Origin of the sequence: Streptomyces sp. NPDC093094 (assembly GCF_044754345.1) — a bacterium.
In the GTDB taxonomy this organism is placed as follows: domain Bacteria; phylum Actinomycetota; class Actinomycetes; order Streptomycetales; family Streptomycetaceae; genus Streptomyces.
Genome location: NZ_JBIVOX010000014.1, coordinates 89,141 through 204,483, shown reverse-complemented (window position 1 = coordinate 204,483; position 115,343 = coordinate 89,141). Strand labels below are relative to the sequence as shown.

The window sequence follows — 115,343 nt, the reverse complement described above, 5'->3', positions numbered from 1 at the left end:
CGATGATCTCGTCGGGGACATGGCGCGGTGACAGCTGCTCGCGGATGGTCCGCTTGATGCGGCCGAGCAGTGCCTCGTCGAGGGCGGCGCCCGGGGCGAGGTGGACGAAGAGCGGCATCCAGTAGCCGCCGTCGGGCTGCTCGACTCCGATGACGAGGGACTCCTTGATCTCGGGGAGTCGCTCCACCGCCTCGTAGATGTCGGCGGAGCCCATGCGGACGCCCTGGCGGTTGAGGGTGGAGTCGGACCGGCCGTGGATGATCACGGAGCCCCGGGAGGTGACGGTGATCCAGTCGCCGTGGCGCCACACGCCGGGGTAGGTGTCGAAGTAGCTGTCGTGGTAGCGGCTGCCGTCGGGGTCGTTCCAGAAGTGGATCGGCATCGACGGCATCGGGTTGGTGACGACGAGCTCGCCGACCTCGTCGACGACGGGACGGCCGTCGGGGTCCCATGCCTGAAGGTCGGTGCCGAGGCCGGGTGCCTGCAGCTCGCCGATGTGCACGGGGAGGGTGGGGACGGCGCCCGCGAAGCAGGAGCACACGTCCGTGCCGCCGCTGACGGAGGCGATCCAGAGGTCTTCGCCGACCTCGTCGTGCAGCCAGCGGAAGCCGTCGGGCGGCAGGGGCGAGCCGGTGGTGGCGACGCAGCGGACCGCGGAGAGGTCGTGGTCGCGCGAGGGGTGCACACCGGCCTTGCGGCAGGCCATGACGTACGCGGCCGAGGTGCCGTAGAAGGTGGCCCGGGTGCGTTCGGCGACGCGCCACTGGGCGCCGGTGCCGGGGTATCCGGGGCTGCCGTCGTACAGGACGATCGTGGTGCCCGTGAGCAGGCCGGAGACGAGGAAGTTCCACATCATCCAGCCGGTCGAGGTGTACCAGAAGAAGCGGTCCTCGGGGCCGAGGTCGCAGTGCAGGCCGAGCTGCTTGAGGTGTTCGACGAGGATGCCGCCCTGGGACTGGACGATGGCCTTGGGCAGACCGGTCGTACCGGAGGAGTAGAGGACCCAGAGGGGGTGGTCGAAGGGGACCTGTTCGAACACGGGCTCCTCGTCGGCGCCGGTGAGGGCGGACCAGTCGAGGGCGCCCTCGGGCGCTTCGGTGCCGAGGACCGGGATGTGGACGACGGCGCGCACGGTCGGCAGTTCGCGGCGCAGCTCGGCGACGGTCTCGCGGCGGTCGTGCTCCTTGCCGCCGTAGCGGTAGCCGTCGACGGCGAACAGGACGACGGGTTCCACCTGCTGGAACCGGTCGAGGACGCTGCGGGCGCCGAAGTCGGGCGCGCAGGAGGTCCAGACCCCTCCGACGGCAGCGGTGGCGAGGAGGGCGACGACCGCCTCGGGGATGTTCGGGAGGTAGCCGCTCACGCGGTCGCCGGGCCGCACACCCAGGGAGCGCAGCCGAGCGGCGAGGGAGCCGACCTGGCGGCGCAGCTCCGCCCAGGTCACCGGGCGGGGTTCGTGGATCTCGTCGACATGGAGGAGGGCCGGTTCGTCCGCACGGGTGGCTGCCGCGCGCAGGGCGTGTTCGGCGTAGTTGAGGGTGGCGCCGGGGAACCATGCGGCGCCGGGCATGGAGCGGTCGCCGAGCACGCGCGCGGAGGGCGTGGAGAAGCGGACGTCGAACCATTGGGTGACGGCCGTCCAGAACGCCTCCGGTTCGTCGACGGACCAGCGGTGGAGTGCGGCGTAGTCCGTGCCGGCGGGGGCTCCGTGCCGTTCGGCGGCCCAGGTCTGGAACTTCGTGATCCGGGCGGCGGCGATGCGTTCGGGATCTGGCTGCCAGAGCGGCTGGGGGTTCTCGGTCGACATGGGGCGGCTCCCGGACTGTTCGCGTCGTGTGCTTCCTGCCGCGCACGGGCGGGGTGTGCGCGTGACACGGATGACACGGACGATGCCACGTGATCGACTTCCGCACCAGGGCCGACCCCACATAGTCCGTGTCGTGAAGGTGTGGTCCCGGCACAGGTGAACGGGAGCTGAACACGACACGCGCGGGGACCGGTCGGTGGCAGGGTGAGCAGCATGGACGGTCGTGACCTGGTGCGTTCGATGAAGGCGGTCGGTTCGGTGGGGATGGCCCAGGGTGTGCGTGCCGTGCGGGCGGCGTGGCGCAGGGGGCGTGCCGACGCGGCGGGGCTGCCGCCGCGCGGTGCGGAGCGTGCGCGTGTGCCGGGTCCGGTGCGGGAGGCGGAACCCGGCCCGGGCGGGGGCGTGGTCCGTTTCGGCCGGGCGGAGCTGCGGATCCTGGTCGCGGTGAACGGAGCCGTGTTCTGGGGCTGGGACGGGGCCGGTCCCGAGCCGTCGTACGCGTTGGCGGGGCGTGCTCCGGAGCCCGATCCGCGGGCGGTGCTGGAGCCGGACAAGGACGGCGGCTGGCGGGTGGTGGCCGAGCGGGTGACGGTGGTCGTCTCGCGGCACGGGGCCGTCGAGGTGCGGACGCCGGGGGGTGTGATGCTGCGCCGGGATCTGCCGCCTCGCTGGTGGGAGCCGGTGGAGGGGGGTCCGGCACGGTGGATGCAGCGGTCCGAGGTGCCTGCGGACGCCCGTTTCTTCGGGCTGGGCGGAAGGGCTTCGGGACCGCGGCTGCGGGACGGGGTGTACCGGCTGTGGAACACCGATCCGGGCGGGGCCTTCGGGCCCGGGGACGATCCGCTGTACGTCACGATGCCGGTGCAGATGGTGGTGGCGGACGCGGCGACGCATCTGGTCTTCCACGACACGTCGTGGGACGGCACGGTGACGTTGCGGGAGGGCGAGGAGGGTGCCGGTTCGGGCCACGACCGTCCGGGGACGTGCGAGCTGCGGCTGGAGGGCGGCCCGCTGCGCTGCTGGGTGATGGTGGGGACACCCGCGCGCGTGCTGCTCGCGTGGGCGTCGCTGACCGGTGGCGCCGCGCTGCCGCCCGCGTGGGCGCTCGGCCATCACCACGCGCGGTGGGGTTTCGGCAGCGAGCAGGAGGTGCGGCGGGTCGTCGCCGGTTACCGGGAGCGCGGGCTGCCTCTCGATGCCGTGCATCTGGACATCGACCATTTCGACGGGCACCAGGTGTTCACGGTCGACCGTGAGCGCTTTCCCGGGCTGTCGCGTCTGGCCGGGGACGTGCGCGGGGACGGGATCCGGCTGGTGTCGATAGTCGATCCGGCGGTGAAGGCCGCCGCGGGCAATGCGGTGTACGACAGCGGCACGGCGGCGGACGTGTTCGTCCGGGACGCGTCGGGGCGTGTCGTGCGCGGGGTGGTGTGGCCCGGGGAGGCCGCCTTCCCGGATTTCACGGACGCGCGTGTGCGCAAGTGGTGGGGCCGCTGGTACGAGGAGCGTCTGGCACAGGGTTTCTCGGGTTTCTGGCACGACATGAACGAGCCGACGTCGTTCGCGGCGTTCGGCGAGACGACGCTGCCGCGCTCGGCCCGCCACGGCCTGGAGGGACGCGGCGGCGATCATCGCGAGGCGCACAACGTGTACGCCCTGTGCATGGCCGAGGCCGCCTACGAGGGGCTTCGCGAGCTGTCGCCGCAGCAGCGGCCCTTCGTCTTCTCGCGCTCCGGGTGGGCCGGCATGCAGCGCTACGGAGGGACCTGGTCGGGGGACGTGGCCACGGGGTGGCCGGGGCTGCGGGCGTCGCTGTCGCTGGTGATGGGCATGGGGTTGTGCGGGGTGCCGTACTCGGGGCCGGACGTGGGCGGCTACGACGGCAGTCCGTCGCCGGAGCTGTTCCTGCGCTGGTTCCAGATGGCCGCGTATCTGCCACTGTTCCGCACCCACGCGGGACTGCGGGCGGGTCGGAGGGAGCCCTGGGAGTTCGGGCCCGAGGTGCTGGAGCACGCGCGCGTGGCGCTGCTGGAGCGCCGCAGGCTGCTGCCGTACTTCGTGACGCTGGCGCATCTGGCGCGGCGTACGGGGGCGCCGTACGTGCGGCCGCTGTGGTGGAACGCTCCGGAGGACCGGGCGCTGCGGGACTGCGAGGACGCCTTTCTGCTGGGCAACTGCCTGCTGGTGGCGCCGGTGCTGGACCCGGGGACGGACCGGCGTGCGGTGCGGCTGCCGCGGGGGCTGTGGTACGACACGGCGACGGGGCGGGCGTACGAGGGGCCGGGGCAGGTGCTGGTGGAGGCGCCGCGGTCGAGGATCCCGGTGCTGGCACGCGCGGGTGCGGTGCTTCCGGTACGTGGTGAGGACGGGGGCCTGGAGCTGGAGGCGTGGGCCCCTGCCCGGGGGCGGACCGGGAGCGGGCTGGTCGTGCCGGACGCCGGCGAGGGGTGGGAGGAGCCCGGGATCGAGCGGTATGTCAGCCGGTGGCAGGGGCGGCGTGTCGTGGTGCGCCGCGAGGGTGAGGACGGCGAGAGCGCGCCGCCCCACCCCGTGCGGGTGCGAGGTGTCGTCGACGGCCCGGGGCCGTCGTAGCCGGCGGCCCCGGGTGGTGGTCGACGGACGGCCGGGGCCGGCCCCGGCCGTCGGCCCAGGTCAGACGTACCGGCCCTCGAACCAGGCCCGTACGGCCAGGGTGTGGAGGGGGAAGGCGAGTTCTTCGGCCCTGCGCAGCAGGTGCCAGCCGTCCGTCTCGTCGGTGGGGGCCGGCTCGGGCAGGCGGTCGACGGGGCGTTCCGGGAGGAAGCCGAACAGCAGCAGATGGCCGTCGGGTGAGCTCATGGCGTCCGCCAGCCTGACGTCACGGGCGGCCGCGTCGATGCCGGTCTCCTCCTTGAGCTCTCGCACAAGGGCCTGGCGCCAGTCCTCGCGGTCGTCGACGTAGCCGCCCGGCAGCGCGATGCCCCCGCGTGCGGGCGGCACGTTGCGGGTGATGACGACCAGGGCGGTGCCCTGGTCGTCGTACACGGGCTGGAGGGCCACCGCGACGGGCAGCGGGTTGCGGTAGGCGACGGTGCCGCAGGCCGGGCAGGTGCGGGGCCAGGCGGAGATGCCCTCTCCGTAGGGCGATCCGCAGCTCGAACAGTGTGAGCCCGGTGCGGAGTCGGGGGCGGAGTGCTGGTTCTCGGACACGTCGCGGACTGTATCCGATCACGGAGAGGGCGTCCTCGTCCGGCCGTTCCGGCGGCTGCCGGTGAGCGACGCGGCGGTGACGATCCCGCGCAGGGCGGTCAGGGCGCGTGCCGGGGCGGACGGCCGTGTCATGTCTCCTGCGTCCATCAGGAGGGGGTCGCTCCGGGGAGGCGGCCGCACCGGGGCGGGCGTGTCCGGGGCGGGCGACGAGGGAGGGACGGTCGGGGCCACCCCCGTGGGCCTCGTCCGTCCCTCCTGTTACGACGACGCAGGCGAAGCGTGCTTGGTTCACACCGATGGCCTGCGGATTTATGGTTGCCCGTGGCACACTTCTGACGCATCATCAGATCTGTTGCCGGGGAGGGACTTTGACGCGTACACGCATTCCGGTGGTGGCCGACTGGTTCACCGGCGAGGGAAGCTCCTTCCGGCTGCTCGGGACGCGCTGCTCCGCGTGCTCGTGCGTGTTCTTCCCCCGGGAGGACGTCCACTGCCGCAATCCGGGCTGCCCGGGCGGCGAGCTGGAGGAGTTCCCGCTGTCCCGGCGCGGGCGGGTCTGGTCGTACACGGACACGCGCCACCGGCCGCCGTCACCTTATGTGACCGACCCGGAACTTCCGTGGACACCGTGCACGTTGATCGCCGTGGAGCTGGAGTCCGAGCGGATGGTGGTGCTGGGACAGGCGGCTCCCGGGGTCACCGTCGCCGATCTGGCGGTGGGCATGGAGGTGGAGACCGTCCCCGGCGTGCTGCACGAGGACGCGGAGACGGTGTGGACGACGTGGCACTGGCGGCCCACGGGGGTGCGGGCATGACGGCGGATGTGGCGGTCCTGGGGGCGGGCATGCATCCCTGGGGCAAGTGGGGGCGCGGTTTCGTCGAGTACGGGGCGGCGGCCGCGCGTGCGGCGCTCGCCGACGCCGGGACGGACTGGCGGGACATCGGGGCGATCGTGGGCGCCGCAACCGTGCGCGGCGGCTATCCGGGCCATGTGGCCGGGGCGGCCTTCGCCAGAGCCCTGGGCTGGCAGGGTGCCCGGGTCACGAGCGTGTACGCGGCGTGCGCGTCGGGGGCCCAGGCGGTCGCCGCCGCGCGGGCGCAGATCCTTTCCGGTCTCGCGGACACGGTCCTGGTGGTGGGTGCCGACTCCGCGCCCAAGGGCTTCTTCCGGCCGGCGGACGGCGACCGGCCGGACGACCCCGACTGGCTGCGGTTCCGGGTGCTCGGGGCGACCAACCCCGTGTACTTCGGTCTGTACGCGCGGCGGCGGGCGGCCGTGTACGGGGACACCCCGGAGGACTTCGCCCGGGTGAAGGTGAAGAACTCCGCGGCGGGAGCCCTGAATCCGTACGCCCGCTACCGCAGACGGGTCACCGCCGAGGAGGTGGCCGGCTCGGCGGTGGTGGCCGACCCGCTGCGGCTGCTCGACATCTGTGCGACCTCCGACGGCGGGGCCGCCCTGGTGCTGTCCAGCCTGGACTTCGCGCGTCGGCACGGGGTGCCGGAGCCGGTCCGCATCCGCGCGGTGTCGACGGTGACGCCGCGCTACCCCGACACGGTGCTGGATCTTCCCGGCTTCGCGACGGACTCCGCGGCGGCCGTCGCGCCCGCCCCGGAGACCTTCCGCGCGTCGATCGCCTCCGCGGCCTACGAGGAGGCCGGGGTCGGGCCCGGCGACCTCTCGCTCGCCGAGGTCTACGACCTGTCGACCGCACTGGAGCTCCAGTGGTACGAGGATCTCGGACTGTGCGGCGAGGGCGAGGGGGCCGCACTCCTCAGGAGCGGCGAGACGGCCCTGGGCGGGCGGACACCGGTGAACGCGAGCGGTGGCCTGGCCTCCTTCGGCGAGGCCGTACCGGCCCAGGCGATAGCCCAGGTGTGCGAGCTGACCCGGCAGTTGAGGGGCCGGGCCGGAGACCGCCAGGTGGACGGCGCGCGGGTCGGCCTCTCGGTCAACCAGGGACTCTTCGGGCACGGCTCGGCCGTCGTCGCGCTGCGGTGAGCAGGACGTCGGCCCCACCTCCGTACAGCCGTGCACGGGAGCAGTGTCCACGCTCTGTGATCGGCCGGGAATGCTGCGTGAACGTCTCATGAACTGCGCCCGGGGCGGCCCGTCCGGGGAGCCATCATGCTTGCGTGCACTCCTGGACGGACACTGTCCGCTTCGCCTTCCAGCCGGTGGTCAATCTGACCACCGGCGGGGTCGCGGCACTGGAGGTCCTCGCCCGCCCCGAGGCGGGCGACATCCTCGCCGAGGCCCGTCGGGACCCGGAACTGGACGGCGGACTGGCCGTGCTGGCGGTCCGCGCTGCGGCACGCAAGGAGACCCTGCTGCCGCTGCACATCAACGTGTTCGCCGGCACCCTCGCCGACCTCGGCGGTCTCGGGTCGCTGGAGGACGCCGTGCGCCAGGCCGGCCGGCTGCCGTGGGAGGTGACGGTCGACATCGGCCCGCCCTTCACCCATGTCCCGCAACAGGCGCTGCTGGACGCGGTGGAGGCGCTGCGGGGTGCGGGCTTCCGGATCAGTGCCGACGGTGTGGGCGACGGCGACCTGCCCCTGCGGATGCTCGCCGACATGGCGCCCGACCTGGTGAAGCTCGATGCCTCCCTGCTGGGCAGGCCCCCGGCGGTCCGGGCGATGCGGACCCTGTGCGATCAGCTGGGCGCGCTGCTGTCGGTGGAGGGCGTGGAGACCGAGACGCAGTACACAGAGGCTCTGGCGTCCGGCGCCCAGCTGGGCCAGGGCGAGCTGTTCGGGCCACCCGCCCGGCTGCCCGCCGCGGAGGTGTACGTTCCGCCACGTCCTTCGGGAGCCCCTCCGGGGCCGCGTCCGGGGCCGTCCGTACGGGAGTTCGTACGCCCCGCCGCGCTGCTGCCCGACATCGCGTCCGCGGGACAGGTGCGAGCGCTGCTGACCGGTTCGCCGGGTGTGTCCGGAGTGCTGCTCGTGGACCGGGAGGGCATCCCGGTGCGGTCGGTGCACCGGTCGCGTTTCCTGCTGTCGATGTCGGGCCGCTACGGACACGCCCTGTACGCCGACCGGCCCGCCGCCCGGCTCGGGGACGCACCGCGGACGGTCGGCGTGGACGCCACCGCGTGGGAGGTGCTGGACGTGGTGGCGGACGGCGACCGGGACCGCACATCGGACGATGTCGCCGTCGTCGACCGCTACGGGCGCTGTGTGGGCGTCGTCCGGCTGGCCGATCTCGTACGGGCGCTCGCCGAGTCGCGGGTCGAGGAGGCGGCAGGACTCAACCCGCTGACCCGGCTGCCCGGTTCGGACGCGATCACCGGTGAGGTCGACCGGTGGATCGCGGACGGGCGGCCGTTCGCGCTGAACTGGCTGGACGTGGACCACTTCAAGCTGGTCAACGACGGGGCCGGGTTCGCCGCGGGCGACGATCTCATCCGGTCCGTGGGACGCATGCTGCTGGACACGGCGTCCGGCAGCACCCGGGTGGGGCACATCGGCGGGGACGACTTCCTGGTCCTGACCGACCCGGAGCGGCTCGATCCGCTGACGGCGATGCTCGACGCGCCGTGGTCGGCGGGCGGACGGCCGGTCACGCTGTCGCTGGCGACGGTGCTGTGCGCGCCGGGGAGCGTGACGGACCACCGGCAGGCGGCTGCCTGTCTGGCTCCGCTGAAGAAGGCCGCGAAGTCGCTCCACGGGGCGAGCTGGGTGCTGGGGCGGGCCGGGCTGCCCGGCCACGAGGTCCGGCGCGGCTCCGGACCCACGACCAGCCACACGGGCGTGGCCATGGCCGGGCCCTTGGGCTGAACCGCCGGACCGGCCGTCCTCCCGAACCGCCGGACCCGCCGTCCTCCCGAACCGCCGGACCCGCCGTCCTCCCGAACCGCCGGACCCGTCGTCGGCCGGCTGCACGTCGAGGCCGCGCGGGCAGCAGGAGACACTCCTGTCGCGATGCCGCCCGCCGCGGCCGTCCGTTCGGTCCGCGAGCGCCATTGTCGTCGCCGACCTTGACGCCCCCTGGGCACCGGTGAAAACTTCCCGGTGTCAGTCGACATCGCCGTACATTCTCGGCGTATTCCGGCACGCGCTGCGGGCTCGGCGCGGCCAAGGCCCACTCCTCCAGGGGCGATTCGGCTGCCACGGCACGCTCGTCATGGACGCCGGGCGGGGCGCGGGACCTCCCTGCCTCCGGCTGTCACCGGCACGGAGCCACGGAACCGAGGGAAACGCGCCCTGCACACAGGGCCGGGGCCGATCGTCCCCGGTCCGGGGACCAGCGCCTAGGAGCCGCCATGAGCAACGGAGACATATTCGTCGGCGAGATCATCGGCACCGCGATCCTCATTCTGTTCGGTGCCGGTGTCTGCGCCGCCGTCACTCTCAGATTCTCCAAGGCGCGGGCCTCCGGATGGATCGTCATCGCCTTCGGCTGGGGATTCGCCGTGCTGGCCGGGGCGTACACCGCGGCACCGCTGTCGGGAGGGCATCTCAACCCGGCCGTGACCCTGGGCATCGCCGTCGACACGGGCGAGTGGGGCAAGGTCTGGGTGTACCTGCTGGGCCAGATGGTCGGCGCCGTGCTCGGCGCCGTGCTGGCGTACCTGGTGTATCTCGCGCAGTTCCAGGCGAACGTGCGCAAGGAGGGCACCACCGAGGGCACGGCCGACGAGCCCGTCCCGACGCTGGGCATCTTCTCCACCGTCCCGGAGATCCGGAACCCCGTCGCCAACCTGATCACCGAGATCATCGCGACCGTCGCGCTGGTCCTGCCCGTCCTGGCGTTCGGACTGACCGAAGGGCTCGGCGAGTCCGGCACGACCGTGCTGATCGTCTCGCTCCTGGTCGTGGGCATCGGCCTGTCCCTGGGCGGGCCGACCGGCTACGCCATCAACCCCGCCCGCGACCTCGGACCGCGCATCGTGCACACCTTCCTGCCGATCCCGAACAAGGGCACCTCCGACTGGGGCTACGCGTGGATCCCGGTCGTCGGCCCGCTGATCGGAGGGACGCTCGCCGGCCTGATCTACAACGCAGCCTTCTGACCGAGCCCAAGGGGTAGCCATGACGGACAACGCCGAGAAGTACGTCGCCGCGATCGACCAGGGCACCACCTCCAGCCGCTGCATCATCTTCGACCACGGCGGCTCGATCGTCGCCGTGGACCAGCGCGAGCACCGCCAGATCTTCCCCAAACCGGGCTGGGTGGAGCACGACGCCACCGAGATCTGGTCCAAGGTCCAGGCCGTGGTGGCCGGAGCGCTCGCCAAGGCGGGTCTGCGGGCGGACCGGCTCAGCGCCCTCGGCATCACCAACCAGCGCGAGACGACGGTCCTGTGGGACCGCGCCACGGGCAAGCCCGTGCACAACGCGATCGTGTGGCAGGACACCCGTACGGCAGCGCTCTGCAACGACCTGGGCGGCCCCGACGGGCAGGACCGGTTCCGCGAGAGGACGGGCCTGCCGCTCGCCAGCTACTTCTCCGGACCCAAGGCGGCCTGGCTGCTCGACCACGTCCCCGGGCTGCGGAGCCGCGCCGAGCGCGGCGAGATCGCCTTCGGCACCATCGACTCCTGGCTCATCTGGAACCTGACCGGCGGCACCGACGGCGGCCGGCACGTCACCGATGTCACCAACGCCGGGCGCACCATGCTGATGAACCTGGAGACGCTCCAGTGGGACAGCTCGATCCTGTCCGCCATGGGCATCCCGGAGGCGGTGCTGCCCGAGATCAGGTCCTCGGCCGAGGTGTACGGCACCGCCGTCGGCCAGCTCGCGGGGGTGCCGGTCGCCTCGGCGCTGGGCGATCAGCAGGCGGCCGTGTTCGGGCAGGCATGCTACGACGTGGGCACGGCGAAGAACACGTACGGCACGGGCAGCTTCCTGCTGCTCAACACCGGCGACCGGCCGGTGCCGTCCAAGAACGGACTGCTGACGACGATGGGGTACAAGATCGGCGGGGAGGCGCCGGTGTACTGCCTGGAGGGTTCGATAGCGATAACGGGCGCCCTGGTGCAATGGTTCCGCGACCAGCTCGGCATCATCCGCGGCGCCGACGAGATCGAGACGCTCGCGGCGAGCGTCGAGGACAACGGCGGTGCGTACATCGTGCCCGCCTTCTCGGGCCTGTTCGCGCCGTACTGGCGATCCGACGCGCGCGGTGTCGTCACCGGGCTCACCCGGTACGTCACCAAGGCGCATCTCGCGCGGGCGGTGCTGGAGGCGACCAGCTGGCAGACGCGCGAGGTCGTGGACGCCATGTACCAGGACTCCGGCGTGCAGATCACCACCTTGAAGGTGGACGGCGGCATGACCGGGAACAATCTGCTGATGCAGCATCAGGCCGATGTGCTGGGCGTGCCGGTGATGCGGCCCAGGGTCTCGGAGACGACCTGCCTGGGCGCGGCGTACGCAGCCGGTCTGGCCACAGGGGTGTGGAACGGCCTGGACGAGCTGAAGGCGCACTGGCAGAAGGACGCGGAGTGGACTCCGGGGATGGACGCCTCGGTGCGTGACCGCGAGTACCGCAACTGGCGCAGGGCCGTGGAGAAGAGCTTCGGCTGGCTGGAGGACGGGGACGCGTAGACACACGCGTGTGCCCGTCGTCGTGGACCGCGGCCCGTACCCCAGTCGGCGGGGGTACGGGCCGTGCCCGACGGCACCGGACGATGCGTCACGGCCTACCGTGCAGAGGCCCGGCACGTGCCGGGCGCGGAGGGCTCAGGTGGTGACGGCCTCGGCGGCACGGCGTTCGGCCGCGAAGGCCATGGCGTGCTGGACCACGCCCACGAGGACCTCCTTGACGGATTCCCGGTCGCGGGCGTCGCACAGCAGCACCGGCACGTCGTCGTCCAGGTCGAGTGCCCCGCGGACGTCCTCGACGGGGTGACGGGCCGCTCCCTCGAAGCAGTTGACGCCGACGACGAAGGGGATGGAACGCCGCTCGAAGTAGTCGACGGCCGCGAAACAGGCGTCCAGCCGACGGGTGTCCGCGAGGACGACGGCACCGAGGGCGCCCTCGGAGAGTTCGTCCCACATGAACCAGAAGCGTTCCTGGCCGGGCGTCCCGAACAGGTAGAGCACGAGGTCCTCGCGCAGGGTGATCCTGCCGAAGTCCATGGCCACGGTCGTGGTGTGCTTGGACTCCACGCCGCTGAGGTCGTCGACCGGGCGGCCCGCCTCGGTGAGCAGTTCCTCGGTGCGCAGCGGTCTGATCTCGCTGACCGCGCCGACCAGGGTGGTCTTGCCCACGCCGAAGCCGCCGGCCACCAGGATCTTGAGCGTGACGGGCTCGACCGGTGGCGTGGAGCGCTCAGAACGCCCGAAGATCATCGAACTCTTCTCCTGCTTGATGGGGGGTGGGAGGACGGCGGTCCGTAGCCTCCGCCGCCGGGGGTCTCCACGACCAGGACGTCGCCGGGGCCGACGTCCGTCGCGTCGCTTCCGCCCAGTTCGGTGACCGTCCCGTCGGCACGCTCCACCCGGTTGGCACCCAGCGCGCCGGGCTCGCCGCCCGCCATGCCGTACGGGGGCACCCTGCGGTGCTGGGAGAGGGTGGAGACGGTCATGGGCTCCAGGAACCGGATGCGGCGCACGGCGCCGTCGCCGCCCTGCCAGCGTCCGGCGCCACCGCTGCCGCGCCGGACGGCGAACTCCTCCAGCCGCACGGGCAGACGCCATTCCAGGATCTCGGGGTCGGTCAGCCGCGAGTTGGTCATATGGGTCTGCACGACGCTCGCGCCGGGGAAGCCGTCGCCCGCGCCGGAGCCGGCGGCGACGGTCTCGTAGTACTGGTGGCGGGCGTTGCCGAAGGTCACGTTGTTCATCGTTCCGGAGCCCTCGGCCTGGACGCCGAGTGCGGCGTAGAGCGCGCCGGTGATGGCCTGGGAGGTCTCCACGTTGCCGGCCACGACGGCGGCGGGCGGCTCGGGCGCGAGCATCGAGCCGGGCGGGACGACGATGTCCAGCGGGCGCAGACAGCCGTCGTTGAGGGGGATGTCCTCGGCGACGAGGGTGCGGAAGACGTACAGCACGGCTGCGTTGACCACCGCGTAGGGGGCGTTGAAGTTGGTGGTCAGCTGAGGTGAGGTGCCGGTGAAGTCGACGGTGGCCGAGCGGTTCTCGCGATCCACGCGCACGCGTACGCGGATGACGGCGCCGGAGTCGGTCTCGTAGGCGTACTCGCCGTCGTCGAGGGCGTCGACGACGCGGCGCACGGCCTCCTCGGCGTTGTCCTGGACGTGTCGCATGTATGCCTGGACGACGTCGAGGCCGAAGTCCTCGATCATGCGGGTGACCTCCTCGACGCCCTTGTGGTTGGCGGCGATCTGGGCGCGCAGGTCGGCGAGGTTGGTCATGGGGTTGCGGGAGGGGTGGGCGGCCTGCTCGGTGAGCAGCCGGAGGGTCTCCTCCTCGCGGAAGCGGCCGTTCTCGGCGAGGAGCCAGTTGTCGAAGAGGACGCCCTCCTCGTCGATGGTGCGGCTGTTCGCCGGCATGGAGCCGGGGGCGATCCCGCCGATCTCGGCATGGTGGCCGCGGGAGGCGACGTGGAAGAGGATTCGCTCACTCTCCGTGCCGGCGTCCTGGGCGGCGCCGAAGACCGGGGTGATCACGGTGACGTCGGGAAGGTGGGTGCCTCCGTGGTACGGGTCGTTGACCGCGTAGGTGTCGCCGGGACGCATCCGCGGGCCGCGACGGCGGATGACCTCTTTGACGCTGGTGCCCATGGAGCCCAGGTGGACAGGGATGTGGGGGGCGTTGGCCACCAGGTTTCCGTCGGGGTCGAAGAGGGCGCAGGAGAAGTCCAGGCGCTCCTTGATGTTGACGGACTGGGCGGTGGACTCCAGGCGGGCGCCCATCTGTTCGGCGATCGACATGAACAGGTTGTTGAAGACCTCGAGGAGGACGGGGTCGGCCGCCGTGTCGGCGCGGGAACTCTGCGTGACCGCCGCGCGTTCCATGACCAGATGCCCGCCGTCGGTCGCGGTGGCCCTCCAGCCCTCGTCGACCACGGTCGTGGCACCGGCCTCGGTGATGATCGCGGGGCCGGTGACGGGTGTGTCGGGAGGCAGATCCTCCCGGCGGTGCAGGGGGACGTCGCGCCAGGCGCCGCCGGTGTGGAGGCGGACGGTTCCGGGTGCGGCGGTGCGGCCCTCGTACGGGGCGAGGGCGGACAGATCGGGGGGTTCGGTGATGCCGGTGGCTTCCACGGAGAGGGCTTCGACGACGATCGGCCGGTCGAGGGTGAAGGAGTAGGTGGCGCGATGGCGTTCTTCGAAGGCGGCCCTCATCGCGTCCGGTTCGCTCAGTCCGACGGTGAGGGTGGTGTCGGTGCCGTCGTAGCGCAGCTGGGCGCGGCGGGTGACGCGGATGCGCTCGCCCGGCACGTCCTCGGCGAGGAGTTCGCCGCGGGCGGCGGCCTCCAGGTCGTCCGCCGTCGTCAGGATGCCGGGCATGGCGGCCGGTTCCAGCGCGGCCTCCACCGACTGCTCGCGCATGGCGGTGGTGTCGGCCAGCCCGATGCCGAGTGCGGAGAGGAGTCCGGCCATGGGCGGTACGAGCACGGTGCGGATGCCGAGGGAGTCCGCGACCATGCAGGCGTGCTGGCCGCCGGCCCCGCCGAAGGTGGTGAGGGCGTAGCGGGTGACGTCGTGGCCCTTCTGGACGGAGATCCGCTTGACCGCGTTGGCGATGTTGGCGACGGCGATCCGCAGGTAGCCCTCGGCGACCTGTTCCGGGGTGCGGTCGTCGCCGGTCTGCTCGCGGATGTCGCGGGCGAGCGCGGTGAAGCGGTCGCGGACGAGCGCGTCGTCGAGGGGCTGGTCGCCGTCGGGGCCGAACACCTCGGGGAAGTGGGCGGGCTGGATGCGGCCGAGCATGACGTTGGCGTCGGTGACGGCGAGCGGGCCGCCGCCCCGGTAGCAGGCGGGGCCCGGGTCCGCGCCCGCCGAGTCCGGCCCTACGCGGTAGCGGGACCCGTCGAAGTGCAGCACCGAGCCGCCACCGGCCGCGACGGTGTGGATGTCCAGCATCGGTGCGCGCAGCCGTACCCCGGCGATCCGGGTGGTGAAGACGCGCTCGTAGCCACCGGCGAAGTGCGAGACGTCGGTGGAGGTGCCGCCCATGTCGAAGCCGATGACGCGGTCGAACCCGGCCAGCTCCGACATGCGGGCCATGCCGACGATGCCGCCCGCGGGGCCGGACAGGACGGCGTCCTTGCCGCGGAACTGGCCGGCCTCGGCGAGGCCGCCGTTGGACTGCATGAACATCAGGCGGACGCCCGTGAGGGCGTCGGCGACCCGGGCGACGTAGCGGCGGAGCACAGGCGACAGATAGGCGTCGGCGACGGCCGTGTCACCGCGCGGGACGATCTTCATCAGAGGGCTGACCTCGCTGGAGAGCGAGATCTGCGGAAAACCGATACGGGCCGCCAGCGCGCCCACCGCCTGTTCGTGGGCGGGGTGGAGGTGGCTGTGCAGACAGACCACGGCGACCGCGCGGATGCCGTCGTCGTACGCCTTTTGCAGTGCGTTCGCGAGGGCGTCCAGGTCGGGTGCGCGCAGCGGGGTGCCGTCGGCCGCGATGCGTTCGTCGACCTCGATGACGCGTTCGTGGAGCAGTTCGGGCAGTTCGATGCGGCGGGCGAAGATGTGCGGCCGGTTCTGGTAGGCGATGCGCAGGGCGTCGCCGAAGCCCCGGGTGATGACGAGGGCGGTGCGTTCGCCCTTGCGTTCGAGGAGGGCGTTGGTGGCGACCGTGGTGCCCATGCGGACCGCTTCGACGGTCCCGGACGAGTCGCCGAGCAGCTCACGCACCCCGGCGACGGCGGCGTCGGGATAGCGCGCCGGATTGTCCGACAGCAGCTTGTGCGTGAGCAGCCGGCCGTCCGGGCGCCTCGCGACGATGTCCGTGAAGGTGCCGCCCCGGTCCACCCAGAACTGCCAGCCCGGCACCTGTCCACCTCGCTTCCGCACGGTTCACAGCGCCCGGAGGCCGTTGATCACGTCGCGCAGAATACTCTCGTCCGGCAGCTCGGCCGGGGGGACGGGGCGGGTCACATGGATGAACTCCCGGTCGACGAGATCGCCGACGAGGACCCGGACCACTCCGACGGGAAGGTCCAGCTCGGCGGCGAGTTCGGCGATCGACTGCGGGGTGTCCCGGCACAGCCCGACGATGTCCGTGTGTTCCGGCGACAGCGTCGGATCCTTCTCGGGATCGCCCGCGTGGGTCTCGGTGACGACGACCGCGATCAGGTCGAGGCGGTGCTGGGCCGTGTGTCTGGTCCGGCCGCGTGTCATGGCGTACGGACGGACGACCGGTCCTGCCTCGTCGTCGAACCAGTGGCTTCGTGCCTGACCGTCTGCGCTCATGTCATCCCACTACCCGCCGGCGGGCAGATCGGTGCGTGGAGTGCTCCCCAGATGCACGCCGACCCGCTTGACCAGCAAGGTCATCTCGTAGGCGACCTGGCCGACGTCGGAGTCGGCGTCCGAGAAGACAGCCAGGCAGCTGCCGTCCCCCGCGGCGGTCACGAACAGGAAGGCGTCGTCGAGCTCGACGAGGGTCTGCCGGACGCTGCCCGCCTCGAAGTGGCGGCCCACGCCCTTGGCGAGGCTGTGGAAGCCGGAGGCGACCGCTGCCAGGTGCTCGCTGTCCTCGCGGGTGAGGTCCTTGGAGACGCCGGTCGGCAGGCCGTCGCCGGACAGGACGACGGCCTTGCGGATGCTCGCGACGCGGTCCACCAGGTCGTCGAGGAGCCAGTTGAGCTCACCGGACTTGTTGGTCTCCGTGTGGCCGGTCGCCTTCGGTGCGGTCATCGACCTTCCCCCTCAGTCGTTTCTTGCGGTGCTGTGCCGCTGTGGGCGTCGTCGCCCGCGGCGTTCTCCTCACGGCCGCGCTGCCAGCCGCGCTGGAGCGAGGCCATACGGCTGCGTACTTCGTCGGCGTCGCGGTCCGCGGGATCGGCCCCGTCCTCGGTACGCCGCTGCGGGTCCTGCCGCAGCTGGGGAGCGAGGTTGGCCTGCCGGACCCGGCGGGGCAGCGCCGCGGTGCCGGTCTGTTGCGCCTCGGGGTCGGCGGGGCGCACAGGAAGGGCCGGGGTGCCGGTCGCGGGCGCGGCCGGGCGGGAGCGTCGGGGCAGGGCGGGCGTGCCGTGCGGAGCCCGATCGGCCGTGCCTGCCGGGACACCGCGCGACGGGGCGCCGGGTTCGTCCGCGGAGGTGCTCGCCCGGGGGCCGCTTCCGGCGCTGCGGAGGTCCGTGCTCCAGCTGCGGTCGGGTCCGGTGCCCCGGCGGGCGGCGGACGGGGTGCGTCGGCGTGAGGGCAGCGGCGCGGAGCCGTCCGGCTCCGGACGGCCGGCTGCGGGGAGCCCCCGCTCGTGCGGGACCGGCCCGGTGGCGGCCGGGGCGTCCTCGTCCGGCTCGCCGCGTCGGGACCGCTGCCCGGTCACGGGGCGGCCGTGGGAGCTGACGAGCTTCGGGGTGTGCCGGCGAGGCAGCGGCACGGGTGCGCCGGCGTCCTCGGGCTCCGGACGGCCGTCGCCGCCCTCCTGCAGTCCGGAGGCGGGCTGGTACGGGGTGGCGGAAGCCTTGGTGTCGGTGTCCGTGCGCGCGATCGAACGGCGGGGGCGGAACAGCCCGCCGCGCTCGCTGTCCTCGTCGCCGAGGGCGCCCGGGAAGTCCCCGATGGCGTCCAGGTCGACGGGGCCCTCCAGCTCCACGGGTCCGTCCAGGAGTCCCGCGGACAGACCGGGGAGCGGGACGGGGACCTGGGAGAGCGCGGTGCGGCGGCTTCCCGCCGGGTCGGGCTCCTTCGCCGTGCGGGGACGGTCGAGGCGGAAACCGATGCCGTTGGTGTCGGGCACGTCGTCGGTGAGCAGGGCGTCGGGGATGAAGACGACCGCTGTCGTGCCGCCGTACGGCGAGGGCTGGAGCGAGACACGCACGTTCTGGCGCTGGGCGAGCCTGCTGACCACGAACAGCCCGAGCCGGTCGGTGTCGGACAGTTCGAACTCGGGGGTCTCGGCGAGCCGGAGGTTGGCGTCCAGCAGCGCTTCGGCGGCCATGCCGAGACCCCGGTCGTGGATCTCCAGGGTGAAGCCGTTGGCCACACGCTCGCCGAGCACCTGCACCGCGGTGTGCGGGGGCGAGAAGACCGTGGCGTTCTCCAGGAGTTCCGCCACCAGGTGGGTGAGGTCGGCGACGGCGGGGCCGGTGACGGCCGCCCGGGGCAGCCGGCGCACCTCGATGCGCTCGTAGTCCTCCACCTCGGCGACGGCGGCACGGACGATGTCCATGAGCTGGATGGGTTTGCGCCACTGCCGGGACGGGGCGGCGCCGGAGAGGATCACCAGGCCCTCGGCATGGCGGCGCATACGCGTGGTCAGGTGGTCGAGCCGGAAGAGGTCGGCGAGTTCCTCGGTGTCCTCGGTCCTGCGTTCCATGGTGTCGAGGAGGGTGAGCTGCTTGTGGAGCAGGACCTGGCTGCGGCGGGCGAGGTTGACGAAGACCTCGGAGACACCGGCCCGCAGTTCCGCCTGCTTGACGGCGGCTTCGACGGCGGCCCGCTGAAGGGTGTTGAGGGCCTGGCCGACCTCACCCATCTCGTTCCTGTCGTACTCCAGGCGCGGGACCTCGGTCTCCACGTCGACCTGCTCGCCCGCCGACAGGCGGCGCATCACGCTGGGCAGGCGGACGCCGGACGCCTCGTGGGCCTCCATGCGCAGTTGACGCAGGTCGCGGATGAGGCCCCGGCCGATGCGCACGGACACGACGAGGGAGGCCAGCAGGGCGACGAGACCGAGGACGCCGGCGATGACCGCCTTGACGATGACGCCGGTCACGATCGGGCCGACCCGGTCCTGGTAGCGGTTGCCCGCCTGGTCGTTGAGGGAGGCGAGCTCGTCGAGCACGTTGCCGGCGGCGGCGTTCCAGCTGGTCACGGTGACGCCGCGCGGCTGGCCCGACCTGGCCTTCACGGCGTTCTCCTCGGCGGCGCGCAGAGGTGCGCTCGTGGCGTTCCTCCAGAACCGGGTGAAGCGGTCCCGCTCGGAGGAGGGCAGCAGGGGCAGATTGATGTCGTAGAGGAGGCTGCGCTGGGCCACGAGGTCGGAGATGTCCCTGGCCTCGGCGCGGGTGACCTCGCCGACGACGAGGGCGGAGCCGAGGAGTGCGTCCTCCCGGGAGAGGAGTTCGCGGGCGCGGCTGAGGCTGACCAGGGCGCGGTACTGCTTGTCCATCTCCGTGTTGTCGAGCACCTGGAGGTCGGCGAGCAGCTCGTAGCAGGGGTCGATCAGACGGTTGTAGAGGTCGAGGGCGTGGGCCCGGTCGACGGTGCCGTCCTCGACGCTGAGGCGCAGCGGGTCGATTCCGTCGAAGGCGTCCAGGACGGTGGTGAGGCGCTCGTCCGTGTCCGGTCCGACGGCGTCGAGCAGATCGGGATCCTGTGCGTTCTTCCGGATCTCGGCGACGGCCCTGTCGGTCGCGGCCCTGCTGCGTCGCAGCGCGGCGAGCGCGTCGGAGGCCCGGGGGTCGGCGAGGTAGGCGAGGCTCTGGCGGCGTTCCTCCTGCAGGACACGCACAGTGTCCTCGGCCGGGTAGCCGATCTCCTCGACGACGGACGACCCGCTGAACAGGCGACTCGCCTCACGCCCTGTGATCACGGTGGCGAAGGCCCAGATCGCGGTCAGGGACAGCAACGGCACGAGAAGCAGCGCCACGATCTTCCGGCGGATGGATTTCCCGCGAAAGCGCATGGCCTCCCCCAGCTCGGCCCCCACCATCAGGGGGCACACATGTGCGTCAACAAACGGCGCGAGCCTACTACCGACACACAGTTAACTCGAAGAGCCATCCGGAAGCCGAACTTCCGCACTGCCGGGGAGAGATGACGCGTTGTCCGCCCATTCCGGGAGATTGCCACCCCGAAAGCCGCAGGGTGCGCGAGACCCGAAGTGATCGAGCCCTCCGACCAATTGGCCGGAATTTTTCGGAGCTCGGGAATCTTCGGGGTACTCCGTTCGTCATGCATACGGGAGATGGGGGCGGAATCGGCCACAGGAGCCGCATCCTGCACCCCGGCGGCGTAAACTGACGCAAGCCGGGCAGGCAGTGGAGAGACGGCCTTCGGGTCGGATCGAGACGCCTGCTGGCGGTGGGGAGTGACACGGTGATGGGCACGGCGGAGCGACGCGAGACACCCGGACGGGGCACTGCGGCGCGGGTCGCGGTTCGAGGCGGCGCCAAGGCACCGGACCTCGGTCTTCCGGGGAATGCGAGAAGGGCGACGGACGAGCCCGGCACGGCCACCACCACGGTGCGGGACACCTGGGCAGAACGCGACGGAGCCATGCGGGACGCATCGGCCGGAGGCACCGCGCACCCCCGTGACACCGGCAGCACCGTGCGGCGTTCCGCCTACCGGCCGCTGTGGGTGGAGGAGCCCGCGACGCGGCGCAGACTGCCCGACCCGGTGCGCAGGGCGGCGGTGCGAGCAGTGCTGATCATCGCGCTCACGCTGATACAGGCGATGATCGCGTTCCTGAGCACCCTGGCCGGGTCCTGGCTGGCGTTCCCCATGATCCTCAGCAGCGTCGCCAGCACCGTGGCGGCGACCTGGGGCGTGCTCGACGTCTGGGTGACCCGCCAGGTCTGGAACCAGCGCAACGGCGTGGTGTCCATCCCGAGCAGCACTGCCCGCGCCCTGCGGCGGGAGCGGCGCCGGACCCGCCGACAGGCACGGGCCGTCGCGCGCGCCCAGGAGCGGATACGCCGGCCCGGCGGTGCCGGGCAGCTCTCCCACTCCTGAGTGACGGACCCCGGCGACGAGCTCCTGCGTCTCACCCCGGCACGGCGCGTACGAGCCTCTCCGGCTGTCGAAGCCGTGGGTAATCTGATGTTCCGCATGGCGCAAGAGGGTGGGCTGTGCGCAACAGCGTGTGAGAGTTGGGTCATGGCCCGCAGGCAGAGACAGTCCGGCGTCGGCGAGGAGCACGGCGAGAGCCCGTCGCGGCAGAGCGGCAGGGGCGCCGCGGGTGCCGTGCAGTCGGTGGACCGGGCGGTGAGCGTCCTGGAGATCCTCGCGCGGCGCGGGGAGGCGGGCGTGACGGAGATCGCCGACGAGCTGGGGGTGCACAAGTCGACTGCGTTCCGGCTGCTCGGTGTTCTGGAGAACCGGGGCCTGGTGGCGCAGGCGAAGGAGCGCGGCAAGTACTACCTCGGAGCCGGCATGCTGCGGCTCGCGGGGGCGGCGGCCGTGCGGCTGGACATCTCGCAGGAGGGCGTGCCGGTGTGCCGGGAACTCGCCGACGAGCTGGGCGAGACGGTGAACATCGCGGTCCTGGACGACGACGCGGCCGTCAACATCATGCAGGCCCGCGGCACCGCATCGGTCACGGCGCAGAACTGGCTCGGCAGACGCACTCCGCTGCATGCCACCTCCAGCGGCAAGGTGCTGCTCGCCCACATGCCGCCGACCCTGCGGGAGGGCCTGCTGGCGAGGCCGCTTCCGCGGTTCACCGAGCGCACGGTCACGGCCGCGGCGATCCTGCGGGGCGAGCTGGACGCCGTGATCGAGCGGGGGTACGGGGTGACGGTCGAGGAGCTGGAGCTGGGGCTGGCCGCGGTGGCCGCGCCGGTCAAGGCCCATGACGGCGAGGTGATCGCGGCCGTCAGCGTCTCCGGGCCGGTGTACCGGATGAGCGCGGACCGTCTGCCGGAGCTGGCGGAACGCACCGCCGCGGCGGGCGCGGAACTGTCACGGCGGATGGGCTACGGCTTCTGATCAAGGCGCACACCCGAGCCATCGGGTGCGCCATCGGGTCCGGCACGCCACCGGGCCCGTCGTCCCGCCCGGCGTATCGCCCCGCCCGTCGGGACAGTCCCTGCGGTGCCGTACGCGACGAGGGCGGGGAGGGACGGGGAAGAGGGCGACCGGCCCGGCACGGCCCGACGGTCGCCCTCACCTCGGCTCCGTCCGACGCGCAGAGCCGGCCGAGGGCGACCGTCGGGCCGGGCGATCGTCAGACCGGGCGCTTGAACATCCGGGTCGCCGTGATCTCGCTGTGCACCGCCTCCTCCGGCCGGGACTGCTGCGGCAGTCCCGGCCGGAGGTGCTCCTCCACGCTGATGTACTTCAGGCCGGCCCGCAGGTCCGCGTCGTTGCGCAGACGGATGACCAGCGGGAACTCCGCCAGGGCGGTCGTGTCGAACAGACCGGTCGTGTACAGGAGCTGGACGCCCAGCGCGTCCGAGACGGCGCGCTGGAGTTCCAGGAGGTAGGTCGCGTTGGCGCGGCCGATGGGGTTGTCGAGGAAGAGCGTGCCGGCGTGGCGGTGCTTGTCGCGGCCCCGGTCGTTGGAGCGCAGGGCGGCCATCGTGCAGTACAGGGCGATGGCGGCGGTGAGCAGCTGGCCTCCGGAGAAGACGTCGCCCATCTGCCCGACGGGGACGCGCTCGGCACGCAGCACGGCGTCGGGCTTGAGGATCTCGACGGCGACGCCCTTGGGCTGAAGGGCCGCGGCGACGCCTCTGAGCAGCAGGGACATACCGTCGCGGCGCAGGTCGGAGTTCTTCTTCACCGCCGCCCGGGTCGCTTCGTCGATGACCTCGCCCAAGCGCTCGGTGAGGGTCGCCTGGTCGGGTTCCTCGAAGCGGATGCGCAGGAACTCCTGGCCCGACCACTCACCGAGCCCCTCGGGCAGCCGGGACAGCCGCTGCGCCGAACGCAGGGTGGCCAGCGCCGACTCGACCAGTCCGCGCAGCCGGTCGACGATCGAGTCGCGGTTGCGCTCCAGCTGGGCCAGCTCGTCGGTGAGAACGCGGAGCCGGGGCGCGAAGGCGTCGGCCCACTTCTGCGCGTGCTCGGGCAGCGTGGAGGCGGGCAGCTCACGGATCTGCTGCCGGGCAGGGGTGCGGACCTGCTCGTAACGGGTGGAGTTGGCGTGCCGCACGAGGACGTCGCCCGCCTCGCGCACGGCGCCCTCGGCGGCCGACAGGTCGGCGGCGCAGCCACGCAGGGAGCGGCGGGCCTCGGCGGCGGACTGCCGGGCGTCCTCCAGGCTGCCGGGATAGGGCTCGGCCTTCTCCTGCTCCTCCTCCGCGGCGTGCTCGCGCAGCAGGTCGCGCAGCAGCGCGGCGATCTCGTCGAAGCCGCCGGCCGCGTCCTCGGCGGCGCGGTGCGCCTCCAGGAGTCCGGCGTGCGCCTCGCGGGCCTGGTTCAGGGCCTCGGTGCGGGAGGCGAGCTCGGCGGTCGCGGTGCGCAGCAGGGCCTGGGCGTGGTCGGCGTCGCGCGGCTGCATCTCCTCGGGCAGCTCGGTGTGCGCGTCGCCCTCCTCCGGGGCGTGCCGCTCGGCCTCGCCGCGCAGCCGGCCCAGCTGCTCGCTGGCGGTGGACATCCGGGTCTCCAGGAGCTGCACCAGCTCCTCGGCGCGCGCGACGGCCGCCTGCCGGGAGGGACCGTCGGAACCGTCCGGGGACTGCAGGAGCTGCTCGGCGCGGGTGCGGACCTTGTTGCTCAGCCGGTCCAGCTCGGCGCGGGCCGCGCTCTCGTCGCTCTCCGCGCGGGCCTGCTCGGCGCGCAGGTCGGCGCCGACACCGACCTTCTCGTAGACCTGGGACGCGGCACGGTACGCCTCACGCAGGGCGGGCAGGGACACCCCGGGGGTGTCCGTGCCGGTGTCGGGCACGTCGTCGGGGGCGCCGGCGATCTCGGAGCGCTCGGCGCGCAGGGCGCGTGCGGTGCGCCGGGCGTCGTCGGCGGCGCGCTGGGCGGCGCGGCGGTCCTCGTCGGCGGCACGGGCCCGCTCCAGGCAGACCTGGGCGCGGGCCTCGGACTCGGTGGCCTCGTCGGCGAGTTCCCGCAGGCGGGCCTGCCAGCCGGCGCGCTCGCGCAGCCGATAGGCGAGTCCGGCGAGGGCGTCGGCGGCCCGCCGTGCCTTCTGCGCGGTCTCCTGCCGTTCGTCGCGGACCTGGGCGGCCTCGGCGGCGGCCTCCTCCGCCTCGGCGCGCGCGATACGCACCTCGGCGAGTTCGGCCTCGCTCTCGTCGGCGAACGCGCGTGCCTGACGGGCGGCCTCGGCCAGTTCCTGCAGCCGTCCGGCCGGGCAGCCGGTGCGCCAGGAGGCGAGCCGTGCGGCCAGCTCGCGGTCCTTGCCGAGCCGGGCGGCGAGCGCGCGGATCTCCTCGTCGCGCTCGGTGGCCCGGGCGCGCAGCGTCCGGCGTTCCTCGTCGGCGGCGTGCTCGTCGTGCATGGCCGGGTTCGGCGGCACGAGGAAGACGTCCGCGGTGCCGGCTCCCGGTGCCGGGGTCGGCGCAAGCAGGGCGGACGCCGTGCCCACGGCCACGGCCGAGCGGGGCAGCAGGGCGGCGTCGCTCAGCGCGTCACGCGCGCGCCCGTGCGAGGCCGGGTCGGTGATGATGACGCCGTCGACGAGTTCGGGCCGGGCGGCGAGCACCCGCGCGTGGTCGGCCGGGTCGACGGCCTGGGCGAGATAGCGCCAGCCGGGCAGTGCGGGGATGCCGTGCTCGCCGAGGAATTCGACGGTGGCCAGCACATCGGGGCCGGGCGGCAGCAGGCCGCCGTCGCCGAGCGCGCCGAGGATGCGGGAGTCGTCGGCGGCGGCGGTGCGCAGCTCGAACAGCTGGCGTTCGGCGGAGGAGACGGCGTCGTCGAGGAGTTCGCGCAGCTCGTCGGCGAACCGGTCCAGTTCCTCCGCGCCGAGGACCGCCTCGGGGGAGGTTCCCTCCTCGCGACGCTGCCCGGGCGCTGCCGCGGACACGTCATGACCGGCGAGCCCCAGCAGTTCGGCGAGGCGTTCCTCGGCGGCGAGGGCCTCGGCGGTGCGCCGTTCGCCGTCGTGGCCACGGTCGGCGGCGACGGCCGCGTCGGTCGCCCGGGCGGCGGTCAGTTCCGCGCGGGACTCGGCGGAGGCGGTCTCGCGGGCCTGCTCGGCGGCCCGGCGGGATGCCTCGCGGGCGGTGTCCCAGGCGGCGACGGCGGTCTTCTCGGCGTCGCTGGCGGCGAGGGCCGCGCGGGCCGGGTCGGCGTCGGGCGCGCTGTCGTCGAGCCAGCCCGCGCGGACGGCCTCGGCGGTCTCCTGCTCGACCTCGGTGAGGCGCTGGCGCAGATGGCCGGCCTCGCTGCGGGCGCGCTGCGCCTCGGTGGCGGCCGCGGTGGCGTCCCGGTGGGCGGCGTCGCCGGCCTCCTGGAGGGCGGCGGAGCGCTCCTCCCCCTCGTTGGCGAGGCTCTCGGCGCTCCCGGCGGCCGCGTGCAGGGCCCGGACGAGATCGCCGGCGGCCTTGGTGCGGGCGGCGAGCGCGGGGGCGGCGTCCCGCTCGGCCTCCTGGATGGCGGAGGCCACGCGGGCGACGCGGTCGGCCGCGGCGCGGTGGCGCAGCACGGCCTCTGCGGCCTGCCAGGCGGAGTGCAGGGTGCGTGCGTCGGCCAGTTCGCGCTTCTGCGCGGCGGCGGACTTCTCGGCGGCGGTGAGCGCCAGCGAGGCGTTGCGGTAGGCGAGTTCGGCGGCGATCAGGGCGCTGCGCCCGCGTGCGGACTCGGAGTGGGTGACGGCGTAGGCGGCGGCGGTGACCCGCTGGGCGAGGTCGGCGGCGCGCATCCGCTCCTGGGCGCCCCGCGCGGACAGCCGCCGGGCCAGGGTGCGGGTGCGTCGTTCGGCGGCGGTGTGCACGTCACGCGCGTGTGCCCGGGTCCCGGCGGCCTCGACGATCCGGCCGAGCAGGTCCACCGACCCGGCGGTGAAGTCGCGTTCGGCGATCAGTTCGGCGCGTCGGCCGAGCTTGTTGCCGAAGCCGCTGACGAGGTCGGCGAGTCCGTCGGTGTCGCGGGTGTCGGTGACGGCGCGCAGCAGCAGGTCGGTGAAGTCGGAGTCCTTCTTGACCGCGAACAGGCCGGCTGCCTCGCCCTCGTCGGCGTTCATCTCCCGCTGGTAGCGGAAGAGTTCGGGGTCGAGGCCGAGGTCGCCGAGGTGCTCGGTCCAGCGCTCGTGGATCTCCTCCCAGTGCACCTCCAGGTACGGGTACGCCTTGCCGGCCTCGGTGACGGCGTCGCGGAAGCCCTTCATCGTCCGGCGGCGGCCCTGGGCTCCGGAGGCGCCTTCCACGGGCGGCCGTACGGCGGTGGACTCGGCGACGGGGAGGTTGTCCAGGGTGAGGCCGGGGCCGGGCCGGAAGGAGTACCAGGCTTCGGCGAACTTGCGGGGATCGTTGGAGACCTGGCGGCCGCGCCATTCGCTGGCCTTGCCGACGACGACGCACTCGCCGGTCAGGACGTGCTGCCACTCCAGGACGACGTGTCCGCAGTCGTCGGCGAGCAGGAACTTGCGCAGCACGCCGGAGCTGGCGCCGCCGAGGGTGTTGCGGTGACCCGGCAGCATCACCGAGAAGATCAGCTTGAGCAGGACGGACTTGCCGCCGCCGTTCTCCAGGAACAGCACACCGGCGGGCGCGGGGCGGCGCGGCGGGCCGACGGGCTCCTCCTCGAAGAACTCCGCCTGCGTGGGCGCGGGGTCGGGCACGACGCCGCCCACGCCCCGCAGGTCAAGCACGGTGTCGGCGTAACGTGCACCTGCGGGTCCGATGGAGTAGAGGCGGACCCGGGACAGCTCGTACATGGCGGACTCTCGTCAGTCTTCGTGAAAGGTGCGGTGGTTCGGGAGCGTCAGGAGTGGAAGGGCAGCCCGGCGTCGGCCACCAGCTCCAGTTCCTCGCCGTCCTCGGCGGGCAGCAGCGTCGGCGAGCCGTCGGTGACCGGTACGACGCCCAGTTCCAGCAGTTCGGCCATGGCGGCGGCGCCTGCCATGTCGCGGACCTGGAGCTGGTAGCGGGCGGTGGTGCGGTAGGTGCCGCCGTGGTCGTCGCCGGTGCGCTGGAGGAAGCCGGAGTCGGTGAGGAACGCAACGGCCTTGCCGACGATGCCGGTGGTGGATCCGGCGAGGCGGCGGGCGTCCTTGGTGGCGCCGGTGGCGCTGCGTCTGGCCCAGATCCGCCAGGCCGCCTCCAGGCCGGGCGCGTCGGTCGCCGGGTCGGTGTTCTCGCCCTGCTGCTCGGCGCGCTCCTCCAGGCGGCGGCATGCCTGGCGGACGAACGCGTCGACGCCGTTGACACTGACCCGGCCGATGTAGCCGTCGTCGGCGAGGTCCTCGGGCCGGGGGAACGCCATGACGGCGACGGCGAGGTGGGCCAGTCCGTGCAGGAAGCGGTCCGAGCCGTCGGCCGAGGTGCGACGCGCGTAGTCGCCCATCCGCACGGCGAACACCGAGTCCTCGGCGGCGGTGACGGCCATGCCCGCGCGCGGGGACACCTCCAGCACGATCAGGCCGAGCCCGGCGGCCACGGCGTCGGCGAGCCGCGCGAACGCCGGGTCCTCGCGGTGGCGCCGCAGCAGCTCGGTGTACTCCTGGTCGCGCGCGGGCTGGAGCTTGGGCTGCAGTCCGAAGGCGACGAGCCGGGCCGCGTCGGCGGCGTCGGCGGGCGTGACGGAGGTGGTCACCGGCGCGGCGGGGGGCTCCGGCTCGCTCCACTCGGTGTGCTCGGTCACTGCTTCGGCTCCTTGCTCGGCTCTTGCTCTCTCATGCTGCTTCCGTCCGGTCCGCCGCCATCCCCGCGGCGTCCAGCAGGGCGGTGCCGACGATCAGGTCGGCGCCGCCGAACTCGGGGTCGTCCAGTTCGGTCCCGTCGTCCACGGCGAACAGCAGTTTCTCCTCGCCCTGCCGGTAGGCGGTGCCGACCGCGGGGCTCGCCGCGTGCACGGCCAGCAGCGCGACGAGATAGGGCAGATCGGGGTCCTGCCGGCGGGCGTCGGCCAGCAGGCCGGAGAGTCTGCGGGGTGCGTCGGCGGGCAGGGCCAGCAGTTCCTTGGCCGCGGCCAGCTGCTCGTCGCTGAACCGGCTGTCGTCCGGCGTGGCGATGAGGTCCGGCTCGGGCATCTCGGCGCCCAGGTGCTCGCGCTCCATCGGCGGGGTCAGCAGTATGTCGACCAGGTCGGCGACCCGCACGGACACCGGTGTCCGCAGTCCGGTCCCCCGCGCGAAGAAGGCGTCGGTGACCTGGACGGCCTGCTCCAGGGGCAGCGGCAGGACGGGCGCGAAGAGGTGCCCGTAGAGGTCCGTCCCGGAGGCGGTCATGGGGGTGGCGAATGCCTGCCGGTCCTGCTCCGCACGGAACAGCGGGCCCGCCTCCAGCAGGCGCGACTGGAGCTGGGTGTGGCGCCGGATGCAGTCCTTGACTATGTCGACCAGCTCGGCGGCACGCCGCTTGTTCTCGGGGTCCTCGGACTCGTCGCGGGCCTTGCGGATGTTCGTCAGGATCGCGTTCTCGTGGCGGTAGCGGTCGGCCACGTGGTCCAGCGCTTCGGCGATCATGTCCGGCACGGCGTTGAGCCAGTCCACCGCGCGGACGTTGCGGCGGGTCGCCTCCAGGGCCCTGCGCAGGCTCTCGGAGTACTGCACGGTGCGGTAGCGGGCCTGCTCGGCGGCGAGCTGGGCGTCGGCGAGGCGGCCCCGGCTGATCAGGATCTCCAGCTTGACCTCGGCGGCGATCTGGGCGCTGGTGACGTCGGTGTCGAGGGCGCCGACAAGGACGTTGACCGCCTCGTCCGTCGTGCGCAGGTAGACGCTGCCGCCGGGGCCGGGGACCTCCTCGATCAGCTTGAAGTCGTAGTCCCGGCGGACGTAGGTGCCGTCCGCGGTGAAGGTGCCGTACACCGCGCGGAAGCCGCGGTCCACGCTGCCGACGTTGATCAGGTTCTCCAGGACCCAGCGGGCCACGCGCTCGTGCTCGGCGGTGGGGCGCTGCGGGGCCTGGGCGGCGATGCGGGGAACGAGCCGGGCGACGACCTGGTCGTGGTCGGCGCCGGTGTCGAAGTCCATGTTGAGGGTGACCAGATCGATGGCCGAGAGGGCCACCTCCGCCATGCCGTACACCGAGTACTCGCCGGCGAGGTTGGCCTTGCGCGCGTCGAGGTCGTGCAGCGGGGCGGTGCAGGCGAGCGCGCGCAGGCGCCGCGCCAGCCCTTCGTCGGCGGCCGGGCCCGGTGCGGGGCGCGGCCCCGCGCTGAGCTGGGGCGGAACGCTGTCCGTCGTTGCTGGCGAAGTCACGGTGAACAGAGTAGGTGCTAGGTCTGACATCGGCCCAAACCGGGAAACCCGCGGACCCGCTCCGGCGGTGCCCCGCCCGCGACCGCCCACCCGGCACCCGGCGCTCCGGCTCCCGGCACCCCCGGCTCCCGGCACCCCTTGCTCCCGGCTCCCGGCTCCCGGCTCCCGGCCGACGCTCCGGTACCCGGCACCCCGGCCGACGCTCCGGCACCCGGCACCCCGGCACCCGGACCAGCGGCCCTCCGTGAGCTCCCGGTGAGCTCCCCGCGCCCGGTCGGTGTCCGGTCGCGGGGCGCCCCCGTCTCAGACGACGTCCGCCCGCCGCCCGTACGCGTCCGCGACCCGCTCCAGCGAGTCCGCCAGATACACCGCCAGCAGCCGCTCCGCCCCGTCCCGGTCGCCCGACTCCAGGGCGCGCAGGATCTCCTCGTTGCGCGCCAGGTACGGCTCGTGCAGCTGCCGGGGGTCGTCGACCACGTGGAACGCGAGCCGCAGCTCGGCGAAGACGCCGCGCATCAGCTCGTCGGTGCGGGGACTGCCCGCCAGCGCGACGAGTCCGCGGTGGAAACGGATGTTCGCCGTCCCCAGCGCTTTCCAGTCGTCCTGCGCGACGGCCCGCCGGCCCTGGGCCACCGCCTCCGTGAGCCCCTCCAGCGCGTAAGGCGGCTCCCCCAGCCCCCTGACGACGGCGCACTCCACGAGCGCCCGCGTCCGGTAGATGTCCTGCACGTCCTCCGCCGTGAGCACCCGGACGAAGACACCCCGGTTCAGCTCGTGGACCAGCAGGCGTTCGTGCGTGAGCAGCCGGAACGCCTCGCGCAGGGTGTTGCGGGAGACACCGAGGGCACCTCCGATGCTGTCCTCCGACAGCCGGGTGCCGGGCGGGAAGAAGCCTTCCGCGATACGGCTCCTGAGGATGTCCGAGACGCGCTCGGCCGTGCTGGTGCGGCCCAGGAGGGCACGGTCGTCGGCCAGTCCGGCCAGCTGCTCCGCCATGCCCGGAATTCAACCGCAGCCGCGGGGACGAGACAACACGGGTATTGAAGGATCGTTCAACGATCCTCTACCTTGCTGCGCACGCCCTTCGGCGCCGCAGTTCCTCCGCACGGCTCAGCACCGCACCCTCCGTCTTCTTCGCTGCGAGGTGCCCATGAGCTCGACCCCTCCGCCCGAGACCACCGCCCTCCCCGCTCCCGCCCCTTCCCCCGCCGCTTCCGAGACCGGTCCGCCGGGCTGGCTGCACGCCCTCGGACCGCGCGGCCGACGCGCCTTCGCGGGCGCGTTCGGGGGCTACGCGCTCGACGCGTACGACTACTTCACGCTGCCGCTGAGCATGGTCGCGCTGGCCGCGTACTTCGGTCTGGACAGCGGACAGACCGGGCTGTTCACGACCGTCACGCTGGTGGTCTCCGCGATCGGCGGCGCACTGGCCGGTGTGCTCGCGGACCGGATCGGCCGGGTCCGCGCGCTGATGATCACGGTGATCACCTACGCCGTCTTCACCGTCGCCTGCGGCTTCGCGCCGAACTACGAGACGCTGCTGGTCCTCCGCGCCCTGCAGGGCCTCGGTTTCGGCGGGGAGTGGGCGGTCGGCGCGATCCTGGTCGCCGAGTACGCGAGCGCCCGCCACCGGGGCCGCACCCTCGGCGCCGTCCAGAGCTCGTGGGCCGTGGGCTGGGCGCTCGCCGCGATCGTGTACACGCTGGTGTTCTCACTGGTGGACGACGATCTGGCCTGGCGGGTGATGTTCTGGACCGGCGCGCTGCCCGCCCTGCTGGTCGTCTGGATGCGCCGCCGGGTGCAGGACGCGCCGGAGGCCGTCGCGGTGCGCGAGCGGAGCGCGGGCAGAGGGTCGTTCGCGGAGATCTTCAGGCCGGGTCTGGCGCGTACGACGTTCTTCGCGGTGCTGCTGTCCACCGGTGTGCAGGGCGGCTACTACACGCTCGCCACCTGGGTGCCGACCTACCTCAAGACCGAGCGCGACCTGTCGGTCGTCGGCACCGGCGGCTATCTGGCACTGCTGATCTCGGGAGCGTTCGCCGGGTACCTGACCGGCGGTCACCTCACCGACCGGCTGGGCCGACGGCGCAACATCTGGCTGTTCGCGGTGCTGTCGGCGCTGTGCATCGTGACGTACGCCCGCATCCCGAGCGGCGCCGGCACCCTGCTCCTGCTGCTCGGCTTCCCGCTGGGGTTCTGCATGTCGGCGATCTTCAGCGGTTTCGGCTCGTTCCTGAGCGAGCTGTACCCCACGGCGGTACGCGGCACGGGGCAGGGCTTCACGTACAACACCGGCCGCGCGGTCGGCGCGGTCTTTCCCACCACGGTCGGGTTCCTGGCCGACAGCTGGGGAGTGGGCGGCGCGCTGGCCTTCGGCGCCGTCGGTTACGGTCTGGCGGCGCTGGCCCTGCTGGGGCTGCCGGAGACGCGGGGGAGGGAGCTGACGTGACCTCACCGGACCGTGCGGACGACCGCCCGCTGACCGTCGTCGACGAGCACGCGCACACGTGGAGCCCCGCAGCGGCCCGGGCGCGCTTCCGGGAGGGCCTCGCGGGCCCCACCGCCGGAATCGCCGCCGGCCACACCCAGGCCAACCTGATCTCGGTGCCCGCCGACTGGGCCTACGACGTGCTGCTGTTCTGCCAGCGCAATCCGAAACCCTGCCCGGTGCTGGACGTCACGGACGCCGGATCCTGGACCACCGTCCTCGCCGGCGGCGCGGACCTGCGCACCGACCTGCCGCGCTACCGGGTGTGGCGCAACGGTGAGCTGGTGGACGAGCCGACGGACGTGCGCGCGTACTGGCGCGAGGATCTGGTGTCGTTCCTGATCGGATGCAGTTTCACCTTCGAATGGGCGCTGTCCGCCGCGGGCGTGCCCGTCCGCCATGTCGAGCAGGGCCGCAACGTGCCCATGTACGTGACGGACCGTCGGTGCCGGCCCGGCGGGCGGCTGCACGGTCCGCTGGTGGTGTCGATGCGGCCGGTGCCGCCGCCGCGTCTCGCGGCGGCCATCCGCGAGAGCAGCCTGCTGCCTGCGGTGCACGGCGGACCCGTGCACTGCGGCGACCCCTCCGTGCTCGGCATCGCCGACCTCGGCCGCCCCGACTTCGGCGACCCCGTGGTCGCCGAACCGGACGACATCCCGGTGTTCTGGGCCTGCGGGGTCACCCCGCAGGCCGCGGTGACGGCTTCCCGTCCGCCGTTCGCCCTCACCCACGCACCGGGGCAGATGTTCCTCACCGACGCCCGCGACGAGCAGTACCGCGTGGCCTGACCCAGGAAACCCGACCCAGGAAACCGGAAGGACCCATGACCCCGATCGATCTGAACGCCGACCTCGGCGAGGGCTTCGGCCGCTGGCGGCTCACCGACGACGAACAACTGCTGTCGGTGGTCACCAGCGCCAACGTGGCCTGCGGCTTCCACGCCGGGGACGCGGCCACCATGCGGCGGGTGTGCGAGCTCGCGGCCGGGCGCGGCGTCACGATCGGCGCCCAGGTCTCCTACCGGGACCTCGCCGGGTTCGGGCGGCGTGCGATGGACGTGCCGCCCGCCGAACTGGCCGCCGAGGTGGCGTACCAGATCGGCGCCCTGGAGGTGTTCGCCCGGGCGGCGGGCGCGCGCGTGGCCTACGTCAAACCGCACGGCGCGCTCTACAACCGGGTCGTGCACGACGAGGAACAGGCCCGCGCGGTCGTCGAGGGCGTCCTCCTGGCGGACGCCTCGCTGCCCGTGCTCGGGCTGCCGGGTTCGCGCCTGCTGGAACGGGCCGGGGAGGCCGGGCTCCCCGCGGTCACGGAGGCATTCGCCGACCGCGCCTACACCGACCACGGCACCCTGGTGCCGCGCGGCACCGAGGGCGCGGTGGTCACCGACCCGGTGACCGTCGTGGAACGCTCGGTGGGCCTCGCCCGGGACGGCCGGGTCGTCTCGCACTCCGGGCTGCCCGTCCAGGTGCGGGCGCGGTCGCTGTGCCTGCACGGCGACACCCCGGGCGCGGTGGAACTGGCCCGCCGGGTACGCCGGCGCCTGGAGGCCGCCGAGGTACGGGTGGAGGCGTTCGCATGAGGGTCCTGCCCGTGGGCGACGACGCGCTGCTGCTGGAGGTCTCCTGCGGCGAGGAGGCCGAGGCCCTGCACGCCGAGCTGCTGCGCCGCCGCGCGGAGGGCTCGCTGCGGGTCCGCGAGCTGGTCCCCGCCGCCCGTACGGTGCTCCTGGACGGCCTCGCCGACCCGTCCCGGCTCGCCGCCGAACTCACGGCGGCGGACCTGCCGCCCGTGCCCGCACGCGCGCATGAGGCGATCGAACTCCCCGTGCGCTACGACGGACCCGACCTCGCGGACGTCGCCGCGCACTGGGGTGTGGCCGAACGGGAGGTGGCCCGCATCCACGCGGGCACCGAGTTCCGCGTCGCCTTCTGCGGCTTCGCCCCCGGCTTCGGCTACCTCACCGGCCTGCCGCCGCGCTACGACGTGCCGCGCCGGGCGACGCCACGCACGGCCGTGCCCGCGGGCGCGGTCGCCCTGGCCGGGCCGTACACGGGGGTCTACCCGCGCTCCTCCCCCGGCGGCTGGCAGCTGATCGGCACCACCGACAGCGTGCTGTGGGACCACGCGCGCGTGCCCGCGGCGCTGCTGTCGCCCGGGGCCCGGGTGCGCTTCGTCGCGGTGGGTGCCGCATGACGCGTCGTCCCACGGGTGCCGCGGCGCCTGCCGTGCCGGTGGCTGCCGTGGCGCCTGCCGTGCCGGCGGATGCCATGGCACCTGCCGTCCTGGCGGGTGCCTCATGACCGATCGCGCGCTGCGCGTCGTCCGGGCGGGAGCGCTGACCACGGTCCAGGACCAGGGGCGGCCCGGCCACGCGCACCTCGGGGTGCCGTGCTCCGGTGCGCTCGACGCGCCCGCCGCCGGCCTCGTCAACCGTCTGGTCGGCAACCCCCGCGAAGCGGCCGTGCTGGAGACCACCCTCACCGGCTGCGCCGTACGCCCCCGTTCCGCCGTCACCGTGGCGGTGGGCGGAGCGCCCTGCGCCGTCACGGTGGACGGGCGCCCGGCCGCCTGGGGTGCGCCGGTGCGGGTGCCCGCCGGGGCACTGCTGGACATCGGCGCGGCCGTCGCGGGAGTACGCAGCTATGTCGCCTTCTCCGGCGGGGTCGCGGTCGAACCGGTGCTGGGCAGCCGCTCCACCGACCTGCTCTCGGGGCTCGGCCCCGCGCCCCTGGCGGACGGCACGGTGCTGCCGCTCGGCCCGGCGGCGGTGCTCCGCGCGCGCGTGGACGTGGCTCCGCAGCCGGCCCCGCCCACCGAGCTGGTGCTGAGGGTGACGCCGGGCCCGCGCGACGACTGGTTCTCCCCGCAGGCGCTGCGCGTCTTCACCACGCGCGCGTACCGGGTGTCCGCCGCGAGCAACCGCATCGGGCTGCGCACCGAGGGGCCGGCCCTGGAACGGGCCCGTGCCGGTGAGCTGCCCAGCGAGGGCATGGTGCTGGGCGCGGTCCAGGTGCCGCCGGACGGCAGGCCGGTGGTCTTCCTCGCCGACCACCCCACCACCGGCGGCTACCCGGTCGTCGCCGTCGTCCGCCGCGCCGACCTGCCGGGAGCCGCCCAGGCGGTCCCGGGCACCCCCGTCAGGTTCGTACCGGTACGCCGCCGCTGACGTCCCGCCGCCGGCGCCGGGGCGCGTCCCGGGCCCGGTGAGGCGGTGCGGCCCCGCGCCGCCGGCGGCCGCGCCCGGCCGCGCCTCCCGTCCCGGCCGGGACGGCACCCGCCCGCTACGCCACCCCCGGCTCCCGTCCCTCGCCCACCGACACGGACACGGACACCGACAGCGCCGCCAGCGCCGTCGACACCGCCTGTGCCGCCCGTACGTCCAGCCGGGCGCTCGTGCCACGGGCACGGTGGTGCATCTCGTCGGCGGCGAGGCGCAGCAGCTGGGGCAGCAGGTCGGTGCAGCGGCGGGCCACCCAGCCGGTGCCGGCGGTGGCCATCCAGCGCAGGCCGGCCATACGGGTCGGCGCCGGGAACTCCGGCTCGGGCGCGGGCGCGGCGCCGTTCGCCGCGCCCGCCTCGGTGAGCAGGGCGTGGAAGCGCACGGCGAGCTGCCGGTGCCCGCGCTCCCCGGGGTGGAGCCGGTCCGCGCTCCACAGGGCGCGGTCGGTCAGCCAGGCGCCCTCGCCGGCGTGCAGGTGCACCGCCCCGTGCCGTTCGGACAGCGCGTGCACCACGGTGTTCACGGCCCGCTGCCGCCGGGCCAGGGGACGAGCCAGCGCGCCCGGCAGCCCGAGCATCGCCCCGGGGTCGGGCAGACAGGCGGTGAGCAGGACGGCGCCCTGCGCGGTCAGGGCGCCGTACGCCCGGTCGAGCCGGGCGGCCACGGCGTGGATGTCGAAGGTGCGGCGCAGCGTGTCGTTGACGCCGATCACCACGGAGGCGACGTCCGGCCGCAGCGCGAGGGCGGCGGGCAGCTGTGCGGCCACGACGTCCCGGGTCTGCGCCCCGCTGACGGCGAGGTTGGTGAACTCGACGGGCTCCTCGGCGAGCCCGTCGGCGAGCAGCGCCGCCCAGCCGCGCCACCCGTCCCCGAGGGGGTCGCCCACCCCCTCGGTGAGGGAGTCCCCGAGGGCTGCGAACCTCACGGGTCTCATGCCGTGCCTCCCGGCAGGGCCGGGTCGCGCCGGGTGAGGACGGTCGCCTCGTGCGCGGCGAGGAATGCCTCCACCGCCGTGCCCCAGCCGAAGCACTCGGCACGCGCGCGTGCGGCTTCACGCCGCTGCGCGCCGGGCCGGTCGAGCAGGGCGGCGACCGCGTCCGCGAACGCCTCCCCGCGGTCGGCGGCGACGGCCCCGGCCGGGCCGACCACCTCGGGCAGCGCGGACGAGGCGCTGACCGCGACGGGCGTGCCGCAGGCCATGGACTCCAGCGCGGCGAGCCCGAAGGTCTCGGCGGGCCCGGGCGCCAGGCAGACGTCGGCGGATGCCTGGAGCGCGCCGAGCAGCCCGCTGTCGGAGACGTGCCCGAGGAAGACGGCCGGCAGCCCCCGGTCCCGGGCGCGCTGCTCCAGCCGGGCGCGCAGGGGCCCGTCCCCGGCGACGACCAGGACCGCCCGCGTCCCGCGCCGCAGCAGCGCCTCCAGGGCGTCCAGGGCGGTCCCGGGCCGCTTCTCCACGGACAGCCGGGAGCACATGACCAGCAGCGTCTCGTCCACGCGCGCGTGGCGGGCCCGCAGCGCGGCCGAGCGCAGCGCCGGATGCCGGGCCGTCAGATCGACGCCCAGGGGCGCCCGTACGACGTTGCGGGCGCCGATGCGGAGGAACTCCCGCTCGGCGAACTCGGTGGTGCACACGACCTTGGAGTAGACGTGCGCGGTACGGACGTTCAGGGCGTCCGCCGCACGCCGGGACAGCCCGTCGGGCAGACCCCAGGTACGCAGTACGCCGTCGGCGGTCTCGTGGGAGACCATCACGGCGGGCACCCGGGCACGCCGCGCCCAGCGGCCGGTCCAGCGCAGGGTCGTACGGTCGGAGACCTCCAGGCGGTCGGGCGCGAGCCCCTCCAGGAGGGCGGCCAGGCGCCGCCGGTCGGTGAGGACGCGGTAGCCGCCGGTGCCGGGCAGCAGCGGGCCGGGCAGGGTGATGACGCGGCCCTGTTCGGTGTCCCGGTCGGTGTGGCGTTCACCGGGCACGACGAGCACGGGGTCGTGGCCCGCGGCCCGCAGGCCCCTGCCCAGTTCACGCAGGGCGGTGCGCAGGCCGCCGGACGCGGGGGCGACGAAATTCGCCAGCCTCACGATCCGCAGCGCCCGCACGCCCGAGCCACCGGAACCGCCGGGCTCCCCGGGTCTCCCAGGGCCGCCGGGTCCGCTGCCACCGCTCGGAGTTCCTGCCCCGCCAGGACCACGAGCCCCGCCGGGACCACGAGCCCCGCCAGGGCCGTCCAGGCCCCGGACCCCGTCGGCCCCGCCCTCCCTCAGCGAGAGTCCGGTCATGCCGCCAGCACCGCCTTCCGGGCGACCAGCACATCCGCGTAGTGCGCGATGAGCCGGTCCCCCACGGCGGCCCAGGTGCGGCCCTCGACGGTGGCCCGCCCGGCGGCACCGCAGGCGGCGCGTGCGGCGGGGTCGGCGGCCAGCGCGGCGACCGCCTCGCGGACGGCGCCGGCGTCGCGCGGCGGGACCAGCAGGCCGGTCCTGCCGTGGTCGACGAGGTCCAGGGGCCCGCCCGCGGCGGGGGCGACCACGGGCACTCCGCTCGCCATGGCCTCCTGGACGGTCTGGCAGAAGGTCTCGAAGGGCCCGGTGTGCGCGAAGACGTCCAGCGAGGCGAAGACCCGCGCCAGGTCGGCACCGATGCGGCGGCCGAGGAAGACGGCGCCGGGCAGCGCCCCGGCCAGGTGGGCGCGGCTCGGCCCGTCGCCCACGACGACGACCCGTACACCGGGCAGGGAGCAGGCTCCGGAGAGCAGTTCGACCTGCTTCTCGGGGGCGAGGCGGCCGACGTAGCCGACGATCAGCTCACCGTTCGGGGCGAGTTCACGGCGCAGCGCCTCGTCGCGCAGCTCCGGCCGGAACCGTACGGTGTCCACGCCCCGGGGCCACAGCCGCACCCGGGGCACGCCGTGTGTCTCCAGGTCGTCGCGGGCGGCGGTGGAGGGAGCCAGGGTGAGGTCGGCGGCGGCGTGCACGGAGCGGATGCGCCGCCAGGCGGCGGCCTCTCCGGCACCCATGTAGGTGCGCGCGTATCCGGCCAGGTCGGTCTGGTAGACGGCCACGGCGGGGATGCCGAGCCGGGCGGCGGCGGCCATGCCGCGTACGCCGAGGACGAAGGGGCTGGCCAGGTGGACGATCTCCGCGCGGTGGTCGGCGATGGCGGCGGCGACGCGGCGGCTGGGGAGGGCCACGCGCACCTGGGGGTAGCCCGGGAGCGGGAGGGAGGGGATCCGGACGACGGGGCACGGCGCCCGGACGTCGGCCTCGGATGCGACGGCGGCGGCGGTGGCCGGCGCGACGACGAGGGGCGTGTGACCGCGGTCGACGAGGTGCCGGGCGGTCTGGAGCGCGCAGTGGGCCACGCCGTTCACATCGGGGGGAAAGGATTCGGTCACGATGACGACACGCATACGGGTGTTCTCGCCGTACCGGACGTGGACGCGTCAACGTGGATCTTTCCGGATCGGGAACGTCCCGTGAGCGTTGCGCGGCGCACCCGGGCGGGTCAGGCGGCGTCCATGCGCGCCTGACCCGCGGGTCGTTCCTCGTTCACCCGGCGGGCTCAGGCCGGGGGCGTCTCGATGCCGAAGCGGCTGCGCACGGCGGTCTGCACCTCGTCCTCCTCGGCGGGGTCGGAGGCGAGCCGGCGCAGCCGGTCGACGACGCGGGTGTCGCCGGTCTCCGCATGGCGGGCGGCGACCTCACGGGTGCTCTCCTCGCAGTCCCACAGGCATTCGACGGCGAATCCGGCGGGGAAGGAGGGGTCGGTGGCGGCGAGGGCGCGAGCGGCCCGGCCGCGCAGATGGGAGGACGCGGTCTCGCGGTAGACATGGCGCAGGACGGGGGCGGCGCAGGCGATGCCGAGCCGGCCGGCGCCGTCGACGAGGGTCCACAGGGTGGGCGCGTCGGGCCCCTCGCCGCGGACGGCCTCGCGCAGTGCGCCGAGGACGAGTTCCTTGTCCTCGGCCCCGCCCCGGCAGGCGAGCATCCGTCCGGCGGCGGCGCCGAGCGGGTCGGGCCGGTGGGCCCAGCGGCGGGCGCGCACCACGGCGGCGACGCTCCGCATGCGTTCGTAGGACTCGACGGCGGCCTCCACGACCGGCGTGGGGCCGGTGGCGACGGCCTGCTCGATCAGATCGAGCGCGTCGGGATCGTCGCTGTCGGCGAGGTAGCGCAGGGCCGTGCAGCGGGCACCCTCCGCGCCGGTCCGGGCGGCGTCGAGGATCTCGGGACGGTCCTCGGGCCCGGCGACGGCGGTCAGGCAGCGGGCGGCCGGGGCGTGCAGGGGCGTGCCTCGTTCGACGCCCTGCTGGGCCCAGTCGAACACCGCCTGGACACTCCACCCGGGACGGGGCCCGGACGGCCGCATCTGCCGCTGCCAGCGGTCGAAGCAGCCGGCTTCCTGGGCGGTACGCACACGCGTGCCGATCCCTTCGCGCGGGTCGTCGGCCCACAGCCGCCAGGGCCGTGGCTCGAAGGCGTCCCGCACGGCGGCGGCCAGTTCCGCCTCGCCCTCGGCGTCGGCCGGGAAACGGGCGAGGACGGGGACCGCGAGGGAGCGCAGCCCGGCGTCGTCGTCGCGCAGGGCCAGCTCGTCCAGGGCCCAGGCCCAGTTGGAGCCCTCGGCGGCGTACCTGCGCAGCAGTTCCAGGGCGTCGCGCCTGCCGTAGGAGGCCAGGTGACCGAGGACGGCCAGGGCGAGGCCGGTGCGGGACTCCTCGTCGTCGAGGATGTCCTCGGCGTCGAAGAGGTGGGCCTCGATGACGTCGAGTTCACCGCCCAGGTCGAGGTACAGACGGGCGTAGTACAGGGAGCGGTTCTCCACCTGCCAGTCGTGGCGCGGGTCGCGCACCACGCAGTGGTTCAGCGCCGCGAGCGCCTCGGCGCGCGGGGCGGTGAGCGCGTGCAGCGTGCCGTCGCCGCGGCCCCGCTGAAGCAGGCCGAGCAGGGTACCGCTGGGCGCTATGACCGGATCGAACATGGGAAACAGCCTCACATCAAGCGTCGACGCAACCGGGGAACGTGCTTTACCTGGCCGCGTGACAACACGTCGGGGCGCCCGCCGTCTCATGCTTGCTGTAGACCATCTTCCTCTGCCTCTCGTCGGTGGCCCATGCGGGCCGCGTCACGGCCCGCGCGGTGCGGCAACACCTGCCCAGCCATCGCGTCCGTGAATCACGACGTCATGATGACTCGGCGCTCTTCGATGCCGCGACCGAAATATCCGGCGGCCCTGTACCGCCTCCCCCGTTTTCCGTTGCGTATCCCTGCCGGAACCCTGTCGTCCCTGGTCAGGGCGTTCGGATCAGAACGTTCCGAACAGTTCGAGCAGGTCCGTCTTGCCGAACATCCGTGCCGTGTCGACGGCCGACGGCGTCCCCGCGGAGGGGTCCGCGCCGCCTTCGAGCAAGGCCCTGATCACGGCTTCCTCACCCTTGAAGACCGCCCCGGCGAGCGGGGTCTGGCCCCGGTCGTTGACGCGGTCGGCCTCGGCGCCGCGGGCGAGCAGGGCCTGTACGGCCCCGGCGTGCCCGTGATAGGCGGCGAGCATCACGAGGGAGTCGCCCCGGTCGTTGGTGAGGTCGGCCGGAACGCCCGCGTCGACGTACGCCACGAGCGCCTCGGTCCGCCCCTTCCGGGCCAGATCGAAGATCTTGGTCGCGAGCTCCACGACCTCGGGGTCGGGGGCTTCAGTCATCGGCCGGTCCACCTCTCCTCACAGCCGTTCGGGTGAATCGCCAGGGTACTGGCTGCGGCGGCACATGACGGCTGCCGCCCGAGGCAAAGATCACCACGAGACCGGCCCGACGCAACCCGCCCGCCCGGACGGACCGCCGAAACCTCCGCCGTTCGGGGGAGATATTTAAAATTTCCACCATTTGCACCTTTTATCGTATGGATACATCCTGTGAGCCTGGAAGTACTCATGGTGACTGTCCCCGCGAACCAGGAGAACCCAAATGATCCTGTCCATGTCCGGCGTGGTCCTGCTCGGCATCATCGTCTTTCTGTTCTTCAAGAAGGACGGGCTCAAGGCGTCGCACGCCCTCGTCGCAGCCCTGTTCGGCTTCTATCTGGCCAGTACGGCCATCGCGCCGAGCATCCAGGCAGGAGGCGAGAGCCTGGCCGGCCTCCTCGGCGGCATCAAGTTCTGACGTCGAAGATCCCGTCCGTACGCACCACCAGGAGACAGCAGTGGCCCGGCGCCCCCTCCCCCGCATCCTGAGCACAGGCAGCGCACAGATCGCCCGGAGCCGGGAGCTGGCCCGGACGGCGGCCGACAGTGCCACCGATGTCCTCCACCCGCTGATCACGATCACCCGCGGTCTGCGCCGGCTGGCCTCGGCCGGGCGGCGCAAGGTGGCCGACACCCCCAAGGACAAGCGCGGTCCGCTGCTTTTCCTCGTGGCCTCGGTGATCCTGGTCGTCGTGCTCGTGCCGTACGGTCCGCTGCTGGCCGCCATCACCCTGATGGCGGCGGCAGCCTGGCAGGGCCGGGACCGCACCCCGCCGGTTCCCGAGGGCCCCGACGAGTCCCAGGTGCAGCGCCTGCGGGCGCTGTACGAGGCTCTCGTGCCCCACTTCTCGCTCGAGGAGGATCCCGACCCGCTGTACACGCACGGCGGCGACTGGGAGAAAGCCCTGTCCGACTTCGACTTCGACGGCTCGGGCCGCGTCAGCCGGCTCGTGGTCCACTACCCGGCCTACTTCACGGACGGCGAACCGGCCGCCCGGAACCGTATCGAGCAGCTGCTGGCCGCCAAGTCGGGCCGCGGCCGCGAGTACCACTTCCTGTGGGACGAGGAGGGCAACCAGCTCACGGTCAGCGTGCTGGCCCCCCTGCCCACCGACATCGCCGCCCAGCGCTTCGTCACCTCCCCGGGCGAGACGGTCCTCGGCTTCACGGACCCCGGCGAGGTGCAGCGCACCCTGCCGCTCACCCACGGGAAGGACCACCGCGACGTCCCGCCGGTGGTGTGGCGCACGGGCATCCGTTCCACGGAGCCGCATCTGCTGGCCGTGGGCCAGCCGGGCAGCGGCACCTCCACCCTGCTGCGCTCGATCGCGCTCCAGGCCCTGCAGTACGGCGACATCCTGGTCGTCGAGGGCGGCGGCACCGGCGAGTACGCCTGTCTCGTCGGCCGGGACGGCGTCCTCGGCGTCGAGTGCGGTGCTGCGGGGGCGCTGGCCGGCCTGGAGTGGGCGGCGCACGAGACCGAGCGCCGGCTCGTCGCCGTCAACCGCGCCCGCCAGGAGGGGCATCCTCCTCCCGACGACACCCGGCGCCCGCTGTGGCTGCTGCTGGACCGGCCCGGCGCACTGGGCCTCATCGGCGCGGAGGGACAGCAGGACCCGCAGTCCCTGCTCCAGCTGCCGCTGCGGCACGGCCGCGCGGCCAATGTGACGGTGGTCGTCGCCGAACAGTTCGACAACCTCGACCTGCTCAGCGACTCCGTACGCCAGCACACACGCGCGCGGGTCGTCCTCGGCCCGGCCACCGCCGCGCAGCTCGAAGCGGTCCTCGGCGTCCCGCCGCACACGACCCCCACCGCCCAGGTGCCGCCCGGCCGCGGCTACGCCCGCCTGGGCGCCGGCCCGGCCCTGCGGCTCCAGGTGCCGGCCACCCCGGACCCGTACGACGACGCCACCAGCGACACCCACCGCCAGGCCGTCCTCGACCTCCTGCCGCCGCGCACCACCCCTGCGGACGCGGAGCCGGAGTCCGCGGCCTCCCGGTCGGTACCGGTCGAGAAGGTGCCTGTGGAAAAGGTGCCGGTCGAGAAGGTGCCCGTCGAGAAGGTGCCGGTCGAGAAACTGCCGCTGGAGAAGGTCCCGGTGAACAAGGTGCCGACCGAGGCGATGGCCGCCGAGAGCTGAGCCGGCACCGGGACGCGAGGGCCGGAGCGGGACCCACCCGCTCCGGCCCTCGCGTCGTGCCACGAACCGGCACGGCACCACGCCCCCACGGCCCGGCGCACTCGTCGGCCCGGCGCACTCGTCGGCCCGGCGCACTCGTCGGGCCGGCGCACTCGTCGGGCCGGCGCACTCGTCGGGCCGGCGCACTCGTCGGGCCGGCATCCGTCCGGACCGGCCTCACGTCATGCCACGAAGGTCCGCGGAGCCTCCGTACCGGCTGTCGCGCCGCTCTCCACCAGCCGGGCCGCGGCGGCGAGCCGTGCCGCCGCCTCCTCGGCGACCACGCCGCCCACCGTGAACGGCAGGCGTACGTACCCCTCGAAGGCGCCGTCGACGCCGAAGCGCGGCCCGGAGGGCACCCGGACACCGACCCGCTCCCCCGCCTCGGCGAGCCGCGACCCCGACAGCCCCCCGGCGCGCACCCAGAGCGTCAGACCGCCCCGCGGCACCTCGAACTCCCAGTCAGGCAGCTCCCGCCGCACGGCCGCGACCAGGGCGTCCCGGTTCTCCCGGGCCTGGGCGCGGCGCAGTTCCACGGCCTCCTCCCAGCCTCCGGTGCTGAACAGCCAGTTCACCGCGAGCTGCTCCAGCACGGGCGTGCCCAGGTCGGCGTAGGCGCGGGCAGCCACCAGACTGCGGATGACGTCCGGGGCGGCCCGCACCCAGCCGATGCGCATGCCGGCCCAGAACGCCTTGCTGGCCGAGCCGACCGTGATCACGGTGGACCCGGCCGGGTCGAACCCGCAGACCGGCCGGGGCATGGCGCCGCCGGCGAACTCCTCGTCCAGCCACAGCTCGGTCATCGTCTCGTCCGCGATCAGCACGGTCCCCGCCGAGCGGGCGGCCTCCACCAGGCGGCGCCGCTGGTCCTCGTCGGCGAGGGCCCCGGTGGGGTTGTGGAAGTCGGCGACGACGTACGCGATACGGGGCGCGGCCTCCCTCAGCACCTGGCGCCAGCGGTCCAGGTCCCACCCCGAGAGCCCCTCCGCCATCGCGACGGGCACCAGCCGGGCCCCCGCCTCCCGCATGAGCTGGAGGATGTTGGCGTAGCTGGGCGACTCGACGGCGATGCGCTCGCCGCGGCCGCCGAAGAGGTGGCAGATGGCGTCGATGGCGCCCATCGCGCCGGTCGTCACCATGATCTGCTCGGGCATGGTCGGTATCCCGCGCGCGGTGTACCGCTCGGCGATCATCGAGCGCAGCGCGGGCAGCCCGGCCGGGTAGTCGCCGTGCGTGTGCGCGTACGGCGGGAGTTCCTCCAGCGCGCCCTGCACGGCGCGGGTGAGCCACGGCTCGGGGGCGGGCAGGGCGGCGCAGCCGAGGTCGATCACCGAGCCGAGCGCCTCGGGCGGCAGCGGCTCCAGACCCCGCGCGGGCAGCGGGTTCCCGGCCGGTACGGCGGTCCAGCTGCCGGCTCCGCGCCGGGACTCCAGGAAGCCCTCGGCGCGCAGCGCCTCATAGGCCGCGGCGACCGTCGTACGGCTGACGGACAGCGACAGGGCCAGCTCCCGTTCGGCGGGCAGCCGGGCGGCCACGGGGACCCGGCCCTCCAGCACGAGCAGGCGGATGCCGTCGGCGAGGGCACGGTAGGCGGGCGGGCGGCGGGTGCCGGGGCCCGCGGGCCGGTCCTGCTGGGACTTGAGCAGCCGGGCGAGCTGTGCGGCGCCCACCGCGGAGGTCCAATGTGCCATGACTATCAGTCCACCTTCCCCGAATTGGCCATGGATGACATCCGGTCCATAGCCACAGAGTGTCATGAGTCAGGCCACCGTCACCATCCGGGGGGCACCCTTGTCCGCATCGTCCGCGCCGTCGTCCGCGCCCTCGTCCGCGCCGGGCCGTCTCGTACGGCGTCTCGTCCAGCTCTGTCTCGGCCTGGCGCTGTACGGCGCCAGCTCCGCCCTCCTGGTGCGCGCGGGCCTCGGCCTGGAGCCGTGGAACGTGCTCCACCAGGGTCTGGCCGAGCTCACCGGCCTGACCATCGGCGTGGTGTCCATCGTGGTGGGCGCGGCCGTGCTGCTGCTGTGGATCCCGTTGCGCCAGCGCCCCGGCCTCGGCACGGTCTCCAACGTCTTCGTCGTCGGTCTGGCGATGGACGGCACCCTGGCGCTGGTCCCGGACGCGCACGGCCTCGCCGTACGCGTGCCCCTGCTGCTCGCCGGGATCGTGCTCAACGGCGTGGCCACCGGGCTGTACATCGCCGCGCGCTTCGGGCCGGGCCCGCGCGACGGGCTGATGACCGGACTGCACCGGCGCACGGGCCGGTCGATCCGTCTGATGCGGACGGCGGTGGAGGTGGCCGTCGTGGTGACGGGCTTCCTGCTCGGCGGCACGATCGGTGTCGGCACGCTGCTCTACGCGGTGGCGATCGGCCCGCTCGCCCAGCTGTTCCTGCGGGTGTTCGCCGTCCCCGCGGCATCGGACGGCAGCACGGTCGTTGCCACCGGTCAACCCCGTGGAGCGATACTGCGTCGGTGACCACCACGCGGATACGCCACCCCTACCTCGACCACACCGGCCCGATCGCCTTCGCCCACCGGGGTGGCGCGGCCGACGGCCTGGAGAACACCGCGCTGCAGTTCCGGCGCGCGGTGGAGCTCGGCTACCGGTACATCGAGACGGACGTCCACACCACCCGCGACGGCAGGCTGGTCGCCTTCCACGACGCGACGCTGGACCGGGTGACGGACGGCGCGGGCCGGATCGGCGACCTGGCGTGGGCGGACGTACGGCGCGCGCGCGTGGCGGGCCGGGAGCCGGTGCCGCTGTTCGAGGAGCTGCTGGAGGAGTTCCCCGAGGTGCGCTGGAACGTCGACCTCAAGGCGGAGCCCGCGCTCCGGCCCTTCCTCGACGTGATCACGCGCACGAACGCCTGGGACCGGGTCTGCGTCGGCTCCTTCTCCGAGGCGCGGGTGACGCGCGCCCAGCGCCTGGCCGGCCCGCGCCTGGCCACGTCGTACGGCACCCGGGGCGTGCTGAACCTGCGGCTCCGCTCCTGGGGCGTCCCGGCGGCGCTGCGTGCCTCGGCGGTCGCGGCACAGGTGCCGGAGTCCCAGTCGGGCGTCCCGGTCGTCGATCACCGCTTCGTGCGGGCCGCCCATGCGCGCGGGCTCCAGGTGCACGTCTGGACGGTCAACGAACCCGAGCGGATGCACCGGCTTCTGGACCTCGGAGTCGATGGCATCATGACCGATCACATCGACACGCTGCGCAAGGTCATGGAGGACCGGGGCGTCTGGGTCTGACTCCCGGAGCGCGCCCGCGCGCGGCACCGTGAACGGGAAGCGAGGGCGCGGGTGGGGACGGACACCGTGCGGACGACGGACGCCGACGAGGCGGCCGACCGGCGGCGCGAACAGCGCGGCTGGTACTTCTACGACTGGGCGTGCTCGGTCTATTCGACGAGCGTGCTCACCGTGTTCCTCGGCCCCTATCTCACCTCGGTGGCCGAGGAGGCGGCCGACGCCGGCGGTTTCGTGCATCCGCTGGGCATCCCGGTGCGCGCGGGGTCGTTCTTCGCCTACTCGGTGTCCCTGTCGGTGATCGTCGCCGTGCTGGTGATGCCCCTGGTGGGCGCCGCCGCCGACCGCACCGGCCGCAAGAAGCCGCTGCTGGGCGCGGCCGCGTACGTCGGGGCCGGGGCGACGGCCGGCATGTTCTTCCTGGACGGCGACCGCTATCTGCTGGGCGGCCTGCTGCTGATCGTCGCGAACGCGGCCCAGTCCGTCGCGATGATGCTCTACAACTCCTATCTCCCGCAGATCGCCACTCCCGAGGAACGCGACGCGGTCTCCTCGCGGGGCTGGGCGTTCGGCTACGCGGCGGGCGCCCTGGTGCTGGTGGGGAACCTCGTCCTCTATCTGGGGCACGACAGCTTCGGCCTGTCCGAGAGCATGGCCGTGCGTGTCTGCCTGGCCTCCGCGGGGCTGTGGTGGGGCGCTTTCGCGCTGATCCCGCTGCGCCGCCTGCGCGACCGGGGCGGCCCCGCCCGCGAGGCGACCTCGCCCGGTCTGCGGCAGCTGGCGGCGACCGTCCGCGACATGCGCCGCCACCCTCTGACGCTGGGCTTCCTGCTGGCGTACCTGGTCTACAACGACGGCATCCAGACGGTGATCTCCCAGGCGTCGGTGTACGGCTCGAAGGAGCTCGGCCTCAGCCAGTCGACGCTCATCGGCGCGGTGCTGCTGGTGCAGGTGCTGGCGGTGGCGGGCGCGCTCGCGCTGGGGCGGCTGGCCCGGCGTCACGGGACCAAGCGCACGATCCTCGGTTCGCTGGTGGCCTGGACGGCGACCCTGGCCGCGGGCTACTTCCTGCCCGCCGGGGAACCCGTGTGGTTCTTCGTGCTGGCCGCCGGGATCGGCCTGGTGCTGGGCGGCAGCCAGGCCCTGTCGCGCTCCCTGTACTCCCATCTCGTCCCGCCCGGGAAGGAGGCCGAGTACTTCTCCGCCTACGAGGTGAGCGACCGGGGGATGAGCTGGCTCGGCCCGCTGCTGTTCGGGCTGACCTTCCAGCTGACGGGGAGCTACCGGGACGCGATCATCTCCCTGGTGATCTTCTTCGTGCTGGGGTTCGTGCTGCTGGCGCGCGTCCCCGTACGGCGGGCGATCGGCGACGCGGGCAATCCCGTTCCCGAGAAGATTTAGCACTCAGGGCGAAAGGGCGGTAGTGTACGCCTTTGGCCTGCCAGGCGTACCGTTACTGCGCGTCAAAGATATAAAAACGCTGGGTGACATCTCCTAGCAGAGGTGACAAACCGGGCGCCGGTGGGTACTGCACTGGTTGACAAGGCTGCGGCTACGACGGCGACGCATGACCCGAAACGGGACACGGGACGGGAATCTTTACCGCCGACCGGACGTTGACCGGATGACGACGACAGCGACACCTGTCCTGTGGGCGACAAGCCCGGGAGGCACGATTCATGAGTGAGCGAGCTCTTCGCGGCACGCGCCTCGTGGTGACCAGCTACGAGACGGACCGCGGCATCGACCTGGCCCCGCGCCAGGCCGTGGAGTACGCATGCGAGAAGGGGCACCGCTTCGAGATGCCCTTCTCGGTCGAGGCGGAGATCCCGCCGGAGTGGGAGTGCAAGGTCTGCGGAGCGCAGGCACTCCTCGTTGACGGCGACGGCCCTGAGGAGAAGAAGGCCAAGCCCGCGCGTACGCATTGGGACATGCTGATGGAGCGGCGCACCCGCGAGGAACTCGAAGAGGTCCTCGAGGAGCGACTGGCCGTTCTGCGTTCCGGGGCGATGAACATCGCGGTTCACCCCCGGGACAGCCGCAAGTCCGCATAAGTCCCAGGCGGCTTGACCGGCGCCAGCACGCCGGGATGACCGCGGGCGCCGTACGTGAACTCGACGTACGGCGCCCGCGGTCTTTCCCGCGCCCGGAGCATTTCTGCGGCGCCCCTGCCGGGGCGCTCCCCGGTGCGGGACGAGTGAGGACGAGTGAGGGGGCCCGGCCGGACGGCCGGGCCCCCACCACGGCCCCGGGGACCGGGTGAGCCGCTGGGCCGGGGCCCGGGGGGGGGGGGGGCGGGGGGGGGGGCGCGGGGGGGGGGGGGGGGGGGGCCGCCGCCGCCCGCCCCCCCCCCTCACTCGTCCGCGGATCAGCGGATCAGCAGGTCAGCGGGTCAGCGGCGGGCGGGGCTCCTGCGGGGCGCCCCCTCGCGGCTCGTCCCGGATGACCTCGCCCTGGACGACCTTGCCGTCGGGGCGGTGGATACGGGCCTGCTGGAAGGCGTCGCCGAGGCCGCCCGGGGCGGCGGTGCGCAGCCGGCGCTCGAGGGTGCGCTCGGCGCGCTTGCCGAGCGCCTTCTGCACCGGCGGGATCAGGAGCAGCAGGCCGACGGCGTCGGAGATCAGACCGGGCAGCATCAGCAGCAGGCCGCCGAGCATCGTCCAGCCGTTGCCGCCGCCCCCCTCGGGGGTGCCGCCGCGCTGGAGCGCCTGGTTCAGGTTCTGGAACGCCCTGCGGCCCGCCCGCTTGACGACCGCCGCGCCGAGCACGATGCCCGCGAGCAGCAGCAGGAACACCGTGAGCCCGCCGGCCTCGCTCGCGACCACCGTCAGCAGCCAGATCTCCAGCACGAGCCATGCCGCGATGCCGAGCGGCAGATACCTGCGCAGCGCGGAGCGCCGGGGCCTGGTGGAGGACGTCGGGTTCGGTGAGCCTGATGTCATGCGTCCAGTGTGCCCTCACCACGCTCAATGCGGGATAAGGGGCCCGGTCGCCCGGTCCGGCCGCGGGCCCGGCACGGCCGGTCGCGCGGTTCCCCGCCCCTGGAACGTCACCGTCCGGGCTTTTTGACGATCTTGCCGACCCGCTCCCCCACACCCCAGGTCGTCACGCGCCAGAGGGCCTCCACCAGGATGTCCCGGCTCATCTTGGAGTCGCCCAGCTCGCGCTCGACGAAGGTGATGGGCACCTCGACCACGTGGTACCCGGCCTTGATCGCGCGGCGGGCCAGGTCGACCTGGAAGCAGTACCCCTGCGAGGCGACCTCGTCGAGGCCGAGCCCTTCGAGGGTCTCCCGCCGGAAGGCGCGGTACCCGCCGGTGACGTCACGGATCGGGACGTCCAGCAGGACACGGGAGTACAGGCTGCCGCCGCGGGAGATGAACTCACGGCTCCTGGGCCAGTTCACGACCCGGCCGCCGGGCACCCAGCGCGACCCGAGCACCAGGTCGGCGCCCTTGAGCGCGGTCAGCAGCCGGGGCAGTTCCTCGGGCTGGTGGGAGCCGTCGGCGTCCATCTCGATCAGTACGCCGTAGCCGCGCTCCAGGCCCCAGCGGAACCCGGCGAGATAGGCGGCACCGAGGCCCTCCTTGCCCTTGCGGTGCAGGACATGGACCTGCTCGTCCCCGGCGGCCAGTTCGTCGGCGAGCTTGCCGGTGCCGTCGGGGCTGTTGTCGTCGGCCACGAGCACGTGCACCTCGGGGACGGCAGCCCGGACCCGCCCCACGATCGCCTTGATGTTCTCCGCCTCGTTGTAGGTCGGAATGATCACCAAGGCCATGCCGAGCGGGCCGAAACGCCTGCCCTGGGGCTGTGCCGCCCCGGTCCCGTCGCCGTCGTTCACTGCTGCCCTTTCGTCTCCTGCGCAGACGTCCACCTTAGTGGCCACGGCCTGCGATGACGTGACAGGAGGTTCGTATGCTCGTGGCCATTTCACAAGATCGGTCGGAGCCTACGCCCCGGGAAGCCGCGGACGGATGCCCGGTGCCCTTCGGTCCGGCCCCGGACCGGCCGGCCGAGAGCCGTTGTCCGCCGAGCTGCCGGGCCCACCCGGATCGCGCCTCCCGGCCGGCCGCAACGGTCCCTCGCCGCGGCGCGGGCACCGGGTCCGGTTCCCGGTGGCGGTGCCCCGGAGCGGCACACCGTCCTGGCGCGGCGGCGACTGCGCACTCCTTGCGCGGACGCGCCCCGGCCGGACGTCCTGTGGTGGACTCCACCGAACCTACCGGCCCCGGACCGTCGCCTGTCAACAGCCGTCCGACCTGCGCATTCGTCAGGAAACCGCTGGTCGGCGGGGGAGGCTGCGCAGGTCGCGCGGCGGACTGCCGGACGGTGCCGGGACGGGGCTGCCGCCGTGGATCACTCGCCCGGCCGTACATACACCGTCCGCCCTCCCACGACCGTGCGCAGGCACACCGGCAGCTCCCCGCCGGGCGTCAGATCGGGCAGGCCGGGGGTGCCGGAGCGGGGGTCGGTGGACCAGCGGGCGACCCGGTCGTCGGGGGCCTGGACCACCAGGTCTCCGGTGCGCCAGACCGCGTAGTCCGCGGGCGCTCCGGGCACGAGGACGCCCGCGTCGTCGCGGCCGACGGCCCGCCAGCCGCCCCGCGTATGGGCGGTGAAGGCGGCACGCACGGAGACGCGGTGCTCGGGCGTGCGGTGGAAGGCGGCGGCCCGGACCGTGCCCCACGGGTCGAGCGGGGTGACCGGGCTGTCGGAGCCCAGGGCGAGCGGGACACCGGCGCGCAGCAGGGCGGCGAACGGGTTGAGGGTACGGGCCCGCTCCGCCCCGAGCCGCTGGGCGTACATGCCGTCCTCGCCGCCCCACAGCGCGTCGAACGCGGGCTGCACGGACGCGGTCAGGCCCAGCTCGGCGAAGGCGGCGACGGCCTCGGGCGTGAGCATCTCGGCGTGCTCGATCCGGTGCCGGGCGGCCCGGACGCGGGCGAGCCCGACCTTGTCGGCGGCGGCGCGGATCCCCTCGACGACGGCGCTCACGGCGGCGTCGCCGATGGCGTGGAAGCCCGCCTGGAGTCCGGCCTCGGTGCAGACGACGACGTGTGCGGCGACGGCGTCGGCGTCCAGGTAGGCGGTGCCGGTGTGGCCGGCGTCGGCGTAGGGCTGGTGCAGACAGGCGGTGTGGGAGCCGAGGGCGCCGTCGACGAAGAGGTCACCCGCGGCACCGGCGGCGCCCAGTTCACGGGCCCTGGCGACCCCTTCCTCGCCCTGCTCGGCCCAGTAGCCGACGACCCGGGGGCCGAGCTCTCCGGCGGCGAGGCGGAGCAGTGCGGTGAAGTCGTCCTCGGAGGAGATGTCCGGGCCGCCGCACTCGTGGACCGAGCCGATGCCGAGGGAGGCCGCGTGGGCGAGGGCGGCACGCTGGGCCTCGGCGCGCTGCGCCGGGTCGACGGCGGCCAGGGCGGTGGCCCGTACGGCGTGGTGGGCGTCGGCGGTGAGCGGGCCGTCGGTGCCGCGGGCGAGGCCGGGCGTGAGGTCGAGCAGCGCCGTGGTGACGACGGCCGAGTGGACGTCGATCCGGGAGAGGTAGAGGGGGCGGCCCGCGGTGGCCTCGTCCAGCTCCGCGCGCGTGGGCGGGCGGCCGCCGGGCCAGCGGGCCGCGTCCCAGCCGTGGCCGAGCAGGACCCGGTCGCCGGGGCGGGCCGCGGCGAACTGCCGCACGAGGGCGAGGGCCTCGTCGAGGTCCCGGGCCCGGGACAGATCGAGCCCGGTCAGGGCCAGCCCCGTGGCGGTGGTGTGCACATGGGCGTCGGTGAACGCGGGGGTGACCAGCGCCCCGTCCAGGTCGACGACCTCGTCGACGCCGTCGGCGAAGGCGTCGGCCGCGCCCTCGGAACCGACCCAGGCGACCTGGCCGTGCTCGACGACCATCGCGGTGGCGAACGGGTCGGCGGGGCTGTGGACCTCTCCGCGGCGGAGCAGGACGGTCTGGGGCGGGGCGGTGCGCTCACTCATGGGAACAGTCTCGCGCCTCGCCCCTCCCGCCCCGAACGCAGGGCGTCAGATGCGCGGGGGGCGTGCCTCGTACGGGGTCGACAGCACGACCGTCGTACGCGTCGAGACACCCGCGAGCGACCGGATGCGGGCCAGCAGCCCCTCCAGCTCGTGAGGGGTGGCCACACGGACCTTGAGGATGTAGTTCTCGTCGCCGGCGACGCTGTGGCACGCCTCGATCTCGGGCACGCCGACGAGCCGGTCGGAGATGTCGTCGGGGGCGCTGGGGTCGAAGGGTTTGACCGAGATGAACGCGGTCATGGGCAGCCCGACGGCCTCGGGGTCCACCACTGCCGCGTAGCCGCGGATGACACCACGCTGCTCCAGCCGGCGCACCCGCTGGTGCACGGCCGACGTGGACAGGCCCGTGGCCTTGCCGAGGTCTGTGTAGCTCATCCGCCCGTCCTTGACGAGCAGCTGCACGATCTGACGGTCCAGCTCCTCCATGGCGCAAGAACCTACAGTGCGCTTGATCTCTTCGGATACCTCGACGGCCCCGGTCATGCCCGGTTCGTGATCTGCCGGAGGATCACCGGAGGACCGCCGGAGGACCGTCGGAGCGATTCGGGGGCGCGACACGCCGATTTCAGGCCGCCCGGACCCCCGTGTGACGAACGCCACAGCCAGGGGGTGACGTGCGTGATGTTCTCGTGATTACCTCGGATGCCGGACGGGAAGTGCTTGCTGTGGTCGAGACCGCAGCGCCGTCGCGGCCCAGCCCGAGGGGGAGAGTCCCATGCAGAGTGTGAAGCGTCCTGGTCGAACCGCGCCCAAGCGGCAGCATCTGGTCATCGAGCCCGAGCCGGAGGGTGTCGAACCCGACGCCTTCGACGACGACCTCGACGACGCGTACGACACCTTCGAGATGTACCGGGTGATCTGCCCGGACTGCGCACAGCCCATCGCCCTGCTGGCGGACGAGGAGGTCCTGCCGGAGCACGCGCTGTGCGCGTCGCCGTGGAACCCGTTCGGGCTCACGGTGTGCACGGGCACCGGCCGCAGCGCCGGCGAGGCGCGTCCGGCCGACGAGTCCGGCCAGCCGCAGGAGCAGGACACCGCCCTGCTCCTGACGCTCCCCCAGGGTCTGGACTGGCGGATGCAGCCCTTCTCGCACGTCGGCGGCCCGGGCTCGCGCCCGATGCGGGTCCCCGCGATGCGCCGTCACGCCGCCTGAGCGGCGAGAACCGGCCCAGTTCTCCCTGACCGACCTGCACCACGGCCGCAGGCTGCCGTGGTGCGGGACCAGTGTGCCCGGATCCGGCGGCAGGGCCGCCTCTCCGGCATGCCCGCCGCGCGCGAAGGGGCGGGACGGACGCGGACCGAAGAGGCGGGACGGGCACGAACTCACGGCCGATTAGGGCGGCCGGTGACCCGGAGGCCGCCACCGGCGTTGGCCCGGTATGGCCCTCCTTCTCCATGCCACGACCGGACGTCAGCGCCGAGTGCTCGTCCCGGGGAGCGCAGAATCGGTTCCGCTTCTGCAGGCGCCGGCGCCGGCGCAGACGCCGGCGCCCCAGCCGCCCGCGGACCCGCCCATCTACCGGGACCTGCTGCGCGCCTGGGCCGACCGCGGCCGTACGGTGCCCGGGCGCCACGACCCGGAGTGGGTACGGCTCGTGGCGCCCGCGGTCCGTCCCGGTCAGTTCAGCGGGTCTCCGGGCCCGCGAGATGACGGGCGATGACCATCCGCTGGATCTGGTTGGTGCCCTCGACGATCTGCAGCACCTTGGCCTCGCGCATGTAGCGCTCGGCCGGGAAGTCGGCGGTGAAGCCGTATCCGCCGAGGACCTGCACGGCGTCGGTGGTGACCTTCATGGCGGTGTCGGTGCAGTGCAGCTTGGCCATGGCCGCCTGCTTGGCGAAGGGCAGCCCGGCGTCGCGCAGCCGCGCCGCCGCCAGGTACAGCGCGCGGCCCGCCTCGATCTGGGTGGCCATGTCGGCGAGCATGAACCTGAGGCCCTGGAAGTCGGCGATCGGCCTGCCGAACTGGCGGCGCTCGCTCGCGTAGGACACGGCCTCGTCGAGGGCCGCCTGGGCGACGCCTATGGCGCACGCGGCGATGCCGAGCCGCCCGGAGTCGAGCGCGGACAGGGCGATGGAGAAGCCCTGGCCCTCCTGGCCGATGCGGCGGCCGTCGGGGACGCGGACGCCGTCGAGGTGGACCTGGGCGGTGGGCGAGCCCTTCATGCCCATCTTCTTCTCCGGCGCGGCGGCGCTCAGCCCTGCGGCGTCGCCGGGCACCAGGAACGCGGTGATGCCGCGCGGGCCGTCCTCGCCGGTGCGGGCCATCACGGTGTAGAAGTCGGCGATGCCGCCGTGGGTGATCCACGCCTTGGTGCCGGTCAGCACCCAGTCGTCGCCGTCGCGCACGGCCTTGGTGCGCAGGGAGGCCGCGTCGGAGCCGGAGGCCGGCTCGGACAGGCAGTAGGCGCCGAGCAGGCCGCCGCCGAGCATCGCGGGCAGGTGCTCGACCTGCTGCTCCTTGCTGCCGTAGGCCGCGAGGGCGTAGGAGGCCAGGGTGTGCACGCTGAGCCCGAGGCCGACGGTGAGGCGGGCCATGGCGAGCTCTTCGAGGACCTGGAGGTAGACCTCGTAGGGCTGCTCGCCGCCGCCGTACTCGCCGTCGTAGGGCAGGCCCAGCAGTCCGGAGCGGGAGAGCAGGGTGAAGACCTCGCGCGGGAAGCGCCCGGCCTCCTCCTCCTCGGCCGCCGCCGGCGCGATCTCGCGCTGAGCGATGTCACGGACGAGTGAGATCAGATCCCTGGCCTCGTCCGTGGGCAGTTGACGGTCCACCGGCTGCGGGGCGCGGTCGGGCATGGCGACGCTCTCCTCCCTTTCGGGCACGGGCGGCGCGGCCCGTCGTGGGAGCGGCTCCGCCTGGTCTTCTGGGTGCCTGTTCCGATGCTCGCACCTCCGGGTCTCGGAAGCTGCTGACCAGCGGCTCGGCGCTGTGAGTATGCCTGATCGAAGGCGGCACGTCACTGGTTAACGACCGCTCACTTCAGACCATTGTCCGCCGATCCGGATTGGTCCGCACCATTGACCGCACTGGTCTAGTCCTCCTACGGTGTCGGATCACCGGCATTCATCGCGTTCATGCCAACCACGATCCCGTGCCCGGCAGGGACGCGCGCCGGGGCATGTCCCCCTCTCCCCCACGAGGAGACACCGATGCGAACCCCCCTGCGTTCCCTGGTCGCCGCCGTGTGCGGCGCCGTCCTGGGTGCCGGACTGCTCGCCGGCGCGGGCCCCGCCACCGCGACCACCGCCGCCCCCGCCGCCGAGGCCGCCGCCGGCTCCAAGGTCGTCGGCTACTTCACCGAATGGGGCACCTACGACCGCAAGTACTTCGTCAAGAACATCAGGACCTCCGGCTCGGCCGCGAAGCTCACCCACATCAACTACGCCTTCGGCAACGTCACCGGCGGCAAGTGCGCCATGGGCGACGCCTACGCCGCCACCGACCGCGCCTACACCGCCGCCGAGTCGGTGGACGGCGTCGCCGACACCTGGGACCAGCCGCTGCGCGGCAACTTCAACCAGCTGCGCAAGCTGAAGAGACTCCACCCGAACCTGAAGATCCTGTGGTCCTTCGGCGGCTGGACCTGGTCGGGCGGCTTCGGCGAGGCGGCCCGCAACCCGGCGGCCTTCGCCCAGTCCTGCTACGACCTGGTCGAGAACTCCAGGTGGGCCGACGTCTTCGACGGCATCGACATCGACTGGGAGTACCCCAACACCTGCGGCCTGAGCTGCGACACCAGCGGCCGGGCGGCCTTCAGGAACCTGATGCAGGCCGTGCGCGCCAAGTTCGGCTCCGGCAACCTGGTCACCGCGGCGATCACCGCGGACGCCACGGCCGGCGGCAAGATCGACGCCGCCGACTACGCGGGCGCGGCCCAGTACGTCAACTGGTACAACCCGATGACGTACGACTACTTCGGCGCCTGGGACGCCGCCGGTCCGACTGCGCCGCACTCGCCGCTGAACTCCTACAGCGGCATCCCCAAGGCGAACATGTACACCTCGGCCACGATCGCCAAGCTCAAGGGGCTCGGCATCCCGGCCTCCAAGCTGCTGCTCGGCATCGGCTTCTACGGCCGCGGCTGGACCGGGGTCACTCAGTCCGCGCCCGGCGGCACCGCGACCGGTCCGGCGGCGGGGACGTACGAGCAGGGCATCGACGACTACAAGGTGCTCAAGACCAGGTGCCCGGCGACCGGCACGGTGGCCGGCACCGCGTACGCCAAGTGCGGCAGCAACTGGTGGAGCTACGACACCCCGGCGACGATCGGCACCAAGATGGCGTACAAGAACGGCCAGGGCCTGGGCGGCACCTTCTTCTGGGAACTGAGCGGGGACACCGCGAACGGCGAGCTGATCAGGGCGATCAACTGAGTCTCGCACCGGGGCGGGGGCGCGTCCCCCGCCCTTCCTACGCTTCCCGGCGGGCGGGCTCGGGGGCCGGGTGGGCCGGGTCCAGCTCCTCGATGGCGCGCAGGGTGCCGCCGAGCATCTTCACCAGCAGCTCGCGCATGCTGTCGCGGGACAGGCCGGGGCGGTCGATCCAGTCCAGCGTGGCGCCCTCCACGCCGCACACCCAGCCGAGCAGTCCCATCCGGGCCGTCGGCGTGATCTCGATCCGGCCGTACGCGCCCTCGGCGATGGTCGCCACGATCGCCTCGCGCACCTCGTCGCGGATGGCGTGCACCTCGGCGTCGAAGCCGACTCCGCCGCTGACGATGGTGCGGTAGGCGGCGTGGTTGTGCTCGGCGTAGCGCAGATAGCCGTCGATGGTCCGGTGCACCCGGTCCACCGCGGGCAGTTCGACGCCGCTGGCGGCGAAGCCGACGAGCTCGGCGACCGAGTCCTCGACGATGGCCAGGTAGTAGCCGCGCTTGGAGTGGAAGTAGTAGTAGATCAGTCCCTTGGCGACATGGGCCTGCCGGGCGATGTCGTCCATCGAGAGCGCGTCGTAGGACGTGTCGGCGAACAGCCTCCGCCCGATGGCGATGAGTTCGGCGCGGCGCGCCAGCGAGCGGTCGGTGCCGCGCACCGGCGGGCGGGCGGCGTCACGCTGGTGACTGATGTTCAATTTCGAACCTGATATCCAACGGGCGGCGGGACACCCGCAGTATGTCAGGCCATGGGTGGTTCAGGTCACAGCGGTCGGAACCCGCTCACAGCAGGCCGAGCCGGGTCACGAACACCGCGACGACCAGCACCAGGACCCAGCCCATGACGTGCTCGAGGATCTCGGGGCCGTCGTCGTCCCGGGGGCCGCCCGTGGCCGCGCGGGCGGCGACTGCGTTCGTGGTCATGGTGTCCACCTTGCCACCCGGGGCGGCTTTTGCGGCCGAGAGCTTGGTCACAGCCGCCCCGGATGCCGCCCCGCTCAGCGCACGCCCACCGCCTCCAGGGCCCGGCGTTGCCGCGCGGTCGGACGGGCCGGGAAGTAGAGGTAGCAGACGCCGCCGGTGCCGCCGACGACCTTGCCGGAGGCGTTGTACCGCTTGGTCCGCAGCCAGATGTTCTCCCACTCGCGCCGCCGGTAGACCCGGCGCACGGCCGCGTTGTCCGGCGAGGCGGGGTCGTTGGCGATCACGTCCCCGTCGGCGGTGAAGCCGATCACGGTCATCAGGTGCCCGGAGGTGCCGTATCCGGCGCCGGTCAGCTCGTCCGCGCGGAAGGACTGGGACGTTATGGCCGGGATGCCCGCGGCGATCAGCGTCTCCAGCTCGGTGAGGGAGTGCAGCCGGGTCACCACGCCCTGGAGGCCGGGGAAGGTGGCGGCGTAGGCGGCGTTGAACGGCCAGTTGCCGCAGCCGGAGTACTGGTAGTCGTAGGTGTGGCGGGCCGCGTGGCACACCTGCGGGTCGGCGTAGGCCGGGTCGACCCAGGAGAGCTGCTCCTCGGTGAGCCGGCCGCCCCAGTACTCGACGATCATCTGCGAGGAGGTGGGGCTGCACCACGCCTCGCCGCCGTTGTCGTACTCGGGGTACTGGCCGACGTGGATGTTCTGGGAGTAGCGCGGGACGGCGAGCTCCTTCGCGGTGCCGGGCGCGGACGCCGGCACCGTGAAGCGGTCGGGGACGTCGGAGCCCATCGCGCCGAGCCGCCACACCGTGGGCGTCGCCCCGCCGCCCGGCCGGCGGTGGAGCGTCAGCCGCAGCCGGTACGAGGCCAGGCGCAGACCGGTGGAGGCGTCGTCGACGGCGAAGGTGTCCGTCCAGACGCTGCTCCTGCCGTCGCCCTGGTCGTCGACCGAGGTGCGGCGGATGTCCTGGTCCCCCGCCGCCCAGCGGCCCATGACGTACCAGGGCGTGTCCGTGCCGTCGGAGTACGTGCCCTTCAGCTCCACCTGGATCCAGGTGCCGGCCGGGGTGTCGGCGTTCCAGGAGGCGATGACCTCGGTCGCCGGGACCGTGAGCCGGTGGACCGGGGAGGTCCAGGTGGCGTACTCCCAGGCGGAGGTGGTGCCGGTGTGGGGATCGGTGTAGTCGGTGGTGCCGGCCGGAACGGCGAGGACGAGGCCGGGGCGGAGTCCGGCGACGGCACGGGTGCCGTGCGCGGTGCCGGAGCGCCAGTCGGTGAAGGTGGTCCAGGCGTGGTTGTCGACGAGTCGGGCCGGGGCCCGCAGCGGACCGGCGGCGTCCGGGCCGGTCGCGGCGGAGGCCGCCGTCCGGCCCGCGCCGGTGACGACGGCGGCGACGACCGCCGCGGCCAGCACGGTTCTGCGGGACGGCTGTTCGGCTCTGCTCATGGGTGGATGACCCCCAGGTGTCCGGGTCGGGGCGGGCCCGACGCATGGCTGCGTCCGCCAACTATGGCCAAAGGCGCCCTGTCCAGCCAGCACTTCGGGCCATGCCGCGCCCACCAATATTGGTTTCGACCACTGGCACGACCTGGGACGGAGCCGGGCCTGCGCATTGGCGATGATGGAAGGGTGCATCCCCTCCCGCCCCCGCTCGCCGGCCTCGCCCGCCGGCTGCGCGCCCTGCCGCCGTCCCTCGGCCCCGTCCGGCTGATCGCCGTCGACGGGCACGCCGGCTCGGGGAAGTCCACCTTCGCCCGGCGGCTCGCCGAGGCGCTGGGCGGGGCTCCGGTGCTGCGCCTCGACGACATCGCCACGCACGAGGAGCTCTTCGACTGGACCGGCCGGCTGCGCGCGCAGGTGATCGAGCCCCTGGAGCACGCCGGACGGGCCGTGTACCGCCCCTACGACTGGCACGCCCGCGGCTTCGGGCCGCCGCGCGCGCTGCCGCCGGCCGAGGTGGTCCTCGTCGAGGGGGTCGGCGCGGGCCGCCGCGCGCTGCGGCCGCATCTGGCGCGGCTGCTGTGGATGGACATGCCGCAGGAGGAGGCGTGGGCCCGGGGGCGGGCGCGCGACGGCGAGGAGCAGCGCACGTTCTGGGAGGGATGGGTCCGTGCGGAGCTTCGGCATTTCGCCGAAGACCCCTCGCGACCGTATGCGCATCTGCTGGTGCGGCAGGTGCCGGAGGGGTACGAGGTGCTGCCAGGGCCTGCTGTGGACAGCATTCCGTGACGCTCCGTGAACGGCTGTAGACAATGTGGTGAAGCTGTGAAGAGCGCCGTGCCGGAACTTCCGGGAGTGCCTCAACTCCGCTTGACCGGTGGCCCGTACAGGTCTTACGTTCTCAATGTGCGCCCCGTCAGGGGGCACCCGCAGACGCGAAGCCCCCGGTTGTTCCCCCGTGATCGGGGGCTTCGTTCTGCCCTCACACCGCTCACCGAGCGCCGTGAGGCGCCGATCGATCACCCTCGGTGACCGCGCCGCACGCGCCCCCTTCCACTCCTTCCTGACCGAACGGCCGGTACCGCACCCTTCGGCGGGCGACACCGGCGCAGGTACGATGCCCTCGGCGCGACCTTCGGACGGCTGCCGCACGCAGATCAACTCCGGTCCGCGGCACAGTGGTTCGAGCGGTGCGGCCGGCGGGTGAGGGCCCGGCGGTGAACCAGCGGGGGCACGGCTTGTGGGGGACGGATGGACTTCGGCATGCAGGGTCCGGAGGGCCCGGCCGACCTCGCCTGGCTGCGCGGGGTCGATGCCTACACCATGGGCGCCTATCCGCAGGCGGAGGAGGAGTTCCGCACCGCGGTACGGCTCGACCCCGGCATGGCGGACGGCTGGCTCGGGCTGCACGCGCTGCGCGTCGACACGACGACCGCGCTGCTGCGGATGTTCCGGCATCGCGACCGCTTCGGCGAGCAGCGCGCCCGGCATGCGCGCGCCCTCAACTCCTGGTACTGGCTGGGCTGGTGGGTGCAGCCCGTGCTGGAGAGCCCCCGCGATCTGCTGCTCGCCCACGCCTCCCACTGGCTGGACGGCCGTCATGTGCCCGAGCTGGACCGGGCGCTGGCGGGGCTGCCGCCGGTGGACACCGACGCCCAGGTGCGCTTCCTGCACGCCTGCCGCTCCTATCTGGTCAAGGACTGGGAGCAGCTCGTACGGCACACCGACCCGCTCGTCGACGATCCGCTGCTCGGCATCGAGGCGGGGCTGTTCGGCGGCATGGCCCGGGTCCGGCTGGAGATGTACGGACAGGCCGAGCCCCTGCTGTCCGCGGCGCTGATGCGCTGCCGCAGCGAGCAGCCGCAGCGCAAGGAGCTGCGCTACTGGCTGGCCCGGGCGCACGAGGGCACGGGCCGTTCGGCGGCGGCGCTGCCGCTGTACCGGGCCGTGCACCGGGTCGACCCCGCCTTCATGGACACCGCGGCCCGTCTCGCGGCCATCTCCGAGGGCGACGGCTTCGACGAGGCCGCCGACCTCGCGGCGATCACCCTCACCGGTGCCGGGCAGGACAGCGTGGACGGGATCGACGTCTTCGACCCGCTGTTCGGCACGGACGCCCGCGACCTGAGACTGCCCGAGCCGGATCTGCCTCCGCCCGTCCCGCCCATGCCGTCGGTGGCCGACCCCGCGGCACGGCAGAAGGCCGCGGTGCAGTCCACGTCGCTGCCGGCCGGGCCCACGGATCCCGCGTTACTCGACGAGGCGCTCGCCGAACTGGAGCGCATGGTGGGACTGGAACCGGTCAAACGTCAGGTCAAGGCGCTGTCGGCGCAGCTGAACATGGCCCGGCTGCGGGCCGGTCAGGGGCTGCCGGTCCAGCCGCCCAAGCGGCACTTCGTCTTCTCCGGCCCCTCGGGCACCGGCAAGACCACGGTGGCCCGGATCCTCGGCCGTGTCTTCTACGCCCTCGGTCTGCTCGGCGGCGACCATCTCGTGGAGGCCCAGCGGGCCGACCTGGTGGGCGAGTACCTCGGCCAGACCGCCGTGAAGGCCAACGAGCTCATCGACTCCGCGCTCGGCGGGGTCCTCTTCGTCGACGAGGCGTACTCGCTGTCCAACTCCGGCTACGGCAAGGGCGACGCCTACGGCGACGAGGCCCTTCAGGTCCTGCTGAAGCGGGCCGAGGACAACCGCGACCATCTCGTGGTGATCCTGGCGGGCTACCCGGAGGGCATGGACCGCCTCCTCGCCGCCAACCCGGGCCTGTCCTCCCGCTTCACCACCCGCGTCGACTTCCCGTCCTACCGGCCGCTCGAACTCACCTCGATCGGCGAGGTGCTGGCCGCGGAGAACGGCGACGTCTGGGACGAGGAGGCTCTGGAGGAGCTGCGCTCCATCGCCGGGCACGTCGTCGACCAGGGCTGGATCGACGAGCTGGGCAACGGCCGGTTCCTGCGCACGCTGTACGAGAAGAGCTGCGCGTACCGGGATCTGCGGCTGTCCGCCTATCCCGGCACGCTCACCCGGGACGACCTGGCGACCCTGCGGCTCCCCGACCTGATGCAGGCGTACGGCGAGGTCCTGTCGGGCCGGGGGCCGCACGACCCTTCGGCCATGTGAGGCTCACGGCCGCCCGGCCCGGTGAGCCGGACGGCCGACGGCCGAAACCGCATGACCGCCGGCCCGGTGAGCCGGGCGGCCGGGGACGCGGCCGTCGGCCGCGGGAGCCGGAGGGCCGACGGCCCGGCGGGTCAGGTGGCCAGGGCCTCTTCCTGGGTCCCGCTGACCCGCGGCTCGGTGACCCGCACCTCGGACGTCGGCCGCCGGTCCTCGGGCGGCTGCTGCCGGTGCGCCGGGTCGCGGACCTCGCCCACCAGCAGCTCCAGCACGTCCTCCAGTGCCACCAGGCCGAGCACCCGGCCGGAGGCGTCGGCGACCTGGGCGAGATGGGTGCCCGCCCGGCGCATCACCGTCAGGGCGTCGTCCAGCGGCAGCTCCGAGCGCAGGGTCGTCATATGACGCCAGACGTGCTGCGGGACGGCCCGGTCGGAGTCCTCCAGGTCGAGGACGTCCTTGATGTGCACGTAGCCCATGAAGGCGCCGTTCTCCGCGGCGACCGGGAAGCGGGAGTAGCCGGTGCGCGCGGTCAGCTCCACGATCCGGCCCGGCGTGACCGACGGTCCGACCGTGACGAGAGACTCCCGGCTCAGCAGCACGTCCGTCACCGGGCGGGAGCCCAGCTCCAGGGCGTCCTCCAGCCGCTCCTGCTCCTCTGGGTCGAGGAACCCGGCCTGTCCGGAGTCCTCGACCAGCCGGCCCAGCTGCACGCTGGTGAAGACCGCCTCCACCTCGTCCTTGGGCTCCACGCGGAACAGCCTGAGGACGGCCTGGGCGCAGGCGCCGAGGGCATGGGTGACGGGCCCGCACAGCCGGGCGAAGGCGACCAGCCCCGGGGCGAGCCACAGCGCGGTCTTCTCCGGGGCGGCCATGGCGAGGTTCTTCGGGACCATCTCGCCGATGACGAGGTGGAAGAAGACCACGGCCGCGAGCGCGATGACATATCCGAGGGGATGGACCATGCCGTGCGGCAGATGGACCCACTCGAAGACCGGCTCCAGCAGATGCGCCACGGTCGGCTCGGCGACCGCGCCCAGGGTCAGGGAGCACATGGTGATGCCGAACTGGGCGGCGGCCATCATCCGCGGCAGCCGCTCCAGCCCGTACAGCACCTGGCGGGCGCGGGCGGTGCCGAGGGGTTCGATCTGGCTGCGGCGCACCGAGACCAGGGCGAACTCGGCGCCGACGAAGAAGCCGTTGGCCAGCACCAGCAGTGCGGCGAACAGCAGTTGCAGCACGCTCATCGGGCCGCCTCCCGCACGGCGGCGGTCCGCACCAGGCGCACCCGCTCGGCGCGGTAGTGGCCGACCCTGCGCACGGACAGCCGCCAGCCGGGCAGCTCGGTCCGGTCACCGGCGGCCGGGATACGGCCCAGCAGATCGGCGACGAGTCCGGCGACGGTCTCGTAGGGGCCCTCGGGGACCTCCAGACCTATGCGCGCGAGGGTGTCGACGCGGCAGCTGCCGTCCACGTCCCAGGCGGGCCTGCCGTCCTCGGCGGGGGCGGGGGCCAGTTCGGGGATGTCGTGGCCGTCGTGCTCGTCGCGGACCTCGCCGACGATCTCCTCGACGATGTCCTCCAGGGTGACGACCCCGGCGGTGCCGCCGTACTCGTCGACCACGACGGCGATGGGCTGCTCGCTGCGCAGCCGGGCGAGCAGCGGCTGGACCGGCAGGGTCTCGGGGACGAGCAGCGCGGGCCGGGCGATCCGGGCGACCGGGGTGCGCAGCCGGTCGTGCACGGGCACGGCGAGGGCGTCCTTGAGGTGGGCCATGCCGACGATCTCGTCGATCTTCTCCCGGTACACGGGGAAGCGGGACAGACCGGTGGCACGGGTGAGGTTGACGACGTCCTCCGCGGTGGCGGTGGACTGGAGCGCGCTGACCTTCACGCGCGGGGTCATCACGTGCTGGGCGGTCAGCTCGGCCAGCGACAGGGTGCGCACGAACAGGTCGGCGGTGTCCTGCTCCAGGGCGCCGGCCTGCGCGGAGTGGCGGGCCAGGGACACCAGCTCGCCGGGGGTGCGGGCGGAGGCCAGCTCCTCGGCGGGCTCGACACCGAGGGCGCGCACCAGCCGGTTGGCGACCGCGTTGAGCCCGGCGATCACCGGCCGGAACAACCGGGCGAAGGCGTGCTGCGGGCCGGCGACGAACCGCGCGACCTGCATCGGCCGGGACACGGCCCAGTTCTTGGGGACCAGTTCGCCGACGACCATCTGCACGGCGGAGGCCAGCAGCATGCCGACGACCACCGCCACGCCGGAGACGGCGCCCTCGGGGACGCCGAGCGCGGTGACCGGCCCGCCGAGCAGCTCGGCCAGGGCGGGTTCGGCCAGCATGCCGACGACGAGGGAGGTGATGGTGATGCCGAGCTGGGTGCCGGAGAGCTGGAAGGACAGTTCCTTCAGCGACTCCACGACCGTACGGGCGCGGCGGTCGCCCTCGGCGGCGGCCTTCTCGGCCTCGGGACGCTCGACGGTCACCAGGCCGAACTCGGCGGCCACGAAGAACCCGTTGGCCAGGATGAGCACGAATGCGGCTGCCAGAAGCAGCAGGGGGGCGGTCATGATGCCGCCGCCTGGGCATGAGCGCGGACCGGGTCCGTGCTATGTCGGCAGGGGGCGGCGCAGGTACTGCAGGACGATCCGTCCATCGCCGGAGGGAGTCACTCCTCGGGTAGCAGGAACCCCTGTGCACCGGGCGGTGCCACAGGGGCGGAGGCGCAGCGAAAACGCCTCCGCCACCAGATTAATCAAGACACGGGCCGGTGCGGCAGGGGCGACGTCCCGGAGTCGGCCCCGGGATCGCCCCGAGCCGCCCCCGAGGTCAGCTCCCGGACCCCTCGGGGCCGTTGCCGGAGCGGGCCTCCACCAGCGCCCGCAGGGCGCGGGCGTCGGCGATGGCCTGCTCCTTGGCGATGCCGGGCTGGATGCCGATGGCGGGCAGGCTGGTGCCGTCGCTGAGGTCGAGGAACACCCAGGGGTCCCCGACGCGCAGGTTCACCTGCACGATCTCCGCCCAGGCCAGGCGGCGGGTGCCGGCGAAGTTGACGATCGTCACACCCGTCTCGTCGGCGACGACTTTCGGCCGGGCCAGCATGAGCACGACGCCGGACAGCATCGCCGCGGTGACGACGAAGCTGAGCCGCTCGCCGGGCCCGAGACGGTCGAGCAGCAGCGCGATCGCCGAGACGACCACGAAGATGGCCGCGGCCGCGGTGAGCAGGACCGCACGGGTGCGGGCGGGCCGGAAGGTGACGGGAAGAGCGGGAACGCTGGACATGCCGGGGCCGTCTCTCAGAGCCGGCAGGCGTGGATGGCGGTGGTGAGGATGGCCCGTGCGCCGATCGCGTACAGGTCGTCCATGATCCGCTGCGCCTCCTTGGTCGGCACCATGGCGCGCACGGCGACCCAGCCCTCGTTGTGCAGGGGGGAGACGGTGGGGCCCTCCAGGCCCGGGGTGATGGCGACAGCCGCTTCCAGGTGCTCGGCGCGGATATCGTAGTCCATCATCACGTAGGTGCGCGCGACCAGGACTCCCTGGAGTCGGCGCAGGAACTGCTGGACCTTGGGGTCCTCGGTGTCGGCGCCGGTGCGGCGGACGACGACGGCCTCGGACTTCATGATCGGCTCGCCGAAGACCTCCAGGCCCGCGTTGCGCAGGGAGGTGCCGGTCTCGACGACGTCGGCGATGACCTCGGCGACGCCCAGCTCGATGGCCGTCTCGACGGCACCGTCGAGGTGCACGACGGCGGCGTCGACGCCGTTGTCGGCGAGGTGCTTGGCGACGATGCCCTCGTAGGAGGTGGCGACCGTCATGCCCTTGAGGTCCTCCACGCCGCCGGCCGTGCCCGGCTTGGTGGCGTAGCGGAAGGTGGAGCGGGCGAAGCCCAGCGGCAGGATCTCCTCGGCGTTGGCGCCGGAGTCGATCAGCAGGTCGCGGCCGGTGATGCCGATGTCGAGGCGGCCGGAGGAGACGTAGATCGCGATGTCGCGGGGACGGAGGTAGAAGAACTCGACCTCGTTCTCCGGGTCGACGATCTGCAGCTCCTTGGACTCGCGGCGCTGCTGGTAGCCGGCCTCATGCAGCATGTCCGCCGCAGGGCCTGAGAGGGAACCCTTGTTGGGGACGGCGATGCGCAGCATGAGGTCGGCTTCCTTTGCGTGAAGGGGTGTTCTGCGGCTGTCGGGGTGTTGCTTACAGGTGGGCGTAGACGTCGTCGAGGGAGATGCCCCGGGCGACCATCATCACCTGGACGTGGTACAGCAGCTGCGAGATCTCCTCGGCCGCCGCCTCCTTGCCCTCGTACTCGGCGGCCATCCAGACCTCGGCGGCCTCTTCGACGACCTTCTTGCCGATGGCATGGACTCCCTTGTCCACCAGTTCCGCGGTGCGGGAGGTGGCGGGATCGCCGTGGGCGGCCTTCTGCTGGAGCTCGGTGAACAGCTCCTCGAACGTCTTCTTGGACATGGTGGTCCTCACCCTACGCGCTCCCCGGTACCGCTCAGTGCCACGGTTCAGATACTGAACGCAGGGTGGCCGCGGTGGCGACGGCGGCGGTGACCGCCTCGTGCCCCTTGTCCTCGCTGGATCCCTCCAGACCGGCCCGGTCCAGGGCCTGTGCCTCGTCGTCACAGGTGAGCACGCCGAAGCCGACGGGGACGCCGGTGTCCACGGAGACCTGTGTCAGGCCCTGGGTGACGCCCTGGCAGACGAAGTCGAAGTGGGGGGTGCCGCCGCGGATCACGACGCCGAGGGCGACGATCGCGTCGTAGCCGCGGCCGGCGAGCACCTTGGCGACCACCGGGAGCTCCCAGCTGCCGGGGACCCGCAGCAGGGTCGGCTCGTCGATGCCCAGGTCGTGCAGGGCGCGCAGGGCGCCGTCCACCAGTCCGTCCATCACCTTCTCGTGCCACTGCGCCGCGATGACGGCGACCCGCAGGTCGCCCACGTTGCGTACGGACAGTTCGGGTGCGCCCTTGCCGCTCACGTTCTCTTGTCTCCTCGGTGCTTGCTTACTGGTTGCCGCAGGTGGACACGGCGGGCGTGTCCAGCCAGGGCAGATCGTGGCCCATCCGGTCCCGCTTGGTGCGCAGGTAGCGGAGGTTGTGCTCGCCCGCGGTCACGGGCATCGGCTCGCGTTCGGTGACGTCGATGCCGTGCCGGACGAGCGCGTCGGTCTTGTCGGGGTTGTTGGTCATCAGGCGGACGCTGACGACACCCAGGTCCTTGAGCATCTGCGCCCCGGCGCCGTAGTCGCGGGCGTCGGCGGGCAGGCCGAGTTCCAGGTTGGCGTCGAGGGTGTCGCGTCCGCGCTCCTGGAGCTCGTAGGCGCGCAGCTTGGACAGCAGTCCGATGCCGCGCCCCTCATGGCCGCGCAGGTAGACCACCACTCCCCTGCCCTCGGCCTGGATGCGTTCCAGGGAGGCGTCGAGCTGGGGGCCGCAGTCGCAGCGCTGGGAGCCGAAGACGTCCCCGGTGAGGCACTCGGAGTGGACGCGGACCAGGACGTTCTCGCCGTTGCCGAGGTCGCCGTGGACGAGGGCGACGTGCTCGACGCCGTCGACGGTGGAGCGGTAGCCGTACGCCGTGAAGGTGCCGTGGACGGTGGGCAGCCGGGTCTCGGCCTCGCGGCGGACGGTGGGCTCGCTGGAGCGGCGGTAGGCGATCAGGTCCTCGATGGAGATGATCGTCAGACCGTGCTTGCGGGCGAACGGGATCAGCTCGGGCAGGCGCAGCATACGGCCGTCCTCTCCGGCGATCTCGACGATGGCGCCGGCCGGGCGCAGTCCCGCGAGGCGGGCGAGGTCGACGGCGGCCTCGGTGTGGCCGTTGCGGGTGAGGACGCCGCCGGCCTTGGCGCGCAGCGGGAAGATGTGGCCGGGGCGGACGAAGTCGCCGGGCTCGGCGGTGCCGCTCGCGAGGAGCTGGAGCGTGGTCGCGCGGTCGGCGGCGGAGATGCCGGTGCTCACCCCGTGGGCGGCCGAGGCGTCCACCGAGACCGTGAACGCGGTCTGCATCGACTCGGTGTTGTCGGCGACCATCTGCGGCAGCCGGAGGCGCTCCAGCTCGTCGCTCTCCATGGGCGCGCAGATCAGGCCGCGGCACTCGCTCATCATGAAGGCGACGATCTCGGGGGTCGCGTGCTCGGCGGCGACGACGAGGTCGCCCTCGTTCTCGCGGTCCTCGTCGTCGACGACGACGATCGGGCGGCCGGCGGCGATGTCGGCGATCGCCTGCTCGACGGGGTCGAGCCGGAAGCCGTCCAGGTCGTCGCCGGGGTACAGGATCGATGCGGTGCTCATGCGGGCGCTCCTTCCAGGGCGGGCCGCGGGCCCCTGCGGGAGCGCAGCCACCAGTCGCGCATGCCCCACAGGACGAGCGCGCCGTAGATGACGTAGACGAAACCGGAGAAGGCGTAGCCGTTGGCGAAGTTCAGCGGGACGCCGACGAGGTCGACGAGCAGCCAGGCGAACCAGAACTCGACCATTCCGCGGGCCTGGGCGTACATGGCGACGACGGTGCCGACGAAGATGTACGCGTCCGGCCAGGGGTCCCAGGACAGGGACGGGTACGCCTTGAAGAGGAGGGCCACGGCGACGGTGCCGGCGGCGGCCGCGGCGATCATCGCGCCGCGTTCGCGCCAGGTGGCGAAGCGGACGGAGATGTGGCCGTCCTCGTCCTGCCCCTTGCCGCGGTTCCACTGCCACCAGCCGTACAGGGCGACGACCATGACGACGACCTGCTTGCCGGCGCTGCCGGTGAGGTGCCCGTAGAAGGCGGCGAAGAGGATCAGGCCGGCGAGGAACTGCACGGGCCAGGTCCACACGGAGCGGCGCCAGCCGAGGGCGAGGGCGACCAGGCCGAAGACGTTGCCGGCCATGTCCGACCAGATGATGTGCTGGTCGAAGAGGACGAACGCCTCGGAGTTCAGCCAGTTCACCGGTCCTCGCCCCGGTTCTCGCCCTGGCCGGCCGTGAGCAGGCGCTCGACGTACTTGGCGATCACGTCCACCTCCAGGTTGACCGGGTCGCCGGGCTGCTTGTGGCCGAGCGTGGTCAGGGCGAGGGTGGTGGGGATCAGGCTCACGGTGAAGTAGTCGGGTCCGGCCTCGACGACCGTGAGGCTGATGCCGTCGACGGTGATGGAGCCCTTCTCGACGACGTAGCGGGTGAGGTCGGCGGGCAGGGAGATCTTCACGATCTCCCAGTGCTCGGAGGGGGTGCGCGCGACGACGCTGCCCGTGCCGTCGACGTGGCCCTGCACGATGTGGCCGCCGAGGCGGGCACCCACGGCGGTGGGGCGTTCGAGGTTGACGCGGGAGCCTGCGGTGAGGACGCCCAGGCTGGAGCGCTTGAGGGTCTCGGCCATGACGTCGGCGGTGAACTCGTCGCCCTCGTGGTCGACGACCGTGAGGCACACTCCGTTGACGGCGATGGAGTCACCGTGCTGCGCGCCTTCGGTGACGACGGGGCCGCGCACGCGGAAGCGACAGGCGTCGTCGAGGGTCTCGACGGCGGTGATCTCGCCCAGCTCTTCGACGATTCCGGTGAACACTTCCCGGGTCCTCCTGCCTCTTCGGGCACGGACTCCGGGGCTGTCGATGACGACAACGGGACGAGCGAGGACACCGGGAGCGACGCCGGACAAGGTGCGCCGGATACGGCGGACCGGTACGGCGGCGCGCACACATGTGCCCGCCCGCCGCGCACTGCCTCCCATCCGGACTTTAACCGTCGGTCCAGGAATTTCACCTGGTCAACCGGCCGCTGGAGGCGACCGGGTCGCGGACTGTAACCGCCGGTTCGGACTTTCACCGACCCCGGAGTGCGCTGCTGTTGGTACACGGCCAGTTTGCCACGGCCGGTACTCGTCCATGCGGGTGATGCGTGTGGAGTGGCTCACAGGCCGGGCCGTCCGCGGCCCGGCCCGGGGAGAGACCCGGGCCGGGAAGGACCCCGCCCCGGGTCCGGGGAGGGTCCGGTCCAGGTCCGGGGAGGGTCCGGTCCGGGGCCGGGGAGGGTCCGGTCCGGGGCCGGGGAGGGTCCGGTCCGGGGCCGGGGAGGGTCCGGTCCGGGGCCGGGGAGGGTCCCGGAAATTGGTCCATACCTATTGACGCATTGGTCTAGTCCTCCCTAGGGTCTGCGCAACTTCCGTGGAGAGGAACCGAATTGCTGTCCCCCGCACGCAATCGAGCCAGACCCGCTGCCCTGTTCGCCGCCGCCGGCGCGGCCGCCGGCCTGCTGCTGGCCGGCCTCCCGGCCGTCTCGCACGCCGCCGACCAGGACTCCTGTCGTCCCGACGGCCTGTACAAGACGCCCGGCGTCGACGTCCCCTACTGCTCGGTCTACGACGCCGACGGCCGCGAGAAGATGGGCGCCGACCACCAGCGCCGGGTGATCGGCTACTTCACCGGCTGGCGCACCGGCAAGGACGGCACGCCCGCCTACCTCGCCTCGAACATCCCGTGGGACAAGATCACCCACATCAACTACGCGTTCGCGCACATCGACGGCGCGAACAAGATCTCCGTCGGCACGGACAACGCCACGAACGCCGCGACCGGGATGACCTGGCCCGGCGTGGCCGGTGCCGAGATGGACCCCGCGCTCCCCTACAAGGGCCATTTCAACCTGCTGAACAAGTTCAAGAAGCAGCACCCGAACGTCAAGACGATGATCTCCGTGGGCGGCTGGGCCGAGACCGGCGGCTACTTCGCGGACGACGGCTCCCGGGTGAACTCGGGCGGCTTCTACTCGATGGCCACCAACGCCGACGGCTCGGTCAACCAGGCGGGCATCGACACCTTCGCGGACTCCGCCGTCGCCTTCATCAGGAAGTACGGCTTCAACGGCGTCGACATCGACTACGAGTACCCGACCACCATGAAGGACGCGGGCAACCCGCTCGACTGGTCCTTCGCCAACGCCCGCCGGGCCGGCCTGGTCAAGAGCTACGCGGCCCTGATGAAGTCCTTGCGCGAGAAGCTCGACCGCGCGGGCGCGGCCGACGGCAGGCACTACCTGCTGTCCGTGGCGGCCCCCTCCTCCGGCTATCTGCTGCGCGGCATGGAGACCTTCCAGGTCCAGAAGTACCTGGACTACGTCAACATCATGTCGTACGACCTGCACGGCGCCTGGAACGAGTACGTCGGTCCGAACGCCTCCCTCTTCGACGACGGCAAGGACGGGGAACTCGCCGCGGCGGGCGTCTACGGCAGCCAGCAGTACGGCGGCATCGGCTACCTGAACACCGACTGGGCCTACCACTACTTCCGCGGGTCCATGCCGGCCGGCCGCATCAACATCGGCCTGCCCTACTACACGCGCGGCTTCAAGAACGTCCAGGGCGGCACGGACGGCCTGTGGGGCAAGGCGGCCGCCACCACCTGCCCGGCCGGGTCCGGCCTGACCAAGTGCGGTGACGGCGCGGTCGGCATCGACAACCTGTGGCACGACAAGGACGACAACGGCAAGGAGTCCCCGGCGGGCTCCAACCCGATGTGGCACGCCAAGAACCTGGAGAAGGGCGTCGTCGGCGACTACGTCACCAAGTACGGCTTCCCGGCCGACACCCGGCTGGCCGGCAGCTACGCCCGCAGGTACGACTCCACCCTGGTCGCCCCGTGGCTGTGGAACGCCGAGAAGAAGGTGTTCCTGTCCACCGAGGACGAGCAGTCGGTGGCCGCGAAGGCCGACTACGTCGTCGACCGCGGCATCGGCGGCACGATGGTGTGGGAGCTGGCCGGCGACTACGCCTGGAACGCCGCCAAGGGCCAGTACGAGCCCGGCTCCACGCTCACCTCGCTGATGTACGACAAGTTCAAGGCGGCCGCCCCCTACGGCGCGAAGGTCTCGAACAAGGCGCTGCCCGCGCAGGCCGTCGACATCGGTGTGGAGTTCGGCGACTTCAAGCTCGGCGACTCCAACTACCCGATCACCCCCAAGGTGAAGATCACCAACAACACGCGGACGGCCCTGCCGGGCGGCACGGAGTTCCAGTTCGACTACTCCACCGCGGCGCCGGGCAACGCCTCCGACCAGTCGGGCTTCGGCACGAAGGTGATCAGCAGCGACCACACCGGATCCAACGTCGGCGGACTGAAGGGCGACTTCCACCGTGTCTCGCTGAAGCTGCCGGCCTGGCAGTCGCTCGCCCCGGGCGCGTCGGTGGAGCTGTCGTTCAACTACTACCTGCCGGTGTCCACCCCGTGGAACTGGACCGTGAACATCGCCGGCACGACGTACGCGCTGGCCGGGAACCTGGCGCGGGGCACCACCGTGGTGGAACCGGGCTCGTCGACGCCCACGCCGACGCCGACCCCGACGGACCCCACGTCCCCGTCCCCGACGCCGACGCCGACGCCGACCGGCGGGACGTGCACGGCTCCGGCCTGGGACACGGCCACCGCCTACTCGGGAGGCAACACGGTGTCCCACAAGGGGCACTCGTGGAAGGCCAAGTGGTGGACGAAGGGCGAGGAGCCCGGAACCACCGGCGAGTGGGGTGTGTGGCAGGACCTCGGTTCCTGCTGATCCCCTCGATGACGGACCCGGCGGCGGTGACGACGGCCCTTGCCCCGCCGCCGGGTCCCCCTCAACGGCGTACCGCCACCGGCCTCCCGGGCTCCGCCCGCGGAGGCCGCTCTGGCAGGGTGAGGGCATGACGACCGCCGCGCTCGCCGACGAGTTCCAGAGCCATCGCCCCCGGCTGTTCGGCCTCGCCTACCGCCTGCTCGGCTCCGCCGACGAGGCGGAGGACGCGGTGCAGGACGCCTGGCTGCGCTTCAGCGGCACCGAGCGCGCGCAGATCGAGAAGCCGGGGGCCTGGCTCGCCAAGGTCGTCACCAATCTCTGTCTGACCCGGCTGACCTCCGCGCGCGTCCGCCGCGAGAGCTATGTGGGCACCTGGCTGCCGGAACCGGTCGCCACCTTCGACGGCGCCCTCGGCCCGCTGGAGTCCGCCGAGCAGCGCGACGCCGTGTCGCTGGCGGTGCTGGTGCTGCTGGAGCGGCTCACCCCGACCGAGCGGGCGGTGTACGTGCTGCGCGAGGCGTTCGGGTACGGGCACCGCGACATCGCGGGCGCGCTGGACCTCAGCGAGGCGAACTGCCGCCAGCTCTACCGCCGGGCCGTGCAGCGGGTGGCCGAGGACCGGCACCGCTTCGACCCGGAGCCCGACCGGCAGCGGGAACTCGTCTCCTCCTTCCTCACCGCCTCCCGCGAGGGTGATCTGGCCGGTCTGGAGAAGGTGCTCGCCGCCGATGTCACCTGGTACAGCGACGGCGGCGGCAAGGTCAGGGCGGCCCTGCGCCCGATCGAGGGACGCGACAAGGTCGTGCGGTTCCTGGTGGGCGTCACTGAGCGGCACCTGGCCGACGTGCGGTACTCGGTGGCCGAGGTCAACGGGGCGACGGCGCTGCTCGCGTGGGCGGGCGAGCAGCTCGTCGCGATGACCTCGTTCGCACTGCGCGACGGGCTGATCGCCGAGGCCCGCACCATACTGAACCCGGACAAACTGGACTTTCTTCAGCGGCAGCTCACCGGACGGTAGGGCCACTTCCCCCGGGGCTGTCACATTCCGCGGGGCTGCACGGTCCCAGCCGGGAAGGGCGCTCCACCGGGGAGCGCCCGGCGTCCGAAGGGGCTGAACAGCATGACCACGATCCTGGTGACCGGCGGCACCGGAGTGCTCGGCCGGCTCGTCACCGAGCGGCTGCGCGCGGACGGGCACGAGGTGCGGGTGCTCAGCCGGAACTCCCGGCCCTACGCCGTGGACCTGCGGGAGGGCGGGAGCGCACTGGACGCGGCGGTGGCGGGGGTGGACACGGTCGTGCACTGCGCGAGCACGCCGCGCGGCGGGGACGAGCGGGCGGCGGCGCATCTGATCGACGCGGCGCGGCGGGCGGGGGTCGGGCATCTGGTCTACATCTCCATCGTCGGGGTGGACCGGGTGCCGTTCGGCTACTACAGGTCCAAGCTCGCCGTGGAGCGGCTGGTCGAGCGGTCGGGGCTGGGCTGGACGACACTGCGCGCCACACAGTTCCACGACCTGCTGGTGCGGGTGCTGGGGTCGCTGGCGAAGCTTCCGGTGATGCCGCTGCCGGCCGGGGTGAGCGACCAGCCGATCGAGGTCGCGGAGGTCGCCGAACGGCTCGCCGGGCTGGCCGTCGGGCCTCCCGCGGGCCGGGTCGAGGACATGGGCGGCCCCGAGGTGCGCTCCTTCGAGTCGCTGGCCCGCGCGTATCTCGCGGCCACGGGCCGGCGCCGGGCCCTGGTGAGGGTGCCTCTGTGGGGAGCGGCGTACCGCGCCTTCCGCGCGGGCGGCCACCTCACCCCGGAACGGGCCGTGGGCCGAGGCACCTTCGAGGCGTACCTGGACGGACACGTACGGCAGCGCGGCGCCGCCCCGAAGCCCTGACGGCCCCCGCACGGACCCCCGCGGTCACGGGGCGGGACGTCGCGGGCAGCCGGCGGCCACGGGACACGGCCGGGTCCCGGGCGGACAGCGCCCGCACGGCCGGCACCAGGAGCGCGGCCGGGCCGGAGTCGGTCGGCGGTACCGCCTCGTCCGGGTCAGCGTTCGGGCGGCGCGAACAGTTCGTCCTGCGCCCGGTCCCGTGCGGTGAGCAGCGCCCCGCGCAGGACGGCGCCGCCGCCGAGGGCACTCGCCCTGACCTCGGTCTCCAGCGGCGACATCCGCCGGATCCGCTCCTCCACCCGGTGTGCCAGTGCCTCGCCTCCGGCCTGCCCGACCTCCCCGCCGAGCACGACGCACCCGGGATCCAGTACCGCGGCGACCGAGGCGACGCCGATGGCCACCCGGTCGGCCAGGGCGTCGAGGAAGCCGGCGCCGGGGGCGGAGTCCGGTCCGAGAGCGGCCCGGACCAGGGTCGCGGCGCTCAGTTCCTCGGGCCCGGCCTCCGCGGTCAGGCCGTGCTCCGCCGCCAGCAGCTCGACGGCCTGGGCGCCCGCGAGGGAGTGGAAGCCGCCTCCGCAGTCCGTCGCGGAGGGGAGGGAGTGCGTCCCGGGGACGGGCAGGAAGCCGATCTCGCCCGTACCGCCGGAGGCCCCGCGGCGCAGGACGCCGTCGAGGACGACCGCGGCACCGGTGCCGCCGCCCAGCCAGAGCAGGACGAAGGTGTCACGGTCGCGGGCGACGCCCTCGCGCTGCTCGGCGAGGGCGGCCAGGTTGGTCTCGTTCTCCACGGTGACGCGGGCCTCGGGGAGCCGCTCCTGGAGCGCGGCCACCAGACGCCGGTGCCACTCGGGCAGCTTGGTCGTGTCGCGCAGCTCGCCCGCCGCCGGGTCGATCAGGCCGGGCGCCCCGATGCCGACGGTGTGCAGCCGGTCCGCCCCGGCCTCCTTCACGGCCCGCTCGACCAGCGCGACGGCCTGCTCCACCGCGGGACCCGTCCCCGTGTCCCCGCCGATCGGCACGGCCGCCTCCGTGAGCACCCGGCCGAGCAGGTCGGAGACGGTCACCCGGACGCCCTCGGTGCGCACGTCGAGGGCGGCGAGATGCGCGCGCTCGGCGACGATGCCGTACAGCTTGGCGTTGGGCCCCCGGCGCTGCTCGCCCGCCTCTCCGACGACCCTGACGAGGCCGGCCGCGGTGAGCCGCTCGACGAGATCGGCGACCGTGGGCCGGGACAGCCCGGTGAGCCGCTTGAGCTGCGGGGCCGTCAGCGGCCCCTCCTCCTGGAGCAGCCGCAGGGCGAGGCGGTCGTTGAGGGCTCGGGCGGTGCTCGGGGATGCGGCCATGCCGGGATCCTCCCAGAAGCGCGGGGCCGCTCGGATCACGGCCTCGGACGGACCCCCTCCCCGAAACCCACTATCTATCAGGCAGGGTCCCTGATAGTTTACGCCACCGGAGCCTGCCGCACGGGCATGCCCACGGGGAGGGCGGGAAGATGGGTGACGTGACCTCAGCGGTCTCACGGGACTCGGAGGCCGATGCCGTGGACCGGCGCGCGGTGGTGCGCGCCCGCTACGCGGTGGCCGCCGTGTTCACCGTGCACGGAGCGGTGACCGGCTCGTTCGCGACCCGCGTGCCGTGGATCCAGGACCACGCCGGGGTGAGTGCCGGACAGCTGGGCCTCGCGCTCGCGTTCCCGGCGCTCGGGGCGTCCCTCTCGATGCCGCTGGCGGGACGGATCAGCCACACCTTCGGCGCGCGCAACGCGCTGCGCGGTCTGATCGCGCTGTGGACGCTGGCGCTCACGCTCCCGGCGCTCGCCCCGAACCTGCTCACGCTCTGCGCGGCGCTGTTCGTCTTCGGCGCCACGGCGGGCATGGCGGACGTGGCCATGAACGCCCTCGGGGTGGAGGTCGAGAACCGGCTGGACCGCTCGATCATGTCCGGGCTGCACGGCATGTGGAGTGCGGGCGCCCTGCTCGGCTCGGTGGCCGGCACCCTCGCCGCTCACCTCGGCACCGACGCCCGGCTGCACCACATACTGGCGGCCGCCGTGCTGACCGCCCTCGGCATCGGGGCCTGCGCCTGGGTGCTGGACCTCCAGCCGGCCGCGGACGAGGAGCCTCCGCCGCGGTTCGCGCTGCCGCCGAGGTCCGCGCTGCTCATCGGCGCGATCGGCTTCTGCGCGGTGTTCGCCGAGGGCGCCAGCCTGGACTGGTCGGCGGTGTACCTGCGCGACCGGCTGGACTCCTCGGCGGGGCTGGCCGCCGCGTGCACCACGGGCTTCACGCTCACCATGGCGGTGGCCCGGATCGCGGGCGACAAGGTGGTGGACCGCTACGGCTCGGTGCGCACGGTCCGGGCGGGCGGGGTCCTCGCCGTGCTCGGCGGACTGCTCGTCGTGCTCTCCCGGCAGCCGGCGCCGGCGATGGCCGGCTTCGCGCTGATGGGCCTCGGCATCGCGGTCGTGGTGCCGCTGTGCTTCGCCGCGGCGGGCCGCAGCGGCCCCAACCCCAGCCAGGCCATCGCGGGTGTCGCCACCATCACCTACACCTCGGGGCTGGTCGCGCCGGGCGCGATCGGCGGGCTGGCCCAGGCGACCAGCCTGGTGGTGTCGTTCGGCCTGGTGACCGTGCTGGCCTGCGGCCTCGTCGCGTTCGCCGGGGTCCTGCGGGCGGGCGACCGGGACCGGCCGAAGGTCAGCCGTCCGTCGGACGCAGCAGTGACCGGCCCGCGGTCCTGAACCCCTCGCTCCACGGCGCCGGGCGCAGCGTGGCCGCGTCCAGGCGGACCAGCACCCCGCTGCCGTGGGCGTAGGTCGTGGCGCCGTCGGCGGAGCAGAAGCGGAAGCCGTAGGTCAGACCGGTGGTGCCGAGCCGCTCCAGCCACAGATGGACGGCGTACTCACCGGGCCGCGTCACCGGGGCCTCGTAGGTGATCCGCAGCTCCTTGACGGCGTTGCAGGCGTCACCGGCCGCCACCCAGTCGCCCTCGAAGCGGAATCCGTGCCCCTCCCACAGTGCGGTCCAGGCGCGCTCGGCCAGCAGCGGATAGCGGGCGTTGTGCAGCAGGCCGAGCGCGTCCAGGTCGTCGAAGTGGACGGTGACGGGCAGGAGCCTGCCGTACGGCAGGGCGGGGGCGGGCGGAGCTTCGGCGGTCACGGGCGTCTCTCCTGTGATGGACGGTTCAACCACCCCATACTAAGCGGGCGCTCAGAAGCCTTCGGGCGGGGAGAATGACCGGCGGCCCGCACGTACGACGAAAGCGAAACCCACCATGAATCTCGGCGTCCGCTGGAAACTGCACGGCGACGGACGCACCCCGGCCCCCGGCGCGGTGGTCCGGCCCAACGAGCGGCTGTCCTGGCCGCGTACGTTCGGACTGGGCGCCCAGCACGTGGTCGCGATGTTCGGCGCGTCCTTCGTGGCGCCGGTCCTCATGGGCCTGGACCCCAACCTCGCGATCATGATGTCGGGCGTCGCGACGATCGTGTTCCTGCTGGCCACCCGTGGCCGGGTGCCCAGCTATCTGGGCTGCTCGCTGTCCTTCGTGGGCGTGGCGGCGGTGATCCGCGCCCAGGGCGGCACCAGCGCCACCGTGACCGGCGCGGTGTTCGTGGTCGGCGCGGCGCTGTTCCTGATCGGTCTGGCCGTGCAGCGGTTCGGGGCGCGGATCATCCACGCCACGATGCCGCCGATCGTCACCGGCGCGGTCGTGATGCTGATCGGCTTCAACCTCGCCCCGGTCACCGCCTCCACCTACTGGCCGCAGGACCAGTGGACGGCACTGCTGGTGATGCTGTTCACCGGTCTGGCCGTCGTCTGTCTGCGTGGTTTCTGGTCCCGGATCGCGATCTTCCTGGGCCTGCTCCTCGGGTACGGCATCTCCTGGGCGTTCGACCGGATCTTCGGCCGGATCCACTCCGTGGACGGCGCCGGCAAGGTCACCGACCACTGGCGACTGGACTTCTCGGCCGTGTCGAAGGCCGACTGGATCGGTCTGCCGGATCTGCACGGGCCGACGTTCCAGTGGTCGGCGATCCTGGTCGCGCTGCCGGTCGTGATCGCCCTGGTCGCCGAGAACGCCGGGCACGTGAAGGCGGTCGGCGAGATGACCGGCGACAACCTCGACGGCAAGCTGGGCACCGCGATCTCCGCCGACGGCGTCGCCTCCATGCTCTCCACCGCGGTGGGCGGTCCGCCGAACACCACCTACTCCGAGAACATCGGCGTGATGGCCGCGACCCGCGTCTACTCCACCGCCGCCTACTGGGCGGCCGCCGGCTTCGCCCTGCTCTTCGGGCTGTGCCCCAAGTTCGGCGCGGTCGTCGCCGCGATCCCGGGCGGCGTCCTCGGCGGCATCACCGTCATCCTCTACGGCATGATCGGCCTGCTGGGCGCCCAGATCTGGATCAACGCCGAGGTGGACCTGCGCAATCCGCTGAACCTGGTGCCGGCCGCCGCGGGCATCATCATCGGCGTCGGCGACGTCACCCTGGAGTTCGGCGACACCTTCTCGCTCAGCGGCATCGCGCTCGGCACCCTCGTCGTCATCACCGGCTACCACACGCTGCGGGCCTTCGCCCCGGCCCACATGAAGACGCAGGAGCCGCTGCTCGACGAGGGCACCTCCAGCTACGACGAGGGCTCTCAGAGCGCCAAGTCGTAGGCGTACGACGCCGTGAAGGTGCCGGGCTCCCCCCTGCAGCCGTCCGACTCCCCCGGCAGCTTCACCCACAGATAGGCGTCGATCCGCGCCTCGCCCGTGCTCAGGGTCGGCGTCCTGCCCAGCGTGCGGCCCGCCGGGTCGCACCACTCCCCGTCGGGCGGGGCGCCGTTGCCGTTGCGGCTGGTGTCGATCACGGCGCCGAGGCCCGGCGGACCGCCGAGGGCGTCCAGCACCCGGCGGTCGTAGGCGATCTCGTCGGCCGTGAGGTGGAAGTTGGAGACGTTGCTGAAGACCCCGTCGGAGGACTCGGCCGAGGCGGCGCCGGCCTGCCGCAGCAGGGCCGCCTGCTGCTCCGCGGTACGCCAGCCGGAGTGGCCCGCGTCGTAGTACACGCGCGCGTTCGGGTTGGCGTCCTTCAGGACACGGCCCGCGCGCGCGAGCGAGGCGAAACGCTCGGCGCGCTCGCCCCCGGACAGGCACTCGGACTGCGCGACCGCGTCGGGCTCCAGGATCACGATCACCTCGCCGGACCCCAGTCCGGCCGCGAAGGCGTCGATCCAGGCGTCGTAGGAGGCCAGGTCGGGAGCCCCGCCCTCGGAGTACCCGCCGCAGTCGCGGTCCGGTATCGCGTACGGCACGACGACCGGCACCCGGCCCTGCGCGGCCCCGCCCGCGGTGACGGCCGCGACCCGGGAGGTGATGGTCTGCGGGGTGTAGTCGGCGAACCACACCGCGGCCGGATGGCCGGCTATACGCGACTCGATCACCGCCCGGCGCGAGTCGCCGGGGTTGCTGCGGACCCAGTCGAGCACCTGGGAGTCGGGGTGACGGTACAGCCGGGTGGACACGGGCGCGCTCACCGGCCGGCTCGTGGTCCGGGCCGGTGCGGGCGCCCTGGTCGTCTCCTTCCTCGGCGCGGCCTTCTTCGAGGGGCTCGGCGAGGGGGACGGACTCGGCGACGCCGGGACGGAGGCGGACGGCGAGGGGACGACCGGCGGCGCCACGAAGGGCGAGCCGGTCGCCTCCGCCGGACGCGCCTCGTCCAGGCCCCGTCGGTCGTCGACGGCGGACAGCAGGCCGGTGACGGTACCGACGGCCACCACCACCGAGGCCGCCGCCGCGACGGTGTTGCGGCGCGCGGCGCGCTTTCGGTCGGCCCGGCGCGTGGCCAGCCGGCGGGCACGTGAGCCTGCCACTTGCGTTCTTCCCCCTCTCGCGCGGCGGGTGCGTTCCCCCGTTCTGGGGAAGCGTCGGGCCCGCCGGGCCTGCGGGCAGCCCAGGACTGGGACCCTGCCACCATGGCGCAGTTGGAACAGTTCACCACACCCCTCGACGCGGTCGTCTCCCGGATGCGCGCACTGGGCGCCGCTCTGCCCGAGCGGGACGGGGTCGCCGTCTTCAACCGTGTCTATCTGGCCGTCACCGAGGAGGTCGGGCGGCAGCTGGACGCGGGGCGTTTCCCCGACCCGGGAGCCGCGATCACGCTGGACGTACGGTTCGCGGAGCGGTACCTGTCGGCCGTGGACGCGGCTGCGGGCGGGAGCCGTCCGCCCGCCTGCTGGCGGCCGCTGTTCCAGTTCCGCCGCCATCCCGGTGTACGCCCGCTGCAGTTCGCGCTCGCGGGCATCAACGCGCACATCGGCCACGATCTCGCGCTGGCGGTGGTGGACGCCTGCCGTAGCCTCGGCTGCGAACCCGCCGAGCTGGAGGACGAGTTCGACCGGGTGGGCGACCTCCTCACGACGCTGGAGGAGCGCATCCGCGAAGATCTGATGCCGGGTCCCGACCTGCTCCAGATCGCCGACCCCATCACGCATCTGCTCGGCGCCTGGAGCCTGGAGCGTGCCCGGGACGCCACCTGGGCCGCGGCGCGTGCGCTGTGGGCGCTGCGGCGGCTGCCCGAGCTGGCCGAGGAGTTCACCGAGCGTCTCGACGCGGCCGTGGGGCTGGCGGGGCGGATGATGCTCACACCCCTGCCGGGCTGAGCCAGCCCGGGGAATGGAGAAGGCGCGGGCCGCCGGAGTCGGGATCCGGCGGCCCGCGCCTTTGTCGTCGGGCCCGGTCAGTCCTCGGGCAGCTCGACCGGGGCGATCTCGTCGTAGACGTCGCCCGGGCCGGGGTTGGTCCCGTCGGTCTGTCCGCCGAGGTGGTGCATGACGCCCCACACCGCGTTCAGCGCGGTCTGGATCGCGCCCTCGGCCCAGCCGGCCGTCCAGGAGATGTCGTCGCCGGCGAGGAAGATGCCGCGCTTGTCCTCGGGCAGCCGGTCCTGCATGAAGTGCGTGAACAGACGGCGCTGGTAGCGGTAGTGGCCCGGCAGGTTGGCCTTGAACGCGCCCATGAAGTAGGGCTCGTTCTCCCAGGACACGGTCACCGGGTTGCCGATGATGTGCTTGCGGATGTCGACCTTCGGGTAGATCTCGCCGAGCGACTTCAGCATGACCTCCATCCGCTCGTTCGCGGACAGCGGCAGCCACTTCAGGCTGTCGTCGCACCAGGTGTACGACAGGCAGATCACGGCCGGCTTGTCCGGGCCGTCGTCCAGCAGGTAGGTGCCGCGGGTCATGCGGTCGGTGAGCGTCATCGACATGACGTCCCGGCCGGTCTCCTCGTCCTTGTCCAGCCAGAACGGCCGGTCCACCGGTACGAAGAGCTTGCTGGACTCCATGTAGTGGGTGCGCTCGATCGCCGTCCAGTGGTCGATCGGGAAGAGCGAGTCGTCGCAGGCGATCTTGGAGAGCAGCATCCAGGACTGGGCGGTGAAGATCGCCGCCTTGAAGGTGCGGATGTCGCCGTTCGCGTCCGTGACGGTGATCTGGTTGCCCGCGGTGCGGTGCAGCCGGGTCACGGCCGGCTTGGGCGTGCCGTTCTCGTGCAGCGTGGCGAGCGAGGTGCCGTACGCCCAGTGGACGATCTTCTCCGGCTCGCGCTCCCACAGGCGCTCGGGCAGCTGCTGGGAGCCGCCGACGATGCCGCGGTGGTGGTCGTCGGCCTCGGTGTAGACGACGCGGAGGATCTCCAGGATGGAGTTGGGGAAGTCGGTGTCCCAGCCGCCGGTGCCGAAGCCGACCTGGCCGAAGATCTCGCGGTGCCGGAAGGACTTGAACGCCTCGGAGTCGCACAGGAAGCCGTAGAAGGTCTGGTTGTCCAGCTTCTCGACGAGCTGCGCCCAGATCTCGCGGATGCGCGGCACGTCCCGCTCGCGCATCGCGCGGTTCATGTCGGAGAAGTCGGCGCCCTCTTCGAGGCAGCGGTTCCAGGCGTCGGCGACGTCACGGTAGACCTGCGGCAGGTCGTCGACCGTCTCGGCGTAGTGCGACTCGCCCTTGAGGTCGACCACGGTCGAGGGGGTCGCCTCGGCCAGCGGGTTCGGGAAGGGCCGGGTCTGAAGACCCACCAGGTCGATGTAGTGCTGGAGGGCGGTGGAGGACGGCGGGAAGCGCATCGCGCCCAGCTCGCAGTTGAGCGAGTCGTCGCAGCCGTCGAATCCGACCGTGCGCAGCCGGCCGCCGATCCGGTCGGCCTCGTAGACGACGGGCTTGAGGCCCATCTTCATCAGCTCGTACGCGGCGACGATGCCGGACAGACCGCCGCCGATGACGGCGACCTCGGCGCCGTGCTCGGTCGCGGGTATCTGGCCCAGGCCCGCCGGATGCGCGAGGAAGTCGTCGTAGGCGTACGGGAAGTCCGGGCCGAACATGGTGATCGGCGGCTGCTGCTCGTCGGCGTGCTCGACGGCGTTGGGCACGGTGGACGTCATGGGGTACGGACTCCTTGCGCGGAACGAAACTGGGGGGAGGCTCGGGGAGCGGCTCAGACGAGGGACCCGTAGAGGCCGGGGCGGCGGTCCTTCAGATACGGGTTGTTCTCGCGCGAGGCGGCGAGGAAGACGGGGTCGGCATCGGCGATGACGAGCTGCTCGTCACGGCCGGCGCGGGTGCGGGCGACCCCGTCGGGGCCGGCCAGGACGGACAGGCCGACGAACTCGAACTCGCCCTCGGGACCGACCCGGTTGACGTACGCGACGTACATCTGGTTCTCGAAGGCCCGCACCGGCACGACCGACTCGGCGACGAACTGGAAGGGGTGCATCTGCGCGGTCGGCACCAGCAGAAGGTCGGTGCCGGCCAGGGCGTGGGCGCGGACGTTCTCCGGGAACTCCACGTCGTAGCAGATCATCAGACCGACGGTGAGGCCGTCCAGCCGGGCCTGGACGACGGGGGTGTCGCCCGGGGTGAAGTGGTCGCGCTCGAAGCAGCCGAAGAGGTGGGTCTTGCGGTAGTTCGCCGCGCGGGCGCCGTCCGCGGAGATCAGCTGGACGGAGTTGAAGACGGTGTCGCCGTCGCGCTCCGGGTAGCCGTAGGCGATCGCGAGGCCGTGGCGGGCGGCCAGCTCGGCGATCGCGTCGGCGGCCTCGCCGTCGGCGGGCTCGGCGAGCCGGGCGATGTCGTCGCCGATCGCGTAGCCGGTCAGGAACATCTCCGCCGTGACGAGCAGCCCGGCACCCGCGGCGGCGGCCCGGCCCGCGGCCTCGTCGAGGACCTTCAGGTTCTCGACGGTGGAGCCGGGCCGGCCGGAGCTCTGGAGCAGGGCGGTGCGCATGCGTGTTCCTCACCGGGGACGGTCGGATGTGGGGGCCTCGTGACCGCCTCGGCGGATGCGTGCGGGGGCCACTTAGAAGGTACGGGCGGGCGGCCGGGCCGGACAAGGAGAAGCCGTTGCGTCCCCGTGCGCGGTTCGTTGCGTCCGTCCGGCGTCCGGCGGCGATTCGTTGCGCCCCGGGTCGTACGTCTTCTCCCCCGCCCGGCGGAGAGGCAGAGCCCTCTGCGGTGCGATGTGCCGCGGGGGCGGGGCCGCGAGAGTAGGGGGCGTCCCGTTCACCTGCGAGAACAACCGAGAAGGACCGTCATGAACCGTCGTACGAAGACCGCTGTCCTGGGTGCCGCTCTGCTCCTGACGGCGGCGGGGGCCGCGGCCGCCGCCTCGGGCACCGAGGGGTCCTCGAAGGTCTCCGCGTCCGGCACCGGGCGGTCCCCGGAGGCTGCCGCGTCGGCCGGGCAGCGTGCCCGGGAGGCCGCCGCGCTCACCGGCTCGGCGAAGCTGTACCGCTCGGGCGGGGACGACATCACCTTCACCTTCGACGCGCACCTCGCGGCGAAGCACCGCACCGACCCGACGAAGGCCACCGGCACGTTCGAGTTCAGCCACTACGTGGGCGGCGAGGGCGGCTGGGCGAAGGTGCGGGTGGACTGCCTGGTCACAGGCGGCGAGGTGGCCGTGGTCTCGGGCGTCGTCACCGGCTCCGACCTGCCGGGCGTCAAGGGCAAGCGGCTCGGTGTCACCGTCCACGACCGCGGCCGGGACGACCGGCTCGGCTACAGCTGGGCGACGACCGAGGGCATGGGACCGAAGAACCTCCCGAAGTGCGTGAGCTCGGCGCCCTTCGAGAAGGTGGAGAAGGGCACGGGCGACTTCACGGTCCTGCCGTGGAACCCCCCGCTGTAGGAGGACGCATCGGCACCGGGGAGGAGAGCCCTCTCCCCCGGACGGCTCCCGAGGTCCGCCGGACGCAGGAGGCCGGGCGGGGCCGGGACGCGCGAGACTCCGGACGGAAGCCGCCCGCCGAAAGGTGCCCGCCATGGACTTTGCCGAGATCCTCGCCCTGCCCCACGTCGACACGCACACGGCCGTCGTGACCGCCGGGCCGGACGCCGTGCGGCGCGCGCTGGTCGAGGTGCTGGACACGTCCTTCTCGGGGCGCGGCGCGGCGGGCTTCGCGCGGCTGGTGGGCTGTGCCGACCGCGGGGCCGGCGGGCCCCGGCCGCTCGCGGAGGGCTCGGCCGTCGTCGGCTTCCGGGTCGCCGCGGCCGAGCCGGACCGCGGGCTCGCCCTGGTCGGACGCCACCGTTTCTCGTCGTACGCCCTGGTGTTCCGGCTCGATACGGCCGGTACGGGGCGGACCCGGGTGCAGGCGCAGACACGGGCCCGCTTCCCGGGGCCGGCGGGGGCCGTCTACCGGGGCCTGGTCATCGGCACGGGCGGCCACCGGATCGCCGTACAGCGCATGCTGTCGGCCGTGCGGCGGCGGGCCGAGGGGGGACGGCCGGGCCGGTCAGGCCGGTGAGCCGGAGGAGAAGCGCCGCAGCAGCGGCGACAGCACCAGCACCGACTTGGTGCGTTCCACGAACGGCTCCCCCGCGATGCGCTCCAGGACCCGCTCGAAGTGCCGCATGTCGGAGGCGAAGACCTGGGCGACCGCGTCCGCCTCACCGGTGACGGTGGAGGCGGCCACGACCTCCTGGTAGCGCTCCAGGCCCCGCTGGATGGTCTCCGGCGAGGTGTTGCGGCGGCAGTAGATCTCGACGAACCCCTCGGTCTCCCAGCCGAGCGCCGCCGGATCCACCCGTACGGTGAAGCCGGTGATGGCGCCGGTGGCGCGCAGCCGGTCCACGCGCCGCTTCACGGCGGGCGCGGACAGGCCGACGAGCTGCCCGATGTCCGCGTAGGAGCGGCGGGCGTCCTCGGCGAGGGCGTGCACGATGCGTTCGTCGAGATCGTTCAGCACTGCGGGTGGTTCACTTCACTTCGGCGACGGACGCCTCAGGCGTCGCGAGACGGGAACGGCGAATGCCGTAGAGGAAGTAGAACACGAGTCCCGCGGCCATCCAGCACCCGAAGACCACCCAGGTCACGGTGTCGAGGCTGAACATGTTCCAGGCGCAGAACAGGAAGCCCAGCACCGGCAGCACCGGGCCGAACGGCACCTTGAAGGTGCGCTCCAGGTCGGGCCGCCGGTAGCGGAGCACGACGACCGCGATGTTGACCAGGGCGAAGGCGAACAGCGTGCCGATGCTGGTGGCGTCGACGAGCTTGCCGAGCGGGATCATCGCCGCGAGCACACCGCAGAAGAGGGAGACGAGGACGGTGTTCAGCCGCGGGGTGCCGGTCCTGGCGTCGATCTTGCCGAGCGCCTTGGGCACCAGGCCGTCGCGGGACATCGCGAAGAGGATGCGGGTCTGGCCGTAGAGCACGGTGAGCACCACGCTCGCGATGGAGATGACCGCGCCGAGCGCGAGCAGCGTGCCCCAGAAGGTCTGGCCGCTGACGTCGTTCATGATCGCGGCGAGGGACGCCTCGGAGCCCTCGAACTTCGTCCAGTGCCAGGCGCCGACGGCGACGCCCGCGACCAGCACGTACAGCGCGGTGACGATGATCAGCGACAGCATGATCGCCCGCGGCAGGTCCTTCTTGGGGTTCTTGGCCTCCTCACCGGCGGTGGAGGCGGCGTCGAAGCCGATGTAGGAGAAGAACAGCGTGGCACCGGCGGCGCTGACCCCGGCCATGCCGAGCGGCATGAAGTCCCGGTAGTTGCCGGACTTGAAGCCCATGAAGCCGACCGCGCAGAACAGCACGAGGGCGACGATCTTCACCGCGACCATGATCGTGTTGGCGCGGGCGGACTCCCGCACACCGCCGAGCAGGAACACCATCGCGAGCAGGACGACGATCAGCGCGGGCAGGTTGACGACGCCGCCCTCACCGGGCGCCGAGGACAGTGCGGCCGGGATGGTGACACCGATGGTGCCGTCGAGCAGTTCGTCGAGGTACTCGCCCCAGCCGACGGCGACGGCGGCCACCGACACGCCGTACTCCAGCACCAGGCACCAGCCGCAGACCCAGGCGACGAGTTCGCCCATGGTTGCGTACGCGTATGAGTACGAGGATCCGGCGACCGGGATCGAGCCGGCCAGTTCGGCGTAGGACAGGGCCGAGAACAGCGCGGTCAGACCGGCGATGACGAAGGCCAGGGTGACGGCCGGGCCGGCCTCGGGGACGGCGTCGCCGAGAACCACGAAGATGCCCGTGCCCAGGGTGGCACCGATGCTGATCATGGTGAGCTGCCACAGCCCGAGGGAGCGCTTGAGTGAGCCTCCCTCACCCTGACCACCCTCCGCGACCAGGTTCTCCACGGGCTTGCGGCGCAGCAGACGCGCGCCGAGGCCCGGGACTCCGGGGGCAGATTCTCTGGGGTACTGCGGGGGTGCGCCTTGGTCGAGCACGCGCGGCTCCTTATCGCTGCCGATCAGGGGACGGGGATACGGCGAAGCCCCGTCCCGCGGGGTCCGCCGATCGAGCGGAGATCCCCGCCACACCTCGTACAGCCCAGCACCCTATGAGCCAGGGCATTGCTGCCGTAATGCAGCAACCTTGCGCGTGGCCGCAAGATCGTTGCGTTCATGGCAGACGGGTGGGCATTCGTTGCACGGCGGCTTTCGAGTGTTGCGTACGGGGGCTTTCGGGCGTTGTGTCCCGCACCTACGACGACGGCCCCCGCCATGAGGCGGGGGCCGTCGGAGAATGCGTCGGTGCGTCAGCTCCAGCTGGCGTGCAGGGGCTTGCCCTCGGCGTAGCCGGCGGCGCTCTGGATGCCGACGACGGCCTTGGCGGCGAACTCCTCCAGGGAGTCGGCGCCGGCGTAGGTGCACGAGGAGCGGACGCCCGCGATGATCGAGTCGACCAGGTCCTCGACACCCGGCCGGGCCGGGTCGAGGAACATGCGGGAGGTGGAGATGCCCTCCTCGAACAGCGCCTTGCGGGCACGGTCGTACGAGGACTCCTCGGAGGTGCGGTTGCGCACGGCACGGGCGGAGGCCATGCCGAAGGACTCCTTGTAGGCGCGGCCCTGGGCGTCGTGCTGGAGGTCGCCCGGGGACTCGTAGGTGCCCGCGAACCAGGAGCCGACCATGACGTTGGACGCGCCCGCGGCGAGTGCCATCGCCACGTCGCGCGGGTGCCGGACACCGCCGTCGGCCCAGACGTGCTTGCCGTACTTCTTCGCCTCGGCGGCGCACTCCAGCACCGCGGAGAACTGCGGTCGGCCCACGCCGGTCATCATGCGGGTGGTGCACATGGCGCCGGGGCCGACACCGACCTTGATGATGTCCGCGCCGGCGTCGATGAGGTCCTTGACGCCCTCGGCGGAGACGATGTTGCCCGCCACGATCGGCACGTCCGGGTCGAGCGCGCGCACCACCTGGACGGCGCTGATCATCGACTCCTGGTGGCCGTGCGCGGTGTCGATGACGAGCGTGTCCACGCCCGCGTCGAGCAGCTGCTTGGCCTTGCCGGCCACATCGCCGTTGATGCCGACGGCGGCGGCGACGCGCAGCCGGCCCTTGTCGTCGACGGCGGGCGTGTACAGAGTGGCCCGCAGGGCGCCCTTGCGGGTCAGGATGCCGGCGAGACGGCCGTCCTTGTCGACGGCCGGGGCGTAGCGGCGGTTGTGCTGGTCGAGGGTGTTGAACGCCTCGCGCGGGTCGATGTCCGCGTCGAGCAGCAGCAGGTCCTTGGACATGACGACCTCGAGCTGCGTGAAGCGGTCCACGCCGGCGAGGTCCTGGTCGGTGACCACGCCCACCGGCCTGCGCTCCTCGTCGACGACCACACCGGCGTTGTGCGCGCGCTTGGGCAGCAGCGCCAGCGCGTCGGCGACGGTCTGGTGCGGGGCCAGCACGATCGGGGTGTCCAGCACCAGGTGACGGCCCTTGACCCAGGAGATGACGTCGGTGACGACCTCGATCGGGATGTCCTGCGGGATGACCACGAGGCCGCCGCGCCGGGCCACCGTCTCGGCCATGCGGCGGCCGGCGATGGCGGTCATGTTGGCGACGACGAGCGGGATCGTGGTGCCCGTGCCGTCCGGCGAGCTGAGGTCCACACCCTGCCGGGAGCCGACCGCGCTGCGGCTCGGCACCATGAACACGTCGTCGTACGTCAGGTCGTACGAGGGCTGGATGTCGTTGAGGAAACGCACGTGCTGCACATCCCAGTCGATCAGAGGTGGCCCCCGGACAGGTCAGCCAGGGGGAAAGAGCACGTACTTCATTGTCCCACGACGGCCGGAACGCCGTGCACGGTCGGTTCCTCCAGGCTACGCAGGGTGCGCTAGGAGGATTCTCCAAGGGCGAGGGCCGCGGTGAGCGCGGAGGCGTGCGCGAACACCTCGCGGGCGGTCTCCCGCTCGCCGGGGCGTGCGGACGGTGTACTCGTGGTGATCACCCCGCTCGTGCGCGGGCGGCAGCCGCTCGAAGTTCCCGGAGACCGCGCCGTCCCTGTCGTACGGGAAGGGCCCGCCGCGGTCGACGAGGTCCAGCGTGTCGCGGGCCTCGCCGGGCAGGTCCGCCGCCCGTACGACGGCCGTGTCCCCGGCCCGGGACGGGGCGCCGGCGGGGGTGTTCGCGCCGGGGCACCCCCGACGAGCAGGGCGAGCAGACACAGCGGCATCCGGGGACGAACCGCAGCAGCACGCCGCCGGTGCCGTCACGGCCGTCCCCGGATCACACTCCGTCAGACCCCGTCCGGGTCGGTCCGGTTGAGCGCGGGCCTGGGCGTCGGGCCCGCCGTCATCAGGTAGTCGGCCGCGGAGGTGTCCGTCACCAGGGAGGTGACGAGCCCGGACCGCAGCACGGCGTCGATCGCGGCCGCCTTGCGCTGCCCGCCCGCGATCGCGACGACCTCGGGGATACGGCGGAGCTGGTCGGCCTTGACCGTGATGCACCGCTCCCCCAGGTCCCGCCCGACCCGGCGGCCCTGGGAGTCGAAGAGGTGCGCGGACATCTCGGCGGCGACACCGAGCGAGGCGTAGTGCGCCCGCTCCTCGTCGCTGAGCATGTCGTGCACCGTGGAGATGCCCGGTTCCCAGGAGCCGATGGACACACAGGCGACCGTGACCTTGTCGAAGTACTCGAAGGCCCGGGCGATACCCGTCTGGTGCCGCAGCGCGGTCGCGGTGGCCGCGTCCGGCAGCAGCATCGGCGCGTAGATGGGATGGGCGTCCCCGCCGGAGACCTGCGCGGCACGCCGCACGGCCTCCACCGAGCCGCGTTCGGCGGTCCCGGCGTCGTACACACCCGTCAGCTGCACCACCGTGCACGGCGGCAGCCGGTCCAGCGCCGCCGCCATGTGGATGGTGGACCGGCCCCAGGCCAGCCCCAGGACGTCCCCCTCGTTGACGAGCTCGCCGAGCAGGTCGGCGGCGACCTCGCCGAGATTCTCGGGATCGGGGGTCTCCTCCGCCTCGGCCGGGGACTCGACCACGACGGCATGCCTCAGGCCGTACCGGGCGCGGAGCGCGTCGGAGCGCTCGGCGTCCAGTTCGGCCGGCACACGGATCTCGATGCGTACGAGGTCCCGCTCGAGAGCGGTCTCCAGGACCCGGGCCACCTTGAAGCGGCTGACGCCGAACTCCTCGGCGATCTGGATCTTGGATTTGCCCTCGAGGTAGAAGCGGCGGGCCATGGCCGCCGCCTGCACCAGCTCTGCGGGTCCCATCCGCATGGCTGACCGGCCCGCCGACATACCCGACACGGCGATCTCCTCACTGCTGTTCACACTCTGGATTCGCCGTTCATCCTTGCAGATCCGGCGCGGCCTATCCGCCCTGATGGGCGCCGTTCACGTTCCTGACGCTCAGTGGTCGCACGCCCACGACGCCCTGGCGGTCGCCGATTCCGCCCGGGCACGCAGCGCGCGGACCGCTTCCGCCGGGTCCTCGGCCCCGTAGACCGCGGATCCCGCCACGAAGACGTCCGCGCCGGCGTCGGCGCACCGTTCGATGGTCGACGCCGAGACCCCGCCGTCGACCTGGAGCCAGAGCTCCAGCCCGTGCTTGCTGATCAACTCGCGGGTGCGGCGAATCTTGGGGAGCATGATGTCCAGGAAAGCCTGGCCGCCGAAACCCGGTTCGACCGTCATGATCAGCAGCATGTCGAGCTCGGGCAGCAGGTCCTCGTACGGCTCGACGGGCGTCGCCGGCTTCAGCGCCATCGAGGCGCGGGCGCCCTTGGCCCGGATCTCCCGGGCGAGCCGCACCGGGGCGGCGGCCGCCTCGACGTGGAAGGTGACGGAAGAGGCACCCGCTTCCACGTACTGAGGGGCCCACCGATCGGGAGCCTCGATCATCAGATGGCAGTCCAGCGGGGTGTCCGTCGCACGGGCCAGGGACTCTACGACCGGCACGCCGAGCGTGAGGTTCGGGACGAAATGGTTGTCCATGACGTCGACGTGGAGCCAGTCGGCTCCGTCCACCGCCCTGGCCTCGTCCGCGAGGCGGGCGAAGTCGGCGGACAGGATGCTGGGGTTGATCTGCGCGGCCATGACCCAAGCCTGCCATGCCCTGCGGGGGTTGGCCGCATCGGTCTCGGGTGCTGGGCTGTGCACGGCGGAAGCGAGCCGCACTGGGGGTGGCCATGAGTAACCGGGGCATCGCACATCTCGTCTGCGGACGGCGGGCCAAGTGGGTCGTCCTCGTCCTGTGGCTGATCCTGCTGTTCCTGACCGCGCCCTTCGCGCAGAAGCTCACCGACGCCCAGGACAACGACGCGGCCTCCTGGCTGCCCGGCTCCGCGGAGTCGACCCAGGTGCTCCAGGCGTCCGAGGACTTCCGGCCCGAGCAGATCCCGGCGGTCGTGATCTACGCCCGGGACGGCGGCCTGACGGTCCAGGACCGGGCCGAGATCCAGCAGGACGTGCAGCAGCTCAAGCAGCTCACCGACCACGGCATCATCGGCGACCAGACACGGGGACCGGTCTTCGACCGGGCGGCGGATCCGCAGGCCGCCCAGGTCCAGGTGCCGATCACCATGGACGAGAAGGGCTGGGAGCGCATCGCGCCCGCGGTCGACTCCATCCGGGACGTGACGGGCGAGAGCCACGGCGGCCTGGCCGTGCACATCACCGGGCCCGGCGGCACGTCCGCGGACTTCTCCGAGGCTTTCGAGGGCATCGACTCCACGCTGCTGCTGTCGGCGATGGCCGTCGTGATCGTGATGCTGCTGATCACCTACCGCAGCCCGACCCTGCTGCTGGTGCCGCTGCTCGGGGTGATCGCCGCGCTGTTCACCGCCCAGGCGCTCATCTACTTCCTCGCCGAACACGCGGGTCTGACGGTGAACGGCCAGAGCGCCGGCATCCTCACGGTGCTCGTGTTCGGCGCGGGCACGGACTACGCGCTGCTGCTCGTGGCCCGATACCGCGAGGAGCTGCGCCGGCACGAGGACCGGCACGAGGCGATGGCGCTGGCCCTGCACCGGGCGGGCCCGGCGGTGATCGCCTCCGGCGCCACGGTCGTCCTGAGCATGCTGGTGCTGCTGGCGGCGGAGATGAACTCCACCCGGGGCCTCGGACCGGTCGCCGCGATCGGTGTGGCGGTCGCGCTGGTGGCGATGATGACGCTGTTCCCCGCCCTGCTGGTGATCTTCGGCCGGTGGATCTTCTGGCCGGCGATCCCCCACCTGGGCGCCCCGAACCCGCACGAGCGGGGGCTGTGGGCCCGGATGGGCCGGCGTATCTCCGACCGGCCGCGCATGGTGTGGGCCGTCACCGCGGTGGTCCTCGCGATCTGCTCGCTGGGCCTGATCCAGCTGCGCGCGGAGGGCATCTCCAACGCGGACGCGTTCACCGGGAAACCCGACTCGATCACCGGCCAGGAGATCTCGGCCGAGTACTTCCCGGCGGGCAGCGGCGATCCGCTCGTCGTCATCACCGACCAGGAGCAGGCCCGGGAGGTGGGCCGGGTCGTCGCCGGGACCGAGGGCGTCGTGCCGACCTCGCTCCAGCTGCCGCCGGGCACACAGCCGGTGGTCGACGGGAGGGTGATGTTCGAGGCGACCATGACCGCCCCGGCCGACAGCGAGGCCGCGAAGCAGACGGTGGAGCGGGTGCGGGACGCCGTGCACGCGGTGCCCGACGCCGACGCGCAGGTGGGCGGCGGTACGGCGGCCCTGCTCGACATGGACGAGGCCACCACGCACGACAACCTGCTGATCATCCCGCTCGTGCTGCTCGTGGTGCTGCTGATCCTGTGCGTCCTGCTGCGCGCCCTGACCGCCCCGCTGCTGCTGATCGGAACGGTGATCCTGTCCTTCACCGCGGCGCTCGGCATCAGCGCGCTCGCGTTCCGGTACGTCTTCGACTACGCGGGCGAGTCGACGGACTTCCCGCTGTTCGTCTTCGTGTTCCTGGTCGCGCTGGGCATCGACTACAACATCTTCCTCACCACACGGATCCGCGAGGAGGCCGCCCGGCAGGGCACCCGGCAGGGCGTGATCACCGGCCTCGCGGCCACCGGGGCGGTCATCACCTCGGCGGGCCTGGTGCTGGCCGGCACCTTCGCGGCCCTGGGCACCCTGCCGATGGTCGCCTTCGCGGAGATCGGCTTCACGGTCGCCCTCGGCGTGCTGATCGACACCTTCATCGTCCGGTCGGTGCTGGTGACGGCCCTGTTCATGGACGTGGGTCCGAAGGTGTGGTGGCCGCACAGCCTGTCGAGGGCGGCGCAGGACGGTGCCGCCGGCGTGCGGGAGAGCGGGCGAGAGCCCACGGCGGCCCGCACCGGCACGGCGGCCGAGGCCCCTACGCGGTCCGACGAATGACGGCCAGGTACATCGCGTCGGTGCCGTGCACATGCGGCCACAGCTGCACGTCCGGCCCCTCGCCCAGCTCCGGGACACCCGGCAGCAGGGGCCGGGCGTCGACCAGCTCGGTGTCCGGGAACTGCTTGAGCACGTCGGCGACCACGGCCCGGGTCTCGGCGAGATGCGGCGAGCAGGTGGCGTAGCCGACGACCCCGCCGACCCGCACCGACTCCAGCGCGGTGCGCAGCAGGGCGCGCTGGAGCGGCCCGAAGCCCTCCAGATCCTCCGGGCGGCGCCGCCAGCGCGCCTCGGGACGGCGGCGCAGGGCGCCGAGGCCGGTGCAGGGCACGTCCATCAGCACCCGGTCGAAGGTGCCGGGCCGCCACGGCGGCCGCGTGCCGTCGGCGGCGATCACCTGGTAGGGGCCGGGGTTGCCGGCGAGGGCCTTGGCGACCAGGCCCGCACGGTGCGGCTGCTTCTCGCTCGCGAGCAGCACGGCACCGCGCTCGGCCGCGAGGGCGGCGAGCAGGGCGGCCTTGCCGCCGGGGCCCGCGCAGCCGTCCAGCCATTTCCCGTCGGGGCCGTCCAGCGGGGCGTTCGCCAGGGCGAGCGCGACGAGCTGGCTGCCCTCGTCCTGCACACCGGCGCGGCCCTCCCGCACGGCGTCGACGGCTCCGGGCTCGCCGCCCTCCGTGAGCCGCACGGCGTACGGCGACCAGCGCCCGGGCACCGCCGCCTCCTCGCCCAGCAGTTCCTCGGCCGTGGACCGGCCGGGCCGGGCGACCAGGGTCACCTCGGGCCGCTCGTTGTCGGCGGCCAGCAGCTCCTCGATGCCGGCGCGCCCGCCGCCGAGCGAGTCCCACAGCGCGGAGACGACCCAGCGGGGGTGCGAGTGGACGACGGCCAGATGGTCCTCGGGGTCCTCGTCGTAGGGCGGTGCGACCTTGGCGAGCCAGCCGTCCAGGTCGTTCTGCGCGATCTTGCGCAGCACCGCGTTGACGAACTTGGCCCGGCCGTCGCCGAGCACCACACGGGCGAGCTCGACGGTGGCGGACACGGCCGCGTGGGTGGGGATCCGGGTGCCGAGCAGCTGGTGCGCGCCGAGGCTGAGCACGTCCAGGACGGGCGGGTCGACCTCCCTGAGCGGCCTGTCCACGCACTCCGCGATGATCGCGTCGTACGTCCCCTGCCGGCGCAGCGTGCCGTACACCAGCTCGGTGGCCAGCGCCGCGTCCCGTCCGTCGAACTTCTCGGGCCCCTCCTTCTCCCGCGCCTTGCGCAGCAGCGGCGGCAGCACGAGGTTGGCGTACGCGTCCCGCTCGTCCACGGCACGCAGCGCGTCGAAGGCGAGGATGCGGACGGGGTCCTTCTTCGGCCGCCGGTAGGACTTGCCGGCGGTACGGGGCCGACGGGGGGTGTCGCTCACGAAAAGGTGCTCCGGATCTCGGTATACGGTCTGCGACCAGCGTACGTCGGGGGCGGGCACGGCCGAGCCGCGAGGCCCGGGCCCGTCCCCGCCCCGCTCGCGGGTCAGGAGCCGAGCGTCTCCCCCGGGGCGATGCGCACGCCCCGGGCCCAGTCGGCGGCCTTCATCGGCTTCTTGCCCTGCGCCTGCACCCACAGCAGCTCCACGGCGTGGCTGCCGGTGCCGGCGTGGACGCTGTTCTTGCCGACGGCGAGGTGGCCGGGGGCGAGGTCGGCGACGGCGGGCGTGAGGGCGACCTGGATGAGCTTGAGGCGCTCGCCGCGGAAGGTCGTCCAGGCGCCGGGAGCGGGCGTGCAGCCCCGCACGACCCGGTCGACGCGCAGCGCGGGGGCGGCCCAGTCGACGTGCGCCATCTCGACGGTGATCTTCGGCGCCTGGGTGATGCCGTCGGCGGGCTGCGGTACGGCCTTCAGGGTGCCGTCCTCGATGCCGTCCATGGTCGCGGCGAGCAGTCCGGCGCCCGCGAAGGCGAGCCGGGTCAGCAGGTCGCCGCTGGTGTCGGTGGGCCTGACCGTCTCGGTGACGGTGCCGTAGACCGGGCCGGAGTCCAGGCCCTCCTCGATCAGAAAGGTGGACGCGCCGGTGATCTCGTCGCCGGCCATGAGGGCGTGCTGCACGGGCGCGGCCCCGCGCCAGGCGGGCAGCAGCGAGAAGTGCAGGTTGACCCAGCCGTGGGCGGGGACGTCGAGGGCCACGCGGGGCAGCAGGGCGCCGTAGGCGACGACCGGGCAGCAGTCGGGGGCGATCTCGCGCAGCCGCTCCAGGAACTCCGGGTCGCGCGGCTTCACCGGCTTGAGCACCTCGATGCCGGCCTCCTCCGCCCGCTCGGCGACGGGGCTCGCGACCAGCCTGCGGCCCCGCCCGGCCGGCGCGTCGGGGCGCGTGACGACGGCGGCCACCTCGTGCCGCCCGGAGGCGATCAGGGCGTCCAGGGCGGGAACAGCGACCTCGGGGGTACCGGCGAAGACGAGCTTCATGGGTGGGTTCGGGCCTCTCGGGCGGGGGTCGGACGGGCAACGCACAAGTCTATGACGCGACATGCCGAGCCCCACCGGCGTCCTCGGCCTCGACGGCGCACGGCACCCCGGCGACACCCCCGGCCACGACGGCCGACGCGCTCTCGGACCACGAGCCACGACTCCCCGGACCCGTCGGCACACAGAGACCGGACGATCCCCGCCCCACCGCAGCACCCCGGCCGACGGCTCCCCGACCACCACGACAGCCGCTGCCGACGCCCACCACCACGACAGCCCACCGGCGCCCCCGGCCACGACGGCCGACGCGCTCTCAGACCGCTGCCGGACCACGACCCACGACTCCCCCGGACCCGCCGGCACACAGAGACCCGCCCCACCGCCACACCCCGACCACCACGACAGCCACCGACGACGCCCACCACCACGACAGCCCACCGCCACACCCCGGCCACGACGGCCGACGCGCTCTCAGACCGCTGCCGGACCACGACCCACGACTCCCCCGGACCCGCCGGCACACAGAGACCCGCCCCACCGCCACACCTCGGCCACCACGACAGCCACCGACGACGTCCTCGGCCCGTCGCACCCCGGCCGACGGCTCCCCGGGCCCGACGGCACGCGAAGCCGGGCCGCGCGCCCGGCCTCCGGAACATGCCTCAGCCGCCCCTCCTCAGGCCCGACGGCGACCGCTGCCGACGCCCACCACCACGACAGCCCGCAGCAGCTCACCGGCGCCCTCGGCCGCGGGCGGCGTGCGAAGGCCCGGCGGGCACTCGGTCCGGACGGCGCGGGGCGGCCCTGCGACGGGCCCCGGCGGGCCCCGTGGAGCGCTCGGGTCCCGGAAAGCACGGCGCCCGGGTCCGAGGCCGTGCGACCGGCACGGTGGCGACCGGCACGGTGGCGTCCCGGGGGCCGGCGGCAGGCCGGTACCGCCAGGGTCCTCGGCCCCGGTCCGGGGCCGCGCGGGGGCGGCGCGCGCGGGTGGGCGGGCGGCGTACGCATATGCCCGTACGCCCCCAGCCCGTGACCAGCGGAGCACACACGCGTTGGTCAAGAAAGAGTTGACCACAACGGGCCGCTCAGGCGGCCCGGCCCCTTCTCCTCAACGCCGGTTCGAGAGGTCTGTTCATGGCCGACCACGCAACCCACGACGCCCAGGCTCGGGCCAGCCTGCAACTGCTGGTGCGGGACATCGAGCGGGTCCGCCGGCAGGTGGACGCACTGCGCACGCTCACCGCCCAGCTCGGCAACGTCTACCGCCCGCGCCGCTCCGGCCCCTCCACGGGCTTCGTCGTCTACGGACGCGCCCCCGCCCCCACGGTCCGCCTCGCCCAGGAGCTGCGGGACAGTGTCGAGACCCTGGTCACGGCCGCGGTCGACTTCGACCGCTCGCTCGGCTTCTCCTGGGACGCGGTGGGTTCCGCTCTCGGCGTCACCAAGCAGGCGGTGCACCGCCGTTACGGCTCCCGCCGTGCCGCGGCCCAGACGTCCGCCGAGGCCGAGCCGGAGCCGACGGGCACCCGGACGATCAACGTCACCGCCGGCCTTCCCGCCGTGCCGACGGTCCCCGCGGCCCGCTCCATGCCGACCCAGCCCACCGCGGGCAGTCCGGCCCTCCGCGACGATCCCCGGCCCCCGGCCTTCCCCGCTCCCCGCAACGGCTGAGCGCCCGGCTCTCCGCGACTGCCCTCCCGGCGCACCCCGCCGGGAGGGCAGTCGCATGCGGAGACTCCGTCCCCGGGGACGCGGAGGTCAGCCGATGTCGGGTGGATCGACCCGGATCCGGACGCCCTCGCCGGCCCCCCGGGCCGTACGGGCCGCCTGGGCGGCCTTCAGCGCGGCCGCCAGCGCGGCGCCGGTACCGGGAGGGACACGGACCAGGGCACGGTCCCAGTGCTCGCCGGGCGGTGGCGCACCGGGCCGGCGAGGACGTCCGGGCGGGGTGTCCGGCAGCGGCACCGGACCCAGCACCTCCGCGTCGGGGGGCAGCCCGACCGTGCCGAGGAAGCCGGCGACCGCCTCGCCGGTGCCGGACACCGCGGCCATCCGGCAGACCGGCGGGAAGCCCAGCTCGGCCCGCTCGGCCAGCTCGCGGACCGCGTGCCCCACGGGGTCCCACCGCACCAGCGCCTGCACGGGCCGCAGCGTGGGGTCGGCGACCACGACGACCGTGCCGCCTGCCGCCCGGTCCCGCACCAGCGACGCCGCGGTGATCCACCGGCGCAGCGCGTCCTCCCCGGCCCGCAGATCGGGCCGTCCGAGCATCGCCCAGCCGTCCAGCAGCACGGCAGCCGCATAGCCGCCCTCGGCGACCGGCTCGGCCCCCGGGGTGCTGACGACGAGCGCGGGCGTGCCCGGCACGGTGTCCAGCACATGCTCGCGCCCCGAGGTCCGCACCGGGACCTTCGGGAACGCCCGCCCCAGTTCCTCGGCGGTGCGCCGCGCCCCGACGACCTGTGCCCGCAGCCGGAAGGAGCCGCACTCCGGGCAGTGCCACGCGGACTCCTCACGCCCGCACCAGCCGCACACCAGCGCCCCGCCGTCCCGCGTCTCCAGCGGCCCGGAGCAGTGCCGGCACCGCGCGGGCGTACGGCACCGGGCGCACGCCATCCGCGGCACGTAGCCGCGCCGCGGCACCTGCACCAGCACCGGCCCGTGCCGCAGCCCGTCCCGGACGGCCTGCCAGGCGAGGGTCGGCAGCCGGGCGGCACGGGCGGCCTCGTCGCGGGCGAGGTCCTGGTCGCCGACCGTCCGCACCAGCGGGGTGTGGGCCCGCACCCGCTCGCGCGGGGCGACGAGCGGGCGGGCCCAGCCGCTCTCCACGAGCTGTGCGGCCTCCACCGTGCAGCTCGGGCTGCCGAGGAGGAAACCGCATCTGTCCTGCGCGGCCCTCAGCAGCAGCACCTCACGCGCGTGCGGCTGCGGGGCGTGCTGCTCGCTGTGGCTGTCGTCCCCGTCGTCCCAGACGGCCACCAGGCCGAGGTTCTGCACGGGCGCGAACATGGCGGCCCGGGTCCCGACGACGGCCCGTACGGCACCGCGCCGTACGGCGAGCCATTCCCGGTACCGCTTCTCCGGTCCGGCGTCGGCGGTGAGCAGCGCGTGCCGCCCGTCGCCGAGCAGCTGCGTCAGGGCGGCGTCGACCCGGGCGGCCGCCCTGCCGTCGGGCACGACGACCAGCGCGCCGCGCCCGGAGGCGAGTGTCGCGGCCACGGCCCGGGCGAGCTCCTCGCTCCACCAGGGGCCCGGCAGCGCGTTCCACACCGCGCGGGGCGCTCCGCCCGAGGCGAGGGACTCCAGGAAGGCGGGCCCGTGCTCGTAGCGCGTCCAGGGCCCGGGCTCGGGGCTCGCGGGCGGCGGCAGCGGGGCGGGCGAGGGCCGCTGCTCGGCCTTCGCGCTGCGCGGCGGTACGGCGAGCTGGAGCACATCGGCGAGGCTTCCCGCGTAACGGTCGGCGACGGCCCGGGCGAGCCCCAGCAACTCCTCGCTGAGGACGGGCTCCGGGGAGACGACCTGGGCCAGCGCGGCCAGCGGCCCGGAGTAGTCCGACTCGGCCCGCCGCTCGACGAGGAAGCCATCGATCAGCCCTCCGCCCTCGCGGCGGCCCTCCCGCACACGATGCCGCCCGGCACCGAACCGCACCCGCACGCGCACCCCGGGCTGTGCGTCGGCGTCGAGCTCCTCGGGCACGGCGTAGTCGAAGTAGCGGTCGAGGTGCAGCACGCCCTTGTCGACGAGGACCCGCGCGACCGGAAGTTCCCTGGCGAGGGCGGCCCCCCGCCAGGTCCTGGGTTTGGCCCGCGGCTCCTTGGCCTTGCGCACGCTCTCCCGGATGAGCGCGAGCTGCTCGGGCGGCGCCCCCTCGGCACCGCCCTCCACCGGCTCGTTATCCCCGCTCACGCCTGCATTTCTACCAAACGGCACTGACACCGGCGTGGCCCGAGATCCGGCCGGCCGCGGAAACACGCACGCCCTGGGGCGCGTCTGCCTTGGACCGCTCGGCCATACCGGTCGGGGACCGGCAGCAGGATTCGAACCTGCGAGGGACTGCTTCCCGGAAGGATCCGCGGCCTGCGCACCGGGCCACGCCGGCGTCGTCCCGAGATCGGAGGGGCAGCGGAGAGGAAGATCCAGTTTCACCGCACGCACCGGGCGTGCTCCACCGAGGCAACCGCGGCCCGCGCACCGGGAGACGGTCCTCAGCCTAGAGAGCACCCGCAGCCGCTGCCAGTGCTTTGCGCGCCGAGGCCCGGCACCCCCGTTCGGGGGCACCGGGCCTCGGCGGAGCCGTGCGGGACCTTACAGGCCCGCCGCCTTGCGCAGCGCGTCCACGCGGTCCGTGCGCTCCCAGGTGAAGTCGGGCAGCTCACGGCCGAAGTGGCCGTAGGCGGCGGTCTGGGAGTAGATCGGGCGCAGCAGGTCGAGGTCGCGGATGATCGCGGCCGGGCGCAGGTCGAAGACCTCGTCGATGGCCTTCTCGATCTTCTCGGGCTCGACCTTGTGGGTGCCGAAGGTCTCCACGAACAGACCCACCGGCTCGGCCTTGCCGATCGCGTAGGCGACCTGGACCTCGCAGCGGGAGGCGAGGCCCGCGGCGACGACGTTCTTGGCGACCCAGCGCATGGCGTAGGCGGCGGAGCGGTCGACCTTGGACGGGTCCTTGCCGGAGAAGGCGCCGCCGCCGTGGCGGGCCATGCCGCCGTAGGTGTCGATGATGATCTTGCGGCCGGTGAGGCCGGCGTCGCCCATCGGGCCGCCGATCTCGAAGCGGCCGGTCGGGTTGACCAGCAGACGGTAGCCCTCGGTGTCCAGCTTGATGCCCTCGTCGAGCAGGGCCTTCAGCTCCGGCTCCACGACGAACTCGCGGATGTCGGGGGCCAGCAGGGACTCCAGGTCGATGTCGCTCGCGTGCTGCGAGGAGACGACGACGGTGTCGAGACGGACGGCCTTGTCGCCGTCGTACTCGATGGTGACCTGCGTCTTGCCGTCGGGGCGCAGGTAGGGGATGGTGCCGTTCTTGCGGACCTCGGACAGGCGCTTCGACAGACGGTGCGCCAGGAAGATCGGCAGCGGCATCAGGGTGGGCGTCTCGTCGGACGCGTAGCCGAACATCAGGCCCTGGTCGCCGGCGCCCTGCTTGTCGAGCTCGTCGTCGTCGCCCTCGACACGGGACTCGTACGCCGTGTCGACACCCTGGGCGATGTCCGGGGACTGCGAGCCGATCGACACCGACACGCCGCAGGAGGCGCCGTCGAAGCCCTTCTTGGAGGAGTCGTAGCCGATCTCCAGGATCTTGTCCCGGACGAGCTGCGGGATCGGCGCGTAAGCCTTGGTCGTGACCTCGCCGGCCACGTGGACCAGGCCGGTGGTGATGAGGGTCTCGACGGCGACGCGGGACGTGGGGTCCTCGCGGAGCAGCGCGTCGAGAATGGTGTCGCTGATCTGGTCAGCGATCTTGTCGGGGTGACCCTCGGTCACGGACTCCGAGGTGAACAGGCGACGGGACACAACGCTCCCTGGGGTTGCAGCGGCTGCTGGCTGATCATGGGCGGACGGGACGGGGGCTGCGCCCGGCGTCGTCCGAGAACAGTTTATCGGTCGCGCTCGGCCGCGGGCCCACCTGTCTCGCCTCTCGGGAGTGCTGTGACCTGCGGCACGGGCATTCTGCCCAATGCCGAGCGGCATTGGCCAGGGTCGCCACGCCGCAATCTGATGTGGTGGGCGGGTGCCCCGAAACGGGTGAAGCGGTCAGCGAAGACGTTCGGCCACGAGGTCCCACACGGTTTCGGCCAGCGCTTCCTTGGGGCCGTACGGTACGGCGGTCTCGGAGCCGTCGGCGCCCAGGACCACGGCCTCGTTCTCCTCCGATCCGAAGGTCTTGCGCTCCCCCACCTCGTTGACCACGAGCAGATCGCAGCCCTTGCGCTCCAGCTTGGCCCGGCCGTTGGCGAGGACGTCGTCGGTCTCGGCGGCGAACCCGACGACCACCTGTCCGGGGCGGGCGCGGTCGGCGGAGATCTCCGCGAGGACGTCCGGGTTGCGCACGAGGACGACGGGCTCGGGCTCCTGGCCGTCCTTCTTCTTGATCTTCCCGGCGGCGTAGGCGGCGGGCCGGAAGTCGGCCACGGCGGCGGCCATCACCACCGCGTCCGCGTCGGCGGCCGCCTTCAGCACGGCCTCGCGCAGCTGCACGGCCGTGCCGACCTGGACGACGTCCACCCCCGCCGGGTCGGGCAGGCCGGTGTTGGCGGCGATCAGGGTGACCCGGGCGCCGCGCGCGGCCGCGGTGCGGGCGAGGGCGTAGCCCTGCTTGCCGGAGGAGCGGTTGCCGAGGAAGCGGACCGGGTCCAGGGGCTCACGGGTGCCGCCGGCGCTGACGACGACATGGCGGCCCCCGAGGTCGGGCTCGGCGGCACCGCGGGCGAGGACGCGACGGCAGACCTCGAAGATCTCCGCGGGGTCCGGCAGCCGGCCCTTGCCGGTGTCCACGCCGGTGAGCCGGCCGACCGCGGGTTCGATCACGACGGCTCCCCGGCGGCGCAGCGTGGCCACGTTCTCCTGGGTGGCCGGGTGCTCCCACATCTCGGTGTGCATGGCGGGCGCGAAGACGACCGGGCACCGGGCCGTGAGCAGGGTGTTCGTCAGCAGGTCGTCGGCGAGGCCGTGCGCCGCCCTGGCCAGCGTGTCGGCCGTGGCCGGGGCCACGACGACCAGATCGGCGTGCTGTCCGATGCGGACGTGCGGCACCTCGTGGACGGCGTCCCAGACCTCCGTGGAGACCGGGTTGCCGGACAGGGCCGACCAGGTGGCGGCGCCGACGAAGTTCAGGGCGGAGGCGGTCGGCACGACACGGACGTCGTGGCCGGACTCCGTCAGCCTTCTGAGCAGCTCACATGCCTTGTAGGCGGCGATGCCGCCGCTGACCCCCAGCACGACCTTCGGCTTGTCCACCGTCTCTCCCCGGGCTCGGAAACGTACAACCCCTATGACACACCACAGGCCCGGCAGCGGCGCTGCCGGGCCTGTGGAAAAACCCGCTGCGGGCCGATCGTACGATCGGCCGGCCACGGGGCTGCTCAGGTCGCGGGGCCCTCGATGGCCTCAGACGTCAGCAGACCCGCGTTGATCTCGCGCAGGGCGATCGAGAGCGGCTTCTCGTGGACGTGGGTGTCCACGAGCGGACCGACGTACTCCAGGAGGCCCTCACCGAGCTGCGAGTAGTACGCGTTGATCTGGCGGGCCCGCTTGGCCGCGTAGATCACGAGGCTGTACTTCGAGTCGGTTGCCTCGAGGAGCTCGTCGATCGGCGGGTTGATGATGCCCTCGGGCGCGGAGATGGAAGAGGACACGCTCTACCTTCCGATGGGTGGGAAAAGTCAAATGGTGATCATGGTGCGACCACGCACGTGATCACACAACATCCATCAAGGCTAGCAGCTCGCGCGCCACATCCTCGACGGAGGTGTTGACCAGCGTCTCGTCGAACTCCGGCTCGGCCGCCAGCTCGACCTTCGCGGCCTCCAGCCGCCGCTCGATCACCTCGGGCGGTTCGGTGCCCCGGCCGGTCAGCCTGCGCACCAGCTCCTCCCAGGAAGGGGGAGCCAGGAACACCAGCTGGGCCTCGGACATCGACTCGCGGACCTGCCGTGCGCCCTGGAGGTCGATCTCCAGCAGGACCGGCTCGCCCGACTCCAGGCGCTCCAGCACGGCGCCGCGCGGGGTGCCGTAGCGGTTGCCCGCGAACTCGGCCCACTCCAGCAGCTCACCGTTGGCGATCAGCTTGTCCATCTCGTCGTCGCTGACGAAGAAGTAGTGGACTCCGTGCTGCTCGCCCGGCCGGGGCTTGCGGGTCGTCGCCGACACCGAGAGCCAGACCTCGGGGTGTTCCTTGCGCATATGGGCGACGACCGTGCTCTTGCCGACCCCGGAGGGGCCGGAGAGCACGGTCAGCCGCGGACGTTCACTCATGCAGCGATTATTCCAGCAATCGCGGGGTGCCCGGGACGCAGGCCCGGAGTACCCCGTACGTCAGGAACCGGTGCTGCCGAACTCGCGCTCCAGGGAAGCGATCTGGTTGGAGCCGAGGCCACGCACGCGGCGGCTCTCGGAGATGCCGAGACGCTCCATGATCTGCTTGGCGCGGACCTTGCCCACGCCCGGCAGGGACTCCAGCAGGGCGGAGACCTTCATCTTGCCGATGACGTCGTTCTCCTGGCCCTGCTTGATGACCTCGTGAAGGGAGGCGCCGGAGTGCTTGAGTCGATTCTTGACCTCGGCCCGCTCCCGGCGAGCCGCGGCGGCCTTTTCGAGCGCGGCTGCGCGCTGTTCGGGGGTAAGGGGCGGAAGAGCCACGCCTACGTCACCTCGGATGTCGAACTGTCGGATACGGACCGGTGAGGAACCTAGTCGCCCCACACCAGGGGAGCCGCGAGCAACACGCTGCCCGCCGTCCCCCGCTGTCGTGAGGAGCGTGGGAGGTGCCCCCACTTCGTCGGAGACTAGCGGTCAAGTCCGCCGGAGTCAGCGAGAACAGAGGAAAAGTCCTGGTCAGCCTCCGCCAGGACGGGATATTTCAGACATACTGCCCCGGATTTGAGAATGTATCCAGGCTCAAGTCGGTCCGCGCGGCCCGTCCGGCGCCTCGAACGCGCGTCCAGTCGCGCTCAGGCGGCCGTCACCGCCGCGCGGATCTCCTCCGCGAAACGGTCCGCCGCCGCCCGCAGCGCGCTGACGTCGGGACCCTGCCGCAGCACGCCCCTGCTGACGTTCGGGACGACGTTGCGCACGGCGGCCCCGAACACCCCGGGAAGGTCGGCCGCGGTGGCCCCCTGCGCCCCGATGCCCGGCGCGAGGAGCGGGCCGTTGATGTCCAGGTCGTAGGTCGACAGATCGCCCAGCGTGGCGCCGACGACCGCGCCGAAGGAGCCGAGGGGCTCCTCCCCCGCGTTCTCGGCCGCCAGATGCGCCAGCATGGTCGCGCCGACGGTCCGGCCGTCTGCGCGGATCGCGTGCTGGACCTCGCCGCCCTCCGGGTTGGAGGTCAGCGCGAGCACGAAGAGACCGGCACCGCTCTCCCGGGCCAGCGCGACGGCCGGGCTGAGCGAGCCGTAGCCGAGATAGGGCGAGACGGTCAGCGCGTCGGAGAACAGCGGGGAGTCCTTGCGCAGGAACGCCTCGGCGTAGGCGGCCATGGTCGAGCCGATGTCACCGCGCTTGGCGTCCATCACGATCAGGGCACCGGCCGCGCGGGCCTCCTCCACCGACTTCTCCAGGACCGCGACGCCGCGCGAGCCGAAGCGCTCGAAGAACGCGCTCTGCGGCTTCAGGACGGCGACCCGGTCGGCCGTGGCCTCCACGACGGTACGGCTGAACCGCTCAAGACCGGCGACGTCGTCGTTCAGGCCCCACTCGGCCAGCAGGGAGGCGTGCGGGTCGATGCCCACGCACAGCGGGCCCCGCTCGTCCATGGCACGGCGCAGCCGGGCGCCGAAGGGTTCCGAAACGCTCATGCCGTCCTGCTCCTGACGTCGGCGCCGACCGCGTCGGCGAGGGTGGCGTACGGGCTCTGGCGCAGCCGCGCCGCGAGGCCCTTGTGGATGGCCCGGCTGTAGAAGGGCCCCTCGTAGATGAAGGCGCTGTAGCCCTGGACCAGCGTGGCGCCGGCCAGGATGCGCTGCCAGGCGTCCTCCGCGTTCTCGATGCCGCCGACGCCCACCAGGGTGATCCGGTCGCCCACGCGCGCGTACAGACGGCGCAGGACCTCCAGGGAGCGCGCCTTCAGCGGAGCGCCGGACAGACCGCCGGTCTCCTTGACGAGGGCGGGGGCGGACTGCAGGCCGAGGCCCTCGCGCGCGATGGTGGTGTTGGTGGCGATGATGCCGTCCAGACCCAGCTCGACGGCGAGGTCGGCGACCGCGTCGACGTCCTCGTCGGCGAGGTCCGGGGCGATCTTGACCAGCAGCGGCACCCGGCGCGTGGTGACCGTGCGGTCGGCGGCCTCGCGGACGGCGCGCAGCAGCGGGCGCAGCGACTCGGTGGCCTGGAGGTTGCGCAGTCCGGGCGTGTTCGGCGAGGAGACGTTCACGACCAGGTAGTCGGCGTACGGCGAAAGGCGCTCGGCCGACTTCACGTAGTCGGCGGCCGCCTCCTCCTCGGGGACGACCTTGGTCTTGCCGATGTTGACGCCCACGACCGTTCTGAACACGGGGTTGCGGGAGGCGAGGCGGGCGGCGACGGCGAGGGAGCCCTCGTTGTTGAAGCCCATGCGGTTGATCAGGGCGCGGTCGGCGACCAGGCGGAACAGCCGCTGCTTGGGGTTGCCGGGCTGCGGCTCTCCGGTGACCGTGCCGATCTCGACGTGGTCGAAGCCCAGCATCGACATGCCGTCGATGGCGACCGCGTTCTTGTCGAAGCCCGCCGCGAGCCCGAAGGGACCGTGCATGCGCAGCCCGAGGGCCTCGGTGCGCAGCTCCTTGTGGCGCGGGGCGAGCGCTGCGGCGACGAAGGTGCGCAGCACCGGGATGCGGGCGGCGAGGCGGATCCAGCGGAAGGCCAGATGGTGGGCCTTCTCCGGGTCCATGTGCTGGAAGACGAGAGTGAAAAAGATCTTGTACATGGTGTCCTCATGAAGAGGGGGACACCGTTTCCGGTGTCCCCCTCTTCGGCTGCTAGTCGCGGGCCGCGGTCAGGTGCTCGGCGTGTTCCTGGAGCGATCGGACGCCCACGTCGCCGTGGTTGAGTGCGTCGATGCCCTGGACGGCGGCGGCGAGCGCCTGGACCGTCGTCAGGCACGGGACCGACCGCGCCACGGCCGCCGTACGGATCTCGTAGCCGTCGAGGCGGCCGCCGGTGCCGTACGGGGTGTTGACGATGAGGTCGACCTCGCCGTCGTGGATGAGCTGGACGATGGTCCGCTCACCGTTCGGGCCGGTGCCCTCGGACTGCTTGCGCACGACGGTGGCGTTGATGCCGTTGCGCTTGAGGACCTCGGCGGTGCCGGAGGTGGCCATCAGCTCGAAGCCGTGGGCGACCAGCTCACGCGCCGGGAAGATCATCGAGCGCTTGTCGCGGTTGGCGACCGAGATGAAGGCGCGGCCCTTGGTGGGCAGCGGGCCGTAGGCGCCGGCCTGCGACTTGGCGTACGCCGTGCCGAAGACCGAGTCGATGCCCATGACCTCGCCGGTGGAGCGCATCTCCGGGCCGAGGACGGTGTCCACTCCGCGGCCGTGGATGTCGCGGAAGCGCGACCACGGCATGACGGCCTCCTTGACGGAGATCGGCGCGTCCAGCGGCAGCTCCCCGCCGTCGCCGGTCGCCGGGAGCAGGCCCTCGGCGCGCAGCTCGGCCACGGTCGCGCCCAGCGAGATACGGGCGGCGGCCTTCGCCAGCGGCACGGCGGTCGCCTTGGAGGTGAAGGGGACCGTGCGCGAGGCGCGCGGGTTGGCCTCCAGGACGTAGAGGATGTCGCCGGCCATCGCGAACTGGATGTTGATCAGGCCGCGCACGCCGACGCCCTTGGCGATGGCCTCGGTGGAGGCGCGCAGGCGCTTGATGTCGAAGCCGCCGAGGGTGATCGGGGGCAGGGCGCACGCCGAGTCGCCGGAGTGGATGCCGGCCTCCTCGATGTGCTCCATGACGCCGCCGAGGTAGAGCTCCTGGCCGTCGTAGAGGGCGTCGACGTCGATCTCGATCGCGTCGTCCAGGAAGCGGTCGACGAGCACCGGCCGGGTGGGGCTGATCTCGGTCGACTCGGCGATGTACGCCTCCAGGCGCGTCTCGTCGTAGACGATCTCCATGCCGCGGCCGCCGAGGACGTACGACGGCCGGACGAGGACCGGGTAGCCGATCTCGTCGGCGATGGCCTTGGCCTCGGCGAAGGTGGTGGCGGTGCCGTGCTTGGGGGCGGGCAGGCCCGCCTCGGCCAGGACCCGGCCGAAGGCGCCGCGGTCCTCGGCGGCGTGGATGGCCTCCGGGGAGGTGCCGACGACCGGCACGCCGTTGTCCTTCAGCGCCTGCGACAGGCCCAGCGGGGTCTGGCCGCCGAGCTGCACGATGACGCCCGCGACGGGGCCGGCCTGCTGCTCGGCGTGGACGATCTCCAGGACGTCCTCCAGGGTGAGCGGCTCGAAGTAGAGCCGGTCGGAGGTGTCGTAGTCGGTGGAGACGGTCTCGGGGTTGCAGTTGACCATCACGGTCTCGAACCCGGCGTCGGACAGCGCGAAGGAGGCATGGACGCAGGAGTAGTCGAACTCGATGCCCTGGCCGATGCGGTTCGGGCCGGAGCCCAGGATGATCACCGCGGGCTTCTCGCGCGGGGCGACCTCGGTCTCCTCGTCGTACGAGGAGTAGAAGTACGGCGTCTTCGCGGCGAACTCGGCGGCGCAGGTGTCGACCGTCTTGTACACCGGGCGCACGCCGAGCGCGTGCCGCACCTCGCGGACGACGTCCTCGCGCAGTCCGCGGATCTCGGCGATCTGGGCGTCGGAGAAGCCGTGCCGCTTGGCCTCGGCGAGCAGCTCCGGCTCCAGCTTCTCGGCGGCGGCCAGCTCGTCCGCGATCTCCTTGATCAGGAAGAGCTGGTCGACGAACCAGGGGTCGATCTTCGTGTAGTCGAAGATCTCCTCCTGGGTGGCGCCCGCGCGGATGGCCTGCATGACCGTGTTGATGCGGCCGTCGGTGGGGCGGACGGCCTCGTTCAGCAGGGCGTCCTTGTCGCCGGGCTCGCCGACGAAGGTGAACTGGCTGCCCTTCTTCTCCAGGGAGCGCAGCGCCTTCTGGAACGCCTCGGTGAAGTTGCGGCCGATGGCCATGGCCTCGCCGACCGACTTCATGGTGGTGGTGAGGGTGGAGTCGGCCTGCGGGAACTTCTCGAAGGCGAACCTCGGGGCCTTCACGACCACGTAGTCGAGCGTCGGCTCGAAGGAGGCCGGGGTCTCCTGCGTGATGTCGTTCGGGATCTCGTCGAGGGTGTAGCCGACGGCGAGCTTGGCGGCGATCTTCGCGATCGGGAAGCCGGTGGCCTTGGAGGCGAGGGCCGAGGAGCGCGACACACGCGGGTTCATCTCGATGACGATGACCCGGCCGTCCTCGGGGTTCACCGCGAACTGGATGTTGCAGCCGCCGGTGTCGACGCCGACCTCGCGGATGACGGCGATGCCGATGTCGCGCAGGATCTGGTACTCGCGGTCGGTGAGCGTCATCGCCGGGGCGACGGTGATGGAGTCGCCGGTGTGCACGCCCATCGGGTCGAAGTTCTCGATGGAGCAGACGACCACGACGTTGTCGTGCTTGTCGCGCATCAGCTCCAGCTCGTACTCCTTCCAGCCGAGGATGGACTCCTCCAGGAGCACCTCGGTGGTCGGGGAGAGCGTGAGGCCCTGGCCGGCGATGCGGCGCAGCTCGTCCTCGTCGTGGGCGAAGCCGGAGCCGGCGCCGCCCATGGTGAAGGACGGGCGGACGACGACCGGGTAGCCGCCGAGCTCGTCGACACCCGCGAGGACCTCGTCCATGGTGTGGCAGATGACCGAGCGGGCGGACTCGCCGTGCCCGGTCTTGCGGCGGACCTCCTCCACGACCTCCTTGAACAGGTCGCGGTCCTCGCCCTTGTTGATCGCCTCCACGTTGGCGCCGATCAGCTCGACGCCGTACTTCTCCAGGACGCCGTTCCCGGCGAGGGAGATCGCTGTGTTGAGGGCCGTCTGGCCGCCCAGGGTGGGCAGCAGGGCGTCGGGGCGCTCCTTGGCGATGATCTTCTCGACGAACTCCGGGGTGATCGGCTCGACGTAGGTGGCGTCGGCGATCTCCGGGTCGGTCATGATCGTCGCCGGGTTGGAGTTCACCAGGACGACCCGCAGGCCCTCGGACTTCAGGACCCGGCACGCCTGGGTGCCGGAGTAGTCGAACTCGGCGGCCTGGCCGATGACGATCGGGCCGGAGCCGATGACCAGGACGGACTGGATATCGGTGCGCTTAGGCACGCTGGCCCTCCATGAGCTTCACGAAGCGGTCGAACAGGTAGGCGGCGTCGTGGGGACCGGCGGCCGCTTCGGGGTGGTACTGGACACTGAAAGCCGGCTGGTCGAGGAGCTGGAGACCCTCCACCACGTTGTCGTTGAGGCAGACGTGGGAGACCTCGACGCGGCCGTAGGGGGTGTCGGACACCTTGTCGAGCGGGGCGTCGACGGCGAAGCCGTGGTTGTGCGCGGTGACCTCGACCTTGCCGGTCGTGCGGTCCTGCACCGGCTGGTTGATGCCGCGGTGGCCGTACTTCAGCTTGTAGGTGCCGAAGCCGAGCGCGCGGCCGAGGATCTGGTTGCCGAAGCAGATGCCGAACAGCGGCGTGCCGCGCCCGAGCACCTCGCGCATCACCGAGACCGGGTGGTCGGCGGTGGCCGGGTCGCCGGGGCCGTTGGAGAAGAACACGCCGTCGGGGTTCACGGCGTAGACGTCCTCGGCGGTGGCCGTGGCGGGCAGGACGTGCACCTCGATGCCGCGCTCGGCCATGCGGTGCGGGGTCATGCCCTTGATGCCGAGGTCGACGGCGGCGACGGTGTACTTCTTCTCGCCGATCGCGGGGACGACGTAGGTCTCCTTGGTGGCGACCTCGGCGGACAGGTCCGCGCCCTCCATCTCGGGGGCCTGGCGGACCTCGGCGAGCATGGTGCCCTCGTCGGGCAGGGCGTTGCCGGAGAAGATGCCGACGCGCATGGCGCCGCGCTCGCGCAGGTGGCGGGTGAGGGCGCGGGTGTCGATGCCGGAGATTCCGACGACGCCCTGGGTGCGCAGCTCGTCGTCCAGCGAGCGCCGGGAGCGCCAGTTGGACGGCACGCGCGCGGGGTCGCGCACGACGTAGCCGGCGACCCAGATCCGCTTGCTCTCGGGGTCCTCGTCGTTGACGCCGGTGTTGCCGACGTGCGGGGCGGTCATCACCACGACCTGGCGGTGGTAGGACGGGTCGGTGAGGGTCTCCTGGTAGCCCGTCATGCCGGTGGAGAACACGGCCTCGCCGAAGGTCACCCCCACGGCCCCGTAGGCGCGGCCGCGGAAGATCCGGCCGTCCTCCAGGACGAGTACGGCAGGAACCTTCACGGTTCCTTGTGTGGAGGTCGTCATCGTTCGGCGCCTTCCGTGCTGTTGGTTTCGATCATGGAGTTGAGGGTGGTGACCCAGTCGCCGTGCTCCGCCGCGTGGCCGGAGCGGAAGCCCGAGTCGATCAGCCGGCCGCCGTGCTCCCAGGTCACCACGAGCAGGCCGCCCTCGGTGAGGACCTTGCCGGCGATGCCCTTGTCGAGCCGGGCCTCGCGCAGCGCCTCCGCTGGGACGAAGAAGTCGCTCGCGCCGGGGCGTACGACGTCCAGTCCCGCGTCGGTGAGCGTGAGCTCGGCCCGGCTGCGGGTGCCCAGGCCGTGCGCCACGATCCGGTCGAGCCACTGACCGGCGGTGGTGGAGCCGTGGTAGCGGCCGCTCATGCTCAGTTTCACCGCGCCGGTCCGCTCCGGCGCGCTGGGCAGCTCCGGCAGGTCGCCCTGGAGCGTGCCGCGCCACTTCCAGCCCTCGCGCATCAGCCAGTAGACGAGCGCGACGAAGAGGGCGAGACCGAGGACCCAGCCCAGGCGGGCGGCCCAGTCGGTGACCTCTGCCGATTTCTTCTCGGCGGCCAGCAGGAGTACAGGTGTCACGTGAGCTTCCCGTCGACGAGGGTGGCCTTGCCCCGGAGCCACGTGTGCGTCACACGGCCCGGCAGCTCGCGCCCCTCGTACGGAGTGTTGCGGCTGCGCGAGGCGAAGCCCTCGGGGTCCACCTGGCCACGGTATGCCGTGTCGACGAGCGTGAGGTTGGCGGGCTCACCAGCCGAGACGGGGCGTCCATGGCCCTTCGCCCGCCCGATCTCGGCGGGCTTGAAGGACATCCGGTCGGCGACCCCGGCCCAGTCCAGCAGGCCCGTCTCCACCATGGTCTCCTGGACCACCGACAGCGCGGTCTCCAGGCCGACCATGCCCATGGCGGCCGCGGCCCACTCGCAGTCCTTGTCCTCGTGCGGGTGCGGGGCGTGGTCGGTGGCGACGATGTCGATCGTGCCGTCGGCGAGGGCCTCGCGCAGCGCCGTCACATCGCGCTCGGTGCGCAGTGGCGGGTTGACCTTGTAGACGGGGTTGTAGCTGCGCACCAGCTCGTCGGTGAGGAGGAGGTGGTGCGGGGTGACCTCGGCGGTGACGTCGATGCCGCGGGACTTGGCCCAGCGGACGATCTCGACGGACCCGGCGGTCGACAGGTGGCAGATGTGGACGCGGGAGCCGACGTGCTCGGCGAGCAGCACGTCCCGGGCGATGATCGACTCCTCGGCGACGGCCGGCCAGCCGCCGAGACCCAGCTCGGCGGAGACGATGCCCTCGTTCATCTGGGCGCCCTCGGTGAGGCGGGGCTCCTGCGCGTGCTGGGCGACGACACCGCCGAACGCCTTCACGTACTCCAGCGCCCGGCGCATGATCACGGCGTCGTCGACGCACTTGCCGTCGTCGGAGAAGACGGTCACCCCGGCGGCGGACTCGTGCATGGCGCCCAGCTCGGCGAGCTTGCGGCCCTCCAGGCCGACCGTGACGGCGCCGATCGGCTGCACGTCGCAGTAGCCGTGCTCCTGGCCGAGCCGGTAGACCTGCTCGACGACACCGGCGGTGTCGGCGACCGGGAAGGTGTTGGCCATGGCGAACACGGCGGTGTAGCCGCCGGAGGCGGCCGCGCGGGTGCCGGTCAGGACGGTCTCGGAGTCCTCGCGGCCCGGCTCGCGCAGATGGGTGTGCAGGTCGACCAGGCCCGGCAGCAGCACCTTGCCGGCCGCCTCGACGACCTCGGCGCCCTCGGCGGTCAGGCCCTGGCCCACCTCGGCGATGGTCTCGCCGTCGATCAGGACGTCCTGCGCCTCGCCGCCGAGCACCTTCGCACCACGGATCAGGATCTTGCTCATGAGTCTTACTTCTCCTCGGTACGGGGGTGGGTGACGGCGGGCTCGTTGCCCCCGAGCAGCAGGTAGAGGACGGCCATGCGGATGGACACGCCGTTGGCGACCTGCTCGACGACGGTGCAGCGGTCGGAGTCGGCGACCTCGGCGGTGATCTCCATGCCGCGGACCATCGGGCCGGGGTGCATCACGATGGCGTGCTCGGGCAGCCGCGCCATGCGCTCGCCGTCCAGGCCGTAGCGGCGGGAGTACTCGCGCTCGGTGGGGAAGAAGGCCGCGTTCATGCGCTCGCGCTGGACGCGCAGCATCATCACCGCGTCGGACTTGGGCAGCGTGGAGTCCAGGTCGTAGGACACCTCGCAGGGCCAGGTCTCGACGCCGACCGGCACCAGGGTGGGCGGCGCGACCAGGGTGACCTCGGCGCCGAGGGTGTGCAGCAGGTCGACGTTGGAGCGGGCGACCCGGCTGTGCAGGACGTCGCCGACGAGCGTGATGTGCTTGCCGGCCAGGTCCTGGCCGAGACCGGCGTCCCGGCCGACCAGGCGGCGGCGCATGGTGAAGGCGTCCAGCAGGGCCTGCGTGGGGTGCTGGTGGGTGCCGTCGCCGGCGTTGATCACGGCGGCGTCGATCCAGCCGGAGTTCGCCAGGCGGTACGGGGCCCCGGAGGCGCCGTGCCGGATGACGACGGCGTCGACGCCCATGGCCTCCAGGGTCTGCGCGGTGTCCTTCAGGGACTCGCCCTTGGACACGCTGGAACCCTTGGCGGTGAAGTTGATGACGTCCGCCGACAGCCGCTTCTCGGCGGCCTCGAAGGAGATACGCGTGCGCGTGGAGTCCTCGAAGAAGAGGTTCACGACGGTGCGGCCGCGCAGGGTCGGCAGCTTCTTGATCGGCCGGTCGGCGACCCGGGCCATCTCCTCGGCGGTGTCGAGGATCAGGACGGCGTCGTCACGGGTGAGGTCGGCGGCCGAGATGAGATGACGCTGCATCTGTCAGGCTCCGTAAGGCAGTTGATCGGGAGATTCAGTGCAAACCTGCGCGCCGGTGGGCACGCCGAAGCGGGCCGTGCGCGTGACTTGCTACTGGGCGGCCGGCTTCACACCGAGCAGCACGGTGTCGCGACCGTCCTCCTCGGCGAGCTGGACCTTGACCGTCTCCCGCAACGACGTGGGGAGGTTCTTGCCGACGTAGTCGGCGCGGATGGGCAGTTCCCGGTGACCGCGGTCGACGAGGACCGCGAGCTGCACCGCGCGGGGGCGCCCGAGGTCGTTCAGAGCGTCGAGGGCGGCGCGGATGGTGCGGCCGGAGAACAGCACGTCGTCGACGAGGACGACCAGCTTGCCGTCCAGGCCGTCACCGGGGATCTCGGTGCGGGCGAGCGCACGCGGCGGGTGCATGCGCAGGTCGTCGCGGTACATGGTGATGTCCAGCGAGCCGCAGGGCACCTTGCGTTCGGTGATCTGCTCCAGCTTGGCGGCGAGCCGCTGGGCGAGGAAGACGCCGCGGGTCGGAATGCCGAGGAGCACCACGTCGTCGGCGCCCTTGGCGCGCTCGACGATCTCGTGGGCGATGCGGGTCAGCACCCGCGCGATGTCGGGGCCTTCGAGAACGGGCCGTGCTTCGGACGACTGCGCGTCCTGGTTCGTGTCCATACGGAACGGACCTCCTTCTCCGCCTCACGGGACGGACCTTAAAGGACGTCGGGATTGCGCCATCCACCGTAGCAGGCCCCCGGGACGCCCCCGTCTCACCCCCTTGGCCCAAGGGGGCCCCGCCACCTCGGAAGAAGCGGTGCGGACCTTTCGGCTTGACGCAGCAGAGTAACGCTGCGTAACCTCACAGTGAGTTACCAGCCGCGCGGCACGGAAACCAAGCCGACCGCGTCGACCCAGTGCCGGGGAGCTATATGTCCAGCGAATACGCCAAACAGCTCGGAGCCAAGCTCCGCGCCATCCGCACCCAGCAGGGCCTTTCCCTCCACGGTGTCGAGGAGAAGTCCCAGGGGCGCTGGAAGGCCGTCGTGGTCGGTTCCTACGAGCGCGGCGACCGCGCCGTGACCGTGCAGCGTCTCGCCGAGCTGGCGGATTTCTATGGCGTGCCGGTCCAGGAGCTGCTGCCGGGCACGACCCCGGGCGGCGCCGCCGAGCCCCCGCCGAAGCTGGTCCTGGACCTGGAGCGGCTGGCCACCGTGCCGGCCGAGAAGGCGGGCCCCCTGCAGCGCTACGCGGCGACGATCCAGTCCCAGCGCGGTGACTACAACGGCAAGGTGCTCTCGATCCGCCAGGACGACCTGCGCACCCTCGCCGTCATCTACGACCAGTCGCCGTCCGTCCTCACCGAGCAGCTCATCAGCTGGGGTGTCCTGGACGCCGACGCGCGCCGCGCGGTCTCCCACGAGGAGAGCTGAGCGCTCCGCGGACTCAGCAGAAACGTACCGCCGGGGGGGGGGGGGGGGGGGGGGGGGGGGGCCCCCCCCCCCGGGGGGGGGGGGGGGGGGGGGGGGGGCCCCCCCCCGGGGGGCCCCCCGGGGGGGGGGGCCCCCCCCCGGGGGGGCCCCCCCCCCCCCCCCCCCCCCCCCCCCCGGCGGGCCGGGCGCC

At 72.9% G+C, this 115,343-nt stretch carries 94 protein-coding genes, 1 pseudogene and 1 riboswitch (1 of these 96 cut by a window edge); of the genes and pseudogenes, 34 read left to right on the top strand and 61 right to left on the bottom strand.

Annotated elements, in window-relative coordinates:
• Positions 1-1,807, bottom strand: partial view of an acetoacetate--CoA ligase gene (locus tag ACIQGV_RS28360; RefSeq protein WP_402499079.1) — the 5' portion only. It extends 161 nt beyond the left edge of the window; only the first 1,807 of its 1,968 coding nucleotides appear in the window; it begins with the start codon at positions 1,805-1,807; its stop codon lies beyond the left edge, outside the window.
• A gap of 213 nt (positions 1,808-2,020) precedes the next feature.
• Between ACIQGV_RS28360 and ACIQGV_RS28355 the strand changes: the two genes are divergently transcribed.
• A complete protein-coding gene (locus tag ACIQGV_RS28355; RefSeq protein WP_402499076.1) occupies positions 2,021-4,399 on the top strand; it encodes a TIM-barrel domain-containing protein in 2,379 nt (792 codons plus the stop codon).
• 60 nt (positions 4,400-4,459) lie between these two features.
• Here the strand turns inward: ACIQGV_RS28355 and ACIQGV_RS28350 are convergent, their stop codons facing one another.
• A complete protein-coding gene (locus tag ACIQGV_RS28350; protein WP_402499073.1) occupies positions 4,460-4,996 on the bottom strand; it encodes an NUDIX domain-containing protein in 537 nt (178 codons plus the stop codon).
• A 389-nt stretch (positions 4,997-5,385) separates the two neighbouring features.
• On the opposite strand from ACIQGV_RS28350, the gene ACIQGV_RS28345 reads away from it, so the two are divergent.
• The 5 genes from ACIQGV_RS28345 (at position 5,386) to glpK (ending at position 11,554) form a co-directional block, all read left to right on the top strand.
• Positions 5,386-5,811 carry a Zn-ribbon domain-containing OB-fold protein gene (locus ACIQGV_RS28345; RefSeq protein WP_402499102.1) on the top strand — a complete coding sequence of 142 codons (426 nt, stop codon included), beginning with the start codon at positions 5,386-5,388 and terminating at the stop codon, positions 5,809-5,811.
• Positions 5,808-6,998: a lipid-transfer protein gene (locus ACIQGV_RS28340; RefSeq protein WP_402499100.1), complete on the top strand. Its 1,191-nt coding sequence runs from the start codon at positions 5,808-5,810 to the stop codon at positions 6,996-6,998. The genes ACIQGV_RS28345 and ACIQGV_RS28340 overlap by 4 nt, the downstream gene beginning before the upstream one ends.
• A gap of 134 nt (positions 6,999-7,132) precedes the next feature.
• Positions 7,133-8,779: an EAL domain-containing protein gene (locus ACIQGV_RS28335; RefSeq protein ID WP_402499071.1), complete on the top strand. Its 1,647-nt coding sequence runs from the start codon at positions 7,133-7,135 to the stop codon at positions 8,777-8,779.
• Between the two features lie 485 nt (positions 8,780-9,264).
• Entirely contained in the window at positions 9,265-10,014 is a 750-nt protein-coding gene (locus ACIQGV_RS28330) for an MIP/aquaporin family protein (protein WP_402499068.1), read from the top strand.
• 19 nt (positions 10,015-10,033) lie between these two features.
• Complete coding sequence (gene glpK, locus ACIQGV_RS28325) at positions 10,034-11,554, top strand: glycerol kinase GlpK (RefSeq protein ID WP_402499066.1); 1,521 nt, start codon at positions 10,034-10,036, stop codon at positions 11,552-11,554.
• A 135-nt stretch (positions 11,555-11,689) separates the two neighbouring features.
• Here the strand turns inward: glpK and ACIQGV_RS28320 are convergent, their stop codons facing one another.
• From ACIQGV_RS28320 to ACIQGV_RS28300, 5 genes and pseudogenes are all read right to left on the bottom strand, one after another.
• Entirely contained in the window at positions 11,690-12,301 is a 612-nt protein-coding gene (locus ACIQGV_RS28320; protein ID WP_402499064.1) for a GTP-binding protein, read from the bottom strand.
• Positions 12,282-15,921 (bottom strand): annotated as a pseudogene (locus ACIQGV_RS28315) (hydantoinase B/oxoprolinase family protein). Before ACIQGV_RS28315 ends, ACIQGV_RS28320 begins: the two are co-directional and overlap by 20 nt.
• A gap of 24 nt (positions 15,922-15,945) precedes the next feature.
• Positions 15,946-16,341 carry a DUF742 domain-containing protein gene (locus tag ACIQGV_RS28310; protein ID WP_402499061.1) on the bottom strand — a complete coding sequence of 132 codons (396 nt, stop codon included), beginning with the start codon at positions 16,339-16,341 and terminating at the stop codon, positions 15,946-15,948.
• Between the two features lie 9 nt (positions 16,342-16,350).
• Positions 16,351-16,788 (bottom strand): roadblock/LC7 domain-containing protein, encoded by a 438-nt coding sequence (locus ACIQGV_RS28305; protein ID WP_402499059.1) that lies wholly within the window; start codon positions 16,786-16,788, stop codon positions 16,351-16,353.
• Entirely contained in the window at positions 16,785-19,724 is a 2,940-nt protein-coding gene (locus ACIQGV_RS28300; RefSeq protein WP_402499057.1) for a nitrate- and nitrite sensing domain-containing protein, read from the bottom strand. The genes ACIQGV_RS28305 and ACIQGV_RS28300 overlap by 4 nt, the downstream gene beginning before the upstream one ends.
• Before the next feature lie 416 nt (positions 19,725-20,140).
• Here ACIQGV_RS28300 and ACIQGV_RS28295 point away from each other — a divergent pair, with 416 nt between their 5' ends.
• Both ACIQGV_RS28295 and ACIQGV_RS28290 read left to right on the top strand, forming a co-directional pair.
• Positions 20,141-20,776 carry a hypothetical protein gene (locus tag ACIQGV_RS28295; RefSeq protein WP_402499055.1) on the top strand — a complete coding sequence of 212 codons (636 nt, stop codon included), beginning with the start codon at positions 20,141-20,143 and terminating at the stop codon, positions 20,774-20,776.
• Positions 20,777-21,007: 231 nt separating this feature from the next.
• Positions 21,008-21,751, top strand: coding sequence for an IclR family transcriptional regulator (locus ACIQGV_RS28290; protein ID WP_402499097.1), 744 nt, complete (start codon positions 21,008-21,010; stop codon positions 21,749-21,751).
• 238 nt (positions 21,752-21,989) lie between these two features.
• On the opposite strand, the gene ACIQGV_RS28285 is transcribed toward ACIQGV_RS28290, so the two are convergent.
• The 4 genes from ACIQGV_RS28285 to ACIQGV_RS28270 all read right to left on the bottom strand — a co-directional run bounded on the left by ACIQGV_RS28285 (position 21,990) and on the right by ACIQGV_RS28270 (position 30,077).
• Positions 21,990-26,597, bottom strand: coding sequence for a hypothetical protein (locus ACIQGV_RS28285; RefSeq protein ID WP_402499053.1), 4,608 nt, complete (start codon positions 26,595-26,597; stop codon positions 21,990-21,992).
• 47 nt (positions 26,598-26,644) lie between these two features.
• Positions 26,645-27,523, bottom strand: a complete 879-nt coding sequence (locus ACIQGV_RS28280) for a hypothetical protein (protein WP_402499051.1) — start codon at positions 27,521-27,523, stop codon at positions 26,645-26,647.
• 31 nt (positions 27,524-27,554) lie between these two features.
• Entirely contained in the window at positions 27,555-29,081 is a 1,527-nt protein-coding gene (locus ACIQGV_RS28275) for a hypothetical protein (RefSeq protein ID WP_402499048.1), read from the bottom strand.
• A 303-nt stretch (positions 29,082-29,384) separates the two neighbouring features.
• Positions 29,385-30,077: a GntR family transcriptional regulator gene (locus tag ACIQGV_RS28270; protein ID WP_402499046.1), complete on the bottom strand. Its 693-nt coding sequence runs from the start codon at positions 30,075-30,077 to the stop codon at positions 29,385-29,387.
• A 154-nt stretch (positions 30,078-30,231) separates the two neighbouring features.
• On the opposite strand from ACIQGV_RS28270, the gene ACIQGV_RS28265 reads away from it, so the two are divergent.
• The 5 genes from ACIQGV_RS28265 (at position 30,232) to ACIQGV_RS28245 (ending at position 34,738) form a co-directional block, all read left to right on the top strand.
• Complete coding sequence (locus tag ACIQGV_RS28265) at positions 30,232-31,530, top strand: MFS transporter (protein WP_402499044.1); 1,299 nt, start codon at positions 30,232-30,234, stop codon at positions 31,528-31,530.
• Positions 31,527-32,357, top strand: a complete 831-nt coding sequence (locus ACIQGV_RS28260) for a putative hydro-lyase (protein WP_402499042.1) — start codon at positions 31,527-31,529, stop codon at positions 32,355-32,357. Before ACIQGV_RS28265 ends, ACIQGV_RS28260 begins: the two co-directional genes overlap by 4 nt.
• 35 nt (positions 32,358-32,392) lie before the next feature.
• Positions 32,393-33,151, top strand: a complete 759-nt coding sequence (locus ACIQGV_RS28255) for a LamB/YcsF family protein (RefSeq protein ID WP_402499040.1) — start codon at positions 32,393-32,395, stop codon at positions 33,149-33,151.
• Positions 33,148-33,765, top strand: coding sequence for an allophanate hydrolase subunit 1 (locus ACIQGV_RS28250; protein ID WP_402499038.1), 618 nt, complete (start codon positions 33,148-33,150; stop codon positions 33,763-33,765). The genes ACIQGV_RS28255 and ACIQGV_RS28250 overlap by 4 nt, the downstream gene beginning before the upstream one ends.
• A 103-nt stretch (positions 33,766-33,868) precedes the next feature.
• On the top strand, positions 33,869-34,738 hold the full coding sequence (locus ACIQGV_RS28245) for a biotin-dependent carboxyltransferase family protein (protein WP_402499036.1): 870 nt from the start codon (positions 33,869-33,871) through the stop codon (positions 34,736-34,738).
• A gap of 115 nt (positions 34,739-34,853) precedes the next feature.
• Here ACIQGV_RS28245 and ACIQGV_RS28240 read toward each other — a convergent pair whose 3' ends face one another.
• The 5 genes from ACIQGV_RS28240 to ACIQGV_RS28220 form a co-directional block, all read right to left on the bottom strand.
• Complete coding sequence (locus ACIQGV_RS28240; protein WP_402499034.1) at positions 34,854-35,726, bottom strand: SGNH/GDSL hydrolase family protein; 873 nt, start codon at positions 35,724-35,726, stop codon at positions 34,854-34,856.
• Positions 35,723-36,886: a glycosyltransferase gene (locus ACIQGV_RS28235; protein ID WP_402499031.1), complete on the bottom strand. Its 1,164-nt coding sequence runs from the start codon at positions 36,884-36,886 to the stop codon at positions 35,723-35,725. The genes ACIQGV_RS28240 and ACIQGV_RS28235 overlap by 4 nt, the downstream gene beginning before the upstream one ends.
• Positions 36,887-37,062: 176 nt before the next feature.
• On the bottom strand, positions 37,063-38,196 hold the full coding sequence (locus ACIQGV_RS28230) for a glycosyltransferase family 4 protein (RefSeq protein WP_402499028.1): 1,134 nt from the start codon (positions 38,194-38,196) through the stop codon (positions 37,063-37,065).
• A gap of 152 nt (positions 38,197-38,348) precedes the next feature.
• Positions 38,349-39,767, bottom strand: coding sequence for a HEAT repeat domain-containing protein (locus ACIQGV_RS28225; RefSeq protein ID WP_402499025.1), 1,419 nt, complete (start codon positions 39,765-39,767; stop codon positions 38,349-38,351).
• Between the two features lie 324 nt (positions 39,768-40,091).
• Positions 40,092-40,484 carry an ankyrin repeat domain-containing protein gene (locus ACIQGV_RS28220; protein ID WP_402499023.1) on the bottom strand — a complete coding sequence of 131 codons (393 nt, stop codon included), beginning with the start codon at positions 40,482-40,484 and terminating at the stop codon, positions 40,092-40,094.
• A gap of 262 nt (positions 40,485-40,746) precedes the next feature.
• Between ACIQGV_RS28220 and ACIQGV_RS28215 the strand changes: the two genes are divergently transcribed.
• Together ACIQGV_RS28215 and ACIQGV_RS28210 are read left to right on the top strand one after the other, a co-directional pair.
• Positions 40,747-40,941 carry a hypothetical protein gene (locus ACIQGV_RS28215; protein WP_402499021.1) on the top strand — a complete coding sequence of 65 codons (195 nt, stop codon included), beginning with the start codon at positions 40,747-40,749 and terminating at the stop codon, positions 40,939-40,941.
• Between the two features lie 40 nt (positions 40,942-40,981).
• Positions 40,982-42,664 (top strand): ATP-binding protein, encoded by a 1,683-nt coding sequence (locus tag ACIQGV_RS28210; protein ID WP_402499019.1) that lies wholly within the window; start codon positions 40,982-40,984, stop codon positions 42,662-42,664.
• 221 nt (positions 42,665-42,885) lie between these two features.
• Here ACIQGV_RS28210 and ACIQGV_RS28205 read toward each other — a convergent pair whose 3' ends face one another.
• Positions 42,886-44,394, bottom strand: coding sequence for a PLP-dependent aminotransferase family protein (locus ACIQGV_RS28205; protein ID WP_402499017.1), 1,509 nt, complete (start codon positions 44,392-44,394; stop codon positions 42,886-42,888).
• A 64-nt stretch (positions 44,395-44,458) separates the two neighbouring features.
• On the opposite strand from ACIQGV_RS28205, the gene ACIQGV_RS28200 reads away from it, so the two are divergent.
• From ACIQGV_RS28200 to ACIQGV_RS28185, 4 genes are all read left to right on the top strand, one after another.
• The gene (locus ACIQGV_RS28200) at positions 44,459-45,181 is read left to right on the top strand and encodes a YitT family protein (protein ID WP_402499014.1); all 723 of its coding nucleotides are present in this window, start codon (positions 44,459-44,461) and stop codon (positions 45,179-45,181) included.
• Positions 45,178-45,948: a glycerophosphodiester phosphodiesterase gene (locus tag ACIQGV_RS28195; protein WP_402499012.1), complete on the top strand. Its 771-nt coding sequence runs from the start codon at positions 45,178-45,180 to the stop codon at positions 45,946-45,948. Before ACIQGV_RS28200 ends, ACIQGV_RS28195 begins: the two co-directional genes overlap by 4 nt.
• A 51-nt stretch (positions 45,949-45,999) precedes the next feature.
• On the top strand, positions 46,000-47,346 hold the full coding sequence (locus ACIQGV_RS28190) for an MFS transporter (RefSeq protein ID WP_402499010.1): 1,347 nt from the start codon (positions 46,000-46,002) through the stop codon (positions 47,344-47,346).
• 278 nt (positions 47,347-47,624) lie between these two features.
• Positions 47,625-47,999 carry an RNA polymerase-binding protein RbpA gene (locus ACIQGV_RS28185; RefSeq protein WP_003977404.1) on the top strand — a complete coding sequence of 125 codons (375 nt, stop codon included), beginning with the start codon at positions 47,625-47,627 and terminating at the stop codon, positions 47,997-47,999.
• 330 nt (positions 48,000-48,329) lie between these two features.
• On the opposite strand, the gene fxsA is transcribed toward ACIQGV_RS28185, so the two are convergent.
• From fxsA to ACIQGV_RS28165, 4 genes are all read right to left on the bottom strand, one after another.
• Positions 48,330-48,887, bottom strand: a complete 558-nt coding sequence (gene fxsA / locus ACIQGV_RS28180) for an FxsA family membrane protein (RefSeq protein WP_402499007.1) — start codon at positions 48,885-48,887, stop codon at positions 48,330-48,332.
• A 107-nt stretch (positions 48,888-48,994) separates the two neighbouring features.
• The gene (locus ACIQGV_RS28175) at positions 48,995-49,786 is read right to left on the bottom strand and encodes a polyprenol monophosphomannose synthase (protein ID WP_402499005.1); all 792 of its coding nucleotides are present in this window, start codon (positions 49,784-49,786) and stop codon (positions 48,995-48,997) included.
• A 515-nt stretch (positions 49,787-50,301) separates the two neighbouring features.
• Entirely contained in the window at positions 50,302-51,915 is a 1,614-nt protein-coding gene (locus ACIQGV_RS28170; RefSeq protein ID WP_402499002.1) for an amidohydrolase, read from the bottom strand.
• A 45-nt stretch (positions 51,916-51,960) separates the two neighbouring features.
• Positions 51,961-52,401 (bottom strand): Lrp/AsnC family transcriptional regulator, encoded by a 441-nt coding sequence (locus ACIQGV_RS28165; protein WP_402499000.1) that lies wholly within the window; start codon positions 52,399-52,401, stop codon positions 51,961-51,963.
• Between the two features lie 289 nt (positions 52,402-52,690).
• On the opposite strand from ACIQGV_RS28165, the gene ACIQGV_RS28160 reads away from it, so the two are divergent.
• Positions 52,691-53,128, top strand: coding sequence for a hypothetical protein (locus tag ACIQGV_RS28160; RefSeq protein WP_402498998.1), 438 nt, complete (start codon positions 52,691-52,693; stop codon positions 53,126-53,128).
• Positions 53,129-53,598: 470 nt separating this feature from the next.
• Here ACIQGV_RS28160 and ACIQGV_RS28155 read toward each other — a convergent pair whose 3' ends face one another.
• Positions 53,599-54,771, bottom strand: coding sequence for an acyl-CoA dehydrogenase family protein (locus ACIQGV_RS28155; protein WP_402498996.1), 1,173 nt, complete (start codon positions 54,769-54,771; stop codon positions 53,599-53,601).
• Between the two features lie 354 nt (positions 54,772-55,125).
• Between ACIQGV_RS28155 and ACIQGV_RS28150 the strand changes: the two genes are divergently transcribed.
• A complete protein-coding gene (locus tag ACIQGV_RS28150; RefSeq protein ID WP_402498994.1) occupies positions 55,126-56,349 on the top strand; it encodes a glycoside hydrolase family 18 protein in 1,224 nt (407 codons plus the stop codon).
• Positions 56,350-56,386: 37 nt separating this feature from the next.
• Here the strand turns inward: ACIQGV_RS28150 and ACIQGV_RS28145 are convergent, their stop codons facing one another.
• From ACIQGV_RS28145 to ACIQGV_RS28135, 3 genes are all read right to left on the bottom strand, one after another.
• Positions 56,387-57,046: a TetR/AcrR family transcriptional regulator gene (locus ACIQGV_RS28145; RefSeq protein ID WP_402498992.1), complete on the bottom strand. Its 660-nt coding sequence runs from the start codon at positions 57,044-57,046 to the stop codon at positions 56,387-56,389.
• Between the two features lie 85 nt (positions 57,047-57,131).
• Complete coding sequence (locus tag ACIQGV_RS28140; RefSeq protein WP_402498990.1) at positions 57,132-57,272, bottom strand: SCO1431 family membrane protein; 141 nt, start codon at positions 57,270-57,272, stop codon at positions 57,132-57,134.
• A gap of 74 nt (positions 57,273-57,346) precedes the next feature.
• Complete coding sequence (locus tag ACIQGV_RS28135) at positions 57,347-58,714, bottom strand: peptidase C39 family protein (RefSeq protein ID WP_402498989.1); 1,368 nt, start codon at positions 58,712-58,714, stop codon at positions 57,347-57,349.
• Between the two features lie 183 nt (positions 58,715-58,897).
• Here ACIQGV_RS28135 and ACIQGV_RS28130 point away from each other — a divergent pair, with 183 nt between their 5' ends.
• Together ACIQGV_RS28130 and ACIQGV_RS28125 are read left to right on the top strand one after the other, a co-directional pair.
• Complete coding sequence (locus ACIQGV_RS28130) at positions 58,898-59,497, top strand: uridine kinase (protein WP_402498986.1); 600 nt, start codon at positions 58,898-58,900, stop codon at positions 59,495-59,497.
• 462 nt (positions 59,498-59,959) lie between these two features.
• Positions 59,960-61,828 carry an AAA family ATPase gene (locus tag ACIQGV_RS28125; RefSeq protein WP_402498985.1) on the top strand — a complete coding sequence of 623 codons (1,869 nt, stop codon included), beginning with the start codon at positions 59,960-59,962 and terminating at the stop codon, positions 61,826-61,828.
• 131 nt (positions 61,829-61,959) lie between these two features.
• Here the strand turns inward: ACIQGV_RS28125 and ACIQGV_RS28120 are convergent, their stop codons facing one another.
• The 9 genes from ACIQGV_RS28120 to ACIQGV_RS28080 all read right to left on the bottom strand — a co-directional run bounded on the left by ACIQGV_RS28120 (position 61,960) and on the right by ACIQGV_RS28080 (position 69,381).
• On the bottom strand, positions 61,960-63,069 hold the full coding sequence (locus tag ACIQGV_RS28120; RefSeq protein WP_402498983.1) for a hemolysin family protein: 1,110 nt from the start codon (positions 63,067-63,069) through the stop codon (positions 61,960-61,962).
• A complete protein-coding gene (locus tag ACIQGV_RS28115) occupies positions 63,066-64,391 on the bottom strand; it encodes a hemolysin family protein (protein ID WP_402498981.1) in 1,326 nt (441 codons plus the stop codon). Before ACIQGV_RS28115 ends, ACIQGV_RS28120 begins: the two co-directional genes overlap by 4 nt.
• A 259-nt stretch (positions 64,392-64,650) precedes the next feature.
• Positions 64,651-65,106: a PH domain-containing protein gene (locus ACIQGV_RS28110; protein ID WP_402498978.1), complete on the bottom strand. Its 456-nt coding sequence runs from the start codon at positions 65,104-65,106 to the stop codon at positions 64,651-64,653.
• 14 nt (positions 65,107-65,120) lie between these two features.
• Positions 65,121-65,969: an ATP phosphoribosyltransferase gene (hisG, locus tag ACIQGV_RS28105; RefSeq protein ID WP_402498976.1), complete on the bottom strand. Its 849-nt coding sequence runs from the start codon at positions 65,967-65,969 to the stop codon at positions 65,121-65,123.
• Positions 65,970-66,021: 52 nt separating this feature from the next.
• A complete protein-coding gene (locus ACIQGV_RS28100) occupies positions 66,022-66,294 on the bottom strand; it encodes a phosphoribosyl-ATP diphosphatase (RefSeq protein WP_029383007.1) in 273 nt (90 codons plus the stop codon).
• 34 nt (positions 66,295-66,328) lie between these two features.
• Positions 66,329-66,814: a 6,7-dimethyl-8-ribityllumazine synthase gene (ribH, locus tag ACIQGV_RS28095; RefSeq protein WP_402498974.1), complete on the bottom strand. Its 486-nt coding sequence runs from the start codon at positions 66,812-66,814 to the stop codon at positions 66,329-66,331.
• A 25-nt stretch (positions 66,815-66,839) separates the two neighbouring features.
• Positions 66,840-68,129 (bottom strand): bifunctional 3,4-dihydroxy-2-butanone-4-phosphate synthase/GTP cyclohydrolase II, encoded by a 1,290-nt coding sequence (locus ACIQGV_RS28090; protein ID WP_402498972.1) that lies wholly within the window; start codon positions 68,127-68,129, stop codon positions 66,840-66,842.
• Entirely contained in the window at positions 68,126-68,767 is a 642-nt protein-coding gene (locus ACIQGV_RS28085) for a nicotinamide riboside transporter PnuC (RefSeq protein WP_402498970.1), read from the bottom strand. The genes ACIQGV_RS28090 and ACIQGV_RS28085 overlap by 4 nt, the downstream gene beginning before the upstream one ends.
• Entirely contained in the window at positions 68,764-69,381 is a 618-nt protein-coding gene (locus tag ACIQGV_RS28080; protein ID WP_402498968.1) for a riboflavin synthase, read from the bottom strand. Before ACIQGV_RS28080 ends, ACIQGV_RS28085 begins: the two co-directional genes overlap by 4 nt.
• A 147-nt stretch (positions 69,382-69,528) precedes the next feature.
• Positions 69,529-69,659: riboswitch (FMN riboswitch) on the bottom strand.
• A gap of 336 nt (positions 69,660-69,995) precedes the next feature.
• Here ACIQGV_RS28080 and ACIQGV_RS28075 point away from each other — a divergent pair.
• The 3 genes from ACIQGV_RS28075 to ACIQGV_RS28065 all read left to right on the top strand — a co-directional run bounded on the left by ACIQGV_RS28075 (position 69,996) and on the right by ACIQGV_RS28065 (position 74,244).
• A complete protein-coding gene (locus ACIQGV_RS28075) occupies positions 69,996-72,359 on the top strand; it encodes a chitinase C-terminal domain-containing protein (protein WP_402498965.1) in 2,364 nt (787 codons plus the stop codon).
• Between the two features lie 127 nt (positions 72,360-72,486).
• On the top strand, positions 72,487-73,377 hold the full coding sequence (locus tag ACIQGV_RS28070; RefSeq protein WP_402498963.1) for an RNA polymerase sigma-70 factor: 891 nt from the start codon (positions 72,487-72,489) through the stop codon (positions 73,375-73,377).
• Positions 73,378-73,479: 102 nt separating this feature from the next.
• Positions 73,480-74,244: an SDR family oxidoreductase gene (locus tag ACIQGV_RS28065; protein WP_402498960.1), complete on the top strand. Its 765-nt coding sequence runs from the start codon at positions 73,480-73,482 to the stop codon at positions 74,242-74,244.
• A 155-nt stretch (positions 74,245-74,399) separates the two neighbouring features.
• Here the strand turns inward: ACIQGV_RS28065 and ACIQGV_RS28060 are convergent, their stop codons facing one another.
• Positions 74,400-75,587, bottom strand: a complete 1,188-nt coding sequence (locus tag ACIQGV_RS28060) for an ROK family transcriptional regulator (protein WP_402498958.1) — start codon at positions 75,585-75,587, stop codon at positions 74,400-74,402.
• Positions 75,588-75,745: 158 nt separating this feature from the next.
• Here ACIQGV_RS28060 and ACIQGV_RS28055 point away from each other — a divergent pair, with 158 nt between their 5' ends.
• Positions 75,746-76,984 carry an MFS transporter gene (locus ACIQGV_RS28055; RefSeq protein WP_402498957.1) on the top strand — a complete coding sequence of 413 codons (1,239 nt, stop codon included), beginning with the start codon at positions 75,746-75,748 and terminating at the stop codon, positions 76,982-76,984.
• On the opposite strand, the gene ACIQGV_RS28050 is transcribed toward ACIQGV_RS28055, so the two are convergent.
• Positions 76,941-77,402: an acyl-CoA thioesterase gene (locus ACIQGV_RS28050; protein ID WP_402498955.1), complete on the bottom strand. Its 462-nt coding sequence runs from the start codon at positions 77,400-77,402 to the stop codon at positions 76,941-76,943. The two genes, ACIQGV_RS28055 and ACIQGV_RS28050, sit on opposite strands and share 44 nt — an antisense overlap.
• 115 nt (positions 77,403-77,517) lie before the next feature.
• On the opposite strand from ACIQGV_RS28050, the gene ACIQGV_RS28045 reads away from it, so the two are divergent.
• Complete coding sequence (locus tag ACIQGV_RS28045) at positions 77,518-78,909, top strand: uracil-xanthine permease family protein (RefSeq protein WP_402498953.1); 1,392 nt, start codon at positions 77,518-77,520, stop codon at positions 78,907-78,909.
• Here ACIQGV_RS28045 and ACIQGV_RS28040 read toward each other — a convergent pair.
• Positions 78,891-80,081 (bottom strand): glycoside hydrolase family 6 protein, encoded by a 1,191-nt coding sequence (locus tag ACIQGV_RS28040; protein ID WP_402499095.1) that lies wholly within the window; start codon positions 80,079-80,081, stop codon positions 78,891-78,893. The genes ACIQGV_RS28045 and ACIQGV_RS28040 overlap by 19 nt on opposite strands.
• Positions 80,082-80,207: 126 nt before the next feature.
• Here ACIQGV_RS28040 and ACIQGV_RS28035 point away from each other — a divergent pair, with 126 nt between their 5' ends.
• Positions 80,208-80,894, top strand: a complete 687-nt coding sequence (locus ACIQGV_RS28035; RefSeq protein ID WP_402498951.1) for a DUF5995 family protein — start codon at positions 80,208-80,210, stop codon at positions 80,892-80,894.
• A 77-nt stretch (positions 80,895-80,971) separates the two neighbouring features.
• Here the strand turns inward: ACIQGV_RS28035 and ACIQGV_RS28030 are convergent, their stop codons facing one another.
• The gene (locus ACIQGV_RS28030) at positions 80,972-82,669 is read right to left on the bottom strand and encodes a flavin monoamine oxidase family protein (RefSeq protein WP_402498949.1); all 1,698 of its coding nucleotides are present in this window, start codon (positions 82,667-82,669) and stop codon (positions 80,972-80,974) included.
• A gap of 53 nt (positions 82,670-82,722) precedes the next feature.
• Positions 82,723-83,511, bottom strand: a complete 789-nt coding sequence (locus ACIQGV_RS28025) for a carbon-nitrogen hydrolase family protein (RefSeq protein WP_402498947.1) — start codon at positions 83,509-83,511, stop codon at positions 82,723-82,725.
• A gap of 306 nt (positions 83,512-83,817) precedes the next feature.
• Between ACIQGV_RS28025 and ACIQGV_RS28020 the strand changes: the two genes are divergently transcribed.
• Complete coding sequence (locus ACIQGV_RS28020) at positions 83,818-84,414, top strand: Repetin (protein WP_402498945.1); 597 nt, start codon at positions 83,818-83,820, stop codon at positions 84,412-84,414.
• 133 nt (positions 84,415-84,547) lie between these two features.
• Positions 84,548-85,033, top strand: coding sequence for a hypothetical protein (locus ACIQGV_RS28015; RefSeq protein WP_402498942.1), 486 nt, complete (start codon positions 84,548-84,550; stop codon positions 85,031-85,033).
• Here ACIQGV_RS28015 and ACIQGV_RS28010 read toward each other — a convergent pair.
• From ACIQGV_RS28010 to rpe, 6 genes are all read right to left on the bottom strand, one after another.
• The gene (locus tag ACIQGV_RS28010; protein ID WP_240119564.1) at positions 85,022-85,474 is read right to left on the bottom strand and encodes an Lrp/AsnC family transcriptional regulator; all 453 of its coding nucleotides are present in this window, start codon (positions 85,472-85,474) and stop codon (positions 85,022-85,024) included. The two genes, ACIQGV_RS28015 and ACIQGV_RS28010, sit on opposite strands and share 12 nt — an antisense overlap.
• A gap of 10 nt (positions 85,475-85,484) precedes the next feature.
• Positions 85,485-86,969 (bottom strand): amino acid permease, encoded by a 1,485-nt coding sequence (locus ACIQGV_RS28005; protein ID WP_402498939.1) that lies wholly within the window; start codon positions 86,967-86,969, stop codon positions 85,485-85,487.
• A gap of 311 nt (positions 86,970-87,280) precedes the next feature.
• Positions 87,281-88,723, bottom strand: a complete 1,443-nt coding sequence (locus tag ACIQGV_RS28000; protein ID WP_402499092.1) for a GuaB1 family IMP dehydrogenase-related protein — start codon at positions 88,721-88,723, stop codon at positions 87,281-87,283.
• Positions 88,724-88,840: 117 nt separating this feature from the next.
• Positions 88,841-89,185 carry a ribonuclease domain-containing protein gene (locus tag ACIQGV_RS27995; protein ID WP_402498937.1) on the bottom strand — a complete coding sequence of 115 codons (345 nt, stop codon included), beginning with the start codon at positions 89,183-89,185 and terminating at the stop codon, positions 88,841-88,843.
• A gap of 71 nt (positions 89,186-89,256) precedes the next feature.
• Positions 89,257-90,300: a sugar-binding transcriptional regulator gene (locus tag ACIQGV_RS27990; protein ID WP_402498934.1), complete on the bottom strand. Its 1,044-nt coding sequence runs from the start codon at positions 90,298-90,300 to the stop codon at positions 89,257-89,259.
• Between the two features lie 78 nt (positions 90,301-90,378).
• On the bottom strand, positions 90,379-91,065 hold the full coding sequence (gene rpe / locus ACIQGV_RS27985) for a ribulose-phosphate 3-epimerase (RefSeq protein WP_402498931.1): 687 nt from the start codon (positions 91,063-91,065) through the stop codon (positions 90,379-90,381).
• 92 nt (positions 91,066-91,157) lie between these two features.
• Between rpe and ACIQGV_RS27980 the strand changes: the two genes are divergently transcribed.
• On the top strand, positions 91,158-93,341 hold the full coding sequence (locus ACIQGV_RS27980) for an MMPL family transporter (RefSeq protein WP_402498928.1): 2,184 nt from the start codon (positions 91,158-91,160) through the stop codon (positions 93,339-93,341).
• On the opposite strand, the gene ACIQGV_RS27975 is transcribed toward ACIQGV_RS27980, so the two are convergent.
• Both ACIQGV_RS27975 and fmt read right to left on the bottom strand, forming a co-directional pair.
• Positions 93,322-94,749 carry an RsmB/NOP family class I SAM-dependent RNA methyltransferase gene (locus ACIQGV_RS27975; protein WP_402498926.1) on the bottom strand — a complete coding sequence of 476 codons (1,428 nt, stop codon included), beginning with the start codon at positions 94,747-94,749 and terminating at the stop codon, positions 93,322-93,324. The two genes, ACIQGV_RS27980 and ACIQGV_RS27975, sit on opposite strands and share 20 nt — an antisense overlap.
• A 104-nt stretch (positions 94,750-94,853) precedes the next feature.
• Positions 94,854-95,786 carry a methionyl-tRNA formyltransferase gene (gene fmt, locus ACIQGV_RS27970; RefSeq protein ID WP_402498924.1) on the bottom strand — a complete coding sequence of 311 codons (933 nt, stop codon included), beginning with the start codon at positions 95,784-95,786 and terminating at the stop codon, positions 94,854-94,856.
• Positions 95,787-96,920: 1,134 nt separating this feature from the next.
• Between fmt and ACIQGV_RS27965 the strand changes: the two genes are divergently transcribed.
• Entirely contained in the window at positions 96,921-97,457 is a 537-nt protein-coding gene (locus ACIQGV_RS27965; RefSeq protein WP_402498921.1) for a hypothetical protein, read from the top strand.
• Positions 97,458-97,544: 87 nt separating this feature from the next.
• Here ACIQGV_RS27965 and ACIQGV_RS27960 read toward each other — a convergent pair whose 3' ends face one another.
• The 14 genes from ACIQGV_RS27960 to pyrR form a co-directional block, all read right to left on the bottom strand.
• Positions 97,545-99,692 carry a primosomal protein N' gene (locus tag ACIQGV_RS27960; RefSeq protein WP_402498919.1) on the bottom strand — a complete coding sequence of 716 codons (2,148 nt, stop codon included), beginning with the start codon at positions 99,690-99,692 and terminating at the stop codon, positions 97,545-97,547.
• A gap of 399 nt (positions 99,693-100,091) precedes the next feature.
• Positions 100,092-101,300, bottom strand: a complete 1,209-nt coding sequence (metK, locus tag ACIQGV_RS27955) for a methionine adenosyltransferase (RefSeq protein ID WP_402498917.1) — start codon at positions 101,298-101,300, stop codon at positions 100,092-100,094.
• Between the two features lie 240 nt (positions 101,301-101,540).
• Complete coding sequence (coaBC, locus tag ACIQGV_RS27950) at positions 101,541-102,743, bottom strand: bifunctional phosphopantothenoylcysteine decarboxylase/phosphopantothenate--cysteine ligase CoaBC (RefSeq protein ID WP_402498915.1); 1,203 nt, start codon at positions 102,741-102,743, stop codon at positions 101,541-101,543.
• 125 nt (positions 102,744-102,868) lie between these two features.
• The gene (gene rpoZ, locus ACIQGV_RS27945) at positions 102,869-103,141 is read right to left on the bottom strand and encodes a DNA-directed RNA polymerase subunit omega (RefSeq protein ID WP_402498913.1); all 273 of its coding nucleotides are present in this window, start codon (positions 103,139-103,141) and stop codon (positions 102,869-102,871) included.
• A 61-nt stretch (positions 103,142-103,202) separates the two neighbouring features.
• Entirely contained in the window at positions 103,203-103,760 is a 558-nt protein-coding gene (gene gmk, locus ACIQGV_RS27940; RefSeq protein WP_402498910.1) for a guanylate kinase, read from the bottom strand.
• Between the two features lie 60 nt (positions 103,761-103,820).
• Positions 103,821-104,144, bottom strand: coding sequence for an integration host factor (locus ACIQGV_RS27935; RefSeq protein WP_003977346.1), 324 nt, complete (start codon positions 104,142-104,144; stop codon positions 103,821-103,823).
• A gap of 311 nt (positions 104,145-104,455) precedes the next feature.
• Entirely contained in the window at positions 104,456-105,301 is an 846-nt protein-coding gene (gene pyrF / locus ACIQGV_RS27930) for an orotidine-5'-phosphate decarboxylase (protein WP_402498907.1), read from the bottom strand.
• Positions 105,298-106,407, bottom strand: a complete 1,110-nt coding sequence (locus ACIQGV_RS27925) for a quinone-dependent dihydroorotate dehydrogenase (protein ID WP_402498905.1) — start codon at positions 106,405-106,407, stop codon at positions 105,298-105,300. The genes pyrF and ACIQGV_RS27925 overlap by 4 nt, the downstream gene beginning before the upstream one ends.
• Positions 106,408-106,459: 52 nt before the next feature.
• The gene (carB, locus tag ACIQGV_RS27920) at positions 106,460-109,768 is read right to left on the bottom strand and encodes a carbamoyl-phosphate synthase large subunit (protein ID WP_402498903.1); all 3,309 of its coding nucleotides are present in this window, start codon (positions 109,766-109,768) and stop codon (positions 106,460-106,462) included.
• Positions 109,761-110,903, bottom strand: coding sequence for a glutamine-hydrolyzing carbamoyl-phosphate synthase small subunit (gene carA / locus ACIQGV_RS27915; protein ID WP_402498900.1), 1,143 nt, complete (start codon positions 110,901-110,903; stop codon positions 109,761-109,763). Before carA ends, carB begins: the two co-directional genes overlap by 8 nt.
• Positions 110,900-111,469: a hypothetical protein gene (locus tag ACIQGV_RS27910; RefSeq protein WP_402498897.1), complete on the bottom strand. Its 570-nt coding sequence runs from the start codon at positions 111,467-111,469 to the stop codon at positions 110,900-110,902. Before ACIQGV_RS27910 ends, carA begins: the two co-directional genes overlap by 4 nt.
• On the bottom strand, positions 111,466-112,752 hold the full coding sequence (locus ACIQGV_RS27905) for a dihydroorotase (RefSeq protein WP_402498894.1): 1,287 nt from the start codon (positions 112,750-112,752) through the stop codon (positions 111,466-111,468). Before ACIQGV_RS27905 ends, ACIQGV_RS27910 begins: the two co-directional genes overlap by 4 nt.
• Positions 112,753-112,757: 5 nt before the next feature.
• A complete protein-coding gene (locus ACIQGV_RS27900; RefSeq protein WP_402498890.1) occupies positions 112,758-113,735 on the bottom strand; it encodes an aspartate carbamoyltransferase catalytic subunit in 978 nt (325 codons plus the stop codon).
• Between the two features lie 90 nt (positions 113,736-113,825).
• Positions 113,826-114,398, bottom strand: coding sequence for a bifunctional pyr operon transcriptional regulator/uracil phosphoribosyltransferase PyrR (pyrR, locus tag ACIQGV_RS27895; protein ID WP_402498887.1), 573 nt, complete (start codon positions 114,396-114,398; stop codon positions 113,826-113,828).
• 254 nt (positions 114,399-114,652) lie between these two features.
• Here pyrR and bldD point away from each other — a divergent pair, with 254 nt between their 5' ends.
• Positions 114,653-115,153 carry a transcriptional regulator BldD gene (gene bldD / locus ACIQGV_RS27890; protein ID WP_071364425.1) on the top strand — a complete coding sequence of 167 codons (501 nt, stop codon included), beginning with the start codon at positions 114,653-114,655 and terminating at the stop codon, positions 115,151-115,153.
• Positions 115,154-115,343 lie beyond the last annotated feature (190 nt).

Excerpts from the sequence above, each read along its gene's own strand:
- ACIQGV_RS28295 (WP_402499055.1), top strand. The coding sequence starts at position 20,141 with ATGGGCACGGCGGAGCGACGCGAGACACCCGGACGGGGCACTGCGGCG.
- ACIQGV_RS28230 (WP_402499028.1), bottom strand. The coding sequence starts at position 38,196 with ATGCGTGTCGTCATCGTGACCGAATCCTTTCCCCCCGATGTGAACGGC.
- ACIQGV_RS28165 (WP_402499000.1), bottom strand. The coding sequence starts at position 52,401 with ATGGAGGAGCTGGACCGTCAGATCGTGCAGCTGCTCGTCAAGGACGGG.
- carA (WP_402498900.1), bottom strand. The coding sequence starts at position 110,903 with ATGACGACCTCCACACAAGGAACCGTGAAGGTTCCTGCCGTACTCGTC.
- ACIQGV_RS28060 (WP_402498958.1), bottom strand. The coding sequence starts at position 75,587 with ATGGCCGCATCCCCGAGCACCGCCCGAGCCCTCAACGACCGCCTCGCC.
- ACIQGV_RS28030 (WP_402498949.1), bottom strand. The coding sequence starts at position 82,669 with ATGACGTCCACCGTGCCCAACGCCGTCGAGCACGCCGACGAGCAGCAG.
- ACIQGV_RS28170 (WP_402499002.1), bottom strand. The coding sequence starts at position 51,915 with ATGAGTGAGCGCACCGCCCCGCCCCAGACCGTCCTGCTCCGCCGCGGA.
- ACIQGV_RS28245 (WP_402499036.1), top strand. The coding sequence starts at position 33,869 with ATGACCGATCGCGCGCTGCGCGTCGTCCGGGCGGGAGCGCTGACCACG.
- rpe (WP_402498931.1), bottom strand. The coding sequence starts at position 91,065 with ATGGCCGCGCAGATCAACCCCAGCATCCTGTCCGCCGACTTCGCCCGC.
- ACIQGV_RS27980 (WP_402498928.1), top strand. The coding sequence starts at position 91,158 with ATGAGTAACCGGGGCATCGCACATCTCGTCTGCGGACGGCGGGCCAAG.
- pyrF (WP_402498907.1), bottom strand. The coding sequence starts at position 105,301 with ATGAGCGTTTCGGAACCCTTCGGCGCCCGGCTGCGCCGTGCCATGGAC.
- ACIQGV_RS28255 (WP_402499040.1), top strand. The coding sequence starts at position 32,393 with ATGACCCCGATCGATCTGAACGCCGACCTCGGCGAGGGCTTCGGCCGC.
- ACIQGV_RS28065 (WP_402498960.1), top strand. The coding sequence starts at position 73,480 with ATGACCACGATCCTGGTGACCGGCGGCACCGGAGTGCTCGGCCGGCTC.
- ACIQGV_RS28185 (WP_003977404.1), top strand. The coding sequence starts at position 47,625 with ATGAGTGAGCGAGCTCTTCGCGGCACGCGCCTCGTGGTGACCAGCTAC.
- ACIQGV_RS28015 (WP_402498942.1), top strand. The coding sequence starts at position 84,548 with ATGGACTTTGCCGAGATCCTCGCCCTGCCCCACGTCGACACGCACACG.
- ACIQGV_RS28200 (WP_402499014.1), top strand. The coding sequence starts at position 44,459 with ATGAGTCAGGCCACCGTCACCATCCGGGGGGCACCCTTGTCCGCATCG.
- ACIQGV_RS28215 (WP_402499021.1), top strand. The coding sequence starts at position 40,747 with ATGATCCTGTCCATGTCCGGCGTGGTCCTGCTCGGCATCATCGTCTTT.
- ACIQGV_RS27965 (WP_402498921.1), top strand. The coding sequence starts at position 96,921 with ATGGCCGACCACGCAACCCACGACGCCCAGGCTCGGGCCAGCCTGCAA.
- ACIQGV_RS27900 (WP_402498890.1), bottom strand. The coding sequence starts at position 113,735 with ATGCAGCGTCATCTCATCTCGGCCGCCGACCTCACCCGTGACGACGCC.
- ACIQGV_RS28205 (WP_402499017.1), bottom strand. The coding sequence starts at position 44,394 with ATGGCACATTGGACCTCCGCGGTGGGCGCCGCACAGCTCGCCCGGCTG.
- bldD (WP_071364425.1), top strand. The coding sequence starts at position 114,653 with ATGTCCAGCGAATACGCCAAACAGCTCGGAGCCAAGCTCCGCGCCATC.
- ACIQGV_RS27905 (WP_402498894.1), bottom strand. The coding sequence starts at position 112,752 with ATGAGCAAGATCCTGATCCGTGGTGCGAAGGTGCTCGGCGGCGAGGCG.
- ACIQGV_RS28100 (WP_029383007.1), bottom strand. The coding sequence starts at position 66,294 with ATGTCCAAGAAGACGTTCGAGGAGCTGTTCACCGAGCTCCAGCAGAAG.
- ACIQGV_RS28045 (WP_402498953.1), top strand. The coding sequence starts at position 77,518 with ATGAATCTCGGCGTCCGCTGGAAACTGCACGGCGACGGACGCACCCCG.
- ACIQGV_RS28115 (WP_402498981.1), bottom strand. The coding sequence starts at position 64,391 with ATGACCGCCCCCCTGCTGCTTCTGGCAGCCGCATTCGTGCTCATCCTG.
- ACIQGV_RS28270 (WP_402499046.1), bottom strand. The coding sequence starts at position 30,077 with ATGGCGGAGCAGCTGGCCGGACTGGCCGACGACCGTGCCCTCCTGGGC.
- ACIQGV_RS28310 (WP_402499061.1), bottom strand. The coding sequence starts at position 16,341 with ATGAGCGCAGACGGTCAGGCACGAAGCCACTGGTTCGACGACGAGGCA.
- ACIQGV_RS28320 (WP_402499064.1), bottom strand. The coding sequence starts at position 12,301 with ATGATCTTCGGGCGTTCTGAGCGCTCCACGCCACCGGTCGAGCCCGTC.
- ACIQGV_RS28070 (WP_402498963.1), top strand. The coding sequence starts at position 72,487 with ATGACGACCGCCGCGCTCGCCGACGAGTTCCAGAGCCATCGCCCCCGG.
- ACIQGV_RS28340 (WP_402499100.1), top strand. The coding sequence starts at position 5,808 with ATGACGGCGGATGTGGCGGTCCTGGGGGCGGGCATGCATCCCTGGGGC.
- fmt (WP_402498924.1), bottom strand. The coding sequence starts at position 95,786 with ATGAAGCTCGTCTTCGCCGGTACCCCCGAGGTCGCTGTTCCCGCCCTG.
- ACIQGV_RS28135 (WP_402498989.1), bottom strand. The coding sequence starts at position 58,714 with ATGAGCAGAGCCGAACAGCCGTCCCGCAGAACCGTGCTGGCCGCGGCG.
- ACIQGV_RS28240 (WP_402499034.1), bottom strand. The coding sequence starts at position 35,726 with ATGAGACCCGTGAGGTTCGCAGCCCTCGGGGACTCCCTCACCGAGGGG.
- ACIQGV_RS28250 (WP_402499038.1), top strand. The coding sequence starts at position 33,148 with ATGAGGGTCCTGCCCGTGGGCGACGACGCGCTGCTGCTGGAGGTCTCC.
- ACIQGV_RS27925 (WP_402498905.1), bottom strand. The coding sequence starts at position 106,407 with ATGTACAAGATCTTTTTCACTCTCGTCTTCCAGCACATGGACCCGGAG.
- ACIQGV_RS28020 (WP_402498945.1), top strand. The coding sequence starts at position 83,818 with ATGAACCGTCGTACGAAGACCGCTGTCCTGGGTGCCGCTCTGCTCCTG.
- ACIQGV_RS28355 (WP_402499076.1), top strand. The coding sequence starts at position 2,021 with ATGGACGGTCGTGACCTGGTGCGTTCGATGAAGGCGGTCGGTTCGGTG.
- ACIQGV_RS28125 (WP_402498985.1), top strand. The coding sequence starts at position 59,960 with ATGGACTTCGGCATGCAGGGTCCGGAGGGCCCGGCCGACCTCGCCTGG.
- ACIQGV_RS28160 (WP_402498998.1), top strand. The coding sequence starts at position 52,691 with ATGCAGAGTGTGAAGCGTCCTGGTCGAACCGCGCCCAAGCGGCAGCAT.
- gmk (WP_402498910.1), bottom strand. The coding sequence starts at position 103,760 with ATGAGTGAACGTCCGCGGCTGACCGTGCTCTCCGGCCCCTCCGGGGTC.
- ACIQGV_RS28140 (WP_402498990.1), bottom strand. The coding sequence starts at position 57,272 with ATGACCACGAACGCAGTCGCCGCCCGCGCGGCCACGGGCGGCCCCCGG.
- glpK (WP_402499066.1), top strand. The coding sequence starts at position 10,034 with ATGACGGACAACGCCGAGAAGTACGTCGCCGCGATCGACCAGGGCACC.
- ACIQGV_RS28225 (WP_402499025.1), bottom strand. The coding sequence starts at position 39,767 with ATGTTCGATCCGGTCATAGCGCCCAGCGGTACCCTGCTCGGCCTGCTT.
- ACIQGV_RS28305 (WP_402499059.1), bottom strand. The coding sequence starts at position 16,788 with ATGACCGCACCGAAGGCGACCGGCCACACGGAGACCAACAAGTCCGGT.
- ACIQGV_RS28110 (WP_402498978.1), bottom strand. The coding sequence starts at position 65,106 with ATGTCCAGCGTTCCCGCTCTTCCCGTCACCTTCCGGCCCGCCCGCACC.
- fxsA (WP_402499007.1), bottom strand. The coding sequence starts at position 48,887 with ATGACATCAGGCTCACCGAACCCGACGTCCTCCACCAGGCCCCGGCGC.
- ACIQGV_RS28035 (WP_402498951.1), top strand. The coding sequence starts at position 80,208 with ATGGCGCAGTTGGAACAGTTCACCACACCCCTCGACGCGGTCGTCTCC.
- ACIQGV_RS28090 (WP_402498972.1), bottom strand. The coding sequence starts at position 68,129 with ATGAGCACCGCATCGATCCTGTACCCCGGCGACGACCTGGACGGCTTC.
- ACIQGV_RS28025 (WP_402498947.1), bottom strand. The coding sequence starts at position 83,511 with ATGCGCACCGCCCTGCTCCAGAGCTCCGGCCGGCCCGGCTCCACCGTC.
- ACIQGV_RS28220 (WP_402499023.1), bottom strand. The coding sequence starts at position 40,484 with ATGACTGAAGCCCCCGACCCCGAGGTCGTGGAGCTCGCGACCAAGATC.
- ACIQGV_RS28150 (WP_402498994.1), top strand. The coding sequence starts at position 55,126 with ATGCGAACCCCCCTGCGTTCCCTGGTCGCCGCCGTGTGCGGCGCCGTC.
- ACIQGV_RS28120 (WP_402498983.1), bottom strand. The coding sequence starts at position 63,069 with ATGAGCGTGCTGCAACTGCTGTTCGCCGCACTGCTGGTGCTGGCCAAC.
- ACIQGV_RS28265 (WP_402499044.1), top strand. The coding sequence starts at position 30,232 with ATGAGCTCGACCCCTCCGCCCGAGACCACCGCCCTCCCCGCTCCCGCC.
- pyrR (WP_402498887.1), bottom strand. The coding sequence starts at position 114,398 with ATGGACACGAACCAGGACGCGCAGTCGTCCGAAGCACGGCCCGTTCTC.
- ACIQGV_RS28155 (WP_402498996.1), bottom strand. The coding sequence starts at position 54,771 with ATGCCCGACCGCGCCCCGCAGCCGGTGGACCGTCAACTGCCCACGGAC.
- ACIQGV_RS28285 (WP_402499053.1), bottom strand. The coding sequence starts at position 26,597 with ATGTACGAGCTGTCCCGGGTCCGCCTCTACTCCATCGGACCCGCAGGT.
- ACIQGV_RS28330 (WP_402499068.1), top strand. The coding sequence starts at position 9,265 with ATGAGCAACGGAGACATATTCGTCGGCGAGATCATCGGCACCGCGATC.
- ACIQGV_RS28300 (WP_402499057.1), bottom strand. The coding sequence starts at position 19,724 with ATGCGCTTTCGCGGGAAATCCATCCGCCGGAAGATCGTGGCGCTGCTT.
- hisG (WP_402498976.1), bottom strand. The coding sequence starts at position 65,969 with ATGCTGCGCATCGCCGTCCCCAACAAGGGTTCCCTCTCAGGCCCTGCG.